Here is a 111,612-nt window from a genome sequence, read left to right as displayed (position 1 = left end):
TGGATTGAACCCGGAAAAAGTTGGCTTGGACTTTGGCTTAGTGAGCATGCGAACACACCGTATCATCCTTCCATCCGACACATCGCTTTAACTGTCGATATCGACTTTTTACGAAATGCTCCGAATTGGTTGCGCGAGCGTCAAATCGAACCACGCGCTGCATTTGGATTTGGACCAGATGAGCCCTTCGTGATGACACATACGAATTACGCCCATGCCAAACTGCATTTCAATGATCCGGATGGCAATAGTCTAGAATTCATCTGTCACTTACCGAATCCGAAACGACTATCGAAGAAGATGACACTCCAAGAATTCGAGACGCTAACGTTTACTTAATGTAACGTCCATACAACGCATGCCCTTCTCCTAATCGATAGTGATCTGTCCCAGAAAGAATATACGCCGTATCGTCAGGTAATCCGATCGCGTGATCCATTTGAGACAGGTGTTCCTGAAAACGGGTTGCCCGTTTTTCCTGGTTTAAATGAGGACAGAGACAACCGCTCAGCCAGCCTTGCCCCGTATCCAGGCAATAGTCCGTTCCGTCCTCACTCGTACGGATCCCGTATTCCATCGCATAGATCGCTCCAGCACTGACACCGACGTACCACGTTCCACGCTTGATGGCTTGTTCAAGCCATAGATCCATGCCTTTTACAGCAAAAGTCTTGACGAGTAACGGATAATTGCCACCACCGACATAAAGAATGTCGGCATTTTCTATTAGTCGTCGTTGCGTCTCCATGGATTGTTCGTCGTCAAACAGCGTGACGATCGAGACAATCGCTCCAATTGTTTCATATGTATCTCGAAATTGTTGTTGGTATAGCAATTCATCTCGACTTGCCGTCGGCAGGAAGACGATATGTGGTGCGTGTTTCGTCAGTTGAACGACATGCCGATTGATGAATTGATGAGACGGAGCAACCAGTTGACCGCCTCCGATTAGCATGAGGTTCATCTTTTTTCTCCTTTGCAGCGACTTTTTAGAAAAAGGAATACAGTCCGTGTTCGTAATAATCAAATTCTCGTGTAGTTAGTCGCTCAAAGCGATAGCCTTCATAAAAGGCATCGAGTGCTACCGGATCATTGATGATTGGACTGATGGCGAGAGCGATATCATACCGCCGATCGCCCGGTCTCATCGCTCCGACATCTATGAACGAGAGCTTTCCGTCCGTCGCGACCAACAGATTGTCTGTCGTACAGTCGCCATGAATCCAACTGGCAGTTATCGGCTCCGGACAGGAGGACTTTAGTTGTTTCAGTAAATCCATCGTGCCGGACGTCCAAACAGATGTGACATAACGTTCCGCTGTCACAATTCGTTCCTTTAACCATTCCTGTGACGTTCCCCCTGTCGCTCGTTGATGAAAATGAAAAAGATATGTCCCGAATGCTTGCCACAGCTGGATCCGTCGCTCGCTTGTCGCCTGTCTTAAAGCTGTCGTCAACGTTATCCCGTCTCGCCACTGCATCAAGAGATGGCTTTGCTGTTCCGTCTTAAAAAAACCAACGTACTCAGGTAGGAACCCTGGTTCTCGTTGCATCCATTCTTCTAAGACAATTGCTTCTTCTGCGAGCCATCCTTGGTATCTCGCTTCCATAGCAGTCTTTAGTAAGTAACTCCCTTTCTTTGCTTCAATCCGGTACACAATCGAAGTTCCCCCTTGCTCAAAAAGCTTTTCGACGTGCCCGATATCCCCCGTCAGTTGTTCGATCCGTACACGGGTTGCTTCCGTCATACCGTATATCCCGTGAACGGCACTGGCGTCGACAGTCGAATCCAGGTCGACGGTTTGCCGTAGACCGATGCGTCATCAAGAAAACGTTCCAGCGTTGTAACGGACGCCGTTTGCAACTTGACCATGAAGTTATAGCTACCGGTCAGGCGATGACACTCGACGACTTCTGGATGTCCTTTACAAAATTCAATCAAGCCTGCGCAGCGTGTCTCTTCGAACATGACGACAGCGAGTAACCCTTGCGCGAGTGCTTCCGGATTTATGACAGCGCGGAATCCTTCGATGATTCCCGCGTCCTCCATTTTTCGGACCCGTTCGATGACGGCAGGTGCCGATAACCCGATCTGTCGTCCGAGTTCCGACCATGGAATCCGGGCATCATCTTGCAGAATCCGGACAATCTGTTGATCAATTTGGTCCATTTTTCATCTCCCTTTCGAATTAAAACCACTTTCTTCAAATTAACATGGAATCAAAGGAAAATATAGCCTTTCCCTATGTTCTCCTACTGTGCTCATCAAAATGCTTTTCTTATACTAATTACAGGAGGTGATACATATGGAATCAACCTGTGTCCGGTGTCAAGAAACGATTGAAACGACGGTCTATCAGTGCTCGCACGCTTGTACGTTTTGCGAACCGTGTACGAAAGCGCTCGATCATATTTGCCAAAACTGCGGGGAGATGCTCGAAGCCGTCACGCCAGTCGCGACATAAAAAGACGGATGCCTCGGCACCCGTCTTTTGTCTATTTAGATCGTCTCTTGTGATTGTCGCTCGGCTAAGCGCTCTTTTGCTTTTTCTTGATGCGGCTTAATCGCCGACTCCCCGAGTGCTTTCGCTAGACCTCGGGTTGGAAGATTGACATACATCGACTCATAATTGCTGACTTCGAACGTCTCATGGAAGATCCCGACCGCTTCTGATGTCCGTGCCTTCTGATTGAATCGTTTCCACGCCGTCAAATGACGGGAACCATGGGCATATGCCATCAATTCTTCCGTCGAACGCCAATACTGAATCAACGTCACGGAACGCCAACCGACAAGTGACTCATGCGAAATCAGACCGACATCGTTTTCATAACACTCTTGTAGCATCGGTCCCATCGCTTGGACCGTCGGTAACCACTGCCGGACAGAACGTAGGCGATTGATCCGTAAACCGATGATGAACACGACGACGTCTTTGTTCGGAGTCGCAATGATCCGTTTCATGTCAATTTCCTCCTTCAAGGGTCTCAAGGGAAGCGTCGCACCAGTCGAGTAACGCCCGTGTCTTCCGAATGCCATAATCAAGCGTCAATAACCAATAGACGGCATCATTCGAGTCAGGATAAGAACGAATCATCGCATCGATCGCTTGATACGTCTCAAGCCGTTCTTCGAGCAATCGCGCGTGCTCCTGAATTTTCTTCAAGGTGACCTCTTTTGAAGCATGTCGAGCGAAGTACAGCTTCAACAACAGGTCGTTCCGTTGCACGGGCAATTCGACGGACGGTTCAGCGACCCACCGCTCGAGCTCCGCATGCCCGTTTTTCGTCAGAGCGAATTGTTTCCGTTCCCCATCCGTGACCTCTTCAACGATCAATCCTTCCGCCTCTAACCGTTTCAGCGTCGGATAGACTTGTCCGAAGCTGATTTTCCAAAAGTGATTCAAGCTCGTATCGATCGTGTGTTTCATCTCATAACCAGACGTACATCCGCTTGCAAGAAGTCCGAGAATCGCATAACGGGTCATATTTTCTTTTGGCATCGGTCCCTCCTATATCTAAAAGATAGTATCTTTTAGATATAGTTCCCGTTCATTCAAATGCCAAACAGGAAATTTACTGGATGAAGCAGGAATTCTCATTTTAAATCCGAATTCTTGTTCACATACTTAATTAAAAGGAGTTCTCACATGACATACGCTAAAGCTTCTCTCTTCTTTAGTTTGCTCGGTCTGCTCATCGACTCTATGATTTTCCCGCCGTTCAACTGGTCGTTCGGACCAAACTCGATGCTTACGATACCGATCGGACTTGTCATTTATCTGTTTGGAATCGGACTCGGGATCGTCGCCATCAAACGACGCGAACCGGGAATCCTCAAATATGTCAGTCTCGCCTGTTCCGTTCCTCTTAGTGTGTTACTACTGCTATTTCTCGGTTTCATCTTCAGCGGGCAGATTTAATCATTTTACAAGAGTTGTTCATGAGACGTTTTCCCGCTTGCATCGAATGTCAGCTGATGGATCGCTGGACTCGCCATCGCGCTCAGCCACTCATTTGCCGGTCGTCCAGTGTAGTGTTCGAGCACTAACGCCAACACGAGACCATGCGTCGCGACGACCAATCGGTGGTGCGGGTGGATTTTACGTAGCTGATCGATGGCTACTAGAGCACGATTGCGTGCTATTTGATTCGACTCACCACCACTTTGCGCGTAATCATCATTTTGGAATGATCGCTTCAACAGTTCTTCTAGCCGTTTAGGTGATAAACGTTCGTCTGTTTCCTGAAAACACCGTTCTTGAAACGCTGCCTCGTAGATCGGCAAACCTCGTTGCTCAGCGAGTGGGCGAACGGAGTCCATCGCCCGTTGCATCGGACTCGAGTAGATGGCGTCAATCGGTATCGCTTTAAAGAACGCTACGAGTTCCTGCGCTTGTTCCTGACCTGCATCCGTTAATCCCCGCCCTCGATCACTGCCTGTTTTGATCGATTCGCAATGGCGAATGAAATAGAGCGTCCTCATCGCAACTGGACCCACTTTCCTTCAGAAATCACGTCTACGTTCGAACCGATAACACGGATCGCTGTCGCGTCGTCGATCGCGTACGCCGGATTCGTCAATGTCTCAGCCCAAGATTTGGCAGCTTGTAAGTGATTATCTGGTAATTGCGGATGATCGAGATGCGGGAAAATTGAAAAGTCAACGAGACCTAATGTTGCGTCCGATTGCTCCGGCGTCTTTTTCCATCCAACGAAATCTGTTCCGATTCGTGGCGTAAGGACCATGCTGCCGGCGCTCATCCCGACATAAACACCGGTTAGTTGCGGTAATAGTCGATCGAAGCCCGATTCGACGAACCAGTGATATAGAAAGAGTGGATCACCACCATTAACGAGAATGACATCCGCTTGTTCGACCGCTGGTTGCCAAATTGCTGGATCAATTACCGAGACCGCTGATAATTCCAACAGACCGACTGACTTCCATCCTAAATCGACCATCGGTGCCTCATCTTTTCCTTGAATGAAGTTGACAGCGAGGTCCGTTCCTCTGCCTAATGCGTAGGAAGCTGTCGTGATCGCAATGGCATGGCATTCCTCAATCGGTTTTCTGAGCATCTCGCGTAACGCTTTGTGAATCGAGGGATTTTGTATCCCACCGGACGTTAATAAATAGTCCATCATCATACCTCCAGTCCTTTGCTTCAGTTTACAATATTTGTTTCTTTCTGGTACCCTTACTTTTATTCCCACTAGAATAGGAGGAATCAAATGTCTTTCGATTTAATGACGTTACCTGAAACGACGTTACACTATCGTCTGATTCTCGGAACTTCCGATCAACCGACGTTTATCTTTGAAAATGGATATGGACAAGATCTTTCAACCTGGCAACCAATCATGGATCAAGTTGAAGGACTTGGAACGATCTTGATGTATGACCGTACGAACATCAGTGGTAGTATGCAGCATGATTCCGAGACTAGTCGCCAGAGCGTGAATCGCCTTCGCCGTTTGATCCATACCTTATCTCTCAAACCACCCTTTATTCTTGTGGGTCATTCCTATGGCGGCACGTTAGTTCGACAATTTGCATCGCAATATCCAAGTGAAATAAAAGGTCTATTGCTCATCGATGCAACACCAGAGTCCTATATTCAACGCTTCTTACCAGAGATGCCAAACACGTTCCAATCCATATACAAAAAACAATTCACGCTCGAATGTACATACGAAGATTTTAAAGAGAGTATTGAAGCGACGAACGTTGATATCCTCTACCCATTTCCAGTCATTGTTCTGTCTGCTGGTAAAAAGGATCATTATTCGCGTGAGGCGCAACTATTGTGGCACGAATTGCAACGACAAACTGCTGCACAGTCGATCCAAGGCTTGTTGAGCGAAGTTCCAAACAGCCGGCACTTCATTCAACAGGATGCCCCCCATATTGTTGTCGATGCGTTACATCGTTTGATTTCAGGTGATTCTTAAGCTCTTTTCAAAGGAACTATTTCCCATTTCCAAACGTATACTTAATATAAGCTTGATTCGACACACTGATTGGAGGCACATATGTATTCGATTCCTAGCTACTTCATACTCTACTTAAAAATCATGCTGACGGATAAGATTCCGGTCTTTTGGTCGTTGATTTTCCCGTTGATTCTCGCCTTTGTCTTCGGGTCACGCCTCGACTTCACCGAGAACAGTTTCCTCTCATTCCTCGCGCTCTTTTGGGGGTATATCTTACTTTCGATTTACGTGAATGGCATCGGTCTCCAACTTGCCCGGATGCGGGAGCATGGTTTGATGAAGACGTATATCATGATTTCCGGTAGTAAGATTGGTTGTATTCTCGCACTCGTACTCGTTCAGCTCGTGTTTGCAGCCGTTAGTTTGACGGTCTTTACGACGATTCTGATGCTTGTATTCGGCTTCTTCTCACCTTTGACGTTGTTACTCGCTTATCTCGTCTTGTTGCTCAGCATCCCGCTTGCTTTTGCAAGTATCGTCTTGACGATGCTTCCGGCAAAGATTTCGAGTATGTCGACATTAATCAACATCGTCATGTATCCGCTGTTCTTGTTCGCAAGTAACCAACCGGATCGCTGGTACAGTTACTTGAATCCTTTTTATGTCATGAAAACACTTGGTCTCGCCGTCTCTGAGCACGTTACGGGAGCATCGTTACTTATCTTGACCGTCGTACTCGTCGTTTATCTATTACTTGGTCTATTCTCTGTCAAACGCTTTAATCTCATGTCATTGCTGACCCGATAGGAGGATTCAGATGCACGTCCAACACATACGCTTTAACTATCCGAAATCACCTGACCTGTTACACGATGTCTCCTTTTCACTCATTCCCGGAAAATTGAACGTCTTAATCGGGATGAACGGTGCCGGGAAAACGACACTGTTTGATTGCATGACTGGTGCTTTACCAATCACGTCCGGAGAACTGGACTTACCCGATATTTCGGACATTCTCTATTTGACGCAATTCATCTATTACTCGGATGAATTAAAGGGCAAGGATGTCGCCGTCTTCGTCGGTCGGCTCGCCCGTTTGAGAGCATATCGCAAGCAAGAGACGTATACGCGTCATCTGAAACAGCCACGAGAGCTCGATTTATTCGCTCATCTGTGGGAGATGAAAATCGGTAAGATGTCCGCTGGCGAAAAGAAATGGTTGTTCGTCACCCTGTTGACGACAGTACCACGTTCGCTCTACATCTTTGATGAGCCAACGAGCGGGGTCGACCCGGCAACACGGCTTCATATCATGCGACGCTTCGAGCAGATGACTGCAAACGGTCAAACGTGCCTCTTCTCGACGCATCAATTACACGATCTATTGCATACCGATGCCCATGTCATCTTCCTTCATCACGGTCGTATTTTGTACGAAGGCGACTTCAAGGATTGGTTGAACCGATTCGAGACGACCGATCCGGACGTCGCGTTCGTTCAGATGTTGGAGTTAGCAGGTTGATGGATTCTAAAAAAACCGTCCAGTATACTCGTATTTCCTAAGTGGAACACAAGTATACTGAACGGTTTTTATAATATGTTCATTTTTTCGACTCCGCATATGACTTGAACCGATCAAGGATAGCCTGCCAACCCGCTTGTTGCATCTCAGGCGGGTTGATTGTTTCGGCATCAAACGATTCGACGACTTCGGTCTGTTCTCCGTTCCGGGAGAAGTCGATCGTCACCTGGCGACCATCTTCGAGGACATACGCAATGCGTTCGTAAGGAACGATTGTCTCGTATGTACCCGTGAAATCAAACCCCATGCTACCATCTTTTGCTTCCATTCGATTCGTGAATTGACCACCGACCGTCAAATCATTCGTTGACGCCGTCGTGTGCCAATCGTCAGACGCTGCGTTCCAGCGTTTGATATCTTCCGGTGCGTTCCAGATCTCCCACACGGTCTCGACTGGACGGTCAATCACGGCTTGAATCGTTAGTTTCGTCATCTTTTTTCCTCCTTACTAATTGAAGTTCACTAATTGAAGTTCCCTCCCTATTTCGAGGATGATTAAATGAATTCCTTGTTATTTTCGATTAATTCAGGTGTTAATTTGAACGCTTTGTTTTCCATACCATGAACAATAAAATCGCTGGAACGAGACAGATGATTGCATCGGTAACGGTCGGCAGTCGTAACGCCGGACTTGTTAAAAACCGAACGCCTTCCACCGTCCAAATCGTTAACATACAGGCGGTCAATGCTGCAAGCCGCCAGCGTCTCGGAATCTGGATCCAGTAAGCGAGGAGTCGTTCCGATAACTTCATTCTCATTCCACCTTTCGGACCGCTTTCAAGAAGCTTTGTTCCGTTTTATAGGAGGCGTCGCGCCACATGAAACGTTTTGTATGCTGGAACGTATTTTTTTCAAACTTATTTCCCGAACTTGTCTTGAAGTAATGGGCGACACTTAACGAACCATCGAATGTGTTTTTGATGATCGTGTTGTCATGGACATCATGCTGGACGAGCAATTGACCACCCTCGAGCCCTTTCGTATCATTCCCGATCAGCTGATTTTGCTCGATCCGGACACGTTTTGTACCGCCCCGCTTCGTGTCATACCCACCGATCGCAATTCCGGTGTAGACGTTTTGCCTTACATCATTCTGGCGGACGATGACATCTTCTGCGTATCGTCCGGCATGTTCACTCGTCACTTCAATCCCGATGTCACTCGCTTCGACGAGATTCTTCTCAATCGTCAAATTCTTCCCACCATCGACATAGATACCGGCTGCATTGTATTCCTTCCCGTAAGCAGGATTGCCGTAGCTCGACGTCCGGTAAACACGATTTTCCGACACGACGCCCTCACGGACGTAGTCGTCTTTCTTCGACTGAGCGATTCCTTCGTGTCCGATCAAATCAATGCCGATGTTGTCGTTATCCCGTAAAACGTTCTTCGTCACCCGGAAATGTTTGACGTTTCCGTTTAAGACGAGGGCTTCACTGAAACCGAGACGATTCTGCTCGACTCGGTTACCGGTAATCGTCAGTTGACGAATCGCTCCCGTTCCGTAGACGGCGATGCCGTGTGCATTTCCATCTTTCGCGAGCGTCTTGATCTGGCGAACCGTATTGTTCTTCAACGTGATGTTAGATCCTGATCCCGTGACCAAAATGCCGATCGGTGTCGCGTCCGTTCGTTTCGACTGAACGGCTTCGATCTTCAGTCCTTGGATTGTCACATATTTTCGATTTTTCACCTGAACGATGGGTAAGGTTGCGTCCCGATCTTTGATATTTTTCCCGCTTAACGTGACCTGCTCGTCTTGATAGTTTCGGAAGGTGATCGGGCGTTCTTTCGTTCCGTTCTGTCTAACGTTCAGCTTCTCGTGATACGTTCCTTTTCGCAAGTAGACCGTCGTACCCGCAGTCGCTTTTTGTGTCGCCTGTCGGATTGTTTTAAACGGATGCTTCAACGTGCCAGTATTTTTATCACTGCCGTTCGGTGCGACGTATAACGATTTTGCCGTCGATTCGGCCTCTTCACTTGTCGAGGCACAACCGACGAGCAGGACGGTTGCTAATAACCATTTGCCTTTCATGATTTCCTCCTTTATTTAGCAAGAACATTGTTGGTATAATTTAGGTAACATTTCTATTTTTTTGAATATTTCAAATTCATCTCGATTCACTATGACTATGGAAAAGAGGATCACGTCATGAAATACGCGCTTTTATTCAGCCTTCCCTTCTTGCTTGCTGGTTGCACAACGGAAGCAACCGTCCTTCCAAAAGAAACCGTCAAGATCAAGAAGTCTTCCTTTTCGATCACACCTTCTACCACGAAGGACGAGTCGCAGCAACAGCGGACATTTTTCTTAACTGGTACACTCGATCGCCCGCTCCAGCTCAAGGCGGTCCAATTTGACGATACAGAACCACCAGAGGTGCTGATCGACAAATCGATTCCTGCCGGTACATATGATCGCACGCCGTTCCAGTTGACGTATGATTTGAACCTACTCAACGATTCGCATGCCTTCACCTATTCGCTTGATACGAAGAATGGTATTCCTGAGACGAAAACGGCCTATACCTTACCTCAAAACGTCCAGACTGACAGCGGTCAATTCAATGATCAAAAACAGACGAATGCTTCATTCTATCCCTTACTCCTCAAACGCTATACGACAGGAGAATCGATCATCGGTCGCTCAATCGACACGTTATCCTCTCCTCACCTAAAGGTCAGAAAACAAGAAGGCGCAATTTTGATCTATTTGACGAAATCACGATAAGGAGAACGGCGGACCGAGAAAAGTCCGCCGTTTTTTTAGTCCGCTATGACATGCGACATGTCAGCTTCTAATCGAATCACGGCTTCCCCATCCCTGTATTCAACGATCGTCAAACTCGTTCCATGAATGAACGGCGGATCCCATAATGTCGCGAACGGCTTTCGTTGAAGATATGTCAGCAAGATGTTAAGGAAGATGCCGTGGGTGACGATTAAGATGTTTTCGTCTTCTTCATGGTCTGCCAGTCGTTCCAAAAACGATAGAATGCGCTCCCGGACCGCGTCAAAGGATTCTCCACTCTCCGGTATGTACGTATGCGGCGTTTGCCAAAATGCAGCATGAGCAAGCGGGTGTGCGACTTCAATTTCCGCCGCCGTCCGCCCTTCCCATGCCCCCATGTGCATTTCACGCAATCGATCGTCGATGGTGACCGGAATCGCTGGATCGAGATCCATCATTCGAACTGTTTCTCGGACGCGACCAATCGGACTGATATAGAGATGATCCAGATGAATTTCACGTAAGCGGTGACCAAGGTCCCGCGCATTCTGTCTGCCCTTTGCTGTCAGAGGAGAGTCTTCCCAGCCTTGCATTCGTTTTTCTAAGTTCCATTCCGTCTCGCCATGACGCGTAATGTAAAGTGTTGGCATCTGTTCCATCCTTTCGATTTCTAGTTTCTTTCAAAAGTGTATCAAACTCTGGCTGCTTTTTCCTGCAACTAGAGAAAACGAATCCAGAAGAGAAATTCACCAATCCGTTCGGTATGATGAAGATAGACCTAAAGGAGGAATTCGATGAATCGCCAAGAGATGATTGACCTTGCCAAACAAATCCGCTCGGATGAGGAACGTCCTCAAGTCACACCTCCTCATCCACCGCAAGCGACCACGACTACGCTACACGTGCCGACTTCAGTCGGAGATGTCCGAGTGTTGTGCCACTCACCGATTGATGCAGCAGAACCGCTACCTGGATTCATCAGTTTCCATGGTGGCGGCTTCATCACCGGAACGCCAGAGATGGACGAACCATGGAATCTGTTTCTCGCTGAGACCGCCAACTGTCATGTTCTCAATGTCGAGTATCCGTTAGCGCCGGAGCATCCGTTTCCTGTTCCGGTTCATGTCGCCTATGAGGTCGTTCAGTGGATTTTCCAACATGCTGATACGCTACGCCTCGATGCTTCACGTATCGCCATCGGAGGGCATAGTGCCGGTGGCAATCTTGCGACTGCCGTATCGTTATGGAACGCTGAGCAGACAGATCCTGTGCCGCTCATCGCTCAAATTCTGGACTACCCTCCGCTTGATCTCGCGACGGATCCCGCGGATAAACCATTCTTCGAGGAAGCAATCCCCGCTGAACAGGCACGGCAGTTCAATGCGATGTACATCGCTCGTGCGGAAGACGCCTACCATCACCTCGCTTCGCCACTCTATGCGGCTCAACTCGATGCGTTACCACAGACGCTCGTCCTGACGGCTGAGCACGACTCGCTGGCGCAGGAAGCGCGGCAGTATGCGAAACGTCTTCAGGAGGCAGGTGTCGCTGTTGAGCACCAGGAATTCGCCGGTCAAGCTCATGCCTTTACACACCACGGGGACTTAGACGCGGCACTTCAGGCTTGGTACCGTATCGCGGATTACCTCAAGTCCGTTTATCGTTCGTAAGTATAGGGGGGAGTTGACTCAAAAGTCGGTTTCCACAAAGATAAGGGGGGCAGAATGATGATCTGCCACCCTTATCGTGTAAATAAAGAATGACGCGTTTCACGCCACTCCTACAGGAAAAAGCGCATTGTTGCGCTGTCAGAGACAAACAAGACCCGCTTACCTGCTTGAATAAGGCAGGTAGGCTGGCTTGTGTCTCGCCTGAGGAAAGGGCGTGAAAAGACGTGTCATTCTTTTTTGAGTCAGCCTCTTTGTCTTTTTAGCCTGTCTAATCGTTTACTCGGTGAGAAGCGAGTCAATCGGACTGTCTAGTGATCGCTGAATCAATCGTATGATCGTCTCTTCCGGTCGATCACTGACGATCCACATCACGTCTGTTCCGTTTTGGTAGGCAAGATTGAGCTGTTTTCCTTGCTTTAGAACGTGTACTTTCAATCCATTAACGGTACGTACCCGTTTTCCAAATCGTGCCGGAATCTGCTCACTTTTCAGTCGTGTCTGAATCACTGTATAATGACGATTCGTTACAAGTTTCGTCGTCATTTTCTTCTTGTTTCCTTCCCACGCTAGGCTCCCTTCGATTGCCTCGCCTTTCGTCGATTGATCCCGAATGAGATCCATTGAACTGCTTAACATCCAGTTCGACTTTTTTTCGTAAATCATCAGCGTATCGTATCGTCCTTCAATCACGCTTGCTAACAGTAGATTATAGTCACCGAATCGAGCGTCCACTCGAAAATCGTCTTGCTTTAACGTATAGGTGGACTTGTCACTCAAGTCATACTTAAACTGATGCTCAGCGGTCTGAGACGCAGTCGGATAGGAACCACTGTCGAACAGACTCATACCATCAACGTGAATCTTTTCCTTCACCTCGACATTCTTTTCCGGCGCGCATCCGCTGATACAGAGGAGTCCTACTAGTAAAATCGGTATCGTTTTTTGATAACTGATTCGTTTCATCGCATAAGCTCCTTCTTGTTTCATGGACGTATATGTAGACTCGGATCGTCTCTCCATCCTTTTTTACTCACCCGTTGCTGAAAGATCGAATGACGTTCAGTACCAACTTGAAAAGACGGTGTCGGTCGAATGATCCGATTCGTAAAGTCACTTGCGCCGTATGGAAGATAGAGTTCAAAGTCTGGTCGTCTCGTCACACCGATTGCCGTGACGGTCTCCGGGAACTGCGCGATTGCATCTTGTGCTGATGTGTATGGAGGCAAATCGTTGACTGCGTGCATGCGTGCTTGATTCTTGACCGACCACGGTAAATCAAGCCATTCAAACAATTGTCGCTCATGTCTTTTTTCCGTCGCTTCTGAAATATCCGATGGATCAAAATAGACGATATCGATGTCCGACTGTGCGTTTAAGTCGGTTCCCCAAACCTTCGAACGTAAGACACCGGCACAGATCCACCAATCCGGCAAATCAAGTCGTTCTACATTGGCCAGCATGAGTTGCACTTCCGCATCCTCTCGTAATCGCTGTTCGATGTCAGCTTGATTCATTTCGTTTTCTCCCTCCAACGCAGCATGATGCTGGTTGCTTATTTTCTATAGTTTACCTCATTTCATCAGAACGGGAATCATTTCCTGACTTTTATCCCATTTTTTGTATTATCACTTGTTTCCATTCCTTGTAAATAGTATATTTTGTATAACTATTCTGACAATTCAACGAAAAGGAGTGTTTTCATGTCACGTTCTCGTAAAACGATTCCCGTGCTTGTGACTTCTTTTGCTCTGCTTGGTGGTGTTGGTTGGTACTGGGCTTCACATCAGGATAAACCCGTCAACGTCTCATCACAAACGAAATTAGCTGGTGTTAATGAAACAACCGAAGATCATGTTCAATCGATTCAAGAATTGATGAAGCTAGGAATTGTTAAAACGTATCCTGGTGATCCGGAATTAAAAAAGAAGTCATTCCGTGCTGAAGCACTTTTAGCTTCTCCCCCAAAAGAATTACAGTTAAAAGAAAAGACGGGTTTCCGCTACGTAACCGTACCACTTGTCCTGCATGATACGACTGAGACTGTGGGAGGTTACAGCATTTATAAACCGAACTTGTTTGTTCTAAATGACGGTAAGGGCAACGAATACAAGGTGGTCGACTATGTCAACCATAATCCGAAGGCATGGCGTAACAGTCATCAGTATTACGCTCCACAACGTGCTCAACTCGATCTCGTGTATCAAGTACCAGTCAAATCGAAAACGTTCGTCTTACTCGCAGATTCCGACGCGTTCCCGAAAACACATGCGATTAAGATCGAGTTATGAACTGTCGCGCTTGCATGAATGTGTAGGCGCTTTTTACATAGTATTTTAGAAGGGATGTGGTGTGAGTGCTACGATTCATTTGGAATTCTTGGTGGCGCAACAAAGAACGATTCATCCTCTTACTTGTCGGCGTACTCGTCGTCAGTACCGGATTGAGTTACTTGATCGGCACGACGCAAGCGAACAACGGTACCGTCGTTGACGAGTTACAAAAACGCTGGAAATCTTCCTACGATATCGTCGTTCGTCCACCGAACAGCCGGAGCGTGACGGAAGACCTCAAACTACTCGAACCGAACTATATGAGTGGTCTAGACGGTGGGATCACGATGAAACAATACAAAACAATTCAAGCCCTTGCAGATGTCGACGTCGCTGCTCCAATCGCGATGATTGGAAATCATGCGACAGGTGCAAACGTCGGTACGCATCGTTTTGATGATTACGGTGTCTATAAGTTGACGATCACTGACAAACAGAATACCGGACTAAACGTCGAAAAGTATTCTTCCGTCAACTATCTTGCTGCTGGGTGGACGCCGGATGAAAATGCCACTATCTCTGGTGTCTCACCTGCTGCGCTCGGTGAAGAACCTTTGCTCGAGTTCGGGAGCGATACGATGATTGCCGGAATTGACCCAAAAGCGGAAGCCCGCTTGATTGGTCTAGACGAGGCGACAGTCGACGGCAAACATAGCCGTTATTTTGACGAACAGGACACAGCAAACATCGTCGATCCGGAACTTGGAACGGTCGAGCTTCCCATATTGATGAACGAGCGCGAGTATGTCGACGCATCGCGAACGTATACGTATGAAAAGTTAGATCTTCCCCTCATTAATGATTCGATTCAGGAGACGATTCGAGATGTGACGAAACGGGGCGGTAAAAAATATTTAAAAACGTTAAAGACGACGGATAGTCCTGGAAAAACCTATTCCGTCACGACACAAGACGTTCAGAAAAAATTGATCCAGCAAATCATGACCGACTCCTTTCCGACATTACCCTCTGGTAACTCCGAGTGGCTGATCCTCAAACCGTCACCAATCAGTTACCAGACGATTTCGAGCCCTTTCGCTTCTCGTTGGCCTTTCAGTTATCAGGTCGAACCGAAAAAAGTCAATCCTGATTACTTACTTGCGAAACGGACGATGTATCGTGAGGCACGGATGTTCGGAAAAACGAGTGACGATTGGCCACGGATTCGCTTGAACTATATCGGCGTCTTCAATCCGAAGAAATTGAATTTATCAAAGGATCCGTTAACCGAATTACCGATGGAAACTTACTTCCCAGCTAAAGCACAATGGGTCATGGACAAAAACGATCGACCGGTCAATCCGGTCAAGGACGTCAAGCCGACGAACGACGCCTATGATTTCTTGACGAAACCACCTTCTATGTTGACGACGCTCGATGCCGCCTTTAAGATTCGCGGTGAAAAAGCGATTTCCGTCATTCGTGTCAACGTCAAAGGTGTCGATCAGATGAATGCCGCGAGTGAGCAAAAACTCCAAGATGTCGCTCGCGAAATCGAGGATAAGACCGGTTTGATCACGGACGTCACGCTCGGTTCGTCACCGCAACTTGCATTGACTTACTTACCGGGTCTAGAAAAAAAATCGGCGCTCGGCTGGGTGCAGCAACCGTGGATTAAGCTCGGTTCTTCGATGACGATTTTCCAGGAAGCGAAAGTCGGTATGTCTGGTGTCATCGCTAGCGTCATCGCGGTCGCACTCGTCTATGTCTTTAGTTCTAACATCATCCTGCTGTACGCTCGTAAAAAAGAGTTCTCGATTCTATTATCACTCGGTTGGCGGCCACGTCAGCTCTCTAAACTGCTATTCCTTGAAGCGACGCTACTCGGTTCTCTCGTCGCACTAATCGCCTGGACGATCCTCGGTACGTTCTGGTTGACGACGGACCATCCAATCGCACTGGGTCGGATTCTTCTAATCGGACTAGCCGGTTTACTCATCTACTGGGGTGGTACACTCGTACCGATGACATTGATCCGAAGAATCAAGCCGTATGAGAGTATGCGTTCCGGGGAAGTCTCTCGTTCACGACGCTTCGTCCGCTCCCAATCGATTGTTGGTATGAGCATGAACCAACTCTTCACATACTGGCAACGAACGCTTCTTTCCATCATCGCGATTGCCTTACCCACGGGTCTGTTCATCTTCTTCCTGTTCGTGACATTCCGTCTAAAAGGAGTCTTGTATGCAACGTGGCTCGGCGAATACGTCGCTTTAGAAGTCGGCACGATGCATTATGTCGCGATGGGTGTCGCCTTATTGATTGCTATTTTGACGACGACGGAAATTCTTTGGCAAAACGTCAATGAACGTCGCAGTCAACTCGCCGTCTTAAAGGCGACAGGTTGGCAAGACACACTCATCCGCCGACTTGTCTTACTGGAAGGTTTGTTGACAGGGCTACTTGCTGGGATTGTCGGACTTCTCTTTGCGCTAGCGATGATTTGGCAAGTCTACCGTCAATTCCCGACATCGGAACTCGGTTTCTTATCTGCTACGATTCTAATTCCGCTTGTAACTGGAATTATCGGAGCCGTCTTGCCAGCTCAACGGGCTGTCCGAATCGTTCCGAATGCAGCGATCAGTAGTGTCAGCGTCAATTTCAAAGAGACGGAGCGTCGCTTCAAGCTGGCCCTCTCAACGATTGGTGCCGTGCTATTTGTCGGTGTCTTATCGCTATTCCTGTTTGCGACAAATGAATCGCCAGCTGAACAGACACCGATCGCTCAAGCACCGAAGGTCATCACGACAGGTAGCAAGATTACAGATGGTGTGACCGGATCGAAGAGAACGCTTAAGAAAACAGAAAAACAAGCTTCCGGTGTGATTGAAGAAACGATGGCGAAAGGCGTCATCAAGTCGTTCCCGGGAGACCCCGTCGTCAAAGATACAAGTTTTTGGGTTGGTACGTTATTGAAGCAACCGCCTGCCTCCTTGAAATTAAAAGAAAAAGCCGGTTATCAATACATCACTGTACCGACGTTCTATCAAGACCCATTTTATCAAGAAATCGGTGAAGAAAGGTTTTACCATCCGAATCGTTTCAGTCTGACTGGAGTCAGCGGAGTCTACGAACCGATTGATTATGAAAATAAGAACGAAAAAACTTGGAAACAAGGACTGAAATACGTCGCCCCGGGCAAAGCACACGTCAATCTCGTCTATCAAGTTCCGGCAGACGAGACGGAATTCGTCCTGTTCGTCTCAGGGGATAACTTCGCGAAGACGATTTCAATCAAAATCGATTTAAAGAACGACTAAAAACAGACCGTCTTGCGCGTAGATTCCCCTATGCGCGAGACGGTCTGTTTTTTCATAAACGAATCAGGATGATGCCACCTAGCATGACAAGTAGACTGACGATCTGCACACCAGTGACCGGTTGTTTTTTCGCACCGAACCAGCCGAAACGGTCAATCAATAGACTGCCAGTCAGAAGACCGATCGTGACGATGACGACAGCGAGTCCTGTACCAACGAGCGGAACGATGAAGGCATTACCGGCAACGAACAACGCACCGATCAACCCACCGATCCAAATCCAGGCAGGTAAGGATTGCGACCGATCGATGTGCCACTTCGTTCGGAGGATCAGATTCAGCAATAACAAGGTGATCATCCCGATGACAAATGAAATCAAGGCGCCTTTGACGGCTGACCCGAGAACACTACCGAGATGACCATTGATCGCCGTCTGGGCAGCACTCATCATACCGGTCAGAATCCCGAGCAGACGCCAGACAAGCACCGAGTTTTCTGATGATGCCACCTGTTGCTTCCGCCGTCGTGCGAAATAGTCACCAAGCGCGACCGTCCCGACGACACCGAGTAACACAAGCACTGCGCCGATGACTCGTGTCAGTGAGAGTGAGGTGACCGTTGACTCAAACAATCCGAAATGATCGATCAACAGTCCCATGATGACCTGACCGAAAATGGGCATGATGACCGTTTGGACGCCTCCGAGTCGTGGAAACAACAAGATGTTCCCGGTCAAATAGATGACGCCGAGCAGTCCCCCACCCCAAATCCAGAACGGTTCATCGGCAGTAGCCGTGAGACCTGTGAGATTCCCATCGACGAGCAACACGAGAATCAGTAAGAAGAGTGAGCCGATCGAAAAGGAAATCAGCGAAGCGAGGAACGGCGAACCGACGACGCCCCGTAGCCGTGTATTGACACTCGTTTGAACCGGTACGAGCAGACCGATGATAAATCCAATGATGATCGCAAGCATACGAGGACCTCCTTCTTCATGTGCCCCTTCATCATACGGCAGTCGAACACGCTGAAGCGACCGGAATGCTCAAAAAAGGAGCCGGTTTATCGACCGGCTCCACGGATTAGATCTTTTTCCACGACTTCGGATACGTCCGCAGTTCCTTCTTCGTTGGATGCTCAGCATCGAGACGTTTTCCGTTTCGTTCAAGCAACATATCGGATACGAGCAAAACAATCGCAAGGACGACATAGACGGCAAAACTGAGGAAGAATGGCAAGTCGAATACGATGATCAGTGGGAAAAATAATCCTATTAAGATCACGAACAAAAAATCAGTCACATACTGCCATTGAATGATTTTCTTCATCTGTGGTTCTACCGTTAATGCCATATCACGTTCGACTTCTTGCGAGTGAATCCGCGCAATCCACACTAGTGCTACAAGTAAAAAGAACAATGGCCAGTACACGTCGCGATTGGCGACGACTAATAAGATACTGACGCCGTACAGCAACGAGCTGTACAAACGTGGTTTGACGAGTTGACGCTTTTCTTCTTGAATGAACGCGATGCGTTCTGCTTTCTTTTTCATCTAAATCCCCCAACTGATGTGACGTATCTTTTTAATCTGATCGAACCGTCCGTGATCGACCGATGTACTCGACTTTATTTTGAAGTACACGATACATCCGGTATTCTCCCGTCGGTGCCGACTTCAGCTGAACGGCAATCTGATGACGACGTGATTTCGATGATTCCGACGCTACGAAGTACGGTTTGACCGATGCGATATCATCGCGTCCGAACTGCTTCGTCACGTGTCGAACGACTTGTACTTCAACAATCTGTTCATAGGTCGCATCCCGTTCATCTGCGATCATCCACCAGCCGACACCGCTAATTATTACGAGTAATAGAATCGCCCCGATCGTTTTTCGCATTTCGATCCCTCCGGTTCACGTGCCCTTATTTACTGTTTCAATTCGTGAACGAGGTTTTCCTGCTTTCGTCGGGTGACGAACCAAGCGATGCTTATGACAAGCACTATTAAACCGACAATGGTTCCGGCAATCGTCGGTAAGTTGAAGTAAAATGATCCCGCATCATCAATCCGTGTCACGAAGAAGGTCGCACCAAGACCACTGATCAGTCCAAAGGTGATGCCACTCCCAATGAATAAGAGCATTTGAATGAGTGTCAGCTGACGGAGCTTGTTCCGTGTCAACGCAATCGTTCGTAGCAAGGCGTATTCGCCTCGTTTTCCACTCACGAAACTGAGTAAGGCGTTTGCAAGTCCGAACCAGACGGATCCACTCATGACGACAAGCGCAATCAAGAAGACGAACCAGCGTTCCGTCGTTTGTTGCTCCGCATCGCGAAGTGCGTCAGATAGTCGATTCACTTGCAATGTCGGATAACGTTGCGTGATTTCTAATAATGTTGTGGTCACTTGCGCCTTCGTTAACTCAGACGGAACGTCGATAAAGACATTCAAGATGTGATCGTTCGGTTGCCGCAGCTTCTCGTTCCGCCAATCCACGAGGACGTCTGGCGCTGTCTTCTTTTCGATTCCAACGATTCGGAATTGACCGACCGAAACACTTCGTTCTTGTTCCCCGTCCCATCGCCCGAGCGGCAGCGTGTCACCGTTTTCGAGACTGTGTTTTTTAGCGAATGTACGTGAGACGATGATTCCTTCTGTGTCACTCGTCTGTTCTCCCTTTAAGACGTCTAGACGACGATAGTCCGTCACTTCGTATTCGATCGAGATATCTTCTTGAGGCGACTGGTATTCGAAGGAATTGCGAGACGACAGGAAGGTCGCTCTTGCGCCAGGTAGGTCGGTTTCAATTTGTCGAATCAATTGCAACGGGTTTCCTTGCGATCCTTCATCCAAACGACTCTTTAGGACGACTTCTGTCGGATATTGGCTGATGATGTACTTCCGCTCGTTTTGTTGCACCGTCTCAAGGAACGTCGAGCCGATGACGACGATGATCATCAAGACTTGAACGATCAGCATCAACCAAGCATTTTTCCGGAGTTGCGGTAACACGCCCCGGAAGGCAACGAAACTCGTCGGTCCCGCTAACCGACGAACAATCGGTTCCGCTCGCTGCAGCACTCCCTTCAAGAGGAGTGGCGTCGCAAGATACATCGTCAGTAAAAAGGCGACGGTCGCAACGAGCCAGGCGATCGCCCGTGACCCACCCGTACTGGCAATCACTTCAGCGAATAATACTAAGCTGCCGGTCAATCCACTACTGAACAGGACGAGACGTTTTCGCCGGGTCGGTCGTGACGCCGTTTTCAGATTTTCTCGCAAGACGTGGAGTGGTAACACATCCCGTTTTCGATAAGCCGTACTCGCGAGCAACAGCAGAATTAACAAGGCACTACCGAACGTTACGAGCATCAAGAACGCTCCCTGATCAATCATGAGGGAGACAATCATTTTACCCTCTGTCGGCCATACCAGTTGACCAAGTAACGGTAAGCAAACACTGCCTAGAATCGTAAGCATCGTGCCCGTTAAGACAATCAATCCAGATTGAACGAAGAACAGCTGAAACAGTTGCCGTGTCGTCGCCCCAAGCGTCCGCATGATCGCAAATTGGACGGCATGTTTACGTAAATACAAGTCGAAATTCGCCATCAAGATGAACCCGGACACGACAAGGATCAATACTGACAAGATTCCGATGTAGCCGTTCAGCGCCGGTGAGAGCGCTTGCCCTTCCGAAAGTTCAATTCGGAGCTTCGGATTCGTTTTGACGAGCGTATCGGCATAGTGGACGAGATCCACCTCTTTTTTTAGATTGAGCAAGACGGCTTTCGTTTCGATCGGATGGTTCTTTTTCAGATCAGCATACGAAAGCAAGACTTGATCGTGCGAAGCTTCAGATGTTTTTGTATTTGGTAAAATCTCACGGATCCGATACGTCGCTTCTCCAACGCGAAGCGTTTGCCCGACACTACGATCAAGCGACGTCGCGAGTCGAGCTGACAGGATCGCTTCTCCCTGTTCCAATTCGTTCGTGAAATGATACCGACTTTTCGTCAGGGCATCCGAATGAACTCCTATCGTCTCCACGTCAGCCATCGTTTGACCAGCGACGCGCGCTGTCGTCTGTAAGATCGACTCTGCTCCCAAGACATCGTGATTCTTTTTAAGTTGCTCCAACACGGACTGATCCGCCTGCTCGTCTTCAGGTGTATATTTGACCGTCAGATCGACTTGACCATATCTTTGTATACGATCTGTCTCGATTGCGGCTTGATTATGTAGTAAAAAAATGACCATCGTTAAGACAAGACCAATCGAAATCATGACGCTTCCGATTGAGGTCACTAAAATCATCGGACTTTTACGGTACAGACGGTGCGAAAGACGGAAGAGATGTTGTCGTTTCATACAGCCCCCACGAACTGCTCGTATGTCTCTAAGATCGGCGCCACATCACCGGTCGACAGTTGATCGGCAACGATTTGTCCGTCATGGAAATACAGTACACGTTTCGCATGAGCGGCTACGGTCGCATCATGGGTCACGAGCAGGATGCTCGTCTGTTGTTCGCGATTGAGTTCTTGAAGCAATTGCATGATTTCAGCAGAAGTCTTGAAATCGAGGTTCCCCGTCGGCTCATCCGCTAAGATGATTGGTGGTCGACTGATCAAGGCACGTGCAATCGCGACACGTTGTTGTTGTCCACCCGACAGCTCTTGCGGTCGATGATTGTTCCACTTCGTCAGTCCGACTCGTTTGAGCCAAGTGTCTACCTCTTGGTTGATCGTTTTATCATCCATCCCCTTCAACATCAATGGTAAAGCGATGTTCTCCTGAACTGTCAAATCATCGAGCAGATGAAACGATTGAAAGATGAACCCGATGTGTTGCTGACGGTATAACGTCGCAGCAGGCTCAGTGAAGATGTCGCGTTGCCGTTTTTCCTTTAAGGTCAACGTTCCGCCGGTTGGCGCGTCAAGCGCTCCCAGAATATTCAACAGTGTACTTTTACCGGAGCCACTCGTGCCCATGATGGCGATGAACCCTCCTTCCTCTAACGTAAAGCTGACTTGTTTTAATGCATGAATCGTCTCCGTACCACGTATGTAGGTTTTTGATAACCGTTCGACTTCTAATAAAGCTGACACGCATATCCCTCCTTAGTTATTCCGCCTTTATCATAACCATAATAAGGATGATTTAGAAGTAAATGCAAAAAACTCCTCATCTAAACGACGAGGAGTTACTGGTTATTGTCGGACATATTTTAATGGAATCAAATCCGCAATCCGGACTTTCGTCAACTGATCGTCGATCGTCAAGAGGACAAATGCGTCCGGTGCATAGTCGGAAATCAATTCGCGACACATGCCGCACGGACTGACGACACGAATCGTTCGGTCCGCCTCATCCGAATAGGGATGTCGGACGGCGACGATCGTCTCAAAATCCGTCAATCCATCCGTGATGGCGGAACCGATCGTGATGGCTTCCGCGCACACCGTCACCCGTCCGATATAGGCTTCGACATGAACACCCGTTTTCGTCGCGCCATCTTTCGTCCGCAACGCAGCTGCGACGTGATGTTTATCGTCGGTGTAACGGCTTTGAATCGTTTCGGTTGCTAGTTCGACCAGTTCCAGGTCGGCTTCTGTAATTGGATAAGTCTGCATAATCTGCTCCTTACGTATCTTTTTTCTTATAGGTCAAACCGATGAATTGTGCTTTTTCATTGAACAGTCGACGGTAGGATAGAAAACCAACGAGGACCGATGCCATCGCTGCCGTCGTCAAGATTAGGAATAGAATCAATAGTTGATAGAGGACGGCTTCCATCGGATCCGCGCCACCGATGATCAACCCACTCATCATCCCTGGCAGTTGAACGAGCCCCATCGTTTTTTGCGCTTCGATCGTTGGAATCATACTTGTCCGGATCGCGCCTTTTAAGCTCGTATCAATCGCTGTCTTCGCATCTCCACCAAGTGAAAGAATCAGCTCGATGACCTCGTCGCTTCGTTCGACCTCGTCCTTGAACTTATTGAGAAACAATAGCGACAAAATCATACAGTTTCCGATGACCATCCCGCTGATTGGAATGACTTGCTGGGCTTCGAACGGAATGATTCGTAACCCGAGCAAAATGCCCATCGTCAATGCTTCGACCGCAATCAGTGTGAACAAGATGATCCACTGGATCCCGGGAATCCCGTCCCCTTTACGGATGACGTTCAGTGTCGCTGCACCGATCATCAACAGAATCATCAGTAACATGAAAATTGGACTTCCGCTTTCAAAGACGAACGTCAAAATATAACCGATGATCAACAGCTGTACAATCGATCGAACGGTTGCGATGATGATGTCCTTCTCTAGACCAAGCCGTAACGTCCGTGCTAAGACGAGGGGAATCAAAATGAAGATGAGCGAAGTCGCCAGTTGGAGGTAACTCATACCGATTCCCCCTTCAAAAATGCTTGCGTCTCGGCTTGACCATTTGAAGCGAGTTCCTTGAATGCACCAGACTCGATCAATCGTCCATCCTTTAAAAACCAAATGTCGTCGCTGACCCGCTTGGCTTGCTCTAAGTCATGCGTAATCCAAATGATTGTCGTCTGTAACTCCTGCTGTAGATCAAGGATTAGCTTCTCAATCTCTTGTACCATCCGGTAATCGAGACTTGCCGTGATTTCATCGAGCAACAGGACGTCCGGACGATTGACGAGTGTCCGTGCGATTCCAAGTCGGCTTCGTTCGCCACCGGACAAATCTTTGACCGGTCGCTCAAGTTCGACAGATAGATCAACTTGTTGTAGCAAACGTTCCGCTTCTTCGCGCGGTAACGATTCACCGAAGATCGATTTCGGCAAATTGATATTATCGTAGACGGTACCTGGAATCATCGGCGCGCTTTGGAACGCCATCCCGATCCGTTTGCGGACGTCGAGCAAATTCATCTGCTCAAGTGGTTCGCCTCGAAAACAAATTTCGCCGCGATCGGGAGAAATCAGTCCATTGATATGTTTCAATGTCGTCGATTTCCCGGCACCACTCGGTCCGACGAGCGTCGTAATGACACCTTCGCGGAACTCACCTGTTATTTCGTGTAAGATGTGTTGATAGCTGACTTCGTGAAACGTAAGAATCGACATACTGTGTGTTCACCTGACTTTCTACAAGTTTCGGGTAATGCTCCTATAATGTTGTACCCGAAAATCCGTCACCTTAGTACGTCAAGCGACACTTCCTTACGCGTGGATGATCTCTCCGGCAAAATCATACGGTACCGTTCGACCAGCAAAGAGCGATTCTTTTGATGCTTCCGGTAAATTGAGGTGTTTGAACGCTTCTTCACGGTCCATCCAGACAAGTCCGGAAATCTCTTCTGGAACATTCGTCTTTAATTGACCGGAGGTGATTTCTCCCGCGAAGAAGAAAAAGAGACAATGTTCCCCCGCTTGCGGGAAGAATGCTTCTGCCACGTGGACGATGTCGCCTGGAATGATCGTAAATCCTGTCTCCTCCAGTACTTCGCGCGTGATTGCCGTATGTAGCGTTTCGTCTCGTTCGACCGTCCCACCGGGCAATGTATAGTAATCACCGTGATCGCCACGATTCTCGACCATCAATAATTGATCGCCTGTGGCATTGAATAATGTCGCATAGACGATGTTTTTACAGATATTCATGTTCGTCCTCCTATTTTCTTCTTTCCGTCTGAATGATACAAAATAACGGATCCAGTTGAATCTCACTTATGCGGTAATATTCATCATCACTATGATCAAGTAACAGACGTTTTCCGTTTTCTTCAACATATTTTAAGGATTGGATTGTTTCAATTCGTAATCGTGACAGCGTCTCCCCAGTCGGTCGGAGGACATGGAGTTCAATTTCAGTAAATGCCGGATACAGAATAAACTGAATACGCTCTTTTGAGGAGTTGTGTAACATGTATTTAGACCGCTGATAGAATGCTTCTTCCTCCGGAAACTCAAGAATCGGCTCTACTCCGAAAAAATAGAGGCTTTCTAACTCTTCTGGTATATGAATTTTCTTGTCGTCCTTCATTATATCGATGTACCGTCCTGTAAAATTATCTTCCAAGTCTCCACTTCTGATGTCAAAAAGCTCACTAATTCGCTCATCTCTCCTTCAGTCGGCAAGAAAGATACACCCGCTCTCGCGTAGACATCTTGAATCGAATGGGTTTGACTAAGAGCTAAAGCTGCGACGAAATCTTTCAGCGTTTGGTCGGGATCTTTCGTGAAACGGTAATACAACTGAAGAGCGGCAATCTGAGCAATCGCGTACTCGATGTAATAGAACGGCGTCTCAAAGAGATGGATGACACTCATCCATTCGTGGCCTTTCCAATCGGGTGTTTCCGACCAATCGATGACGTCCGTATCGTATGATTCTCGGAGATCGGCATAATAGGCATGTCGTTCTGTCGGAACATGGTCGGGGTGAGCATAGAGCCAAGATTGAAAACGATCGACGATGATCGTCTCGGGTAAGAACTCGACAATGGAACGCATCTGTTCGAGTTTTGCCCGGGCAACGTCTTTTTTATCCGGAATCACCTGATGCCATTCGTTCATCGTCAACAACTCGAGCGACATGGCAGCGAACTCCCCTACTTCAAGCGGAATCGGTTGTAGTCCGTCGTACGTTTCTTTCATCGCATCATGATGGACGGCATGGCCGATCTCATGCATGAAGATGACGAGATCATCAAACGTATCGATGCGATTCATGAATAAGAACGATTGCTGTTCGACCGGTAAATACTCACAAAATCCTCCGCCCGCTTTGTTCGACCGGGCACCGATATCGAGATGATTCCTATGTCGCATTTCTTTTAACACGTCCGCAAAATAGGGGTGAACGCTCTCGAGGATGGCTTGAGTCTGATCTAAGAATGAAGTGTCAGAACCGGTCGCGTGATGATCAATCTGTGTATAGGCCGATTGCCGGACGTCCCACGGATGGAGCACCTGTTTGCCGAGAAACGTTTGTTGTTCGCGCTGAAATCGCCGTTTGACCGGTAGAAAGTCGGATTGAATGATAGTGGCGTAATGATCGACATCTTGACTCGTATAATCGACGCGTCCGAGTTCTACAAAAGCTAGTTCCTCGTATCCGATCTTACCACTTGCAGTGGCACGCGCTTGTCGTAACTCAACGAGTCGTGAAAACAACGGTTGAATGACGGATTCTTCCATGTGGAACGCTTCCTCAATCGATAAGAGCGCTTGTTTTCGAGTGGATTCATCCGTGTCAAATAAAGCAGCATGAAGATCGGAAACCGACTCTCCCGATTTTGTCAGCATCGTCGCCTCAATTCGGAGATAGTCTTGAATAAGACTAGCTTCCTCTTCTGTCACACTTGTTGCTCTGAGTGATTGTTCAAAACGTGCTCTCGTTCGAAGTGTGATGTCATCGCGCGAGACGAGATCCATTTTTACGGAACGTCTCAACGTATCGAGCTTATCCGATAACTGCTGACGCCCTTGTTCGTATTCAGAAGTGGTACCGAGGTCTGTGACGTCCTGGAGATACGCGATTTTTTGTTTGAGCAATGTCTCTTCCATTTGGAGAATCGAAGCGATTCGATGCGCAACATCCTTATCATTATAAAAAATATCATTTACAGGTGACTGAGATTTCATCGACGGATTTCACATCTCCTTTCAACTTATTCCAGTATACAGTTTATGCCAACGATATGATCATTTTACGAATAAATGACTGTTATGTTGTCTTTTTTGACTATTATCGTTGTCAAAAAGACTATGATAAGTTACATTATATAGGAGGTGAATCCCTATATGAAATCTCGTTTAAAAGAATTACGTGCTCGCCACGGATGGAATCAGTCTGAACTGGCACGGCGCGCGAACATTTCGCGCCAGACGATCAGCTTAATCGAACGCGAAGAATTCATGCCGTCGCTACTGATCGCCGTCAAAATTTCTCGTGTGTTTGATACACCGCTAGAAGACATCTTTTATTTCGATGAGGAGGAATTAACATGAACAAGGAAGCAGGCAAGGTCATCATCGCAGCTTTACTCGGTTTCATTAGCAGTTATTTCGTCATGTTTGTCCTCAAAAATACCAATTTGTCACAGTTTGAACGATCGCTCTATCTTGATTACATATTCACTGGTCTTTTCGTTATCTTGACGATCTTGACTCTCAGTTACGTCGTACGCTATTTACAAATTCGTCAATTGACTCGACGATCCGTTTCTTCCGACGAAGAGGACGCGATTGACGATCAAGTGAATCGCTACTATGCGGACGGCATGATGATCGTGCAGTTCTCCAATCTCCTCAGTATCGGGCTCGCTTCTTTTAGCATCATTGAAAACCAGTTCGGTCTTCATTTGATACTGAGCGGATTCTTTTTCGTCATCAGTTGTATTGCCTCGATTTATTTTCTCAATCTTATGCGCCAGATCTATCCCAACCGCTATTTCCCAAAGTATTCGGAAAAGAACTATGCTGAAAAGCTATTCGCTGCCTCTGATGACGGAGAACGTCACGTCATGTTCGAAGGTCTGATTCGGTCACAGTCCCTGTTACAATTTTTATTGATGGGTATCATTATCGTATTAGTCGTGTATTCGTATGAGACCGGTCAATCTCAGATCTTTGCAATCAGCTTATTGATTATCGCCTTGATCTGGAGCAACGCAAAATATTTTCTCCATGTACGCAATCGCTAAAAAGGAGCATTCAGTCAATCGACTGGATGCTCCTTTACATGCCTTCAAAAATCACGATGATTTTGTTGTTGATGGACATCATGCTGGTTCAGTGTATATTCCTGATCGTCGAGCGAGCGATGTTTCGATTGACTCCGCGCTGAAATGAACCAGACGACTCCACCAACGGCGAGAAAAATAGCAATAAAGATCATAGACACCCTCCTTTAGCTTCCTTTTTTACTTTATTCTTCCAACACCCTGGTTTTTCCTTTACGATAAGATAGAAGATATAAATTCATAGGGGGCGTTAGGATGTTCGGCAAAGAACCGACATGTATGCATTGCGGCAAAACGATTGAAGGAAACGAAAAAGTCTACATCCAGATGCGCTATCCGAAACATCGCGGGATGACGGAAGTCAAAGCATACCTAAAAAGCGAAGGACGTTTCATTTGTGAGCAATGTTTCGCAGAAAAGACAGAGTCAAAGGGGTAAGCATCCATGAATCTGAAAGAGAGTACGATTTTAGTTACAGGAATGACCGGAACGCTTGGCTCTCGTGTTGCGCGACGTTTTCTAGAAGAAACGCGTGAAGTGCGCGGTTTGTATCGCTCTCAGGAACAAGCGGATCAATACGCTTTCAAAGATGTCCACGCTGTCATCGGTGAGCTCGGTGATTCAGATTCGCTTCTTACAGCACTTCAAGGCGTCGATCTGTTGATTCACTGTGCTGCCTATCTCGGAGATGATCCTGATTTAGCACAGGAAGCAAATGTCACAGGTGTACAACATCTCGCGGATGCTGCGACAAAAGCTCGTGTCAAGCGCATCATTCACATCTCGACAACTTCCGTGTACGGCGAAGTCGTGAGTGGACATTTTACGGAAACGTCACCGCTTCTACCGTCCGAACATGTCTACATCCATACAAAACAGGAATCCGAACGCCTGTTACAGGAATATACACCCGATTCCGATTTAATCATCTTACGTCCAGGATCAATTTGTGCCGAGGAGCAGTCCTATTGGGGGGATCGTCAAGTCGAGCGGATGAAGGAGGCGGATGTGATTACCTGGGTGCACCCGGACGATGTCGTCCCGTGGGTCCATACGGATAATCTAGTCGAAATGATCGTCCTTGCCGCAACTAATGCGCATAATGGGGATATTTTTAATGCGATCGATGCGAATCTACCTGAGACGGATTTCCGGATGAAGTTGATCACAGCAAGTGACAAGCCGTACCAAATACCGAAGCGTGCAGCGGAACACGCGACATTTGCGAATGACCGAATCAAGCAACTTGGTTATATTCCGATTCGCACTCCTGAATCAACTATTGAACAGTTGGTCAAATCGTTTTAATAACGAAGAGGCATCGAATTCGAGTGATTCGGTGCCTCTTTTTATGCTTATCTTACGGATATCCACTTGATCCAGCGATTCCGGTCGTGCGCTCGTAATTCTTCTATCGTTAAAAGGACTTGCTTCGTTCCAAGTACTCGTTCCGCCTCAGGGATTCCACTTTTCCCAAGTGAGCGATTGAGATTAAAATTCAGCCAGTCGAGCTTTCCTTGAACACTGCTATCGATGACGTGCGTCCAGTCGACATCAGACAAACGTTGGTTTGTCGCGTAACCGTCAAGAAATGCGTTAAATCGAACGCGGTCAAACGTATTGTTTTTCAGCTTCGACCAATAACAGGCTGTCTCGAACACGTCGACGGCTCGATGGATCAGACCCGCAGACTCCCAGTCAATCAGGACTGGACCCGTTGGTGTCCAGAGGACGTTTTTTGGATCGAGATCACGATGACTGACGATCCAGTCTACTGGCAGTTGTTTCTGTGCTTTCTGTGCTAATCTTTCAATTCGTTGCAAATGTTCCTGCTCTTCCATGAATAGCTGCAGCCACTTTCCTTGCTGCCGTTTTCCTTCTTCTAAATGACCGTTCCAATCGATTGAAGTACTTGAGGTATCCGGCTTTATGAAGCCAGTCGTCGCTATAGAAAGAGCGTGCAATCGTCCTAATTGAACTCCGATTTGTCGTGCATGTGCCGATCGAAACTGATCGGTTGATAACGTCTTGCCATCGATCCAATCAAATAAAAGGTAATCCGAGCCGTCAATCGTTTGTACCGCTTGATCGTTGACGCGACGTGCTGGTAATGCTGCTAAGTGAAATGACGCTTGCATGGCGACATCTTCTGACATTTTAAAATTTTTTCGCGCTTCAGGACGTTGCATGATGTCCGGATTCAATCGCTTTAAGACGTAAGATCCAGTCGTCGTCTGTAATCGCAATGTCTCATGCATGAGTCCGCCAGTCAATCGTACAGGTTCGCTAATCATTTGCCCTATTGTAAAACGTTCACAAATCAAATTCATCGTTTGTTGCATCCTATTCTCCATTTCGTTCGTTCCAACCGATCCATGAAATGCTACACTAGTTTTGCATGATTTCATTGAACACGAAGGAAGGTTTTAGTATGAAACAAATTCATCACATCTGTATTCAGACGACGGACTACGCTGCGTCTAAACACTTTTATGAACAGCTTGGGTTCTCCCTCGTTCAAGAGTCACCTGGTTTTCACGACCGCGCCTTTAACAGCTGGTTACGACTCGGTGATTTCTATATCGAATTGCAAACACCCAAATCGGGTCAGCCGTTCACCGATTATACGAAACAAGCAGCGGGTCCCGTCCATTTCGCACTTTACGTTGACGACTTGCAAGAAGAAGTAACACGCCTCGAACGACTCGGGATGCCTTTCCTACCGAAACACGGCGGAAACATCTACTTCGTCGTCGATGGTCATCTCAGCAAATTAAAAGCACCAGAAGGAACAATCATCGAATTACGGGATACGTTTGCGATCTCTTAATTTCGATTCAACCGCCCATAATAAGGCGGTTTTTATATTGTCCAAACCAGTACTTCGTGTTACTATATAGAGGTAGTCATTAATACTAAGTAGCTGATTTATTAAGTATCGAGGTGAATAATTTGGAAAATATCACAGAATTGCTCAAAGGTATACTTGAAGGATGTGTACTTGAGATCATTAGCCGCGGTGAAACTTATGGTTATGAAATCACTCAACAGTTACGTCAACTCGGATTCTCAGATGTCGTGGAAGGTACAGTCTATACAATCACGATGCGCTTAGAAAAGCAGCAGCTCGTTTATATCGAAAAAAAAGCATCAACAATGGGACCTCCTCGAAAATTTTATACGCTAAACGAAGCAGGACACGATCGTTTACGTATCTTTTGGGAAAAATGGGCGTTCGTATCTGACAAAATGCAAGAACTGCAGCAGTTAAAACAAGAAGGGAGTACGAGATGATGAGAATATTCGAGCGGATCACCGGTAGTATGGAAGCTAAACGAGAATGGCGGTCGATGGAGAAGCGGGCTAAATCTCTTCCTCCTCGCTACTATGAGGCTTATCAAGCGATTCAACGCTATTTAAATGTCACGGGTGGACTAACGAGTTGGCAAAGTAGTCATCGTGTACTGACCGTCGTCCTCGAGTTGATGGAACAAGCCGCCTTCGAGCAAAAACCAGTGACAGATTTCACTGGAGAGGATGTTGCTGCGTTTTGTGATGAGTTAGTGAAGGGCGAGCAGTCTTGGCAAACATCGTACCGTCATAAATTGAATCAAACCATTCGTCAGAATTCATGAAGATGCAAAAAGTAAAGGGATGTATCCGCCACATCCTTTTTTTTATTCATCAAATCCGTCGATTGACAAACCATAATGCGATTGGAAAGAACAAGATTTGTCCTCCTAATGCAAGTAATAAAGCAAATTGAATGTCTTGAATGATAGACAGATTAACGAGAACCAAAATTACGAAAAGATAACCGATACTAATTAAATAGGCGATATGCCCACTACGTATTTTGACCTCGTATTGCCGCTCATCATGCGGTTCGTCCGGTGAGAAACTCACCGCTGTGATGCGTGAGGAAACACCTGCTAAAATCAGTACGATTCCAGTCATTTTCATTTCTGGGATCTCCATCGTCATGTATATCCCTATTCCAATTAACGCAAGATCCAACAATATATTTAATCGCTTCATTCTATTCCCTCCTCGTTCGTTCGATTCGGTGTAAAGATGTCTTCGATTCGCCGTTCAAACAGATCAGCTAGTGAAAATGCGAGGTCGAGTGACGGATTATACCGCTCTTTTTCGATGGAAATGACCGTCTGACGCGACACGTTCAATCGTTTTGCCAGTTCGCCTTGCGACCAACCTCGTTCTTCGCGCATCTCCTTGACCTTATTTTTCATGATTTCACCTCGTAGTCCCACTATATGTAAATAACACACTACCTGTCAAGTTTCCTTTACACCCTCTTCATACGCTCCCACATGATATACCGATCCTCTCTCCCGACCTGAATCAATCCTGCTTTTTCGAGTACTCGGATTGATGCTTGATTCGTCGACTCCGTCTTCGCAAGTACCCCTGTCACTTCCGTTTGTTCAAACGCCCATTCAATCAATGCTTGAACTGCTTCCGTCGCAAACCCTTGATTGAGATACGCTGGCAACAGACCATAACCAATTTCGACCGCTTGTCGTATGTCCGGCTTCCCCTTGAATCCGATATCCCCGATTACTTGACCATCCTTTGTCATGACGAGCCAGCTGCCCCAGTATAGTAGCGAGGGATCTGACGCTATTGACATCAAATGATGCTGAACTTCCGGTCCATTATCGTAGTGCTGTTGTTGTAAACGTGTCACGTCATTCGCTGTACATGGACGAATCGTCAATCGCTTTGTTTGAAGGGTTATCATTACTTTGTCTCCTTTTTTAGGTTTGCCACCACTGTTGTAGGTGACGTTGGATATACCAACAAGCAATAAAAAAGCTCGTTGCACCGAGTATACTGTAAAAAATAGGAATCCCTAAGCGGATCAATCCATATAAGACGGCAAGCAATAAGAACGTCGCTGGTAATCCGAGTAACACACTCTTTAAGAATGTACTCAGTTCTGCCCGTTCACTTCCCTGTTTAACGAGCCAGGCAAAGCTAATCAGACTGACGATGGGCAACGCGGACAACACACCACCCAGTGACGGTGAACGCCGGGCGACTTCCGTGACAAGACCGATGACCAGTGCGCTCGAAAGCACCTTAACGAGAAAAGCAGTCATCTGCCGCCTCCCGCAACAATCGAAACGCCTGTTCAATCGCCTGTTGATCTGTTTTTGACATCGTAGCAAAGACTTGATTCAACCGTTCAGGATCGAGTTCCGTATGACGACGAACGATTGTATCTCCCAAGTCTGTCAAACCAATCGTCACTTGGCGTTGGTCTTCTGGATTTCGTTTTTTTTCGATATAGCCTAATCTCTCCAACTTTTTGACGTGCTCGGACGTCGTATTATGTGAGAGGCGAAATGCCTCGGCAATCTGCTTGATCGTCGGATTCGTCGCAAATTGAATGTATTGCAGGATGCGGACGCTTTGGTGAGACAGGTTTTCTTCGAACCGTGGATGTAGTTGATAATAAATTTTTGCAAAATCAGCTGAAATCATAATGCTCCCCCTTTATATCGTACAATCCGAATATATCGTAAATTACGATATATAACCAGAGAAAGAGGTATTTTCATGAAAAAAGTGTTAGCTACTATCGTATTGGTCATTCTTTTTCTCAGTGGATGCTTAGCGGAGACGACGATGACAACGACAGACCTCATCGCGGCGGAATTCATTGAACAAGATCAAGACGTCATCCGCTTGAACGATCGCGTGTATCGACTAGATCAGGTCGTAACCGTCTCCGATCTTTTCTTGACTCCTGGTCCACGTGTTCAAAAAATAGCACCCGAAAAGACGCTCGAGGACGGCATGGCAACTCGTCATAAGAGCGGTACGGTCATCTATCAAGAAAAAGATGATACGATGTTTATATATGTGCAGCGAAACAAGAAGTGGTATCGCTATCAATCCATTCCTGAAGGATGAGGAGGAGGAAGACAGATGCAGTATCCAACGACATTGGGCACGAAAAATGGCTACATCCACAATCCAACTTCCGCTGAAGCGATTCCTGTCCGTTATCGTGCCGCGATTCAGGACGTCGTCGCCTATGTACAAACCTTATCCGCGTTTCATGGCGTGTACTTGTATGGCAGCGTCGCCAAAGGAACGGCGCGTCCCTTTGAATCCGACCTCGATTTTACACTGATTTTGACAGAGCCGTTGACGGAAGAAGAACACATGCAGTTAGATGAACGGACGGAAGACTGGTTGAAGGACTATCCATTCGTAACCAAAATCGATTATGACATCGGTCTGCTTGGCGACGTCATACGGGATGATGAAGTTCTTCCCTGGGGCGTATGGTTGAAATCCGTCAACTTGTTTTTGGCAGGCGAAAATCTCCAAAGTCGATTTCCGCCCCTTCGTCCGACACGCGCTCTTGGCTTTGCGTTAAACAATGGGGTATGCGAGCAGTTGAGGTCTGATCTATCACGTCTAGAGAAAGGGCAAGTCACCTTGCTTGATTCGGATTCGATCGTGAAGCGGATTGTTCGGAGCGCCTATCACCTCATCTTAGAGGAAGATCAAAGCTTCGTGCATGACCTAGAGACACTCCGCTCGATCCTGCTTCATTATTTCCCTGATGAACCGCGCTTTTTGTCACTGTTCGCCGCTTACGATACAGAACAAATCGTTTCGCCAGAGGATGTCCACTACTTTGTAGACTGGTTCGCGTCTCGGATGTCGGACGAATCAATCCTTTAATTGAAACAAACCAGTCCACAGTCCAGCATGACCAAATAATGCCTCTGGATTGTCGACGTGTTTCATTTCCGTTAGTTCGATGACGTCGAATGCATCGAATATGGCCAGTAACCGCTCTTTCGTATAGCCGAGTCCGCCTTGGAGACTGTTTTCTTGATAGACCTCCCAGTCCGTCAACGTCGCCCCGCCAAGCGGACCGCCCGCAACAAAACACGTCAATCCGAAGTATCCTCCTGGGCGCAGCATCTCCTTCAGTCGCGTCACATAAGTCACACGTCGATGTGGCGCCATATGATGAAAACAGCCGGAATCGTAAATGAAATCATATGTATTCTGTTCGGTCGTCTCTAGAAAATCTTGCTTTCGAAACGCAACGTGCGCTCCAGTCTGTTGTGCTTGTTCCGTTGCCCAGTCTAACGCGGTTGCTGAGAGATCCAGTCCCGTCACCGAGAAACCGTGTGTTGCGAGATAGATCGCATTTCGACCCGGTCCTGTTCCGAGATCTAATGCGTCACCAGGCGAGAGCCAGCCCTCTTCGACGTAGCGAACTAAGTTCTCGTCCGGAATGTTCTTAAAAAACGGGACCGGTTTCGTCCGATCTTCATAGAACTTGTCCCAAAACGGTTCTGGTTCACGCAATCGTGCGTCGAGCATCTTTAAAATATCCTCCATCGTATCAATCGTCTGTGTTTCTGTCATTGATCAGTTCCCCCTCTTTTCTTCTATAATATTGTATTCGTGTTTCAGCTCTGATTTACCTGTATTTCCTGGATAAAAATGCGCTATTTTTCTTACCTTACGATATTGTTAGTATGTTCTCGCAATCCCTCATGCTACACTAGCCTTTAATTGAAACAACCATTCAAAAGGGAGATATCTTGCATGCGTCAACATCCGACTTCCACTTCCACCTTAGCAACGGATGAGAAGATCATCCGCTTGATTCAAGGTCTTCATCAAATGCACCATTCACCTATGAAAGCTACCCATTATCAAAAGTTAGCAGCTCAACTTCCTTACCCTTCGCTTGAAGAAATCAATGCCCGATTCGGTTCGTGGGCACACTTGTTAGAACAAGCTGGAATCGTCAAGACTTCCCATTTATCGACGAAAGAACGCATGACGTTGAACCGTCCCGCTGCGGTCAAGCGAACGAAGCGGTGGTCGATCGAAGAGAGCGTCGCTTTTTATGTCGCACAAAAAGGAACGAACATGACGATTCGCTCCTACACGGAATTGCGGGATCTACACCCAGAAATGCTGAGTGCGAATACGATCATTCGTCGGTTCGGCACCTGGAAAAATGCCTTGGCACACTTCGATCTCACCTCGAACGGCTTCTTCACCGATCAAGACTGCTTAGACGCTCTTCAACAAGCTGCTGCCACACATGGACCGCTTCTGACGAGTCAGCAATATGCCAAGTGGGCGCGTGCGCACCAAGCACCTTCACTGACATTGTTGATTGAACGCTTCTCCAGTTGGCGCGAAGCCTTACGTCGGCTCGACAGCGAATAAAAAGGATCGTGCCCGCTGATTGATTCGACGGGACACGATCCTTTTTGATTATTGTTTTGGCAATCGTAAAAGCTCATGATCCGCTCCTTCAGCGCATTGACGTAACGTATAGACCGACTGTTCCTTCACCTCGAGCTGTCGACAGACTTCGTTTTTACGATCATCGTCTGTTGTACCGAATTGATCACGCGATGAATCAGACGTGTAGTGATACGACTTGCCATCATACTTGACGTCATACAATACCGGGTCGCCTTCAGTCGTAAACGCCGTGATGCGGATCTGATCTGATTTGCCTTGCGTTGAGTTCTTTAAAAAGGACTCGAATCGGTCACTGTTCGTAACATCCTTCTGGACGATGATGTCGCCATTCTCCTTCGCCTCTTCCATCGTATATTTTCCGCAACCGGCTAAACAAAGCAGACATACTATAAGACCAAGCTTCCGCATTCTTCACCGACTCCTTCTCAACGTTTCGTTAATAAGCGATCAAGGCGATACAGTTGCGACGTAAAGCCTTCCTTCATCCCCATACCGAGTACTTCTTGCACAGCTGCTTCTGTCTCATAGGTCGACTCGAAGACGATCAACGTCGTCTCCCCGTGGTCGAGGAATGTCGTGACATTCTCGCTTCCTGGTAAATGTTCAGAGATCGCCCCTGACGCGTCCGAGAAATAATCGGCATGACTATACGTGTTCGGAGCATCGATGTGTCTGAAAATCGCTTTTCCCCACGACTCCATGCCGTAAAAGTCACCTTGCGCCGGATCAACACAGCGCATGCAATAATGCCATACGCCACCCGGTTGAAACTCAAACGTCTCGATCGTCGTCTCCCAGCCTTCCGGTCCCCACCACGCTTCGAGTTGCTCTTTTTCCGTGAATGCGGCAAAGACGCTATTTCGTGGCGCCTCGCACGTCCATTCCATTCGTAGCGTCTTTCCCTCAATCGAAGTCTTCAATTCCTTTTTCATTCGTCCCGTCTCCCTTCACGTTCGACTGAATCTGCTTCAAATGTGCATCTAGACGATGCATGCGGGCTTCCATTTGTGCAAGCGAGTTGCTCCACATGACGAGCTCTCGAAACGCTTCTGGGCGAAGGCTATACAAGCGACGATTCGCCTGCCGTTCGACAGTGATTAGTTCCGCGTCAAGCAACAGCTTTAAATGCTTCGAGGTTTGCGGTTGACGTAAGTGTAGTTGTTCAGCCAACTCATTGACGGAGCGAGGACCATTTCGTAACGCTTCGATGAGTTGGATCCGTGTCGCGTCTCCGAGAGCTGAGAATCGTATTGGTATCCGCTCGTTCATATCCGTTCACCTCTTTATTTTATATATTCCCAATTTAGAATATTCCAAACTAAGAATATAAAAAATGCAAAATGATTGTCAGATGCGTTCAAATGGCGTACGTTCAAGAGAACCTGTATGAAAAGAGCGTGAACCAATGAAGACCGAATGGATGGAAGCATTCCTCGTCACCGCGGAGACCGGTAGCCTGACGAAAGCAAGCGAAGTACTGCATATGACGCAACCGGCGTTAAGTAAACAAATCAAAAGTCTTGAGAGTGCACTCGACGTCTCGTTGTTGCACCGCTCGGCACATGGTGTCACGTTGACGACAGCTGGCGAAATCGTCTTTGAAGAGAGCCGTGAACTGCTTGACCGGATCGATCAGATGAAACGACGGATTGGTACGATTGACGAACGGACGACGTTGACGCTCGGATCATGGCCAAGCGTCGCGATGACGTATCTCCCCCGTCATGTCTCACGACAAGCGACGGCACCGGATCTCAAATTAAAGACGGCGCATACGACGATCGATTTGATGCAAGGTCTTGAAGAACGCCGATACGATGCTGTCTTACTCGACGATCGTCACCATGTCCATCCGTATCATACGACCCATTTGTATACGGAGAACTTTTTACTTTATGTCCATCAAGACGATGAACGATTCACAGGCTGTACGTCTGTGGCGTTTGAGCAAATTCGTGACGCCTCTTTCTTGTCGCTTCCGATCGATTGCGATTCGACGAACATCCTAAAGGACGCGTTCATCGAGCGAGGTGCTGTCTACCAAGCAGAAAACGAGATGGAATTCGGTTCAAGCGTCCTCGGTTTCATCCGTGCAGGGCTCGGTATTGCCCTGTTGCCGGAGATTTTCCAAGACGGACTATCCCCAGAAATCAAGACGTTACCGGTTGATGGGTTTGATGTCGTCCGCGAATTGTCGCTCGTCTCACGGGACGCCTCTCATCATGCGATTCTGCTTGATTTACTCGGTCAGTCGCGCTGAAGGTGCACTTGTAGTTCATGTCTCAGAACATCGACCTGATCTTGTGAAATCGCCGAGTCCGGTGTCTCACCGTACCGGACGAGATGATAGATCGATGGATCGAGCGTGACATCAATTCGTTGTAACCATTCGCCGACCGTCTCTTCGGAGCGGCGGCGTTTTTGTCGTGTCAGTTTTCGATCGAACGTTTGTAACAGACGGCGAATCTCTGACTCTGATTCTTCACCAACAAGTGTTTGTCGTGTCAAACGATATGGGGAAAACACCGGCGGCGGGTCCATTAAATCGTCGATTACAGTCTCTCGTCTGCGTCGTTTTCGCAAACGCTTCAAGAAGTAACGTACACTGAAGAGGACAGTCAGTAGTATGACAAGACCGACGACACCGTAAAAGGTAACAACTCCTAATACATCCTTATCCGCAAATCCCCCGCTTTGGATGTCCATTTTTTGCTTGGTCGGTTTTCCTTCTTCCTTTCCGCCTTCATCAACCATAAATCGGGCTTGATAGGTTGCCGGATCATAAAAGAAATAACGATAGACTTCTGTACCGACTAGTTGAATCGCAGCAAGGCTCACGAGTGCTATACATAATGTCACAACTAAACCACGCTTCATCTCATCCCTCCTTTTCAATATTTTACCATCTCCACTTTACTATGGAGTGATTTTTCTTTCTTTTCAGTCAATTTTTCATTAGAGTAAGTGGTGACTCTCAATAAAAGGACGTGACATCATGTATCTTCCAAGTTTTTCGTTAACCGATCAGACATTTCTTATCACTGGAGCTGGACGAGGCATCGGACGCGCGCTCGCCATCGGGATGGCAGAAGCCGGTGCTAACATCATTCTCGTCGCCCGGACGGAACGGGATTTGAAGGAGACGGCACAAGAAATCGAACGACTCGGTCGAACGGCTTACATCTTCCCGTGCGACATCACTGACCGGAAACAAGTCGTCGAGACGGTAGCTCGTGTCTACGAACAAGTACCGCAGATTGATGGGCTCGTCAACAACGCTGGAATGAACATTCGCTCGAAGGCACTCGATGTGACGGAAGACGAGTGGGAAACGATCCAACAGACTAATCTGAAATCCGCCTTCTTCTTTGCTCAAGAAATTGGGAAACGGATGCAGGAGACAGGTGGAAGCATTCTGAACATCGCCTCGGTTGCTGGTCACGTCGCCTTACGGACCGGTGTCGTGTATGCGACGACAAAAGCGGCAATGATTCAGATGACGAAAGTACTGGCGCTTGAATGGGGACCACAAAATATTCGTGTCAATGCGATCGGACCGTGGTATTTTAAGACACCATTAACGGAACCATTACTGAAAGATCCTACATACCTGCAAGAGATCGTTGACGTGACACCGCTCGGTCGGGTCGGTGAATTAGAAGAACTGGTTGGACCAGCTGTCTTCTTATCGTCTGCTGCAGCCCGTTACGTGACCGGACAAACGCTTTATGTCGATGGTGGGATGACGATTAAAGGTTTTTAAGACAGAAGAAGACAGATGCGCATCTGCCCATCCGTCTTCTCGTATCTGAAAGGAGCTTCATCATGTCAAAACGTATTGCACTCGTCGCTGGCGCCTCGCGTGGTGCCGGACGTGGCATCGCTTATGCCTTGGGTGACGCTGGAACGATTGTCTACGTCACGGGACGGAGTACGAACGACCAGACAACGGACAACCGTAGAGAGACGATCGAAGAGACGGCTGCTGGCGTCACAGTACGCGGCGGACTTGGCATTCCCGTCGTTTGTGACCATACGAATCAAACGGACATCGATCGTCTGATTCAGCAGATCCAGCACCAACATGGTCGAATTGATCTCCTCGTCAATTGTGTGTTCGGTGGTTCGGAAAGCCACTTACCGTCTGGAACTGGACGACGGTTTTGGGAGCGACCACCGGAACATTGGGACGCGATGATGTCTGCCGGACCAAAAGCGTATTTGTGGACGATTCGGGCTGCGATGCCCTTGTTGCAACAGAGTCCAGCTGCGCTCGTCATCAATTTGACGTCATTCACTCCAGATCAGGTGGCTGGAAATCTTTATTATGATTTGGCGATGCAAACGATTAATCGAATGACACACGTCATGGCGCAGGAGTTAGCTCAGACGACCATTTCTGTCATCGCGCTCTGCCCCGGTTTCATGCGGACGGAAAGGGTCGTCGATGCTGGATTCGCGAGTGCTGCGACTGAATCGACGACCTATATCGGACGAGCCGTTACAGCGCTGTTGGCGGATGACGCCGTTAGCCGTTATTCTGGACAAGCCGTCTTCGTTGCCGATCTCGCGAAAACCTATCACTTTACGGATCAGGACGGGACGCAGCCACTACCGTTTTGACCTATACCGTTAGAGGAGTGTAAACTATGTGTCCTGAAGATAATCAATTGATTTCGCTCGCTTTATCACGATTTGGGATTTCATATGATTCTGCTCTAGATCATTCAATCTCTTTATCGACTTTCGGAATTCATGGTGACAAACATTATCGAATAATCTGTAATAGTAACGCTTATTCTTTACGCCTTCTTGCGGATGATCGATATAGTTCTGAGACAGAACTTGCCTCTGCATCTGATTTGAATCAGCAATTATACGCAACTGATAGGATACGTGCACACGGACTCCCCTTCATGAAACGCGTTCAACCGACAACTGACTCAAATACATTTTCAATGATTCAGGATGATGCTGGTCAAGCATGGCGCTGTGTCCTCTTTGATTGGATAGACGGCACACATATTACTGCACAAACTAAATCATCAGCGTCAAAAATGGGTGCGTTGCTCAGGCAACTACATGATATACCGGTCGATTCGCAATTTTCTTTTCCGGTCGTTGACCATACCGTTGCCTATCAAAAATGGCATCATGATTTATCAAAGGTGGATACTGTCATCACCTCAATAGAACAACAAAGGTTAGATCACTATCTCGATCTCGTCCAGTTCCATATCTATCAGGCACAAAGCAGATCGAAGAACGATGTGCTACCTGTTTTATCAACAGACCTCAATGCACTAAATATATTATGGAAGAACGATCATATCGTCGGAATCGTTGATCATGAGCATATCGGTTACTCTGATCGTATACAAGACCTCGCATGGATCCTTAAATGGTACGCACGTAATGAAGGGATTCATTCTTTTAGCGTGTCCCCTGAACTAGCGCAAACGATTTTAGGAAACTATGACATGAATATTTTTGATCACAATGATTTTGTTCGACTTAAATCGTTACTCTGGCTTTCGGGTTGTTTCAATTTTCATTTTGTTCGACAAACATTTAATCTTTTATCTGATTCTATCGTTTCAAACGAGGAATTGAGCAATCACCTAGAACGTTACCGTCAAAGAGGAAAAGCTCTCCTCTCACTACTAGCTAGTTGATCAATCGAAGGACCATGTCACTTCCGTTCCGGTCGCGCTGGATCAAAGATTTCTTCCGCATCAAAGAATGGATCGAGTATGCTCGTCTTTCCAGCAACGGCTTGACGTAGACGAATCCCATCAACGTTGATCCGGGCTTGGCGGAAGTAGTCGGGTCCAACTTGTTTCCACGCATGTTGACTCGCATCAACATTGAAGAAATAACGGAACCCGCTATCGATGAGCAAACGATATTTCTCACCCGAATAATCATGCCAATCCCCGACATCACTTCCATATGGATAAATCAGTTGCGTCGTTTTTCCGATCAGCGGGGCAACGTCCTGTTTGTAGCGTTTAAGATCCGCGCGAATCGTCGTGACTGATTCTTTCCCGACCCAAATATGTCCGTACGTATGACTCGCGAACTGCCAGCCATCCTTTTTTAATGCGACGGCGGTCTGTTTCGCTTGTTTTCGTGCCGTTTCGACCTGTTTATTGTGTCCGTACTGGTTGTAGGAGGAACGATACCCGAGCACCCCATTATAACCTGTAATACCGAGCAACCCTTTTGCTCCTTTATAGGAAAAGTCAGGATGAGACTGGACGAACGCATCGATGATCGGTACGAGATCATAAGCACCATCCGGTTTTCCGACCATCGTGTTGACGATTTTGCCATCCTTCACTTTTAAATTCTTCGCAAATCCATCGCCTTTCATGTATTCGTAATAATTGACGTCGTCCTGCGAAAGCACGAGCGGGTGTTTTCCTTTTGGTAAACGGATGGGTGTCTCGACGATCTTCCCGTTCACCTCTTTTGCTAAATCTGTTGGTCGGACGAGTACGTAGTTGTTTTTGTACAACGCATCTAAAATCCGTTCGAACTCCTGTTGTGTCACCATGTAATCATCGTATCCTGCTTCCTTCCGGTCGCCATCAAATGCTTGGTTTGGATCAGAAATCAATGAATGAAAAAAGAGATGTGGCACAGGTTTCGTCACAGGCAGGAGCGCCTGCTTTTTCTGTTCGTATTCCTCTTCCCTCTGTTTCGTCTCTTTTGCGCGGACGGGTTTCAACACTTTGATCGCCCGGTCATAATCGTACTGGGCAGCGTAACGATCAGCACGCTGTATCGTCTTTTCTATGTATGCCTGTTGCGAAGCTTGTCTTTTTTGCTGTGTCTCTCGTGTTTTTTCCGACTTTTTCTCGCTGACTTCGCTTTCCCCACATCCACTTAGTAGCAGACTCAGCGCCACACCGCCAATGATCCAGTTCCGTCTCATGTTTTTCGACTCCTTCATCAATTTTGACGTTTTCATTCCCCTCTATTCTAACTGTTCCCGATTGTTCAGTCGATTAACTACTTTTTTGAGTCATTCCGTTTCGTTATGACTGTCCATCCAAAGCGGAACTTCCGCTCACTCGTCTTGAGGTGTTTAATAAAGGACGTAATGAAATTCACGGAGGTGCAACAAGATGATTGAAAAGAACTTAATTAATGGTGAATGGTACGATACGACAGAAACGATTCCGGTCTACGACCCAGCAACGAAAGAACTGCTCGGACATGTTCCTGCAAGTTCAGCGGAAGACGCACAACGTTCCGTTGACGCAGCGAGCGAAGCATTCGTCAAGTGGTCAAATGAAACAGCAGACACACGCGCGAATTTAGTCGATGCCTGGTATCGCTTGATCAACGAACACCGTGAGGAACTCGCTCGGATCATGACGACAGAACAAGGAAAGCCGTACGTCGAAGCACTCGGTGAAGTCGATTACGGCAATCAATACGTCCGTTGGTACGCTGAAGAAGCACGCCGGATTTACGGTGAAACGATTCCGGCTTCTGTTCCAGGAAAACGACTCTTCGTCGAAAAAGAACCAGTCGGTGTCGTCGCAGCGATCACACCATGGAACTTCCCGGCAGCGATGATCACACGTAAACTTGCACCGGCTCTTGCAGCGGGTTGTACGATTGTCCTTAAACCATCGGAAGAAACACCGTTTACGGCACTTCGTCTCGTTGAATTAGCAGAAGAAGCAGGTATCCCTAAAGGTGTCATCAACGTCCTAACAGGTGACGCGGCAACGATCAGTGGCGTCTGGCAAGCCGATTCTCGCGTCCGGAAGATCACGTTCACAGGTTCAACAGCCGTCGGGAAATTGATCATGCGTCAAGCAGCCGATACGATGAAAAAACTATCACTTGAACTCGGTGGTCACGCACCCTTCATCGTCACGGAAAATGCGGATCTCGATAAAGCCGTCGAAGGCGCGATGCGCTCTAAATTCCGAAATGGTGGACAAGCGTGTGTCGCGACGAACCGCTTCTACGTGCAAGCGTCTGTTCTTGACGCATTCACGGAAAAATTCACAGCAGCCGTCAAACAACTGCAAGTCGGTAACGGGATGGACGCTGACTCGACAGTTGGTCCATTAATCAATGCGAAAGCCGTCGTAAAAGTCAAAGCACACATAGATGACGCTGTCGCAAAAGGGGCAACGATCCTGACTGGTGGTACGATTGACGAATCTGTCGGCTACTTCGTCACTCCGACCGTGCTTTCGAATGTCACAGAAGACATGCTTTGCATGCAGGAAGAGACGTTTGGTCCGCTCGCACCGATCTCTGTCTTTGAGACGCTTGATGAAGTCATCGAACGGGCGAACAACACACCATACGGACTTGCGGCTTACGCGTTCTCTGAACGCATCGATGAAGCATTGATGCTCGGAAAACGACTCGAATACGGGATCGTCGGTCTGAACGATGGTGCGCCATCTGCAGCACAAGCCCCATTTGGTGGCTACAAAGAGAGTGGTCTTGGACGTGAAGGTGGCGTCTACGGCATCGAAGATTATCTCGAAGTCAAATACTTGTCGCTCGGTTAATCCATTAGACGATTTGTTTGAAGCAAACGATCGTCACTATTAGGAAACCCCTCATTTCTAAAACGAAATGAGGGGTTTTTGTACGGCTCATACTTGCATACGAAATTTAAGGTATGATTGACATCGAACGATTTTATGGAAAGGAGCGATGGAAGAATGAATGTCATCACCTTCGGACAGAAAAAACAGAATCAACGCTACATCACAAGACCTGCTGTTTATGCGGTCATACTCGACCATCAAACAGGTAAAATCGCCGTCATTCAAAAAAAGGACGGTAAGTTGTTTCTTCCGGGTGGCGGTATCGAGACCTATGAGACGCATGAAGACTGTCTTAAAAGAGAGGTATTAGAAGAAACCGGAATAGATGTTACGGTGGTTGATTTCATCGGACGAGCCAATCAATATTTCTATTCACAAAATGAAACGACATATTATTTAAACGAAGGGCAGTTCTATCGTTGCGATGCTGGGCAGAACATATATGACCCAATCGAAGACGATCATCATCTAATATGGATTGATCCCGTTTCTGCTATAGAAGGCTTATTCCACGCACATCAACGCTACGCAGTCCAAAAGACGCTAGAAATGATTTAAATCGAGTCAAACAAAAGGTGCACAGTTCTCTTATTCAGAGAAACGTGCACCTTTTAAATACTATCCGTTGTGACAAACGAGCAGCCTAGTCGTTATTCAACGTATTCGTAGAGAACGACACTCTCGATGTAGTGAATGAAGCGACGTAATTCCTTCTCCTCTTCGTTCGAGAGATCCCCTTCTTTCGACATATTCGCGATTTCAAGACGCTGAACTTCGATAGCTTTCAAGCAAAGTTCTTCTTTTTGCTGATCGACGTCCTTGCCACCGATTGGTGACGACCAACGCGTATGTTTGAAGCGAAGTCGTTTATAGAATTCCAGCACACTTTGAACGACGTCTGGTGGGTACGATGAGCGGCAATTCTCGAGACGTTCGATCACTGTGCCCATTACCTTTTCATACAGTTCATGCTCGACTTGTGTCATTTGAATCAACGCGTCAGACGACATGTTCGATCGTTTCCGCTTCCACCACAATTTTCGAATCGGTTGGACGATTTGGAAACGCGAATCCTTGCCGATCGCCTTACGACGGTTTTCGATCGAGCGGAAGACATCCTTCTTCAACAGATCCGGCACCTTGTGCTCAGCGACGAAACGTTTTGATTCTTCCTTTTCCCACTGGACGGCTTCCAGTCGCAGTGCTTTCAATTGATCATTGAATTGATCGAGCTCTTCCTGACTTTTTTCCTGTGCCCGAAGTAACCGAAGCATGACATGATACTCATTAAGGAGATCAAACGCAACGACCGCATTGTCTTCGTCCGTCACTTGTTTGATTTCTGAGATTGCACGGCGAATCATCCGTTGTTTTTGGGCATTCAGGTCGAGTGCGATTGGTGTAGCCGCTTCTCCCCGGTTCAAGACCGGTAAGAGAATCGTTGCGAGAACGAGTGTATAGATGATGACACCCGCTGCAAGGAAGATGATCAATGAGCGTTCCGGGAAGGCTTCGCCGGACTCCGTCAAGAACGGTAATGACAAGACCCCGACCATCGTGATCGTTCCGCGAACCCCGACCAGTGTCGTGATTAAATCTTGTTTGAAGGACGGTCGACGATGATCGCGGTCCTCTTTTTTAAAGAACCGATGATCGAACCAATTGAAGAACATCGTCCAGACGAGACGGATCGCGAGAATGAATGAACCGATTTCGATGACATATAGCATGAGACGCCAGTTGTTGATCGCATCATCTGCAAAAATCTCGCGTGTCGCTTCCGGCAACGTCAAACCGAGCAATAAGAAGATAATCCCGTTTAACGTATACGCAATCATCGTCCAGATGTTATCCGTCAACGTCTGCTCTTGTGCAAAGAACGTTTCCGTCCGTTCTTTGATCAAGGCATGCAAGATACCACCTGTCACGACGGCGATGACGCCTGACGCGTGAAACCCTTCTTCGGCGATGAAGAAGATGATGAACGGCGTTAAAATTTGCAATAAGGCATAAAAGACAACATCTTCAATGCCGGCGCGACGCAAGCGAACCTTGAGAAAGTTCATCGCGAGTGAAATCGTCAATCCGATCAATGCTCCGACGATGAACATGTAGAAGAACTCAGTCGTTGCGCTTTGAAGCGAGAAATACCCTGTGACGACAGCAGCGACCGCATAACTGAACGCAACGAGTCCCGATGCGTCATTGATCAGCGATTCTCCACGGACGAGCGTCAGAATCTGTTCTGGAATCTGGACACGTTTCGCAATCCCGTTGACGGCAATCGGATCAGTCGGCGATAAAATCGCAGCTAAAGCAAACGCAGCAGCGACTGGAATGACCGGAATCAACCAGTTGATGAAGTACCCTCCGACGATCGTCGTCAACAAGACGAGGATGATTGCGTTCCCAAAGATCGCTGTCCGCATCCGCCATAAATCTTCTCGTGGGAAGTGAGAACTATCGTTATAAAGTAACGGTGCGATGAATAAGAGGAGGAACCACTCGGATTCGACCTCAATCGTAAAGCCACTCATCAAAAGGGCAGCAACGGTTCCGGCAATGATTTGAATCAAAGCCGTTGGGATGAAACGGATGTAATGTCCGATGACTTGCGTCAATAAAATAAGCGCAAGCATCAATAAAATCAATGATAGTGTTTCCATGGAAGACCCCTTCCTCTATTGTTTCTTTCTACCTATATCCTAACATAGTTTTTTAATCAATCCTGTCCGAGCGCCTTATCGGACCGTTGCACAGCAATCATTTCTTCTGCTTGACGAATCAACTGCTCCCGGAGTTCGAGTGGTTCAAGGACTCGAACTTCCGGACCCAGCCGCATCAATTGGCGTCCGAGATACGGCAGTTCAGTTTCCGGAACCAACCATGTTCGTTCCGACTGAATTGGTAAAATCCCCTCTAGCAAACGTTCGCCTAATGCTGATACTTCCAGTTTCACCGTCGTCATCGGTATGTGTGCCGTACCCTGCTCCAAATCTGAAAAGGTTAACTCCGTTGCCGGCAACTCATGGAGCGTTACGTCTTTAATCCGATCGACACGGAACTGGCGATACCCTCGATTCGTCTGTCCATAGAAGTACCAGCGATTCTGTTCGAACGATAAACCAATCGGATCTACGACGATCATGCGTCGACCTTTTGTCGTCTCATAGAGAATATTCCCCATCCGTCCGCTCTCTAACAAGTCGAGTAATGCAGGATTTTGCGGCGACGGTGGTGTATCGACCATTTGAAAACGAAAGCGGTCTTTCCATTTTACGATCTGTTGCTCCGTCATCTTCGGTAACTCGTTCGCATAACGTTCAGCGACTTCCTGACGAATCGTTCCGAATGGAAAATCAGGAATCTGACTAATCCATTCCAGAAGGATGAAGAAGACAATCGTCTCTTCATCCGTCAAAACGAGTGGCGGCATGTTCCGGTGCGGCAACATCCGGTAACCCCCTGTCACGCCAGGTTCGCTGTAGATTGGATAACCATTTGCTTCAAGTACCGTCATGTCTCGTTGAATCGTCCGGATCGACACCTGACATTCTTCCGCGAGCATCCGTGCAGAGAAGTGTTCGCCCCGGTTTAACAAGCGTACTAAACGCCATTGTCTCGTATTCATACAGTTCCTCCTTAAATGACGACATCTTTTGTCGTCATTATACGCTAAGATGAAGTCACACGATGCAAAAGGAGGAATTATGGATGTCACAACCTACGACCGTTCTTTATATCGCTTGCAGTCTTGATGGGAAAATTGCCAGACTCGATGGTTCACTTGACTGGTTATTTGCCGTTGCCGGAGACGGGGATAATGGTTATCAAGCGTTCTATGATCAAGTCGGTGCCGTCATCATGGGACGAAAAACATATGATGAGGTCCTGCAACTCAGCGAGACATACCCTTACGCAGATATTCCGAGTTATATCTATAGTCGAACGCAACGAACGTCTGAGACGGTCACCTATACTAATGAACCGCTCGATCAACTGCTTGACCGGATCACGCCAACGATCGAAGGTAACGTCTGGCTTGTCGGTGGTGGCGAATTGATTCAAGAAGCGTTGCGCTTAAAACGCATCCGCTCGATTGAACTGGCGATCGCCCCTGTCATCCTCGGAACAGGCATCCCGCTGTTTCCGGAAGGGACGAATGAAACGAATCTTCGTTTGACAGCAAGTCGCCATTCGGGACAATTCCTGATGGCGACGTATGAAGTCTTGACTTAAAACAACAACAACCGGTTCGGGAAAGCGAACCGGTTGTTCGTTTATATCAGTCAGGCATTTTTCTTCGTCTTTTTCGCTTTTGGTTCCGTCCACTTGAAGATTTTATTCATGACGTTGTAAATCCGTTTTGATTCCTTCGTCATCAACGGTCCGAGAATGGCGAGAATCAAGACATATAAAGCAGAGAATGGTGACAAGATATCCATCAATCCACCGGCGATTCCGAGATTCGCGACGATGATCGAGAACTCCCCGCGCGAGACGATCGTCAAGCCGATGTTTGAGGATGCTTTGTGTGACAAGCCTGCTTTACGTCCAGCAATCATACCAGCCACGTAGTTCCCGATGATCGTGATGACGACGGCACCGAGTGCGAGCCAGACGGCGTCAAGTAACATCGTCGGATCGATGCTCAATCCGAAACTGAAGAAGAAGATCGCACCGAAGAAATCACGGAATGGTACGACGAGATGTTCGATCCGCTCACCTTGGTCGGTTTCTGAGAAGACGAGACCGAGTAACAACGCCCCGATCGCTTCCGCAACATGAATTGTTTCCGAGAATCCGGCGATGAAGAACAAGGCAGCAAAGACGACGATGATGAAGACTTCGTCCGAGGCGATCTTTAGCATCTTATTCAAAAGCGGTGTTGCTTTCCGAGCGACGATGAAGAACAGCAACATATAGCCGAGGGCGATCAAGATTGAGGTAAGGGACGCAAGTAACGTCGTCCCACCGCCGAGAAGAAGTCCCGATAAGACCGACAAGTAGACCGCGAGGAAAATGTCCTCAAACATGATGATTCCAAGAATCAATTCCGTCTCCGTGTTACCGGTCCGGCGGAGATCAACGAGGACTTTCGCCACGATCGCACTCGAGGAGATCGTAATGATTCCGGCGATGACGAGTACTTCATAGAGTGGGAATCCGGCGATGAATCCGTATAAGAGACCACCGGTAAAGTTAATCGATAAATAAATCGTTCCACTCGTGACAATCGATTTTCCGGACCGGATCAACTTACCGATCGAAAACTCGAGTCCGAGATAGAATAAGAGGAACAGGACACCGATTCGTCCGAGGAAACTGATGAACTCAGCACTTTCAATGAACTTGAAGTCTAGTATCCCGATTGTCGGAGCGTGCGGTCCAACAATCATCCCGAGAATGATTAGAAACGGGATGATCGAGAAATTGAGTCTGTTCGCGAGCACTGCCGCGATCGCCACTAAGATAAGCGCGGTACCGACTTCAAATATGAGATGATCCATATATTATCCGCCTCCTTCGATTGAGAATAATGCTTTCGTGATGTGACGGATGTTTTGACGTTCTCCAGATAAGACGATCGTATCACCGGCTTCAAGGCGTGTATCCGGTCCTGGATTGAGCGATTTTGAACGGTCATGCTTGAGCACCGCAATGATTGAAATATCGTAATGGTTACGAACATCGAGTTCACCGATCGTTCGATTGTTGACCTTTGAATCCTGACCGACTTTAAACCATTCAATGACGAGATCATCAAATGCGAGTTCGATTTTTTCGAGATCCTTTGGCTTATAAGATAGTCCTCCGAGAATTCCTGCCATCTGACGGGCTTCTGCATCATTGAACGTCACGCTCGAGATGCTCTCATCAAAATCATCGTCATCGTAGTGATGCATCTCGCGTCGTCCATCATCATGGACGATGACGACCACCTTATCTCCTCGTGTCGTGATGCCTTCGAACTTCCGTCCGATTCCTGGTAAATCTACTTCGCGCATATCCATCTGTTATTTCCTCCTTTTTTTTACAAATGATGATTTGCTTTGTGGATGAGTGTCTTGAATGCCTCATCACTCAATATATCTTGAAGGTCATGCAGCTGTTTCAAATCCGCTTTCGCCATGATGACAAACCCGTCCTCCTCAATGAATGCCACGCGATCTCCTTCCTCCAATTGCAAGGCCTGCCGAATTTTTTTGGGGATGGTGATCTGTCCTTTTGACGTTAACTTTGATAGCTCCATCACGAACTTCCTTCTTTCTGTGTTTTTTCTTGTATTCCTTACTTCCTTACTTTTCTTATTTTCAGTGTAACACAGTTTTAAACTTATTCCGAGTGTTTTGCTTTGAATTAAAATTTAAAAATCGATTTTCTTTTTGTTCAACCGAATTCATATGATTATTTTCAAGACATCTTACAATAAACATAGAAAAACGCATCCTAATCTAAATGGATGCGTTCTTCGTCCTATTGTTATTCGGAGGTGATTTTATGTCGCAATGGTTTTCAATTGCGTTCGTGGTCTATATTTTATCGTTGAACGTGGCAGCGATCTATCTTATCTATAAGCGACTTATTTCTTCTATAATCGCTGGTTTAGCAATTTTTTTCTTCATTCTTTCTTTCTGTCAGTTCGACCGTTATCGTATTCTTTTTATTCCTCACACCATTTACGGACTGGTTCACAGGTTTAGGAAATTTATTAAGTATCATTTGGTTTGGTCTACTGAACGGATGCTGTTACATATTATTCGGAATCGTCAGATGGATCATTTCAATGATTCAGAAATGATTCTTTGGCTGGATCAATCTTTAGCCCTTTTTCACCTAAGTGATGGATGGACCGTTCAATCGCTGTTTCGATGTATCCATCCAATTGACACGGCAACAAGATATCATATTCTTGTGGCAGAACGGTTCGTTGGTCCTCTTCTACCTCTCTAATGAAATGCGGAAGTGCTTTCCACCTCGACTGCACACTCACTTCATGAAGCGCTCCGTTGATCGCTTGTTCATTCCAGTTCACGAACGGAGCAATGCGTGTATTGTACCGCCTGAAGTCATCATGATACCTTGAACCGATCGAGACGTCAGCTATGATCGCTTGCCGTAACCAACTCATGTAAAAACCGCGTAACCAAATATCGTCCGCTATCAGATGGACGTAGTAGCCACTTCGAAAAGATGGATCCCAAGACGTCGAGTCTCTCCAAAACGCTTCGTAGTCAATCGCTCGTGTTCCGCTCGCTAATTCACCCGTATAATAGTGGGCTTGCTCCTTCTCGTCATAGCATGCATCAGGAGCGACCGCACCGAGAAGAAATCGAGCGGGGTCTAGTTCCGAAAGTAACGTAATCAATCGTTTTCCGATGTAGGCATGCATCAGTCGTGAACCCATCTCTTACTTCCCTTCGTAATCGCTACGCGTGATCGCATAAATTTTTAAGTCCCAGAAACGCTCTTTAACGAATAAAGCACTCCGCGAGGTTCCTTCGAACGTCATGCCGATTTTTTCCATGACACGAGCTGATCCATCATTCGCAACAAAACAACGGGCTTGAATGCGCTCGAGTCCGAGTGTCTCAAAACCGTACTGTACGAGACGCGCTGCTGCTTCCGGCATCAAACCCTTCCCCCAGTAATCGCGCGACAGCGCATAACCGAGTTCTGCTTGCTGTTGCTCAAACGAGACTTTGATGAAATCAATCGTTCCGATGACTCGTCCGCTCGTTTTGTCTTCGATTGCCCAAGGTGCCGGATTTCCTTGTTCGTATTGACGAAGGATATGTTCGACGAATTGCTCAGAGTCCGTGAGGCTTTTATGCGCATGCCAGCTGACATATCGCGCCGTCTCTTCATCTTTCGTGTAGGCATAGATATCTGGTGCATCTTCCATGCGAACTGGTCGCAAACGGAGTCGTTCCGTTTCAAGTATAGGCAAAGCTTGATATAAATCGATGGTCGTTAACATGATCGAACCCTTCTTCCCTTGATTTTTTCCAAGTATACCCACTCTACTACAAAAAGTATAGAGATATACGAAAACGTTATCAGAATTTTCTGGTATACTATTGGAAAATGATGTAAGAAAGGATGCTGTCATGTCTTCTCGGGAACGAACACTCTTGAGTGCGCTCGGTATTTCACAGTTTGGTGACTTCATTTATCTCGTTGCGATCAACGTTTACATCTATCGCTTGACCGGCTCAGCGTCAGCCGTTGCTGCGCTTTGGGTCATCAGTCCGGTCGTCGCTCTCGTCATCAAGTCGTTCGCGGGAAGTTGGGTCGATCGATCCGACTTACGTCGACTGTTGATTCAGACTGATTTGTTACGTGCTTTCTTAATCGGTATCATGCCATTTCTACCATTATCATTGCTTTACATCGACTTGATCGCCTTAGCTATCATCAAAGCGGTCGTCGAACCGGCAACGTTGACCTACATCACGACGCTTGTTCCACAAAACGACCGGACGTCATTTAATGCCTATCGTAGTCTGATCACGTCTGGTGCTTTTTTGATTGGTCCTGCTCTCGCTGGAGGACTGCTCTATGTTGCTTCTGCAGACGTTGCTATTTGGCTCAACGCCATCTCGTTTCTCGGATCAGCTGTCCTGCTGATGCGCTTGCCGCGTTTTACTGGTTCGGTCGAACGAGGGATGCGGCTGCAAGACATTATATCCGATTGGCGGCTTGTCTATCAGTTTAGCAAAAGCGCACGCTACGTGACGGGATTGTATATCCTCGCGATGTTGATGATGATCGCGACACTTGCGCTTGATACACAAGAAGTCGTCTTTTTACAGCGGAGCATCGGCTTATCGGAAACCGATTACGGTTTACTGATGAGCCTGACTGGGATTGGTTCCGTCGCCGGCAGCTGGGTCGTCGCCCGCTATGCTAAAACACTCTCCGTTCGGACGATGCTGACGATTGGCTATGTATTTGTCGCTGTCGGTTACATGCTGTATGCAAGTGCGAATTCATTTTCAATCGTCTGTATCGGTTTCTTGTTGCTCGGTTGTTTCCACGCATTTGCGGGGACCGGTTTCCTAACGTTCCAACAGACGAATATTCCACTCCACTTAATGGGACGCTTTACGAGTCTATACGGTGTCGGCGTCAGTCTGCTACAGATTCTAGCAATCGTCGGCATCGGTCTGCTCGGTGACATCTGGTCGATTCGTTTCAGTACGATTCTATTTGCCGGTCTCCTCGTGATCGTGACGATCTGTTTCCTTGGATTGGTTCTCCTCCCGCGCAAGCAACAGTATTTCGCAACGAACGAGATCAACGAAGAACGACATGCCTAAAAAAACAGGGAACCCCGTCAACGCGGTGTTCCCTGTTTGAGTTGCAATTCTAACCGTTCTTTCATTACTTCAACGTGTGCGACGAGCGGAAAAGTTCCGTCTTGTAGTTGTTTTTGCAGTTGTTTTGCTTCCGCTAAAGCGAGCGCGTATTCCGCTTGTGAGACGTCCCCTTGCTCCCGTGCTGCTTCTAGTTCATCCGCATCGACTAATAAGACTTGTCCCGACGGCAAGGCGATCAGATCGAGAAACAGATCCTCCCAGTATATACGTCCGTCCTCCACTCCGGTACGAAGACAGATATCGATATAGGTTTGTACCAACTGACCTGTGGCGTCAAACATCGAGGTCACGGCATGATGGGCATCGCTTGGGAACTGTTGTACCCAGACATAACCAGCGTCAGCGATTCGAATCGTTTCGTCACCATAACGGACATCTAACGGTGAAGCGACTTCAATCAGTTGAAGAAGTGTCACATGTCCTTTGAACAGTTCATTTTCGACCTGTTCTTGCACATAGTGTCGCTGTGTGATGCGACGCCAGTCACGTCGATTGGCATAGCGTTTTTTAATCATTTACCGGTCCTCCGTTTTTTCCTTAGTGTGCCATACCCCACTTCTTTTTCATTCTAATTCTTTAAAAAAAGAGGCAACGGATTTTTTCCGTTACCCCTTACTTCATCATTTGGCCGTCTCTGAACCGTGTAACGCAGCACCATTCGTCTCGATGACGTGACGATACCAATCGAACGAATCCTTTTTCATCCGTTCCATCGATCCGTTACCCTCGTTATCCCGATCGACGTAGATCATGCCGTAGCGTTTTTTCATCTCCCCTGTCGTAAAGGAGACGATGTCGATGACTCCCCACGGCGTGTAACCAATCAATTCGACGCCATCTTCGAGTACAGCTGCTTTGAATGCTTCGATATGCGCACGCAAGTAATCAATTCGCGCCGTGTCATGAATCTGACCATCCTCGATCGTATCAATTGCACCAAAACCGTTCTCGACGATGAACAACGGAATCTGGTAGCGATCGTATAGACGATTCATCGCATATCGGAGACCAACCGGATCAATCGCCCAACCCCAATCACTCGACTGGATGTATGGGTTCTCAACGCCGTTCGCGAGACCACCGTTGACGATATTTCCCGTGTTATTGACGACAGCATCATGTTTGACGGTCGTCGACATATAGTAACTGAATCCGAGATAATCGACCGTTCCGTTTCGCAAGATTTCTGCGTCACCGTCTAGAATCGGAATATCATACCCTTCCCGTTTGAACTCATTCAACGCATAAGACGGATAGTAGCCGCGGACTTGGACGTCTGGGAAGAAATAGCGCTGACGCATCGATGTCTCAGCGAGCAGGATGTCTTCCGGGTGCGATGAATACGGATAGATCGGTACGTGCGAGACCATTGCTCCGATCTCGAAGTCCGGGTTGATCGCTTTTCCTTTCGCGACGGCAAGTGCACTTGCGAGTAACTCGTGGTGTCCCGTTTGATACATGACTTCCATCGCGTTCTCTTCCGGATCAAGGAGGACACCGGAATTCGTCCAGAGGAATAATGGATTGCTGACATCCATCTTGTTGTTGATCTCATTGAATGTCATCCAGTATTTGACCTTGTCTTTGTAACGCGTGAAACAGACTTCCGCGAATTTTTCGAAGAACAGCGCTACTTTCCGGTTGCGGAAACCGCCATATTCACGCGCAAGATGGAGTGGCATCTCAAAATGCGACAACGTGATGATTGGTTCGATGCCGTATTTCAGTAATTCGTCGAAGACGTCATCATAGAACTTCAGTCCTTCTTCGTTCGGTTCTGTCTCGTCCCCGTTCGGGAAAATCCGACTCCAACCGATCGATGTCCGGAGACACTTCAGTCCCATCTCAGCGAACAGCGCGATGTCCTCTTTATAACGATGATAGAAATCAATCGCTTCATGGTTCGGATAAAATTCATCCTCTTCTACTTGATCCGTGATGCGACGAGCGACACCGTGCGCCCCTGCCGTCAATACATCGACGACGCTCGGTCCTTTTCCACCAGCGTTCCAGCCGCCTTCGAATTGATGCGCTGCTAACGCACCGCCCCATAAGAAATCGTTTGGTAATGTCTTCATCTTCATGTCCTCCTTCTATTTCTCTTACTTGATGATCGTCAAGATCTGTGTGTTTGCCGTCGTGACCGTCTCGTCCGTCGGTAGGATTTCCGCATAACTCTGAGTGTTCGTGATAATGATTGGCGTGATCGTCTCGAGTCCATGCGCTTCAATTGCTGTCGCATCAAACGTTACGAGTAGATCGCCTGTCGTCACGGATTCGCCTTCTTTGACGTGAAGCGTAAACGGTTTACCGTCGAGCGTCACGGTCTCAAGACCGACATGGATCAAAACTTCGACACCACTCGTCGAGCGTAATCCGATCGCGTGACCTGACGGGGCGACCATGACGACGGTTCCGTCAAACGGAGCCGTAACCCGGTTGTTCGTCGGACGAATCGCTACCCCTTGTCCCATCGCACCGGAAGCAAATACAGGATCCGGTACATCTGATAAAGCAACAATCGTTCCTTCAAGTGGTGCGCGAAGCGTCTCTTCGTTTGTCAGAGTTGCGCTGACTTCTTGTTTTGCAACTGGTGTCGCTGTACTTTCAGATGCTACGACCGGAGCAGCCTGCTCCCCGAAACCGAACACTTGAATCAAAACGATGGGTAGAATCAAGGCAATCGCCGTTCCAATCAATAAGCCGATGATCGACGATGGATAGTCGGAATCGATGCCGTTGACGAGCGTCAATGGTCCCGGTAACCCAGCGTAGGCAAAGTAATACGGTTTAAAGAAACTTGCCGTGACAGCACCGATTGCTCCTGAGATACAGCCATAGATGAACGGTTTTTTAAAACGGAGCGTCACCCCATAGATAGCTGGTTCCGTGATACCGAAGATGCCCGTCAGTCCGGCTGAGACCCCGACTTTTTTCGTTTCTTTGTTACGTGCTTTCAAGATGACCCCGATGACGGCACCGATTTGGGCGATGACGGCAATCGTTTGGTAGGCTTGGAACGAGTCGCGACCATATTGCTCAAAGTTTGCGAGTACCATCGGCGTGACACCCCAGTGGACACCGAAGATAACGATGACTTGCCAGAAGCCACCGATGATGAGACCAGCTACCGCAGGAGCATTCTCCGCTAAGTAGTTATACCCGTTTGCGATCCCTTCTGCACCAAGTGTCGTGATCGGTCCGATCAAGAGAATCGTAAGCGGCACCATCAATACCATACTGAAGAATGGAACGAACAACGGACGAATGACTTCATGAATCGTCTTGTTCAGGAATCGCTCAACATAGGACAAAATCCAGACGAGGAATAATGGCGGTAAGACCGATGACGTATACGTTGTACCGGATAAAGCGATTCCTAGGAACGTGATGGATTCACCGGCAGTGATGCGTGCTGCGATATCTGTCCATGTTGGACTGACCAGTGCCGCACTACAGGCGACCGCGATGAAGGCGTTGACCTTAAAATGATTTGCTGCCGTGATGGCAATAAAAATCGGCAAGAACGTAAATGGTGCCCATGAGATGAAGCTGAAGACTTCATAAGTACCTGTCTTCGCAAATACTGGAAAAGCGAGCGTCGTCAAAATTAAAGTTCCCTGCAGAATCCCCGCTGCAGCTAAGATGTAGACGAACGGTGCAAAGACGGCTGACATCGTCGCTATGATTCGGTTGAGGACCGTTCCTTTCGGTGCCTCTTCCGTTTCTGGTTGCTCCAGATCGACGAGTTTCGCAAATTCTTGATGGACTTCTCCGACGTGTTGACCAATGACGACCTGAAACTGCCCGCCAGACTCAACGACCGTAATGACGCCAGGTAGTGCACTGACTGTTTCCTTAGCTGACGAATCCGATCGTTTCAAGACGAGACGAAGTCGAGTTGCACATCGGACGGCGCTGATGACGTTGTCTTCGCCACCTACAGCTTCTAATATCGAATGCGCCAATTGTTGATAATCGCGAACCTTGCCCATATCGTGTACCTCCCCTGAATATGACGCTTGAATACCCTTTCATTTTAATTGTACATGCACAATTAATCAATACATAAATAATTAAATTTAACATGTTATTATTCAACAGAAGGCTTATGCTATACTAAAGAAAGAAAAAGTTCGCAAGAAAAGAAGGTGTCCTATGCTGAAATACCAACAGACGGCCGATGAAATCGAACGGTACATAGAACAACATGAGTTGAAACAAGGGGACAAACTACCGATTCTCGAAGAGTTGATCCGGCAGTTCGCCGTCAGTAAGACGACGATGACAAAATCACTTGAGTTACTCGAACGAAAAGGAATCATTTTTCAAGTCCGCGGAAGCGGGATTTTTGTCCGGAAGACGAATCGCACCGGCTATATTCGTCTGTTCTCGACCCAAGGATTCAAGCAGAATCTCGTCGGTCATACGATTGAGTCGACTGTTCTTGCACTCGAACCAATCGATGCAACGAATAACATCGCGAAGAATCTCGGGATCGAGGCAGGTGAGACGGTTTATTACGTCAAGCGAATCCGCTACATCGACGGCAAGATCCTCTGTCTCGAAGAGTCTTACTATCGCCAATCAATCGTTCCGTACTTAAATCGTGAAATCGTCGAGCAGTCGATCTTCGAATACTTAGAGACAGCACTCCAATTGAATATTGGGTTCTCGGATATGTACATGCACGTCGGGAAGTTAAGCGCTGAGTCGGCTCGTCATTTGGATCTCACCGAGGGCGATCCTGCCATGACGATTGAGACGGTGTTTCATTTGACGAACGGTCGTCCGTTCGACTATTCCGTCATCACTTACCACTATGAACATTCGCATTTCGTCGTTCAGGCGAATGGACTATATTTATGAGGAATGGAGCTAAATCAAATGAATCGTGAACTCATTCTGTATTACGGAATGCTTATACTCGGAATCATTACACTTTTTGGTGGCATCTTCTTTACGATTGATACATGGAAAGACTCGACAGAAACATTTAAAGACAAACTTCAGTTCATCTTCATCACGTTACTTGGATTTGGACTACTTTACTGGACGGTCCCTAGCCTATCGCAAATCGTCTTCAAGGACTACGCTGTCATCAAAGGTGACTGTTATGTAGAGGAAAACTCAGGCAAGACGCGATCCATGTCTATTATTTTCGACTCAACCGAAGATTATGAGGATTTTACCTTTCAAGATTATCCGGAATTAGGAGCGTACGGAGAAGACGTGCCCTATTTCTGTCGTGTCATTTCAACAAAGAACCATCGATTTCCGATTTCCTATAAAATTTACGATTCTAAGACACATAAACAACTCTCCTCTTCCGAAGATGATTAAAACAAAAAGGATTGCATGAGCTGATGCCCATGCAATCCTTTTGAAGTGCTTACAGTAATGAGACAAGCCAATCGTTGTCTCATTTCATTGTGTTATAACCGAATCTCTTCTTTACTCGAATTTTCGAGATACAGTTCTCCATCAAATGTCGTTAAGGCAATCACTTTCCCGTCTTTTTCATACCACGCCGTTGCGCCTTCACGATCGAGTTCTTTCCAACCGGCTTGACGAATCCGAGTCCCATAGAGTAAACCCGGTCCGTCAGTTTCCGAGACTAGACGGGTTTTGATTTTCCACTCGCCTTGTTTTTCAACTGCCGTAGCAAATCGCGGCACCGGAAAACCGGATACTTTTGATTCTTGAAATCCAGCATACCAACTACCGATGACTACAATGAGCCCAAGACATACAATGGCGATCCATTTCTTCTTCATAAGTATTCTCCTTTTACTTTCCATCTTCATTTTAAAATTACCAAAAAATAGTTTAACTTCCCTCATCCTAAAGGCGGATTACTGATTTTTTAGTTGTGAAAACATATGAAAATTGTTTCGAATTTATGAAAACATCCAAAAAAATTTCAATTTTTTTCATAAAAAATGCACACCCCTGTTCGTCCTTAGAGTCGCAACGGTTTGATAACTCCCGGCACAGAGCCATTTTCAGTCATTTTCAAGTGGTTAAGCGTATTAGCAACTTGACTTCATTTCCTGCTATGGTACGATACGAACTTATCAAAGGGAGTGAACAGAACTTATGAAATTCAGAAAAGAAAAAGTCAATGTCGTTGACATGCAGCAAACCAAAAAGAGTGTCTACGCGACCGGAATTGGGAATGCGATGGAATGGTTCGATTTTGGTCTTTATTCCTATCTCGCAATCATCATCAGTCAAAACTTCTTTAGCGCTGTTGAAAATGATGAACTGAAGCTCGTCTTTACTTTTGCGACCTTTGCGATCGCTTTTTTAATGCGACCAATCGGCGGAATCGTCTTTGGACGAATTGGAGATCGACTCGGGCGGAAGGTCGTCTTAACAACGACGATCGTCATGATGGCTGGTTCCACGCTCATCATTGGTCTATTACCGACCTACGATCAAATCGGAATTTGGGCACCGATCCTGTTATTGTTAGCCCGGATCTTACAAGGATTCTCGACTGGCGGTGAATATGCCGGCGCAATGGTCTACATCGCTGAGTCATCACCAGATAATAAACGAAGTGCTCTCGGAAGTGGACTTGAAATCGGTACACTCGGTGGATATATTCTCGCCTCATTACTGGCTACAACACTTTTCGTCACCTTATCGGATGATCAAATGGCATCTTGGGGATGGCGGATTCCCTTCATTCTTGGGGCACCACTCGGTTTATTTGGTCTCTATTTACGTCGTCACTTGGATGAATCACCGATCTTCGAAAATGAGATTAATGAAAACACAGAAGAGCCTGCGACATTCCGCGAAATTCTTCGCGACCACAAACGTGATATCATCGTTTGTTTCATCGCTGTTGCCTTCTTCAATATTACGAACTACATGCTCTTATCCTACATGCCATCGTACCTCGATGAAGTCATCGGCATGTCAAGTTCGACAAGTACGATTCTAATTACTGGTGTCATGGTGATCATGATTCCGCTCGCTTACTTCTTCGGGAAGCTCAGTGATAAAAAAGGGAATCGTAATATCGTCCTTTTCGCGTTAGCCGGACTATCGTTGCTTTCAATCTTGTCGTTCTTCTTGATTGGTCTGAAACCACTCTTGTTCGTCGGAATCGGGATCTTCATCCTTGGCTTCTTCTTGGCGATCTTTGAAGGAACGATGCCAAGTCTTCTACCGAGTATCTTCTATACGGATGTCCGTTACCGGACACTATCCGTGACGTTCAACGTCTCGGTCTCGATCTTCGGTGGAACGACGCCACTCGTTTCGACTTGGCTCGTCCATACGACACAAAATCCGCTTGCTCCTGCTTTCTATCTAACAGCAGTCAGCGTCATCGGATTCGTCACGTTCTTCTTCTTCTTTAAAAATACAGCCGGAAAAGCACTTAAAGGATCGCATCCGACTGTATCGAGTGAAAAAGAAGTCGCGTCGATCGCGAAGAAACCAGACGATGCCCTCTGGTGGGCAGAATAATTGCTATAAGTAAGAGCCGTCTTCCACAGAAGACGGCTCTTTTTAGTAGACAGCACTCAACTCTTTTACGACTCGGTCCGCGACTGCGAGTTCCTGCTCTTGTGCAAAATCGAACTGACAACCGATTGCAGCGAGCCCGTTCGCATGCGCCGCTTTGAAATCAGATAAGCGGTCACCGACAACGTAGCCTGACGAGATATCGTGCATCTTACAAATCTCCCGTACGAGTGCTGATTTATCACCGGAACGAATGTCTTCAATGCTATAGACATGATCGATATACGCTTCAAGTCCATACGTCGTCACGATTGCTGACAAGTAGGATGGCCACCCATTACTAGCGATATAGACGGAGTGACCCGCTTGTTTCAAACGAACGAGCAACTCGACCGTTCCTGGATATAAGCGACCGTGCCCCGCTTTGACTGCCTGCTCTAAGCTACGTCGAAACTTGTGATCCGCAGCCTGTTGGTCTGTGGCTGAAAAGTCCGGTAGTAACGTCTGCCAGACTTCCGGTAACGAGACGCCCATGATCTGCTGATAGAGGGCGAGTGGGGTTTCCCCCTCCCAGCGTTCCGTTTGACGCAACTCTTGAAAGACCTCTTCTAGCGCATGCGCCAGCACGGCATTCGTTTGAAACAACGTTCCATCCATGTCAAAAATGTAGTGTGTCATTCGCTCTCCCCTTTTGCTCTTGATTTATCATTTGAATCACGGATTCTATCGATCTATCCTCAGCAATCAGACGATCCGTCGAGCGGTGATCTTGATCAATCCACCAACGTTTCATATCCGTCTCAGAAAACTCCGTCGGTTGCCGCATCGCATGGCGACGGACGGTTTCTTCGAATGAGACGTCAAAATAATACGCAGTGTACCGTGACGTAAAGCGGCGTTCTAACCGGTCAATCATCTCACCGTACCAGTCCTGTGCAAGAATTCCTTCCAGCAGAATCGTCGCGTGGCGTCCATCAGCAAGTCCGATCAACTCTTCGATCCAGCGAATCGCCGAATTTCCTGGTCCATCTTTTACGTTCAACATCTCCCTGCGGATGACATCTTGCGAGAATAAGATGCTATCCGGTAAGACCGATCGTAACGCTTTTGCAAGCGTCGTTTTTCCACTACCAGAATTCCCACGGATGACGATCAAACGCGACTTCATGTCGTGAACCAGTCCCCGTTTAAGGCAGCAATGTACCGCTCTGCAGAGCGCGCTACTGCTTCAGACGCACCGATTTCGATTTTCCGATGAAAGGCGTCATATAATTTTTCAAAGTGAAGCGGACGTAACGTTTCTGCCATTCGCGCGACCGTCTTTGCCGGAAGCGGAATCACATTCGGATAGCTGTACATGAAACTGACCCATGCCCGATCGGCAACGATCCGAATGATGTCTCCTGTCAACAACAGCCCCGCTGATGCGTCTTTTCGTTCACAAATGACTGCTCCTTTGAAGTGACCACCTACGCGATGTAACATCAAATCTTCCGTCAACTCCAAGCGTTCACCACTCCATAAGATGATGCGCTCGCTTGGTCGCGTCACGAACGACGCATCATCTTCATGAATATAGATCGGCACGTCAAAAGTCTCCGCCCATTCGACTTGTGTCGCGTAATAATGCGGATGTGATAAAGCAATTGCCTGAATCCCGCCTAATTCGTCAAGTTGCTCTTTCGTTGTTGAATCAAGATATGTAATGCAGTCCCATAACAAGTTGAACGATTTTCCTTGGACAAGATATGCCGTCTGACCGATACCAAACGCCGGTGTCGTCTGAATCGCATAGACGCCTGCTCCGTCGTCGCTAATGACGTTTTGATACGTTCCTGACGTTTGCATGGCAGCGAGCGTCGTCCACGTTTGACCAGTTGGATTGACATACTGTCGTTCCTCTAAGCAAATCGGACATGTTTCGCGCTCTGGATTGATTTGTTCAACACCACACGTCGTACAGATGATGGTTTCCATATCATCATTCCCTTCCTATTCGTAAATGATTTTCCTGATATATCATACCATATTCCATTTATAGGGATTGGAGGGATTAAGAGGCGGTTATCGAAAGGAACATGTATGAAAACAAAGGAGGAGATTCTGATGTCAATTTCGACCCACCTCATTGCGCCCCGCTTGAACGCTGTCTTTTTGCATGTTCAGGATGTGAAACGTGCCGCCGCTTGGTATCACCAGTTACTGCAGCTGCCGTTTGATGCGTCGCGCGTCTCGTCACCTGTCTACAATCTTCCACTTGAGGGTCCAACGAGTTTGACGCTCGATGATCATACGAATGACGCAACGTACCGACATCACCCTTCTCCCCATGCCTTGTTTAATTTTTATACGACGGACATCGATGCATCCTATCAGTTTGTGCGGTCACTACACGCACCCATCATTCGAGACATCGAACGTTTCGATGACTTTGCTTACTTTACGTTTGCAGATCCCGACGGCAACGTCTTGATGCTCTGTACAGGATAAGACAAAAGCAGGTCGAGCCACATTAGTGGTTCGACCTGCCTTGTTTAACGAGATGTTCGATCGTCATTTATGACGCTTTGAAAACGTTCTGTGAACCGATTGATTGCCTCTTCCGTGTCTAAAATACCTAAAAACCAGATCTTTTTGTCTTCCGAAAATGTAAGATGCAGTGACCCTTCTATTGTGGACTTCACTTCAAGCGTAGCAATCGTATCCGACTTCATTAAAGTCTTTTGTGATAGAGTGACCAGTTCATTCGTCAACGTTTCGCGTGTACCTTCTGATGTCTTTTCACGAAGTAGATGAATCGTTTTGCGGAGCAGTTCGGTCTTTGAAACACTTAAAAGATTCAATTCGCGGATTTCGAAAGTATAGGCGTTCTTGTCTGCCCCGGATTGTTGAACGATGAATCGCGGGGATTGCACTAAGCGTTGAATGAAGTGAACGAACATTCCGATGGTCATTTCGGACATTGCAAAAACCTCCCTTTTACATGGATCAATGGACGGATGCCTTTAATCCTTTATCTGAATGGGATTAAAGTCCCTTATTATAATTTAGACAGTGAACAGAATGAAGGTACAATCCCCCTTCAATATAGCTAATACAATAAACAAGTACAAATTGAACATGTTTTAGGTGTAAAAACAAGATTCGAATAGCATCCGAATCTTGTTTATAGTAACATAAGAGATACTAGTTTTTAGTATAAACGGATCATAATTAATTATGAATGTCTGTTTTCATTATGTACAAGGATAAAGAGCCAGAGAGCAATCCTTTGTCTCTGACTCTTTACTTCAATCATTGATCGGTGGCGCAATTAAGTCTAGTAACGTATAGGCTTGAAGAGCGTCCGTGAAGGACGTGAATGCTTGATCGAACGCTTGTCGTGTGTTCTGTAAACTACCATTTTTATTTGGAACCGTCACATTTTCGAGATAAGACACTTCTTCGAATAAATGGACGATTTCTCCTAATGTAATCGTATCTGGCGATTTCGCTAACTTGAATCCACCATTACGACCTTGTACGGAGATTATGAGACCGAACTTACTTAAAGAATGGACAATCTTCATTAGATGGTTTTTAGAAATATCGTAATGTGTTGCTACTTCTTGAATTTGTACAAGTCTAGTCGGATGCGACGCTGCATAAATTAGCACACGAATAGCATAGTCCGTAGAGCGAGTCATTTTCATCCATTTCACCTTCTTTTTAATTCCTCTTACAGAAATAGTACAAAAGCTCTCTCGCTTTCACAATTGATAGTGTGGTTTCAAGTGCAGCAACAAATAATCAACAGTGATTTTGCACATAATATATAGCCTATCTTATAGGATAAGAAGTGCGAAAATCTAGTTGTTTTTTCGTAAAAAGGCAAAATGATATTTTAGAAATTTGTAACTCTTGTTTCCTATCACGAATATCCAAACGAATTGAATGGTCGTCCACTCTTAAAAATGAAAAGCGTTTAGATTTTTCTTCTGTTTACGAATCGATGAATAGTGGAACACAATTAATAACATGTATGAAAATGATATGAATAATATAGAACTAGGAAGTGAAAAAAGTGGAAGGTGATTTAAATCAAATCGTCTGCTGTTTGAACCAAGATTTCAGACAACAGCGAACTGTGTTTAGTGCATTGACCTTGAAAGAAACCAATCCCTGTATCGTCTTAATGGAAGATCATCTTCATAGGCAAATGAATGATGCGCTGTATCAATATCCAGAATTTATTGTAGAACTAGAAACGTTGATTTACCGATGTTTGATCGATGTGCGAGGAGCCCGTGAATCCGTCTCACCTTCCGAGATTTTTATTTCCAAAGCTCAGTTATACTCGCCTTATCATTATTTAGTCACATTTTTATGAACAAGTGTGATTCGACCGTTCAGATTAGAAGAAAGATCCAATATTAAGCTGAATAGTTGATTTTATATCACTCGGATCTGGCCCAACCAAAAATATAGTATTTATTTTAGTTAAACGACAAAAAACTGCGATTTAGATGAAGGCGGTTTTTTCCTATTTCAATCATGAAACCGAGCACGCGTCTCTGATGTAGGGAGCGCACAATGTTGTTTTACACCGAACCACTGATGTCGATTTTTGGCGACAACATCATACACACAATCTCGGAATGACCGTGGAAAAATACGTAAAATAGTCAACAGTTTCCATCCACCATGTAAATGACGAGCAATTCGTAACGCGGCGTCCGATTTGATATAGGGTACTCCTCGTTCAATTACGACGACACTGTCAATCGTTGCCGGGAGATGATGACGCTTTACGAATTCTTGTCCGGTCTTTCCTTGTAACGATGCAAAATCATGATACCCTTGGTCTCGTTTTAAGATGAACTGGACGCTTGCGTCACAGAGATTACACTCTCCATCAAATAAGACGATTGCTTTCATGAGTGATTCATCCTTCCCGTACTGTTTATCGAATTACTGTGTTACTTACACTTTACCTTTACTACACTCTTTTTTGATAGGCGTGATGTCATGATGTTAAATATTGATAACGCTTTCTTTCTCAGTCCTCCATACGCTATACTAATTTCTGTAAACATCTGGTTTTTATGAATGTATTTACATAAAGGAGAATACATATGACTCGACCTATTGCCATCGTAACCGGCGCCAGTCAGACACGCGACATCGGAGCTGCCATTTGCCGCCAGCTTGCCTCGTCCGGACATGACCTGGTCTTTACTTATTTTAAAGCAACAGCGGATTGGGCGGCTAGTTTTACGACCGAACTCGAAAATCAAGGTGCCCGCGTCCTTGCGATCGAGCTAGATTTAGGTCAAGCAGATGCTGCTGACGATTTATTCAATCAGGTAGAAGACTTTGGAACACCAAGCATCCTGATCAACAACGCTGCCCATTCGACGATGACGGATTGGAAAACGCTTGATGCAAAAAGTCTCGATCAACACTATGCCGTCAATCTCCGAGCACCGCTGTTGCTTGCGACACGTTTCACGAAACGATTCGCTGAAGCACATCTAACGTCCGGTCGTATCATTCAACTGACGTCCGGACAAGATCTCGGTCCGATGCCTGACGAGATTGCTTACGCTACGACAAAAGGTGCCTTGTCGACATTTACAAAGACTTACGCGGCAACCGTAGCACCGCTTGGCATCACCGTTAATGCGGTCAATCCGGGTCCGACAGACTCGACTTGGATGGATGAAGCAACACGGACAGCGCTTAAACCTAGTTTTCCGTTCGGGCGAATCGGTGCGCCAGAAGACGTCGCACGATTGATCCAATTCCTCGTGAGTCCTGACGGTAGCTGGGTGACTGGACAGATCATTCATTCCGAAGGCGGCTTTGAACGCTGAACATAGAGAACATAAAATCCCCCCTGATTTTTACATCAGGGGGGATTTTTGCGTTATCGAAAAACCGGACCCGTTTCCGTCAAAAAATCGTTCCAGGCTGTTTGATGCAGTTCGCTATAGAGTTCTGGCATTTGGTCTCTTTCAAAAAAAGCAATATCGAGTGATTCATCGGAATCAATCGTCAATTGCCCCCCATTGATTCGGCAAACGAAAAAATGGACGATCGGTTGGGCGACATCCCCGTTCGGATACATCTCTTCGTACTTCGAATAGACACCACTCAAACGTTCAATCGTGACATGAAAACCGGTCTCTTCGAAAATCTCACGCTGTGCGGCTTCGACAATCGACTCTCCCAGTTCCAGTGCGCCACCGGGAAAGCCCCATGCTTGTTGCTCCCGCCGTTTTTGAAGAAGAATGCGCCCCTCCTCGTCGAAGACGATGCCACCCGCAAAGTTCAACATCACTTTTTCTTGACCGACCTTACTGCGAAGAAAACGTATGTAGTCCATCTGTCGCCCCTTGAAGTTTGACGTGCTTCAGCCATGCAATCAGTTGCTTGATCATGGCATCGGTAACGGTATGGTTGACACCTGGAAAAACGTCTAATACGGTCGTTTGCGCCATACCTGCTTGAACAGCTGTCCCGTGATAAAACTGCTGGATCGATAGTGGAATGATGTCATCGGCATCGCCGTGCAGGAGCAATCGCGGACGCTCATCCATCACACTGATCGGATCGAGCTTCCATGGTACATCCTCCTGTTTGATGGCAGGTCGCCCGTCACGAACGCGGAATTGACGTTCCGCTTCAAGATAGGCACCGCCCCCATTGATCGCAACAAGCGCTTTAATCGGCTGACGTGCCATGATTCCATGGGCAATGAACCCACCCATCGAGACGCCGATTGCCATCACATCTGAAACATGCCAGCCTGATTGTTCGATGATAGCTGTCGCTTCCGTAATCGATTGTTCGACGACCGTCCAAAAATAGGTCGTCGTTACTTCTGAATCAAACGGATGATCAAACGGTTTACGTTGATCATGCCGAAGGAGTTCCGGAATAAAGACATCGAATCCTTCTTCAGATAATTGTTGTGCAAACTCTAGATAAGAAACAGCCGTTCCGCCCCAACCATGGTAGAGCAGAATGGCTCCCGTTGGTTGAGAGGCGCGGACACTATGGACATGAAAATCAAGCTTCATTTTTTAGCTTCTCCTGGTTCAAGCGGACGATCGTTTTCGCGAAGTCATCCTCCGGTAATCGTTGTCCGTTCTTGAGAAACGGTTTCCAGTACGGTCGAATCTTAAATAGTGAGACCGTATCACGATAGACTGTTCGGCGGACGATTTGTTTCGTCGTCAACGGCAATCCGTTCTCGCTTTCAACCTGGATGCCGCAAATCTGACCACCAATCGTTTTTCCGTTCAACAGTTTTAATTGCGCGACTTCTCCTAGAAAACTGATCGTCGGTTGTGTCACGACAGCGTGAACGACTTCTGACTTCACACGTCGTAACACCGTTTTTTCGATGAAGGCGGAAAGTCCGAAATAAACAGCTTGGTTGATGATGTACGCACCGATTCGTCGTTTAGTCGTTGAATGCATGGGTGGTCCTCCTTATACGTTGAAATAAACGACAGCGCCAAGTCCACTGACGGCAATCAAATAAAAGACGATTGCGAGTCGTTTGTTTGCGGCAGAAATATCCTTTCGGACGAAGATCTTACTATACCGATACGTCAAAAATGCGAACACGAGCAATGCCAAAATCAATAATGGTTCCATTTGATTCCCCCCTTTTCTTTCTTATTCTACATCATTTCTGGTTTCGAATTGTTATATTTTACAAGTAAAGTGGTATATGCTTGATCCATATGTCATCAATCTAAAAATGAAATGAGGTTTACATGTTGAACACTACAACGATTTGCTGTCTTGTGGAGTCGAAGACACCTGGTTATCTTGTTCGGGAACTGCCGCCGCTTGGCATCCATGACGTCCACGTCCGCAATCTAGCCGGTGCCATCAGTATCGGTGCCGAACTTCCCCAATGGCTGGAACAAGACATGACCGAAACCAGCTATGACTATCCGCTCGAGACAGGATATGAAAGTTATGGTGAAGTGCTTGCAGTTGGTGACGCCGTCCAAATCGTCAAGCCCGGAGATCGGGTCGTCAGCTTCTATGGTCATCAAGATCAGGCGATCGTTCCTGAATCGAAAGTCATCCCGGTTCCTGCTCATATCTCACCACGTGAAGCTTTACTACTGATTCTGTCCTGTGACGCGGCAAAAGGCGTCCGAAAGCTAACATTGACACCCGACACAAGCGTCTTAGTTTCTGGAATGGGTACGATCGGTTTGCTGACGGTACATTACTTACGGCATTACGTTAACGTTCGTCAGATTGATATCCTCGAGCCGCTTACGTCCCGAGCGGAGTTAGCGCGTCAATTAGGTGCACGTGTCGTCACACCGGGTTCAAGTATGTATGACGCCGCCATCGAATGTTCCGGACGTCAAGCGGCCTTTGCCGAGCTTCAATCCGCTGTCCGTCCTCATGGTGCAATCTGCGTCTTATCGGACGGCAACCGGGAAGCCTTGACGTTGACGCCCGCGTTTCACGCAAAAGAACTTCAGATCGTTGCATCGAGTGACGGCTGGGACTACCGCAAGCATGCAGACTGGCTCTTTGCAGACGAGCGTCACGCGACATTGCCCGCTTTGTTCGAACACGAGACTTCGTTTTTGAAGCTTGCCAGTTGCTTCGCTAGCTTAATGGAAACACCAGATCTCCCAATCAAAGTATTCGTTGATTATGAGCAGACGAGCTGAACACCGTTCGGATCCGTACCTACGAGCGATACGTCGGAAAAGACTGCTTCTTGTAAGACGGTCTTCTCTCCGCGGACGGTTTGGATTTGTGAAATCGGTCGATCGAACAGTTTCGTTAAATCCGCCTCTAATCCTTCGCGCGGTGTAGTTAGAATTAAACGCTCAAGTGTCGTTCCATCAGTACCCGCAATTGCATCTTCATGGACTTGCAGTTCAATCCGTAATCCGTATGGTGTCTGCAAGAACGTCCGCCGCTCGTTCGCTTGGACCGTGAACGATAACGTTTCTGCGCGATCAAGAATCGTTTGCACGTCACCAGGCTGAATCAAAAATCCGATGTGATCGAAGCGAACCGTTTTTCCGAATCCGATCGTCACATTGACCGCTCCCCGTTTCATTTCAATGATTCGGAATAAAATTTGATCTGCTCGAAAATCATCCCATGATAGAGGTGGATTGAACGACGAAAATTCTCCGTCTTTCTTCCCGATCCGCTGGGAAACGTGAAATCCGCGTGCCGTGTACCAAGCTTCTGTTTCTTCCAAATGTGGTGTCCAAATATGGTAGTGAAATAGCATTTACATACACTCCTTTTTGTTGTTCCAATCGTTCCACGTCATCACTTCGACTTGGTTCGATTCATTCAAATATTGTCGTAATAACGGGAGGTGCGCAACACCGTACAAACAGACGATTCGTTCGTTCGCCTGAGCGAGGTGCAGTAAACGATTTGCGATCTTTTGATTGCGGACTCGCCAGTAGCGTTCAACCCAAATCCGACCGCTCTCCAGTCGTTCGATTTGATCATAGATTCTAGCCGACGCTGCAATCGTTTCTTCAGCGTGCAATCGATCGAGCCATTTGGAAAAAGACAACTGCTCCATCGCGTGCTCTAACTGTTGGGTCCGCTTCATCTCAGCCGCGACGATCGTCTCAAAGGCTTCCGGATGATGTGAACGGACGATTCCTAAATCCGGTACGCCGGGTACGACTTCGTTCCAATCGACCCCATGGAGATCTGCTACTCCTGCCATCCGGGCTAAGCGAAAGCCGATTTGTTGTCGTTCATTTTCGGTTAAATCGCTCTCGTGTTGATAGGTTTCATATGTATGTTGCAGGTCACTCATGCGTTCAGGTGCCGTCTCAAGGGCAACGCCTGTCGGTCGAAATGCATTCAATCGAGCAACGACTTCTTGAATTTCTCGTTGCCTTCTCTCTGACGCGACATCAAAAATTGCTGGACGAATCATGTCACCATTGGTCGGGCGATCGAGATGGAACATGCCTAACAGTAAAATCTGAGGTTTCATCTATCTCCCTTCTTTTCCTGATTTTACCTTATACTTGGTAAAGGAAGCGACTTTTACCAATCATGAATTTACGTTACTATTCAACGAATACTTATATAAGGAGGTTCCGATGAAAAAGATATTCGTCATTGTGTTCATTGGATTTTTATTCGGATGCAGTCAAACCGGTACAGAGGACGAAGCTAGTCATGCCATGATCGTCATTGTGAATAACAAAGAGTATAACGGAACAGAAGCTGAATTGGATGCATCTAAGCGACAAGGAGAAAAAATGAGTACGATATTAAAGAAAACAAAAGCATATGAAATGCCCCAAGCGAACAGTCAATCGAATCTTTTTTCAGTCGGCTCCACCATCTATTCTGTTAAAGGAACAGAAGATTTTATCATCGTAAAAGACAAAGAAAATAAAAAATGGCTTTTAAAAAAGGTAAGGGATATCAAAAAAAATTTGAATCAATGAGGTACTTTAACACTTTTAACGTGGTACCTCTTTAGAAGTACCAACAACAGAGATGTTTTGTACTTTTACACGAGGTATGGTGAGAAGCAATTAAAAAGTGGACAGATGGTGCCATCTGTCCACTTTTTTTATCCTGTTAAACTTGATTTAACGAGTAAAATTTTCCCGCTTTCCTCAGCATCGATATATGAAACGGCTTGGACATCAAGATGGATATCACGACCGAACAAACGGTACAGCCGTTCCATCAGAAGATGTTCGTCTGATTGACTGAACCGCTCTGCGTCCGGAACGTAGTAGATCGATACGCTATCTGTCGTCATTTGAACATATTGAATACGCTCGATACTATTTGGCAAATGTTTGACGAGACTCGACAGTTGCGCTTCAAAAATCTTTTGCCCATCCGGTTTTTGAATGAATACCCGCCCCCTGCCGTCAATCGATTCGATGATTGGTCCCGGGTGACCACAGGAACAGGTGCGCTGACTGAGCGTCATCCGATCTCCGACCCGGTAGCGAATGAGGGGGGTCCCGTGTGTATCAAAACTCGTCACAAGAATCTCTCCGTCTGTATCGAGTTCGATGATCCCCATCTCATGATGCAGATGTTTTTGACCAAACCGGCATTCCGAAACGATTGGTGCCCCTTCAGACGATGCATATTGATCAAAGACTGGTCCGTGAAACACTTCTTCGATGACTTGGCGCTCTTCCGCGTCGATCCGTTCAGCCGTCGGGAAAATCGCAATCGGTTGACACGTCAAGCGGATCCCTTCTCGCTTCGCGAACCGGGCGAGCTCAATCATCGCTGACGGAAGACCATCGATCGTTTCTGGTTGAAAACGTTCGATGGCTTCAAGATAAGCTGCCATCGTCCGTGGGGATAATCGTTTTACCGTGAACAAGAGTTGATTCGCCGCTCGATTCATTCGCCAGTAGACGTCCACCTGTTGACGCTCGGGTACGAGATCCTGTGCCGTAAAGCTGATTCGTCGCATGCCACGGTAGACACCGTGGGTCGCCTTGAAATAATCCAGATGGGCCATGCGAATTTGCATATCCGGTATCGTATATCGTACTTGCAGTGACGTGCCTGTCGTTCCGCCCGTTTTCCCTATGATTGGCGCAGCGACATCTGTTTGAATGTCCTCCATGTGTGTTCGTAATTTTTCTTTTGATAGTACAGGAATATGTTTTAGTTCGGATAAGTCCGTTAATGGTAGGCGAATGCCATGTGAAGCGAAGAGTTGACGGTAATAGGGACTGTGTTCCGTACAGAAGCGAAGGAAGTCATTTAATCGATCAAGTTGTTCCGCTTTGACGTCGATCGTCGTATGTTCTCGTTCGAGGAGCATCCGGAACCGTTCTTGATAGGCCGGTCCATAACGTTCGCGATGCAATTGATACCCATAGAGGGTTGTGAAGATGTGCTGGAGAAATAGAGGAGAGCGATTGTAGATTTGCTCTTTGATACCCATGTCATCACGTCCTTTCGCAAGGGAAGTAACGGTTTCGATGTCTCTACGATAGCCTATGTACCTGACAGGAATATGACAAAAATAAAGGAACATGTATCCTGACAAATTACTATCGCCTTGGACAGGTCCGACGATTTTCGCTCTACTATACTGAAAACAAGGAGGTGACAAGATGTGGCTCGAATCAATTCAACGCGTTATTGACTATATCGAAGATCATTTAGAAGATTCGCTCGATCTCAACGTTTTGACAAGGGTGGCGCAGATGCAAACGTATCCTTTACAACGGACGTTTTCGTTACTTGCGATGATGACCTTACCGGAATACATCCGGGGACGACGTCTGACGCTCGCAGCGCAACAATTGACACAGACGGACGAAAAAATCATCGATCTCGCCTTACGTTTTGGTTATGAGACGCCGGAAGCTTTTACGAAAGCTTTCAAACGTCAGCATGGTTGTTCGCCGACGTTGATGCGAAACGAGCGACGTCCGATTCACGCCTATAACCGCCTGAGCATTCAGGTGACCTTGAAGGGACTGGAGCAAATGGATTACCAACTCATCGAACGACCGGCTTTACAAATTTCAGGATGGCGAAAACATTTCCCGACGCAAGATGGTGCCCAACAACAACTGATTCCGTTGTTTTGGAATGATGTGAATCATTCCGGTCAAGATGCTACCTTGTTTAAACAAAATGACGGTCAGATTGAAGGTGTGATTGGTGTCTGCTCCAATTTCACCGAAGCATCGATGGATTATTGGATCGCGACGACGACAACGGAAGTTCTGCCCGGTCAGGAAACGATGACGATTCCGGCGAGTCTTTGGGCGACGTTTCCAGTCGTTGGTCCAATGCCGCATGCCATTCAAGAGATGTGGCAGCGTATCTATCAAGAGTGGCTCCCATCGCATGGATATGAGCCGTTACCGCACGCAGAACTCGAAGTCTATTCGGCAGGCGACCCATCTGCCGCCGATTATCAATCTGCCATTTGGATTCCGGTGCGACCACGCGACTGACGGTTTCAGGACACACGAAAAAGCGAGATCACCGGTGATCTCGCTTTTTCGTGTGTCATGCATACTGTTGTTTAATCAGTAGTGTCTTTCCACTGATTTCTTTCGGAATTTCCGGTACCGCGCGCATGACGACATTCAATTGTCCGTCAAACAGTCGGTCCAGAACAAAAAATAGTTTCTTCTCATGTTCTTTCTCGAAGCATCGTTCATCCGGAACATATAATAAAACAATCTCATCCCGCGTCTCTTGAATGTATTGTACGCGTTCGATACAGTTCGGGAACGCTCGAACGATTCCCGCAAGTTCGCCTTCAAAGACACGGTGTCCGTTTCTGAGTTGAATGAAGCTTCTCCCCCGTCCGTCGATCGAAGCGATGATCGGACCTTGATGACCACAAGGACACGTTTCCTGACTGAGCGTCATCCGATCGCCGACGCGGTAACGGACGAGAGGTGTTCCGTGCGTATCGAAGCTCGTCACAAGAATTTCGCCATCTTCATCGCGTTCTATGATTCCCATCTCATAATGTAAATGTTTTTTCCCATACGGACATTCGGCGACGATTGGTGCCCCTTCTGACGACGCATACTGATCATAGATCGGTGCATGGAAGACGTCTTCGATGAGTGCTCGTTCTTCTGCCGTCATCATCTCTGCCGTCGGGAAAATCGCTTTCGGTCGAAACGTACAGGTCATCCCATATTTTTTAGCATATCGTGCGACTTCGATCATTCCTGAAGGCAAACCATCAATCGATTCCGGCTGAAACCGATTCAGTTGTTCGATGTATGCAGCAGCGGTTTTCGGATTAATATTTTTGATCGAAAACAACATCTGATTGATGACTTTATTCGTCCGCCAATAAACCGGTGCCTTTTGTTGCGGGGAAGCAAGCGTTTGACCGGTAAAACTTGCACGGCGCATCCCTTGATCGACTCCATGGGTCCACTTGAAGAAGTCAAGATGCGCCATTCGGATTTGCATATCTTCCTTTGTATAATGCACTTGAATCGATTTACCAGTCGTTCCGCCCGTTTTTCCGAGAATCGGGGCATGGACGTGCGCATGGACGTCCTCATTTTGTTGGCGTAAGATTTCTTTCGTCAAAGGGGGAATCTGTTTTAGTTCGTCAATCGATTGTAACGGGAGCTCTAGTGCAATGGTAGAAAACAATTCCTGATAGTATGGACTATGTGTTTGGCAAAAAGAAAGGAAGTCGTTTAATCGATGCAATTGTTCTGCTCGAACGTCAACTGGTCGTCCTAACTTCTGTTTCAGTTCTTGTAAACGTTGCTGATAGGCGGGACCGTATCGTTCATGGAACAGGCGACGTCCTTGTAAAGTCGTCAACAAGTTTTGGATGAAAATCGGTGAGTGAAAGTAGATCGATTCTTTGAGCTGCATGATGTCACTCCTTCCATAGTTAGACCACCTTTTACTGATACTTTCATCTTATTTCCAGTCGCCGCCCATCTCAATTAGTTCTTCGTGAATAAACTTAGCTTTTATTTTCATGGCGATTTATTTTAATGAACTCTGATTCACGAACATCTTCTTACCGATTCTTGAACTTACAACTTTTCTTCCCTCACAAAAAATCCGATTGATGAAGAGGAGTTTCTTCATCAATCGGATTCATACGAGTGGCATTACGATTTCGCACCTTTTTGTAGCATCTGACATCCGTAAGCCCGCAATTTAATCGCTTCGAGTACGAGCGACATCTGTTGCTCATCCAATCGTTCAATCAGCTCGATGATCGTGATCGTCGTTCGTCCATTATACAATTGGACGATCAAATGGATGATTGCTTCTAACGCTGGACTCGGATAGGGTTCAGCCAGAAATTCACGATCAAAAAACTCACCACTATCCGGAAAGAAGTAATCCGAGAACCGTTCGAGCACTTCTGGCTGTCCTGTCGCAAGGTACAGCATCGAGACCATCGCTGCATCTTCTCGTTGTTTCGGCTTTAAACGTCTCCACAACAGATCGAATCGTCGTTCATGTCCCTCTTGCATGAATTGTATCGTCTGCATGGTTGAAGCCCCCTTTGTTTTCATACTTCCTGTTGGTTCTTTTCCATATGTTACTATTCCCTATTCCATTCAACTGAATCGTCTCAGCATATCCTCTTGCGATTGAACCGACTCGATTGGGGGTACATTACAACAGATATAAGAGAGGAGTTTACATCCATGCCAACGCGCCTAGCTTTAGCCGGAGCCACCGGATACATTGGTCACAATTTACTGAACGAACTAAAGAAAAAATATGACGTCATCGCCCTTTCACGAAATGGTGACGACAAGGACAATGAGGAACGCGTCGAATGGCGATCGTGCGACCTCTTTTCTCTAGACGATACGATCGCTGGTATGAAAGGAGCAGACATCGCTGTCTACCTCGTCCATTCGATGATGCCATCTGCTAAATTGACACAAGGATCGTTTGAGAATATGGACTTATTGTTAGCCGATAACTTCGCCCGTGCCGCAAAAGAAAACGGCATCCGGCAAATCATCTACTTAAGTGGTATCATCCCCGAGGAAACAGAAAATCTATCGCGTCACTTAAAGAGTCGACTTGAAGTCGAACGCGTTCTCGGTGCGTACGGAACACCGGTGACGACGATCCGTGCTGCGTTAATCGTTGGTCCTAAAGGTTCATCGTTCCCAATCTTATCGAAACTCGTCAAACGCTTACCCGTCATGGCACTCCCACGATGGACACGTAACAAGACACATCCTGTCGCCTTACCAGACGTCATTCATGCTCTTGGTGAAAGTGTCGATCGCGATGATGTCAAAGACCGGGCCATCGATATCGGTGGTCCGGAAGCGATGACCTATAAAGAGATGATCCTTAAAACAGCCGACATCATGGGTAAACGACAACCGACGATCGATATTCCTTTATTGACCGTTAAATTATCCCGCCTTTGGGTGACACTCGTGTCCGGAGAACCAAAAGAAACCGTCTATCCACTCGTTGAAAGCATGGTCCATGAGATGGTCGCAGATCCTGAAAAAATGGTTCCCGGCATCAGTGACGGCAAAATCACATTCGAACAATCAGTCCGAGATGCGTTAAAAGAGGAGGAGGAACAAAAAGGATCTTCTTCCTCGTCGTCTTCGACACCAGACGTCCTTGACGTCCGATCGGTACAACGTGTTCTTTTGCCAAAGGATCGCGATGCCGACTGGGCAGCTGACGATTATATGAACTGGTTGTCATCATTTGCCCGCCCCTTCCTATCGTCAACCGTGAAAGATCAAGTCGTTGGAATCCACATTCCGTTTTACGAACAACCGCTGCTTGAATTGACGAAGGAACCGGTTCACGATCGACAAATGGCGACATACCGGATTACCGGCGGATTGTTCGCAAAAGTCGAGCAAGACAGCCGTGGCCGGATTGAATTCCGGCAAATTCCCGGTACGCAGGAATGTATCATCGCCATCCATGAATTCGTCCCTGCGCTACCGTGGATACTCTACAAGGCAACACAGGCGAATGTTCACCTGCTCGTCATGTATCTCTTCAAATTACACTTGTTGCGCCGGATTCATTCGACGGAACAAGAATCGACACGCGCGGACGAAATCGTTCCGTCCTCTTAATGCCAATCAAAACAATCCGCCTCTTACTGGGCGGATTGTTTTTGTCGTTTGCGGAAGGATGACGAAACGGAAAAAATCGTGATACACTGGACGATGACTGAAAGAAAGGGGTTTCACTGCATGCGCTCATTTGAGGAACGATTATCGAACCAACTCGAGGCGACGGCTTCACTCGCCACATTGATTCAACCTTCAACGGATCAACTCCGTTTAGATAAACTAGATAAATTTGCTAGCAAACTATTAAAACGAGAGTTCACGATTGCGTTTGCTGGTCATTTCTCGGCTGGAAAGTCGAGCATGATCAACGCCTTGACGGGTGAATCGGTCTTACCGACGAGTCCGATTCCGACGAGTGCAAACATCGTGACACTTCAGCAAGGTGAGACGGATTCAGCAATCGTTCACTTTCATGAACAACCGTCTGTTCGTCTGACAGCAACAGAGCAAGAGGAGCATCTTCAATCGCTTGGGAAAAGTGGTGATGTCCGACAAATCGATTTGACGCATGCCGCGTCCGCGCTGCCTCCTGGTCTCGTCTTAATGGATACGCCAGGCGTCGACTCGGTCGATGATGCCCACCGGGTATCAACGGAGTCTGCCCTTCACTTGGCTGACATCTTGTTTTACGTCATGGACTACAATCATGTTCAATCCGAATTGAACTTCATGGTGACGGATGAATTACAAGCTGCCGTGCCGGAATTATATTTAATCGTCAATCAAATCGATAAACATCGTAACGATGAACTATCATTCGACGCTTTCCGCCGCTCGGTTCATGCGTCCTTCGCTGAACACGGTGTCGTGCCGAAAGGAATCTTCTTTACGAGCCTACGGGACCCAGCCCATCCGCATAACGATTTCACGGAAGTCGAACAGCTCGTCAAACAAAGCATTCGGGACGCTCAACCGAAGTTGTTGACTTCTGCCGCTTTGACACTCGAAAGTCTTCACCAGGAGCATACACGTTATCTCACACGTCTCGTCTCAGAAACACACGAGACGATGGCTGAGCAATTGAATGACGCTGAACGACGGGATCCGGCGAAAATCGAAACCGAATTAACGCGTGTCTCGCAACAATTAGAAGCACGCCAACCGGACCGCTGGGTACAGACGTTTTCGCTTCATCGGGATCAACTCTTGAAAAATGCGACATTGATGCCATTTGAGTTACGCGAGAAGATGCGCCGTTTCCTCGAGTCACGTCAGCGTGATTTCAAGGTTGGATTATTCCGTAGCGCGAAAAAAACGGAAGCGGCTCAAGCAGAGATCGCACAAGACGTGCTCCGTGCCTATCAGACAGTGACCGCTTCCGAAATTTCGCTTCATTTACGTAACTTGATGAAACAATCATTACGTGACCTTGGTCTCCTGCAGGATACGCATATCGTCGCAATCGATCAGCTATCACTCGACCCACCGCTTTCCGTACTCGAAAGTGCCTTGCCAACCGGTATTACGATCACAGGTGAATCAGTGCTCCAGTTCACGAATCGTGTCGCCGAACAGACACAAGCGTGGTTCGTCAAGGAAACGAACGCGTGGCGTGAGCTTGTTCGTCAAGAGTTGACGGCAACTTTCCCGAAAGAACAAGCTGAACTATTGCAACAACAGACGTCACTACAGCATAAATGGAATAGCGTTCAAGCATGGCAACAGGCTACCGTAGCACTCGAGCGATATGAGCATGACGTTGCCAATCCATCTGACCAACAACTCGAACGGGCTCGGACGCAAGTCTCAGTTTGGGAGGAGCAATTGATTCAGCAAGAAGCGGCGATCGTTTCCTTTACCGGGTATGAATCGGTGACAGAAACTACTGCGTTTGAAGTTGCGACGACGATCAGTGAGCAACAAGCCGTCCGTTATGCACCGGAAGACGTCGCTCAAATCCGTCAGCATCTAAATGGTCTTCAAGGTTTTGAAGATGCTGTCGCTTATTTGAATGACAAATTGGACCGACTGACACATCAATCGTTCACGATTGCCTTATTCGGTGCCTTCAGTGCTGGGAAATCGTCGTTTTGCAATGCCTTACTCGGAGACAAGGTCCTCCCGGTCTCTCCGAATCCGACGACCGCATCGATCAACCGGATTCACCCTGTTGACGCTGCACACCCGCACGGCGTGGCAGAAGTCACGTTCAAGTCGGAAGCAGCGATGCTCGAGGACTTAAATGAAGCGATGGTCGGAACGATGACATTCGAGTCAACGAAACAGGCATACGATACGCTCTTATCACGTGCCGCGTCACTGACGGACCCGTTCTTGCGTGCTTTCTTGAAAGGATTCCCTGCCGTTCAATCCTTCATCGGTACCGCTCAGACGGTCGATCAAGACGCATTTAAACTGTATGTCGCGCAGGAAGAACGAAGCTGTTTCGTAGATGTCATCGATTTCTATTACGATAGTCCGTTAACACGTCTCGGCGTGACGCTCGTCGATACGCCAGGAGCAGATTCAATCAATGCCCGTCATACTGATGTCGCTTTTGATTACATCAAGAACGCGGATGCGATCTTGTTCGTCACGTACTTCAATCATGCCTTCGCCCGCGCTGACCGTGAATTCTTGATTCAACTCGGTCGTGTCAAAGACGCATTCGAACTCGATAAGATGTTCTTCCTCGTCAATGCGATTGATCTCGCTGCTTCAGATAGCGAACGTCAAGATGTCTTGAACTATGTCGCGACGGAATTGCAACGCTTCGGGATTCGGTCGCCCCGACTCTATGGAGTCTCGAGCTTACAAGGACTCACCGAAAAGCAACAAGAGCGATCGGATTCAACTTCCGGTCTACCCGAATTCGAGGAGGCATTCCATCACTTCCTTGCAGAGGACTTGACCGGTCTTGCCAAAGTCTCGTTGTCTGAGCAGACGGAAAAGACCGTCCAGCGACTCGAACGATTTATCGCTGCGACTGAAGCGAATCTGTTGCGAAAAGAAGAACGGTTGGCTGAGCTGTCTACTCTAGAACAGCAGGTCACGGATCGTTTCGAAGACAATCGCGCCGCTGTGATCGAACCTGCACTCAAAGCAGAGATCCATGAGCTGTTGCACCATGTCGTACAACGCATTTATTACCGTTTCCCTGACTTTTTCAAGGAAGCCTATAACCCTGTTCGTTTTGCTCAAACTGGCAAAGGAGTGGCATTACAGGATGCGTTAACGGAACTGTTGACGTTCCTTCGGTTCGATTTTGAACAAGAGCTCCGGGTTACGCATTTCCGTGTCGACCAATGGCTCGAAGCGGCCATGATCCGGCGTCAACAAGAGGAGCAACAGTTGCTAGAGCAATGGAACGAATCCTTCCAGCTCGCGCCTGTTACGGTCTCTCGATTAAACGAAATGACATTCGACGGGCCCTTCGAAGATGCAACGCCTTATATCGGCGTCAAACGTCATTTCCGGAATGCGAAAGCCTTCTTCGAGAAAAATGAGAAGGAGCAGTTGAAGGAAGAGCTGGCGACGTTAACCAAACAAGAAGCACTCGCGTACACTGCCACTCAAGAAGAACGCTTGCTGGCAGTCGCGACGGCACATCTGGATGTTTCTTTGACCGCCGTTTCAGAGCACCTGTTACGTCAAACACTCGAGCAACTTGAGAGTGAACGCGCGACGTTACAGGCACAAGAGACGCTGACTCCTTATAAACAAGCAGCAAAGCAGATTCGCAGTCTGACGCAACACGTCACTTCTTGAAACACGATCGCTCCAACGTAAAAGAGGCTGACCCAACAGTCAGTCTCTACAAAGATAAGGGTGGCAGAATTATGATCTGCCACCCTTATCTTGTAAAAATAGAATGACCCGTCACACGCCACTCCTACAGGAAAAAGCGCATTTTTGCGCTGTCAGAGACAAACAAGCCCGTTTTCCTGCTTCATTCCAGCATGAAAACGGGCTTGTTTGTCTCGCCTGAGGAAAGGGCGTGAATAGACGAATCATTCTTTTTTTGAGTCAGTCCCCTTTTTGATTGCCTTCTCGTTAACGCGATGGCGTTGGCCAATACGACTGAAAATAGTGGACGATGTATTGGTGGACGTGCCGGACAACAGGACGTAATTCCGTCCCGACGAGTCGGTTCAACGAGACATCCCATAACATCGGTGGATCGAACGGGATGATTTTAATGTCATCCGCATGATGAAACCGTAGTATCGGCTCCGGTAGGATTGAGATGACGTCAAGTTCTTGGACCATCCCGATCAACAAGTCCCATGCCCCTGACATGAAGAAGATATTCGGCTCTTGCTGCACTTTACGAAACTCCGATAGTATTTGATGATGTAACATGAATCGATCGTTCAAGATGACAAGTGGTTCATTTCCGATATCACGATACGATAACGCTTCTTTGGCTTGAAACGGGTGATTCGGACGCACGGCGACGACGACCTCATCTTCGATCAATCGAAAACGTTCGATACCATAGGATTCGCCCGGTTCAATCAATATGGCCAAGTCGAGTTCTTCAAGTAACAGTCGACGCTTGAGTTCAAACGCCCCCTCTTCGATGATTTCGAGTTCGATGCCTGGATGTTCCGCCATGAACTTCGGAATCAACTGCGAAAATAAAACTGGTAATATGACGGGTGGGATGCCGAGACGGACCTTTCCTCGGACGACGTTCGAACGCTCACGCAGATGACCCATCAATGCTTGATGACGTGTCAGAACGATCTTCGCATCCTCATACAATTGACGTCCCGTTTCCGATAATCCTGTCAACCGTCCGTGCTTTCGAATGAACAGTTCTACTTGCTCCAGCTGTTCGAAGTCGCGGATCATCTGACTAAGCGCCGGTTGCGAGATTGACAAGTGCTTCGAAGCACGCGTTAAATTATAGCCTTGCTCGACGATCGTCGTAAAAAAGAGCAATTGTCGAATATCCACTTACATCCCCCCTTATTCATCAAACCAGCGATTTTTTTTGAAGAACAGAATCATTCCTAAAGCGAGGAGTCCCATTGCCCCTAACGTTACGAAATAACCATACCGGGTCGTCAGTTCTGGCATGTGTTTGAAGTTCATGCCATATATACCTGCGATGAACGTCAACGGCATGAAAATCGTCGTGAAGATCGTCAATGTCTTCATGATACTATTCATCCGGTACGAGTTGAGAGAGATGAAATTATCCCGAAACTCAGACGTCATCAATCGATTGTATTCGATCATTTCCGATAATTTCAATAAGTGATCGTATAGATCGCGAAAGAATGCCTGTTTCTTCGGATGAATCGATAACCGCTTCGATTCGACGACACGGTACAATAAGTCCCGCATCGGCATGACCGTCCGCGAGATTCGAAGTAACCGCGCGCGTAGTTCGAAAATCTCCTCCATCAACCGACGATCATTGCCACGCGTTCGGTAGCGTTCCTCAAGAGCAAACAATTCATCTTCCGTCGCATGAACGATCGGAAAATACCCGTCGACGATCTTATCCATGATTTTATGTACGAGGTCGACTGTTTCTTGTTTGTCGAGGCGTTGGCTACACTGTTCAAACACGATATCAATTTCTGGTGAAGATTGCTCATGGTAGCTAACGAGATGCCGATCACTTGCGAACAAATTGATTTCACGACTCGTCAACGTTCCTTCATCGAGCGCATGAAGGACAAAAAAGCTATGTTCTGTATAATATTCAAGCTTCGGACGTTGTAAGTAATGAAAACAATCTTCAATCGCCAGTGGATGAAAATCAAAGACCTCAATCAATTTTTGCTTTTCTGCATCTGTCGGTTGATCAAAATCAACGAAATAACGTGTGATGCCCGATTCCTGTATCCGACTTACATCATCGGTCAAAATGATTGTGTCATTCGCATCGATCAGTATACAACGAATCAACTTTTTCTCCCCCTTTCCCTATGTAAGCGTACTACATTTTTTCACATGCAACAAAAAAGGATTCCTCCGAAGAGAAATCCTTTCAGATTGTAGACAAATGAACTGACTCAAATAATGACACACCTTTTCACGCCCTTTCCTCAGGCGAGACACAAGCCAGTTTTCCAGCTCCATTCGAGCAGGAAAACGGGTCTTGTTTGTCTCTGACAGCGCAAAATCGCACTTTTTCCTGTAGGAGTGGCGTATGACGCGTCATTCTTTTTTATCCACGGAAGAAAGATCAGAGAAGCGTTTTGTTCACTCGTCATCGCTTCCTAGGGAAAAACAAGCAAGAGCGACCCTGCAGCGAAGCGAAGCGGCGCGATGCTTGTCCCAGGAAAACGATACGAGACGAACAAAAAAAGCGCAATCCTTCTCGTTAGAGAACAATTGCACTTGTCTTCAGTCTCAAAAGATTTCACCGAAGAGAAATCCGTTTCATATAGCAATCAACCATGTTCAATATAAAATCCGCTCCAATAAACCTGACGATACGTAAACTCTTTTCCACTCTTCGTCGTCACAAGCATTTCATCTTCTGCCATGACGGCGATTTTAATGGGTACTTCACCGTGATCCGTCAAATAATTGAGGATTTCAAGATGCCGATTTAACCAAAGACGACGGCGGAACCAACGAAAACGACTGAATGCCGCACTGAAGTGGAGTAAAGCGAGCGCAAGGATAATTAAAGCAAACGGAAGTGGAATGTCGAACAACGCAATCAAATATACATCTGCGATCAGCAAGGATAACGAGAGACCCATTTCTGTCATCTCCATGAAAGATGCTTTATAGGTCGCAAAGTAGGTCATCACACGAAATAGGAAGATGACCGTGAGGTACGGTACGAAGTACATTTGAAACACATGGTCCGTGCCGCTGTTGACGAACATGAGCAGTGGCAGGAAGAATAGCAATTTCCAGATTAGGATGGCGGAATAAAATAAAGTATGATCCGTGTAGCGTCTGCGTACGATGGCTTGACTCATATTCATTGCCTTCCCCTCCTTCATGATGGACCGTTTCAAAGTCGATGATGACAGGACATGATGCCTATAAGGGTATGTTTCCGAATTCAGCTGTTTCTAATCGTCTAATTCACAGTTTTTAGAAACTGTATATTTAGTATACGTCATGACGCGCTAAATGGTTCACTTTCCCCATCATTTCCCATCATTCGATGTGCTACAGATTGGAAACCCGCTCTTGCTAGTCGTCCGGATCTTCTACTGCTACAATAAAAGATATTCCAATTGAACAGAATCGAGTTGAATCTTTCATGTACACCCATATCATCATTGGCGCCGGCATTCTCGGTGCCTCGACTGCCTATCATTTATCGAAGGCTGGTGAACGCGTCTTACTCGTCGATCGGAAGGAACCCGGTCGAGCCTCTCATGCGGCAGCCGGCATTATCTGTCCATGGATGACACAGCGACGAAATAAGGCATGGTACCAATTAGCGAATAACGGGGCTCATTTTTACAAGACATTGATTCCTGAACTCGAAGCACTCGGTGAGACGAGTACGGGTTATCAGCAAGTTGGCACGATCGCCTTACACGAAACATCAAAAATCGAAAAGATGGAGACGATTGCGCAAAACCGTTTTCCGGAAGCACCTGCCATCGAACGTATCGAACGACTGGACCAAGATCGTGTCAAAACGCTCTTTCCACTCGTCGAACAGATCGAAGATGCCTTATTCGTTTCCGGTGGTGCCCGCGTTGACGGACGTGCCTTGTGTGCTGCACTGATTCGTGGCGCTGTCGAACACGGTGCGACCGTCCTAGAAGGAGATGCTTCTCTTATCGTAGACAAGGGAGTCGTCACCGGTATAACCATGGAAAATGAACAGTACTCGGCAGAACAGTTCATTTTAACGGCGGGCGTCTGGTTAAATGACCTACTCCGTCCACTTGAGCTTAAAATCGATTTGCATCCGGAGAAGGGACAGATCCTGCAACTCGATTTGACGGATTCTACATCAACGACATGGCCCGTCGTCATGGGACAACGCGGATTATATCTCGTCTCCATCCACGAAGGGAAATTGATCGTTGGTTCAACACACGAAAAACAGACCGACTACGACTTGAAACCAACCGTTAAGGGGATGTATGCCTTATTGAATCGAGCTTTACCTGTCTTACCGCGTCTCGAAGAAACGACGATTGATGAACTGCGTATCGGCTTACGCCCGTATACGAAAAACTCCCTGCCGGTGATTGGACCGCTTCAAAATCATCCGAACGTGTTCCTAGCGAACGGACTTGGTGCATCCGGTTTGACGATCGGACCATATCTCGGTAGCCAATTAGCGAAGCTTGCACGTCATCAAGCGCCTGATATCGAATGGACGACTTATGAGCCGACCTACGTTTCTCTCGATTCCTGACCAACTCTATGCTTCACTTTGAAAGGAAGTACACCATTGTCCATGAAACCAATCGTTCCTCTTGAATTATTCGATGCTTTAGATATACGTGTTGGTACAATCCAGTCGCTTTCGGATCTTACCGATGGCTCAATTCAGCTTGAACTACAATTCGACGGATTTACGCGTTTATTCTCACTCGAGTGGGAATCACTGCGACCCGATGTCCATGAATTGCTTGGAAAACAAGCGATTGCTGTACTCAATATACCCGGTCGTACGCCTGAAGAGTCCGGTCGGGTGCTTGAGATCGGTCGCTCGGAACAATGGATGCCGATTCTCGTCGTACCGGAACATCCGATTCCGGAAGGAGCACGTGTCGAATAAGGCATATCATTTAGAAAAACACTCCCCTGTGTCGCTTCGTAACGGAAGCTTACATGTGGGAGTGTTTTCAGATGTGCCGTTACATTTTTTCTAAATAATGCACGCTGAATCGTTCATCGTCATCGATCCAGCAATTGACTGGATGAAAACCACTTTTAAGGGCGAGTGTCTCAAACTCTTCTTTACTGTATTTATAGGAGTTTTCCGTATGAATTGTTTCCCCTTGTTTAAACGGAACCGTCACATCTCCGACTTGTACGAGTTGATCGAGTTGACTCCGAAGATGCATTTCGATTCGTCCTTTTTCCTCATTATAAAAAGCATGATGTTCGAATCGCGTCACATTAAACGTTCCCTCTAGCATCTGATTCAAATGCGTCAACATGTTCAAATTGAATGCCGCTGTGACGCCGGCTACATCGTTATAAGCCCGTTCAAGCACATCAACAGACTTTTTCAGATCGACGCCGATCAAGAATCCATCGCCCGTTTCAAGAATTCGTGAGGAATGACGTAAGAAGCGCATCGCTTCCTCCGGCTCAAAGTTTCCGATCGTCGATCCCGGGAAAAAGATGACTCGTTTTTGAGCCTCCTCGACCGGTAAGGAAATCGATTGTGAGTAATCCCCACAGACCGCTTTAATATGCAGCGCAGGATACCGTTCCGACAATTGGCGTGCAGATTCCATTAGGAAATCTTTTGAGATATCAATGGGCATGTACGTGTCTAGATGTGTAAATGTCTCCAGTAACATCTGGATTTTACGACTGCTTCCACTTCCATATTCAATCAGTGTATGCACATCGCCGATACTTCGTGCGATCTCCGCTCGATGCTGCTCCAAGATGGCGAGCTCCGTCCGTGTCGGATAATATTCCGGTTGTTGCGTAATCTGTTCGAACAACTGGGATCCGATATGATCATAAAAATATTTTGCTGGTAAGACCTTTTGTTCTCGCATCAGACCTTCGATGACTTCTAAACGCATGTTTTGTTGCGGAGTATATAAATCGTAGCCAATGACCGTTTCCCGCATCACATGTCACCCGCCAATCGGAAGCCGCCAAATAACCAGCGTTTATCTGGAGGGAAGAAGTTGCGGTACGTCTCGCGAATATGATCGTCAGGCGTCACGCACGCTCCCCCACGCAGTACCATTTGATTACACATGAACTTCGCGTTGTATTCCCCGAGCGCTCCCTCGAGTGGTTTACTGCCTGGATATGAACTATAAGCGCTCGACGTCCACTCCCAGACGTTTCCGAACATGCTCGCAAGCGTTGTCTCTGACTCTTCGACGGCTACCGGATGGAATGTTCCGCTTCCCATCATATTACGCTTCGTAACGGAATCGACTTGACGAGAAGCCCACTCCCACTCCGCTTCCGTCGGTAAGCGTTTCCCTTGATAACGGCTATAGGCATCCGCCTCGTAAAAGCTGACATGACAGACCGGTTCATCGAGACGAAGTGGTTCGACACCGTTCATCGTAAAGATCGTCCACTCTCCCGCGTCATCCTTCATCCAATATAACGGTGCTTTCCATCCTTCTTTTTGAACCGTCGCGTACCCATCCGATAGCCAGTACTCTGATTTTTGATAGCCCCCTGCTTCAATGAACGCCAAATACTCACCGTTCGTGACAGGACGCGTCGCTAATTCAAACGGATGTAACCACGTTTTATGACGTGGACTCTCGTTGTCAAACGCAAAACCGTCTCCTGTATGACCGATCTCGACGAGTCCTTCCTCGAATTGGATAAACGATGTTTCCTTGACTGCATTTTCAGGCACATCTGTTGCCAGCGACTTTGACTGATAAGCAGGTAACAGTGGATTCGTGAAAAAGTTATACTTCACGTCCATCAAGATCAATTCCTGATGTTGTTGCTCGTGTTGTAGTCCCATCTCGACTAATGTTTCGATTTTTCGTTGGTCTTCTGGAGTCCGTTCTTCCTTCAAAAACTCGACCATTTGTCCATCGACATATGCCCGGTAAGCAATGATGTCCTCGACGGTCGGACGTGATAACATCCCTCGTTGTTGACGAGGCTGGTAAGCACCAATCGAGTTGTAGTACGAATTGAACAGATAATTGTACTTAGGATGGAAGACGCGATAGCCTTCACTATATTCTTGTAGTATCATTCGTTCAAAAAACCAAGTCGTATGGGCGATATGCCATTTCGGCGGACTCACGTCCGAACTCGCTTGAATGATGAAGTCTTCTGCTTCGAGCGGTTCAATCAAGGCAATTGTTTGGTTACGAACAGTGGCAAATTTTTCGATTAAGTACGATGTCGTTTCAAATAGCATGTCAATCACTACCTATCCAAAATATTCCGAATCTTTTGGTCCATTTGATGTATACCCCTCCTATGGAAGAGTTATGCTAAAGAAACAAAAAAAAGTCCGCTCCGTTAAGAGCGAACTGATCACTTTAATATACTTTATCGCCGTTGAAGATCGAGTTCTTGACGACGACGTAGTCGACCGTCCGAATCGCCTGCAATTTATTTCCACCAGCATACGAAATTGCCGATTGTAAATCTTGCTCCATCTCGATCAACGTATCCGCCAGGCTTCCTTTATGCTCGACGAACATCTTCTTTCCTTCGACGTTCTTGCGTTCCCCTTTTTGGAACTCAGAAGCAGAACCGAAGTATTCCTTGACGAGCACCCCATCTACTTCATGCGTCTCACCAGGCGATTCCTCGTGCCCTGCGAAGAGTGAACCGATCATGACCATCGAAGCACCGAACCGAACCGACTTCGCGATATCGCCATGCGTCCGAATCCCGCCATCAGCGATGATCGGTTTACTTGCTGCTTTTGCACACCAACGAAGTGCCGCAAGTTGCCAACCACCTGTACCGAATCCTGTCTTAATCTTCGTAATACACACTTTACCTGGTCCGATCCCGACTTTTGTTGCGTCGGCTCCCGCATTCTCAAGTTCGCGCACCGCTTCTGGCGTACCAACGTTACCCGCGATGACGAAACTTGCTGGTAGAAGCGACTTGATGTGACGAATCATCTGAATGACGGCTTCCGAATGACCGTGTGCGATATCAATCGTGATGTATTCAGGAGTTAGGCCCTCTGCCGCAAGCTGTTCGATCAGCTGATATTCCTCTTCCTTGACACCGACGCTAATTGAAGCGAACAGTTGACGTTCTTGCATCATGCGTACGAATGCCAAACGACGAGCCGGTTCGAATCGATGCATGATATAAAAATAATCGCCTTCCGCTAAGAACAAAGCAATCGATTCATCAATGATCGTTTGCATGTTTGCCGGTACGACCGGAAGCTTGAAACGTCTACCACCGAACTCGACTGACGTATCACATTCCGAACGACTACCAACGATTGATTTTGCTGGAATTAATTGAATATCTTCATAATCGAATACTACATCCATGAATAACACCTCTAATTACGAATATTTTTTAATATATTGGCGATAATCATTCGCTCCTTGACTACTATAACGAACTGTCCTCATAGTGTCAAAGAAATTTTCGCATTTTCAAGGTTTTTCAAGAACTTTATTCAGTTATCAGTAATTAAATGTTCGGTTTTTAACGGTTTTTCCGTTGTAAATCTGTCAACCAGTGCTCTTCCCAGTCAAAATAGCTCGTTGCTTCGGATGCTTCAAACACGTGATCAGGATAAGGCAGTGCTAAAGGAGGACGATCCTGTTTCGGAAAATACGCCAGTTGCTTTGATTCGCCATCGATGGCTTCGAGCGTTCCGCCGACTACCTTACACTCGAATACCGTCGCTACATATTCAACTTCGTTTCCGTCCGGGTACGTCAAACGAAACGACTCTCCACCGAAGGTCGCAATCAGACGGACCGGTCGGACGAATAGACCCGTCTCTTCATAGACTTCGCGAATGACTGCCTGTGCCGGTGATTCCCCCAGTTCAATCGCTCCAGCAGGCAAACTCCAAAACGGACCTCCTGGATCCTGAAAGAGGATGTGACCTGCTTCGTTTCGAATGATTGCTGCGACGCATGGTGTAAAAAGACGCTGCGTTCCGACAAGTTGGCGCAGATTGGCATAATAATTAGAGATTGGCATGACGTGACTCCTTTCGGTCTTCTTTTAATAGGGCAAACAAAATAAAGTCTTCCCAGGCATCGTTGATGAAGAGATTTTGTTTCGCGATTCCTTCTTGGCGAAATCCAACTTTCTCAAGGACACGGATCGAGCCGATATTCTCTGGCATGACTTCAGCACGGATCCGGTGGAACTGGTGGACATCAAATAAATGATCCACGAACAATCCGACCGCCTGTGCCATATATCCTCGTCCTGAAAAGGCGGCATCCAACTGGTAGCCAATCATGCACGTCTCCGCTGGTCCACGTTGAACGAACATCGCCGAAACATCCCCAATCAACTGGTCCGTCTCGGATAAAAAAACACCATACGCATAATAAGCATCTTGACGCATTAACTCTTGATGACGATGAATCCGTTCACGTTGCCCTTCTATCGTGTATTGTTCTGGTGACGGCTTGATTGGCATCCAGTATTCAAAGTGATCACGGTTTCGCAAATTCACCTCAAGGATCGCCGCTGCATCCTCCAAGATGTACGGGCGAATGTATATAGGAAGCATATAACGTTCCTCCATTTCCATTATTATCTTTAGTTCAAGAAGTTTGGGTGTTTCATAATTCATATAGCGGGAATCTACATAATAGTTTCATTACATTACAGTGACAGCATACTATAGAGAAAACTGTCGAAGAAGGAGTGACCTATGTATTCAGACATTGATTTGCTCAATCAAATCAAACAACGCGATTCCGTCGCGTTAGAACGATTATACGATCGTTACGAAAAAACACTCTTTCTTCTATTCCGTCGCACACAAGTCGAGGATGAACTCATTCATGCTGCGATGACGCAATTGTTTCGTACCGTTTGGGAACAACCGACACGTTATCCGAACTTCCAAGGATTCATTTTGCATACATTACGACATCTCAGTAATAAAAGAGAACATATTCCGACTCGTTGAAAGAATCAGTTATACTCTTTCGACACAAGTAGAATGAACCCTTTAATTGCATGCTTTATTCAGAGAAGAACAGCTTCGTTTGTTCTTTTTTTGTTTTGTCCTTTCTTTTTCGATTCAGGCATGCTATATTATTAAGTAATTATTGTTGTTCGGTGGAGATACGAAGTGTTTCACTTTATATTCGATGAAATTGATCACGGTAGTAATAATCAGTGTGCCAGTCACACGCAGGAGGCAATACACATGGAACAAGGTAAAGTAAAATGGTTTAACGCAGAAAAAGGATTCGGCTTCATCGAGCGCGAAAGCGGAGACGACGTATTCGTACACTTCTCAGCAATCCAATCTGAAGGTTTCAAATCACTTGACGAAGGTCAAGAGGTTTCTTTCGAAGTTGAAGAAGGTCAACGTGGACCACAAGCAACTAACGTTGTAAAACTTTAATTTCTTTTAGACCCTGCTCACGCAGGGTCTTTTTTTTGTTTATATATGCTACACTAGCGATTCAGGAAGAAAGGAGATGTAATATGACACTTGAACAAACGATGCAACACCTTCAAGAGGCTATGCTAAAAGGCGACCTAACACAAGTCTCGCCTCTATTATCTCCCGAATTTACGTTCATCGATGCGTTAGGGCGGTCATTTGATGCCGAGACCTACCTCGATCATTACGTGGATCCTGCAAACATCCGCTGGTTATCCCGGACCGATGATTTTTCATACATTGATCATTTCGAAGATACGGCAATCCAGTATAGTTTGACAGAAGACCGATTTGAATACGGGACAACTCAATACGTTGGTCGTTTCCGGATCGTGTCCATCTATCGTGCTACGTCAGATGGTTGGAAATGGCATTTTGGTCAATTGACATCTCTTGATCCGTCGTAACGGATTCAAGTGATGTTTTTATTTTCATTTTCCATTCATCGTCAGTTGGAATTGCTTCTCATTTTTCATTCCGTTACACTTGAGGGGTACATATTTTCTGAAAATTCAAGAAGGAGTGTTCCTCATGACGGTTTATAACTTCTCTGCCGGTCCAGCAGTCCTTCCTGCCCCGGTCCTATTGAAGGCTCAATCCGAGCTACTCGATTATGAAAATTCAGGACAATCCGTTCTTGAAATGAGTCATCGTTCGCCAATCTTCGAATCGATTCGAGATGCGGCTGAACAATCCTTACGGAGACTGATGTCGATTCCCGATACGTACTCCGTATTGTTTCTTCAAGGGGGAGCTACCCTTCAGTTCACGATGTTACCGCAAAATCTAGCGACGAAGACCGGACAGATTGATTTCATCGATACCGGTGGCTGGTCGACGAAGGCGATGGCAGATGCCAAACTGTATGCCTCGGTCCAAGTGCTCGCCTCTTCTGCTAATCACGGATATCGCTTCATTCCAGAAGGTCCGTTCACGTCAACAGCCGACTATTTGCACATCACTTGGAACAATACCCTCGAAGGGACGACGTATCAGACACCGCCTCATGTCGATGTGCCACTCGTCGCTGATGTCTCGTCATCGATTTTGTCTGAATCATTGCCAATCGAGTCATTCGATGTGTTGTATGCTGGTGCTCAAAAAAACCTTGGTGTCGCTGGCTTAACGGTCGTCATCGTGAAGAACGAGTTGCTTGATCGTGTTCCTGACACGATCGGTGCCTACTTACGGTATGACATCCATGCAAAACAGCGATCTCTTTATAACACGCCACCGACGTTTAGTCTTTATATGACGAAATTAGTGCTCGATTGGATTGAAGAGACGGGACTCGAGACGATCGCGGCACGAAACGTCTCACAAGCGCGCATGTTATATGAAGCAATTGATCAATCCGATCTATTTCATAACCATGTAGCCGTCAAGGATCGAAGCCGGATGAACATTCCATTCTCGACCGGAAGCGAATTGGAAGACGCTGCGTTCTTGAACTTTGCTGCGCGTCACGATTTAATCAACCTTGCCGGTCACCGCTCGATTGGTGGAATGCGCGCGAGTCTCTACAACGCGATGCCGACCGAAGGGGTTACGGCACTGATTCACATCATGCACCGTTTTGAACAGGGGGAACGTTAAATGTATCAAATCCAACTATGGAATGATTTATCGGACAAAGGATTAAAACGATTCACAGACGACTATCACGTTCAGCGAGAAACGGAACAACCAGACGCTTTTCTCGTCCGCAGCAAGGATTTGCATGACATGCGCTTTCCAGATAGTCTCAAAGCCGTCGCCCGAGCCGGTGTCGGTGTCAATACAATTCCACTTGATCAACTCGCGAACCGCGGGATTCCCGTCTTTTCGACGCCAGGTGCTAATGCGAATGCCGTCAAGGAACTCGTCATCGGTAGTTTATTCCTGACGGCGCGAAAGCTCGTACCGAGTCTGCTTTGGACGAACAACTTACGCGGACCGGATATTCCAGAGCGGATCGAAGCGAACAAAAAACAATTCGTCGGAACGGAGTTACTCGGGAAACGAATCGGGATCGTCGGACTTGGAGCAATCGGGGCAAACTTAGCCAACACCCTTCACGAGCTTGGCATGAGCGTCACAGGCTATGATCCACACATGTCCGTTGAGTCTGCCTGGCGCGTCTCGAATCAGATTCAGCGGGCAACACAGCTTGAGGATCTTCTCGCGACAAGTGACTATATCACGTTGCACCTGCCGCTCGTTGACGCAACGACAGGTTTACTCGATGCGTCTCTCCTCTCGAAGATGAAACACGGCGCGACCCTGCTCAACTTCTCGCGTGGCGAACTCGTCGATGAACAAGCGTTAGCCGACGTACTCCGGTCCGGTCGCCTGGCGAACTATGTGACGGATTTCCCGAATGCCTTCATCTTGTCCCTCCCCCGAGTCATTGCCTTACCACATATCGGGGCATCGACGAGTGAAGCGGAAGAAAACTGTGCCATCATGGCGGTCGATCAACTGCGTCTGTTCCTTGAGACAGGAAATATCCGCAATGCGGTCAATTTTCCAGCTGTCGAGTTACCGTTTACTGGAAAACGACGGATTACGATTGCTCACCACAACATTCCGAACATGGTCGGTCAAATCGCCTCGGTGTTAGCACAAGAGTCGATCAATATCGCCAACATGATCAATGGTAGTAAAGATGCGATTGCCTATACAATCATCGATATCGATAACCATGCGGACGAATCGATCTCGCTCGACCGACTGAATCAGATTCCTGGCGTCTTGAAAACACGTCTACTTTAAAAGGAGTGAACCCCATGCCAACTTTCGAACCTTTTGCGGCGTTACGACCGGACTCAAAATATGCGGCAGAATTTGCCGCCTTACCGTATGATGTTTATTCGCGCGAAGAAGCACGTTCTGAGATTCGACGTCATCCGCTGTCTTTTTTACGGATCGATAAAGCAGAAGCCACCCTTCCGTCATTGATCGCTGAAGATGACCCACGCGTTTATCAGCAAGCAGCGCTTGCCTTCGAAGAGAGTCAAACAAACGGTATCTTACAGCTCGACACGGACGAGACATATTACATTTATCAGTTGTCAGACGGGACACATACGCAATCCGGTTTCGTCGGATGTGTTGCCGTCAGTGATTATGAGACGAATCAAATTCGTAAACATGAATTCACACGTCCAGATAAAGAGCGCGACCGTGTCCGACACGTCGAACAGTTACAAGCACATACGGGACCGATTTTACTGGCGCATCAGACGGATCCACAACTCGAAGCAATCGTCACGACGGTCACTGCTGGCGATCCCGTATATGATTTCACCGTCGATGGAGTGACGCATCGAATTTTTAAAATCGCCGATCGTAATCACCTGTTGACGATCGGGAGCCAGTTCGCCCGTCACGATGCTCTCTATATCGCTGATGGTCACCATCGTGCTGCAGCAGCAGCCATCGCTGCCAGTCGGACGGACCAGGAGGAAGCCCAACGTTTTCTTGGCGTCTCCTTCCCGCAGGATCAATTACGGATTCTCGGTTACCATCGCGTCGTCGAAGATTTATACGGTCAATCGGTCGTTGACTTCCTCGAGCGATTAGCCCATCGCTTTACGATTACAAAAGGACGCGCTGAACAAACGAAGTCTCACCAAATTGAGATGTATCTCAACCGGCAATGGTATACCCTTTCGTACAAATCTGAACGAATCGGGACGAAAGCGAATCTCGACGTCTCGATTTTACAAGAAGAGTTGTTGACACCGTTACTCGGTATCGAAGATCCACGGACGGACGCACGGATCCAGTTCGTCGGTGGTCATAAGGGATATGCCGGTCTTGAGCAGATCGTGGACTCTGGGCATGCCGCTGTCGCTTTTCACTTGCATCCGACTTCGATCGAAGATTTAATGGCAGTGGCTGATGCCGGAGAAGTGATGCCACCGAAATCGACTTGGTTCGAACCGAAACTTCGGAGCGGTTTACTGATCCATCCGTTTGATTCGTAATGCACACCAAAAAAGCAAGTCGCGGATGCGATATCCACGACTTGCTTTTTCTTATACGTGTCGCAAAAGAAGAGCTGACACAGCTTCTACTTGAATAGTTCCCGATAACGTCGTTCCATCCAACAGACTTTCATACGTTCCTTCAAGCGAAAGAGATTGTACCTCTTCACTGACGTTGACGACGAGCAAGTAAACCTGTTCGCCCTGACGTCGTTCGACAATATATGTTTGTCTTGTATCATCGATCCTTTGGAAATGATACGTTCCGGCATTTGCTAAAACCGGATGCTGTTTTCGAAGGGCGATCAACTGCGCAACGTGATCGAACAACTCAAGGTTCTGCTTCGTCTCGTCCCATTCCATACACGCACGGTTGGCCGGATCTTGCCCACCCTTCATTCCAATCTCATCACCATAATAGATGACGGGTGAACCTGGAAACGTCAACAGTGTAGTGAAGAGCAATTTCATTCGATCGATATTCCCTTTCGCACGCGTTAGAGCACGCGGCGTATCATGCGAGTCAATCAAATTGAACATTACTTCGTTGACATTTTGAGAATGCCAGTTCAAATTCCGGCTGACTGCATGTGAGAAATCACGAACGCTCGTCTCGCCCGTCGCAAAACAAGTCAAAAAGCTCTCGGTCAAACCATAATTCATGACGGCATCAAATTGATCGCCGAGGAGCCATGGTTGTGAATCCGTCCAGCATTCACCGACGATATAACATGTTCCGTTCGCAGCCCGGACTTCCTTTCGAAACTCACGCCAAAACGCATGATCGACTTCACTAGCGACATCCAGACGCCAGCCGTCAATTCCGAATTCCTCGACCCAGTAACGTCCGACGTGAAGCAAATAGTCTTTGACGTCCGGATGGGCAGTATTCAACTTCGGCATGTTTCGTTCAAATGCAAACACTTCATAGTTTGGAATCGATGGATCGACCGGGAAGGAATCAATCGTAAACCAGTTGGCGTATTTTGAGTCTTGTCCCTTTTCTAAGACATCTTGAAATGCTGGGTGCTCTTCACTAATATGATTAAAGACGGCATCGAGTAATACGCGGATACCGTTCTCATGTAGCACATCGATCATCTTGCGGAACGTTTTCTCGTCACCGAACGCAGGATCAAGCTTCAAGTAATCAAGCGTATCGTATTTATGATTGGATGGTGCCTCAAAGACTGGACAGAAGTAGACACCCGTGACGCCGAGACGTTGTAAATGATCGACGTGATCAATGATACCTTGAAAATCTCCACCGAAGAAATTCTGAAAAGCCGGTGCTTCACTTCCCCACTCCTTCGTTCCCGCTGGATCATTCGCCCGGTCACCATTCGCAAATCGTTCCGGGAAAATTTGATACCAGACCGTATCCTTCACCCAATCCGGTGTATCAAAGACATCCGTCGCATGAACATATGGCACTGAAAAATAATAGCCTGGATGATCGAGTGGCGCTTCATCATACCAGCCACGCTCGGTTAATACGGCTGTCGTATCGCCATGAACCTCAAACCCATACCGTACCCGCTTCCGTTCTGGACGGATTGCAATGAACCAATAGTCATACGTCGCATCACTTCCATTGTGTTGCATCAGCGTCCGCTCTACTTTCCATGATTTTTCTTTCTCCGGATCAAAATTCCAATCTCGGTCTTCTTCTTTTTCCGCTTCCCATTCATACGGATCACCATATATCAATTCAACTTTTTCAATATCGCCTTTAGCCGTCATGAGTCGGATATGGACCGTCTCTTGATCGTAAGCATAAACGAACGGTGATAATGCGCGATGAACTACCCCAGCCTGGTTCAAATTCTGCCACTCTCCCTTAAATTGATATTTCTCTATCGGTAAAGTTCCTTTCTTCCGCATCGCTTAAACGTATTTAGTAGAAATTCAACTGTTCCACCGACATTTTAGTTCAGTCTGTCAGGTAGTTTAAGGTATACTGATAACGCATAGGAAATCAGGGATTTCTGATATTACGGAAAGAGAGTGGATACGAAATGGGTCGTAAATGGAACAACATCAAGGAAAAAAAAGCATCAAAAGACAAAAATACGAGTCGGATCTACGCAAAGTTCGGTCGTGAGATTTATGTAGCGGCTAAACAAGGTGAACCCGATCCAGAATCAAACCAAGCATTAAAGGTCGTTCTCGAACGAGCGAAGACATACAACGTGCCACGTGCCATCGTCGATCGGGCGATTGAAAAAGCAAAAGGTGGAGCGGAAGAAAACTACGATGTCTTACGTTATGAAGGATTCGGTCCAAGCGGTTCAATGGTCATCGTCGAAACGTTGACGAACAACGTGAACCGGACGGCTTCTGACGTCCGTGCTGCATTTGGAAAAAATGGCGGAAACATGGGCGTGAGCGGATCCGTCGCTTATATGTTCGATGCGACGGCAATCTTTGCCTTCGAAGGTAAAACTGCGGATGACGTTCTCGAATTGATGATGGAAGCGGATATTGATGTGCGCGATATCCTCGAAGAAGACGAATCTGTCATCATCTACGCTGAGCCGGAACAGTTCCATGCTGTGCAGGAAGCATTAAAAGCTGCAGGCATCACCGAGTTTTCACTTGCCGAACTCGTCATGCTCGCCCAAAACGAAGTCGCGTTGTCTGAAGACGACGTCGCCCAATTCGAGAAAATGATCGATGCACTAGAAGATCTTGAGGATGTGCAACAGGTCTACCATAACGTAGAACTATAATTAAAAAGACAAGGGGATGGTCACGACCATCCCCTTGTCTTTTTAATTATAGTTTCTGTATCGGTTAACGCCCGAAATCGGTCACGCACCGTCTGTTTTTATCATAAAGTATGAAACGCGTTTCATAACAAGAACAAAAAAAGATTCATTTGTGATGTTTATTTCTTGTATTTAATGGGAATAGTAATATTCGGAGTTAATTATAACTTATTTTGCTTTGAAGAAATAAAAGGAGGAACGAACGATGACATATTCTTTAATTGAAACATTCAAACACATCGTAAGCGAGGCAACTAGCTTTAAGCGCGTTGATTTCGGAGGATACGATATTTATATGCAGACAACAGATGGACGAACGATTACGGCACACATCCGCTATGATGGTGGTGGTACGGACTTCAATGAAGCTTATTTAATGCTTGAATCGAGTACCGGTCAACGTCGCACAGCGACCTTAACGCTTTATCAATTCGAACATCTCTCTTCTTATACTGCACACAGTGAACGTACACGTGCCCTAGTCACAACAAGTGCTTAATGACCATAAAACACGCCTCTCATTCGAGAGACGTGCTTTTTTAATTTTCTTCTCGCTCGAGGCGTTCGAGTTCTGCGTGTGTTTGTGGGAATCCATTCGCTTGCCAATCTGCCCGATGAATGGAATCCAGTTGTGTCAGTCCGACTTCAGCCGGATCGCGTTTCGCGTCGACACTTGGACGATGGTCAATATCATCTGAAGTCGATTTTCGTTGTTGGTATTGTTGATAGGCGATTGTCGCAATCGCTGCTAGACCACCTAAAATAACACCTGTCTTGAATGTTGCTCGCATGAAAGTTCCCCCTCTATGGTCATTAGTTGTGCTCTAGATAAATGTACCCGCGTTCCTTGAGTTTGAATCATTCTTCTCATGGATCCACGTGTTTTTTGAAAAAAATCAAAAAAATTTTCAGCCTATTTCTGCCGTGTTCCTACATATTTAATAATCAAGAGAAAAAATGGCTCTATCCCTTATGCTTCAACGCTTCACGTCATGCAAGAAGGAAAAAAGTACGCTATACTTGATTCAGAAACATCTTCGACGAACAAAATGAATCGTGTCTTCTACTGGACAGTTCCGAGCTTCAACAGCTTGCGTTCGCGTCCCTTTTTCATTTTTGGTCGTCGATGTCACAAAGGAGGGAATTTCGTGTCCGTGATGCACGGGGCTATTTTACTGCCCATATTGATCAGTCTTTTCATTCCGCTTCTAGCGAAACGCCTTCCGAACATTCATACCGGTTGGTTTGTACTTGTCGTACCTGTACTGCTCGTTTCGTATTTCAGCCGCTTTCTCCCTGGTACGATGTCAGGTGAGACCTTTATGGCACGCATGCCGTGGATACCATCGCTCGGTATCGATTTCGTCACGTATCTTGACGGACTCGGCTTATTGTTCGCACTATTGATCACAGGAATCGGATCACTCGTCGTTCTTTATTCGATTTTTTATCTAGATGCGAAAAAAGAATCACTCGGAACATTTTATGTCTATCTGTTGATGTTCATGACCGCCATGCTTGGGGTCGTACTGTCTGATAACATGATCGTCCTCTATCTGTTCTGGGAATTAACGTCGATTTCGTCGTTCTTATTGATTGCCTACTGGTACGAGCGGGAACGTTCTCGTTACGGCGCTCAAAAATCGATGCTGATCACCGTCTTTGGTGGACTAGCGATGCTTGGGGGAATTGCGATTCTCTCTACACTCAGTGGATCGTTAAGTATTCGTGAGACGTATGCGTCACTTGAATCGATTCAAGGTGAACCTTTCTTTACGGTCGCCCTTGTTTTATTCTTGCTAGCTGCCTTCACGAAATCGGCTCAGTTTCCGTTCCACATCTGGTTACCGGATGCGATGGAAGCACCGACCCCTGTCAGTGCCTACTTGCACTCGGCAACGATGGTCAAGGCAGGGTTGTATCTCGTCGCTCGTTTCAGTCCGATTTTTGCGGATGAGTCGCTTTGGTTCTATCTCGTCTCATCTGTCGGAATATTCACCTTATTCTGGGGTTCACTCAATGCGGTGAAACAACATGATTTGAAAGGAATCCTTGCTTACTCCACGATTTCTCAGCTTGGATTAATCATGTCCTTACTTGGACTTGGAGCCGCCGCCTTGCACGTTGACGCGTTAGATGACGGATTATATACAATCGCGACAGTTGCTGCGATCTTCCATCTGATCAACCATGCGACGTTTAAAGGCAGTCTCTTCATGATGGCGGGAATCGTCGATCACGAGACTGGTACTCGCGATATTCGGAAGCTCGGTGGTCTTGCGCAACTCATGCCGATTTCGATGACGATTGCGATGATCGGGACGCTTTCGATGGCGGGGATTCCACCATTCAACGGGTTCTTAAGTAAAGAGATGTTCTTGACAGGTGTACTTCAAGTTTCAGGATCTGACTTGTTCCACTTACCGTCTTACGGTTGGATCATTCCTGTACTCGCCGTCGTCGGAAGTATCTTTACATTCGTCTATAGCATCTTGATCGTCCGCAAAACATTCTTCGGTAAGCGTCAAGACGATAAGTTACCGAAAACACCACACGAGGCACCGATTGGAATGTTGATTCCACCTCTCGTCCTCGTATCGCTCGTCGTCATCATCGGACTCTTCCCGAATCTATTATCGGATACGTTGATTCGACCGGCAGTCGAAGCGATCTTACCGCAAGTCGTTGATGCGGGTGGGAAGATTGATGTGCATATTTCAATGTGGCATGGATTCAATACTGAATTATTCCTGACACTCGTGATCATCAGTGCTGGCGTCATCTTGTATAAAACACTGCCACGCTGGCAATCGCTCTATAACCGGATGCCTCGTGCCGTCTCCTTGAATCATCAATATGACGCTTTATTACGTCGTGGTGAACAGACCTCGACAAAGATTCACGATACGGTCATGACCGGATACATGCGGTCGTATCTCGTCTACATCTTCGGATTCATCGTCATCTTGATCTTGACGGCATTATACGGGTTTGATGCCTTCCGCTTCGCAGTTGATCCAATCAGCTCGATTGACGCGTATGAGATCATCCTTGCACTCGTTCTCGTTTCGAGTGCCCTTTCGATCACCTTTGCGCGTTCACGACTGACATCGATCATCTTGCTCGGTGTGACCGGTTATACGGTCGCTCTGTTCTTCGTCTTGTTCCGAGCGCCAGATCTCGCCTTGACACAACTCGTCATCGAGACAGTATCGGTCGCTCTATTCCTGCTCGTTTTCTATCGTTTACCGGAAATCAGTCGGAAAGAAGAACGCATTCCGTTCAAGCTCGGCAACGCCTTGATTTCAGCACTCGTCGGATTGACGGTGACACTCGTCGCCCTTGCTTCTCTCAGCCAACGATCGTTTACTTCAATCGCCAAATATTACATCGATAATGTCGCTGATCTTGCCGCTGGCGGTAATATGGTCAACGTCATTCTCGTCGACTTTCGTGGCTTTGATACGTTGTTTGAGATTGCCGTTCTCGCACTTGCCGGAATCGGAATTTACACGATGATTAAATTCAGACGAACAGGAGGGATGGATAAATGAAAAAGCAGACAAAAAAGCATACGAATGACGTCATCTTAGAGTCCGCGACTTCCTTTATCACGTTCATCATCTTCCTGTTTGCTGTCTACTTGTTCTTTGCTGGACACTATACGCCAGGTGGCGGTTTCATTGGTGGTCTTGTGACGGCGTCTGCTCTTGTCTTGATCTTACTTGCTTACGACATCAAGACGTTACGCCGGATTTTGCCATTCGACTACAAATGGATCACGGCTCTTGGCATGTTGATTGCCGTACTGACGGCTTCAGGAGCGCTTGTCTTTAACGTCCCGTTCTTCACACATGCACATGACTATTTCAACTTACCGTTATTCGGTAAGACATCACTTCATACGGCGATGTTGTTTGATCTTGGTGTTTATCTTGTTGTCGTCGGTGTGACGATGACGATTATTCAAACGATTGGGGAGAGTGATTAATATGGAAATCATCATGGCGATCGCCGCAGGCATCCTGACGATGTGTGCCATTTATCTCATTCTTTCGAAAAGTATTCTTCGCATTATCATCGGAACAGGGTTGCTCAGCCACGCTGCCCATCTACTCGTCATGACGATGGGTGGATTAAAACGAGGCGCGGCTCCGGTCTTAAAGGACGGCGTGACTTCCTATACGGATCCACTACCGCAAGCACTCGTCTTGACCGCCATCGTCATCAGCTTTGGTGTCACTGCCTTTTTCTTGGTACTCGCTTATCGTGCCTATCAAGAACTCGGAACCGATAATATCGAAGAGATGAAAGGAACCGATTCGAATGATTAACTTACCGCTACTACCAATCATCATCCCTTTGTTGACTGGTGTCATCTTGATGTTTTTCCCGCGACACCTCAAAGGACAACGAATCGTTTCCCTCTTTTCGACGATTTTAACTGTCTGTGCCTCCATCTATCTTGTGCTGACTGTCCGGTCGAACGGAATCTTAACAGTCACACTCGGTAGCTGGCCAGCACCTTTTGGTATCACACTCGTCTCTGACATGCTATCCGCTTTACTCGTCACGACGACAAGCATTCTTGTTCTTTGTATCATCTGGTATGCCATTGTCTACTTGAGCGTTTCCTATCAACGATACTACTATTTCATTGCCGTCCAATTCTTGCTCGTTGGTGTCAATGGTGCCTTTACGACAGGTGATATCTTCAACATGTTCGTCTTCTTCGAAGTCTTCCTGATTTCGTCTTATGTCTTGATCGTTCTTGGCGGGAAACCGGCACAATTACGAGAATCGCTGAAGTATCTTTTGATCAACGTCATCTCGTCAGCATTATTCGTCATGACAGTTGCCTTCTTGTACGGGATCATTGGATCGCTCAGCATGGCGGATATCAGTCAAAAGATTTCAGAGGTCGGACAGCCGGCAATCCTAAACGTCATCGCCTTGTTATTCCTGATCGTCTTCGGATTAAAAGGTGCGATCTTCCCGCTCTACTTCTGGTTACCTGGTTCTTATCAAGTACCGCCGACGCCTGTTCTTGCTCTGTTCGGTGCCTTGCTGACGAAGGTCGGGGTCTACGGGATTTTACGGACGTATAGTTTGTTCTTCTCAAATGAGATTGGAACGATTCATCAAATCTTAAGTATCCTTGCTCTCAGTACGATCGTCATCGGGGTGATCGGTGCGCTTGCGACACGGGATGCGAAGCAAATCATCATCTACAACATCATCGTCGCAGTCGGAGTCATCTTGTACGGGGTTTCCCTCATGACACCGCAAGCGCTAGAAGGTGCGATTTTCTATCTTCTTCATGATATGTTGATTAAAGCCGCTTTATTCCTACTCGTAGGAATCATGGTCGGAATTGCCGGCTCGAGTAAGCTGAAAGATATGGGCGGGATGATCAAAGCCTATCCTGTATTAGGTTGGACGTTCTTCATCGCGGCGTTATCACTTGCCGGGATTCCACCGCTCAGCGGATTCATTGGGAAATTCCTGATTGTTCGTGGTGGTATTGAAGCCGGTGAGTTGATTGGACCAATCATCGTTCTACTATCCAGTCTACTCGTCTTATATTCGGTCGTTCAATTGTTCATGCGTGCCTTTTGGGGAACACCGAAGACCTACTCTGGTGATAAACAAGCGCTTGTTCCAAAGCTGCTCGTTCCTACGATTGCCTTAGTTGCGCTCAGCGTTCTCTATGGAGTAGGTGCTGAGGCGATGCGTCCACTGATTCAACAAGCCGTCGAACCGTTGACGAATCCAACGCTCTATATCGATGCCGTACTAAAAGGAGGTCGTTAATTCATGGCATTTCAAGTCTTGCTCAACTTATTTCTTGCATTCTTGTGGATGTTTCTCTCAAACAATTTCTCGGCCTCCGGTTTCGTCATCGGTTACGCGCTAGGGCTGATTGCGATGTTCGCTTTCCGTCGCGGCTTCAAAGGTCGCTTTTATCTCGGACCTGTCGTCGCACTCGTCCTATTGTTTTTCCGCTTTCTCTACGAGCTTGTCGTCGCGAACATCGATGTCTTGAAAATCATTTTAAAGCCGAAGTTAGATATTCAACCTGGTATTTTCGCCTATGAGACCGAACTCGATCAACCGTGGCAAATCACGTTGCTGTCAATGCTGATCACGCTGACACCGGGAACGCTTGTCGTTGATATCTCGGATGATAATAAGACACTCTACATTCATGCACTCCACATGCCAGAGGTCGATGAAGCGGTCGCTTCGATTCGTGATAGTTTTGAGAAAGCCATTCTGGAGGTGAGTCGGTGATGTTCGATATTTTAATCTATATCGCACTCGGGGGTGTCTTTCTCTCGATGCTTGGTCTGTTTTACCGGGTCATCAAAGGACCAAGTGTTGCGGATCGTGTCATCGCGCTTGATTCAATTGGTATCAGCTTGATTTCAATCGTTGGACTTGTCTCGATCATCTTACGGACGAGCGACTACCTCGAAGTCATCCTGTTGATTGGTATACTCGCCTTCATCGGTACAGTTGCCTTTTCAAAATATATCGAGAAAGGAGAGATCATCGAACGTGATCGCAACCAATGAATTGATCGTCGCGGTCTTCGCCTTGCTCGGTATGGGATTTAGTCTCGTCACCGCGCTTGGTCTGATCCGCTTACCGGATGTCTATACGCGTGCTCACGCTGCATCTAAAAGCGCGACATTAGGTGTCATGTCGATTTTAATCGGCGTCATCATCTATTTCGTCACTGAAGATGGATTCTTCTCCTCTCGTGTCGTTCTCGGCATCCTGTTCGTGCTCATCACAGCACCGATTGGAGGACATCTGATCGCTCGTGCTGCATATTACAGCAATGTTCCGTTGTGGAAATCGTCTGTTCGTGACGACTTGTCCCAGAATAAAGAACATGTGGAACCAAAGAAACGCCAAGATGACGTATAAGTATCGATATGACAAAACCCTCGCTTCCATTCACGGAAACGAGGGTTTTTTGATTAGGAACGCTGTAAAGATGAGGCAGCAAACAAGAGCGCCAACTCATCACGATTATCTAACAATTCTTCTAATGTATGCTGTTCCAGTTCCCGGATAAAAGCTCGAAGCGCTCGTCCGAGCACACCTTTTAGACGGCATCCTGGTTCGATGACACAATGACCGTTGCTTCCAAAACACTCGACGATATCCATCGGTTCCATTTCCCGAACGACTTTCCCGATGTTGATGTCTTTTGGATCACGAATCAAACGGAGTCCGCCTGACCGACCTCTTGTTGATTCGACATAGCCAAGTTTCGCTAATTGTTGTGTCACCTTCATTAAATGGTTGGATGAGATGCCATAATGATTTGCAATCCGCGGCATTGGTGTGATGACATCCCGGTGCACCCCGAGATACATCAACACACGTAGTCCATAATCCGTATACTGTGTAATTCTCACGATCCTCACTCCATTCCTTCCCAAAACTGCACTGTTATCGTACCATGAAATACGAAACTGACTACATTGTTTTGTCTCATGATTCGAAATTCTGATAAACCTCTATTAGGTTTACGTATGGAATGAAATATTGGATTTAAAATACGAGTTTTAAAAACAAAAAAACTATTTCTTCTTTCCTGTTCGAAAGAAGAAATAGTCCTGTATCGTCCTTACTTTATTTTTTGTATAGTCCTTTCACGACATCATTAAAACGGTCGGCATAGTTCGTGAAGACTCCTGTGACACCATAGTCGAGCATACGAACCATATCCGCTTTTTCATTCACAGTATACGGGTGAAGTAACAAATCATGAGTCCGAATCGCTGAGATGTTTTCACGTGTCAATGCTTTGTAGGAAGGACCAACACCGACTGCATACTGATGGATTGCGGTTAATCGATCATCCGTCAAAGCCTTGACTTCATTTGCTTCCATCAACTGAACCAGTGGAACGTTCGGGTCGATGGCTCTGACTTTTTGAAGACTCGCTTCACTAAACGACTGAATCAAGACTTGTCCTGGTTTGACCTTGTTACTCGACAATCCGTTCTGCTTTAGTACGTCGAGCAATTTCTGTTCCATTCCGGGATACACTTCCGGTGATTTCGTCTCGATATAGTAATTCGCATGCTTCCCATACTTACTCAAGACTTCTTGAAGCGTCGGTACTTTCAAACCGACATATGACTTTTTCGCAAGCGTCGGGTTCGCTTCATTAAACCAGCTACCAGCATCAAGTTTCTTGATTTCAGAAAGCGTTTTATCTTTGACGGCACCTGTTCCGTTCGTCGTCCGATCAATCGTTTCATCGTGCATCGCAATCAATTGACCGTCTTTCGTCATCTGTAAATCAATTTCGATGTAATCTGCTTTGAATGTCTTATGTCCCATTTCATAAGCTGGCATCGTATGCTCTGGCGCGTACCCTGAAGCTCCACGGTGAGCAACATTGATGATTCGATTTGGATCAAGTAACGATTTGCCTTTTGATTGTGCGCTGACATCTTCTGTCGGAAGCCCTGTGCTTAATACGGCTCCTGCTACCATCGTTAATCCAAATTGTTTCAACATAATCAATTCCCCCTTGAAATATTCTTACAACACTTATCCTATATCGTTTGTATGAAGCTGATATAGAGAAGACGTAAATGTCGTTTCGTGATTTGATGACAAAATGATATCAACAAAAAAAAGACCCGCATCTAAAACGGGTCTTTTTATGATTACGCTTCGAAAATCAATGACTCTGGATCTTCAAGGAGATCTTTAATGTGCTTCAAGAACGTAACGGCTTCTTTTCCATCAACGATTCGGTGATCATAAGAGAGTGCGACATACATCATCGGACGGTTTTCCATGCGTTCAGCATCAATCGCTACAGGACGCAAGTTGATTGCGTGCATTCCGAGAATCGCGACTTGTGGACCGTTTAAGATCGGTGTCGACATGAGTGAACCGAACGTACCACCATTCGTGATCGTGAACGTACCACCCGTTAAATCAGATAGACCGAGTTTATTATCACGCGCCTTAACCGCTAGTTGAATGATGTCTTTTTCAATCTCAGCGAAGTTCTTCTTATCCGCATCACGAACGACCGGAACGACGAGACCGTCTGGTGCTGAAACGGCAATACCGATATCATAGAATTTTTTGAGGACGATTTCATCGCCTTGAATCTCAGCATTCAAATATGGCATCTTTTTAAGTGCTGCGACTGCTGCTTTCGTAAAGAATGACATGAAGCCGAGCTTGACTTCGTTTTCCTTCACGAATTTCTCTTGGCGACGTTTACGCAGTGCCATGACCGCTGACATATCGATCTCATTGAATGTCGTCAACATTGCTGCCGTTTGTTGAACTTCAACGAGTCGGTTCGCGATTGTCTTACGACGGCGTGACATCTTGATTCGCTCTTCCGGTTTCCCAGGAGCGGCTGCTGGTGCTGGTGCCGGTGTAGCAGGTTTCGTAGGAGCCGGTTTTGCTTGCTCACGTGGTGCTACTTCAAACGTCGCGACGTCTTGCACGCGAATCCGACCGAGCGGATCTTGCGTTGCCACTTGTGCTAAATCAATTCCTTTTTCACGAGCCAGTTTACGGGCAGCAGGTGAAGCAATCGGACGATCCGCAACAGATGTACTTTCAGTCGCTGCTGCAGCCACCGGTTGTTCCGCTTTTTCTTCTGCTTTAGGTGTCTCTTTTGGAGTTTCTTGTACTGTTTCTGCCGCAGCCGGTTTTGGAGCCTCGCCACCAGCAGAGATGACAGCAATCGTTTCCCCGACGCGGACTGTATCTCCTTCAGCAGCCATCACCTCCGTCAACGTACCAGCTTCATCTGACGGTACTTCGATGTTGACCTTATCTGTCTCGAGCTCAACGATGGCTTCCCCTTTTTCCACGTGATCACCTGGTTGTTTTAACCAAGACGCCACCGTTCCTTCTGTAATTGATTCGGCAAGTTCTGGTACTTTGATTTCCATCGTATTCTCCCCCTATGACTCGATTCTATCTTAAGTTATGATGTGTGATTTGATACGTGTGATGGTGCTGTTGGAGTAGAAGCAGTCGCTGTGAGTGCATCATTGATGATACGTGCCTGCTCTACTTTATGACCTGACGGGTCACCTTCTGCTGTACTGGAACGACGACGACGACCGATGTAACGGACGGTTTGGATACCATTCGGTGCGACTGTCTCAAGTCGAGGTTCCATGAAGGACCACGCCCCCATGTTTTTCGGTTCTTCTTGCACCCAGACCATCTCTTCGACGGATTCATAGCGCGCGATGACTTCTTTTAAGGCTTTTGCCGGGAATGGATACAACTCCTCGACCCGGACGATTTGTAGCCAATCGAGATTCTCATCTGATTTCGAAACGGCTTCAGCTAGGTCGATTGCCATCTTACCAGAACAGAACACAAGACGTTTGACACGATCTGGCGCTTCTCCGAGCCCTGACTGTTCGATGACACGTTGGAAACTACCTTCCGTCAACTCAGAGACATCCGATGTTGCAAGCGGATGACGCAAGAGACTCTTCGGCGTCATGACGACGAGCGGTCGGACTTCTTCTTTTCCGAGAATCGCTGCTTGTCGGCGCAATAAATGGAAGTACTGGGCAGCACTCGATACGTTCGCGACCGTCCAGTTTTTCTCACCCGATAACGTCAAGAAGCGTTCTAAACGACCACTCGAGTGTTCTGGTCCTTGCCCTTCATAACCATGCGGAAGCAACATGACGAGACCTGATGTTTGTCCCCATTTCGCTCGGCTAGCTGAGATGAACTGGTCGAAGATGACTTGACCTGAGTTCGCAAAGTCCCCATATTGCGCTTCCCATAATACGAGCGTTTCCGGAGCGAAGACGTTATAACCGTATTCAAAACCAAGTACACCTGCTTCAGACAACGGACTGTTGTAGACCGAGAATGATGCAGTTGCCGTTGATAAGGCATGGAGTGGCGAGAAGCCTTCTCCTGTTTTCACATCATGAAGATTAATGTTCCGTTGTGCGAACGTTCCTCGTTCAGAATCTTGACCGCTCAAGCGGATTGGTGTTCCATCTGAGAGAATCGAAGCAAACGCCAATGTTTCGGCATGTCCCCAGTCAATTCCGTTCTTTGTCGAAAACGCATCCGTCCGGCGCTTCAGGACCTTCTCAAGTTTATGGAACACTTGGAAGCCATCCGGCCACTGTAACAATTCTTCGTTGTACGCCGTCAATGTTTCAATCGAGACCCCTGTCTCAATCGTCGGAACGCCTTTAAAGACGACGTCCGGCATGACCCCACCATACTCTTTCTCCGCGTTCGGTACTTTTTCACGAGCCGCTTTCATTTGATCATTGATCGACGTTTCAATCGATTGAATTTCGTCAGCTGTCGCATCCCCGTTCGCGACAAGCGTTTTCCCGTACAAGACACGAATTGGATCATGTTTATGAATCAAATCGTATAAGACCGGGTTCGTATTCATCGGTTCATCCATTTCGTTATGACCAAAACGACGATATCCGATTAAATCAATCATGACATCCTTCTTAAACGTTGCCCGGTACTCGCTCGCGAGCAAAGCGACTGCGAGACAGCTTTCCGGCTCATCCGCGTTGACGTGGAAGACTGGGATCTCGTAACCCTTAGCCAGGTCACTTGAGTAGCGCGTCGAACGGGAGTCCGTCGGCTCCGTCGTGAAGCCGATCGTGTTGTTCGCGATGATGTGAATCGTTCCACCGGTGTTATATCCTTTGAGGTTCGCTAAATTTAATGTTTCAGCAACGATTCCTTGACCTGGGAACGCAGCATCACCGTGTATCAGGATTGCAGCAGCAGCCGCTTGCTCTTGGCGTGGTGCACCTTTTTGTGAGCGATCATCTTGTGCCGCACGTGTGAAGCCTTCGACGACTGGGTCAACGAACTCAAGATGCGACGGATTGTTCGCAAGCGTCATCCGCACGTTACGTGTCTCTTGCTCGAGTTTTCGGTTTAAACCGAGGTGATACTTCACGTCGCCCGTCCAACCGTACGTGATCCCGATCGATCCTTCAGATGGTACGAGGTCGTGGTTCGGTGCATGCTGGAACTCAGCAAAGATCATTTCATATGGC

At 47.0% G+C, this 111,612-nt stretch carries 132 protein-coding genes (2 of these 132 cut by a window edge); 56 read left to right on the top strand and 76 right to left on the bottom strand.

The genetic code is table 11. The features are described from left to right. Positions 1-339, top strand: the 3' portion of a protein-coding gene (locus AYO36_RS06295; protein WP_035397179.1) for a VOC family protein. 120 nt of this gene lie to the left of the window's left edge; the window shows 339 of its 459 coding nt (coding positions 121-459); its start codon lies beyond the left edge, outside the window; its stop codon occupies positions 337-339. Here AYO36_RS06295 and AYO36_RS06290 read toward each other — a convergent pair. The 3 genes from AYO36_RS06290 to AYO36_RS06280 are packed head-to-tail and all read right to left on the bottom strand — an operon-like array spanning position 332 to position 2,170. Continuing rightward, on the bottom strand, positions 332-964 hold the full coding sequence (locus AYO36_RS06290; protein WP_064299805.1) for a Type 1 glutamine amidotransferase-like domain-containing protein: 633 nt from the start codon (positions 962-964) through the stop codon (positions 332-334). The genes AYO36_RS06295 and AYO36_RS06290 overlap by 8 nt on opposite strands. A gap of 25 nt (positions 965-989) precedes the next feature. Beyond that, positions 990-1,748 (bottom strand): aminoglycoside phosphotransferase family protein, encoded by a 759-nt coding sequence (locus tag AYO36_RS06285; RefSeq protein WP_064299804.1) that lies wholly within the window; start codon positions 1,746-1,748, stop codon positions 990-992. Continuing rightward, a complete protein-coding gene (locus AYO36_RS06280) occupies positions 1,745-2,170 on the bottom strand; it encodes an Lrp/AsnC family transcriptional regulator (RefSeq protein ID WP_064299803.1) in 426 nt (141 codons plus the stop codon). The genes AYO36_RS06285 and AYO36_RS06280 overlap by 4 nt, the downstream gene beginning before the upstream one ends. Before the next feature lie 136 nt (positions 2,171-2,306). Between AYO36_RS06280 and AYO36_RS16650 the strand changes: the two genes are divergently transcribed. Next, positions 2,307-2,465 (top strand): DUF1272 domain-containing protein, encoded by a 159-nt coding sequence (locus AYO36_RS16650; protein WP_082874171.1) that lies wholly within the window; start codon positions 2,307-2,309, stop codon positions 2,463-2,465. A 35-nt stretch (positions 2,466-2,500) separates the two neighbouring features. Here AYO36_RS16650 and AYO36_RS06275 read toward each other — a convergent pair whose 3' ends face one another. Then, positions 2,501-2,965, bottom strand: a complete 465-nt coding sequence (locus AYO36_RS06275) for a DUF4188 domain-containing protein (RefSeq protein ID WP_064299802.1) — start codon at positions 2,963-2,965, stop codon at positions 2,501-2,503. A gap of 1 nt (position 2,966) precedes the next feature. Next, a complete protein-coding gene (locus tag AYO36_RS06270; protein WP_064299801.1) occupies positions 2,967-3,503 on the bottom strand; it encodes a PadR family transcriptional regulator in 537 nt (178 codons plus the stop codon). Between the two features lie 147 nt (positions 3,504-3,650). Here AYO36_RS06270 and AYO36_RS06265 point away from each other — a divergent pair, with 147 nt between their 5' ends. Next, the gene (locus tag AYO36_RS06265; RefSeq protein WP_064299800.1) at positions 3,651-3,923 is read left to right on the top strand and encodes a hypothetical protein; all 273 of its coding nucleotides are present in this window, start codon (positions 3,651-3,653) and stop codon (positions 3,921-3,923) included. 5 nt (positions 3,924-3,928) lie between these two features. Here the strand turns inward: AYO36_RS06265 and AYO36_RS06260 are convergent, their stop codons facing one another. Both AYO36_RS06260 and AYO36_RS06255 read right to left on the bottom strand, forming a co-directional pair. After that, positions 3,929-4,486 (bottom strand): histidine phosphatase family protein, encoded by a 558-nt coding sequence (locus tag AYO36_RS06260; protein WP_064299799.1) that lies wholly within the window; start codon positions 4,484-4,486, stop codon positions 3,929-3,931. Beyond that, complete coding sequence (locus AYO36_RS06255) at positions 4,483-5,145, bottom strand: Type 1 glutamine amidotransferase-like domain-containing protein (protein ID WP_064299798.1); 663 nt, start codon at positions 5,143-5,145, stop codon at positions 4,483-4,485. Before AYO36_RS06255 ends, AYO36_RS06260 begins: the two co-directional genes overlap by 4 nt. A 90-nt stretch (positions 5,146-5,235) precedes the next feature. On the opposite strand from AYO36_RS06255, the gene AYO36_RS06250 reads away from it, so the two are divergent. The 3 genes from AYO36_RS06250 (at position 5,236) to AYO36_RS06240 (ending at position 7,459) form a co-directional block, all read left to right on the top strand. Further along, positions 5,236-5,955 carry an alpha/beta fold hydrolase gene (locus AYO36_RS06250; protein WP_064299797.1) on the top strand — a complete coding sequence of 240 codons (720 nt, stop codon included), beginning with the start codon at positions 5,236-5,238 and terminating at the stop codon, positions 5,953-5,955. 81 nt (positions 5,956-6,036) lie between these two features. Then, positions 6,037-6,744, top strand: coding sequence for a hypothetical protein (locus AYO36_RS06245; protein WP_064299796.1), 708 nt, complete (start codon positions 6,037-6,039; stop codon positions 6,742-6,744). A gap of 10 nt (positions 6,745-6,754) precedes the next feature. Further along, positions 6,755-7,459 carry an AAA family ATPase gene (locus tag AYO36_RS06240; RefSeq protein WP_064299795.1) on the top strand — a complete coding sequence of 235 codons (705 nt, stop codon included), beginning with the start codon at positions 6,755-6,757 and terminating at the stop codon, positions 7,457-7,459. A gap of 79 nt (positions 7,460-7,538) precedes the next feature. On the opposite strand, the gene AYO36_RS06235 is transcribed toward AYO36_RS06240, so the two are convergent. The 3 genes from AYO36_RS06235 to AYO36_RS06225 all read right to left on the bottom strand — a co-directional run bounded on the left by AYO36_RS06235 (position 7,539) and on the right by AYO36_RS06225 (position 9,554). Next, positions 7,539-7,952 (bottom strand): SRPBCC family protein, encoded by a 414-nt coding sequence (locus tag AYO36_RS06235; RefSeq protein WP_064299794.1) that lies wholly within the window; start codon positions 7,950-7,952, stop codon positions 7,539-7,541. A 100-nt stretch (positions 7,953-8,052) separates the two neighbouring features. Further along, positions 8,053-8,271 (bottom strand): hypothetical protein, encoded by a 219-nt coding sequence (locus AYO36_RS06230; RefSeq protein WP_064299793.1) that lies wholly within the window; start codon positions 8,269-8,271, stop codon positions 8,053-8,055. 2 nt (positions 8,272-8,273) lie between these two features. After that, positions 8,274-9,554: a right-handed parallel beta-helix repeat-containing protein gene (locus AYO36_RS06225; RefSeq protein ID WP_064299792.1), complete on the bottom strand. Its 1,281-nt coding sequence runs from the start codon at positions 9,552-9,554 to the stop codon at positions 8,274-8,276. 117 nt (positions 9,555-9,671) lie between these two features. Between AYO36_RS06225 and AYO36_RS06220 the strand changes: the two genes are divergently transcribed. Beyond that, positions 9,672-10,250, top strand: a complete 579-nt coding sequence (locus tag AYO36_RS06220; protein ID WP_064299791.1) for a hypothetical protein — start codon at positions 9,672-9,674, stop codon at positions 10,248-10,250. A 35-nt stretch (positions 10,251-10,285) separates the two neighbouring features. On the opposite strand, the gene AYO36_RS06215 is transcribed toward AYO36_RS06220, so the two are convergent. Then, entirely contained in the window at positions 10,286-10,900 is a 615-nt protein-coding gene (locus AYO36_RS06215; protein ID WP_055968296.1) for a histidine phosphatase family protein, read from the bottom strand. A gap of 144 nt (positions 10,901-11,044) precedes the next feature. On the opposite strand from AYO36_RS06215, the gene AYO36_RS06210 reads away from it, so the two are divergent. After that, entirely contained in the window at positions 11,045-11,920 is an 876-nt protein-coding gene (locus AYO36_RS06210) for an alpha/beta hydrolase (RefSeq protein ID WP_064299790.1), read from the top strand. A gap of 276 nt (positions 11,921-12,196) precedes the next feature. On the opposite strand, the gene AYO36_RS06205 is transcribed toward AYO36_RS06210, so the two are convergent. Both AYO36_RS06205 and AYO36_RS06200 read right to left on the bottom strand, forming a co-directional pair. Further along, on the bottom strand, positions 12,197-12,883 hold the full coding sequence (locus AYO36_RS06205) for a hypothetical protein (protein WP_156501825.1): 687 nt from the start codon (positions 12,881-12,883) through the stop codon (positions 12,197-12,199). Positions 12,884-12,903: 20 nt separating this feature from the next. Further along, positions 12,904-13,434, bottom strand: a complete 531-nt coding sequence (locus tag AYO36_RS06200) for a nucleotidyltransferase family protein (protein ID WP_231884655.1) — start codon at positions 13,432-13,434, stop codon at positions 12,904-12,906. 186 nt (positions 13,435-13,620) lie between these two features. Here AYO36_RS06200 and AYO36_RS06195 point away from each other — a divergent pair, with 186 nt between their 5' ends. Continuing rightward, positions 13,621-14,208: a hypothetical protein gene (locus AYO36_RS06195; protein ID WP_064299787.1), complete on the top strand. Its 588-nt coding sequence runs from the start codon at positions 13,621-13,623 to the stop codon at positions 14,206-14,208. A 65-nt stretch (positions 14,209-14,273) separates the two neighbouring features. After that, on the top strand, positions 14,274-17,510 hold the full coding sequence (locus AYO36_RS06190) for an FtsX-like permease family protein (protein ID WP_064299786.1): 3,237 nt from the start codon (positions 14,274-14,276) through the stop codon (positions 17,508-17,510). A gap of 52 nt (positions 17,511-17,562) precedes the next feature. Here the strand turns inward: AYO36_RS06190 and AYO36_RS06185 are convergent, their stop codons facing one another. The 10 genes from AYO36_RS06185 to AYO36_RS06135 form a co-directional block, all read right to left on the bottom strand. After that, the gene (locus AYO36_RS06185) at positions 17,563-18,486 is read right to left on the bottom strand and encodes a DMT family transporter (protein WP_064299785.1); all 924 of its coding nucleotides are present in this window, start codon (positions 18,484-18,486) and stop codon (positions 17,563-17,565) included. Positions 18,487-18,592: 106 nt separating this feature from the next. Next, complete coding sequence (locus tag AYO36_RS06180) at positions 18,593-19,063, bottom strand: hypothetical protein (RefSeq protein WP_064299784.1); 471 nt, start codon at positions 19,061-19,063, stop codon at positions 18,593-18,595. Between the two features lie 31 nt (positions 19,064-19,094). Beyond that, the gene (locus AYO36_RS06175) at positions 19,095-19,412 is read right to left on the bottom strand and encodes a hypothetical protein (RefSeq protein ID WP_064299783.1); all 318 of its coding nucleotides are present in this window, start codon (positions 19,410-19,412) and stop codon (positions 19,095-19,097) included. 29 nt (positions 19,413-19,441) lie between these two features. Further along, positions 19,442-21,886, bottom strand: coding sequence for an ABC transporter permease (locus AYO36_RS06170; protein WP_064299782.1), 2,445 nt, complete (start codon positions 21,884-21,886; stop codon positions 19,442-19,444). Next, positions 21,883-22,632: an ABC transporter ATP-binding protein gene (locus AYO36_RS06165; protein ID WP_082487087.1), complete on the bottom strand. Its 750-nt coding sequence runs from the start codon at positions 22,630-22,632 to the stop codon at positions 21,883-21,885. Before AYO36_RS06165 ends, AYO36_RS06170 begins: the two co-directional genes overlap by 4 nt. 96 nt (positions 22,633-22,728) lie before the next feature. After that, a complete protein-coding gene (locus AYO36_RS06160; RefSeq protein WP_064299781.1) occupies positions 22,729-23,151 on the bottom strand; it encodes a cytidine deaminase in 423 nt (140 codons plus the stop codon). A 10-nt stretch (positions 23,152-23,161) separates the two neighbouring features. Next, positions 23,162-23,932, bottom strand: a complete 771-nt coding sequence (locus AYO36_RS06155; RefSeq protein WP_064299780.1) for an ABC transporter permease — start codon at positions 23,930-23,932, stop codon at positions 23,162-23,164. Then, positions 23,929-24,630, bottom strand: coding sequence for an ABC transporter ATP-binding protein (locus tag AYO36_RS06150; RefSeq protein WP_064299779.1), 702 nt, complete (start codon positions 24,628-24,630; stop codon positions 23,929-23,931). The genes AYO36_RS06155 and AYO36_RS06150 overlap by 4 nt, the downstream gene beginning before the upstream one ends. A gap of 96 nt (positions 24,631-24,726) precedes the next feature. Further along, a complete protein-coding gene (locus AYO36_RS06145) occupies positions 24,727-25,167 on the bottom strand; it encodes an NUDIX domain-containing protein (RefSeq protein WP_082874170.1) in 441 nt (146 codons plus the stop codon). A 381-nt stretch (positions 25,168-25,548) separates the two neighbouring features. Beyond that, positions 25,549-27,153 carry a M3 family metallopeptidase gene (locus AYO36_RS06135; protein WP_064299778.1) on the bottom strand — a complete coding sequence of 535 codons (1,605 nt, stop codon included), beginning with the start codon at positions 27,151-27,153 and terminating at the stop codon, positions 25,549-25,551. 159 nt (positions 27,154-27,312) lie between these two features. On the opposite strand from AYO36_RS06135, the gene AYO36_RS06130 reads away from it, so the two are divergent. Together AYO36_RS06130 and AYO36_RS06125 are read left to right on the top strand one after the other, a co-directional pair. After that, positions 27,313-27,519, top strand: a complete 207-nt coding sequence (locus tag AYO36_RS06130; RefSeq protein WP_023468455.1) for a helix-turn-helix transcriptional regulator — start codon at positions 27,313-27,315, stop codon at positions 27,517-27,519. After that, positions 27,516-28,214 (top strand): DUF3169 family protein, encoded by a 699-nt coding sequence (locus tag AYO36_RS06125; RefSeq protein WP_064299777.1) that lies wholly within the window; start codon positions 27,516-27,518, stop codon positions 28,212-28,214. The genes AYO36_RS06130 and AYO36_RS06125 overlap by 4 nt, the downstream gene beginning before the upstream one ends. A 44-nt stretch (positions 28,215-28,258) precedes the next feature. Here the strand turns inward: AYO36_RS06125 and AYO36_RS16735 are convergent, their stop codons facing one another. Further along, complete coding sequence (locus AYO36_RS16735; RefSeq protein WP_023468457.1) at positions 28,259-28,408, bottom strand: hypothetical protein; 150 nt, start codon at positions 28,406-28,408, stop codon at positions 28,259-28,261. Between the two features lie 100 nt (positions 28,409-28,508). On the opposite strand from AYO36_RS16735, the gene AYO36_RS06120 reads away from it, so the two are divergent. Then, positions 28,509-28,691, top strand: a complete 183-nt coding sequence (locus AYO36_RS06120) for a hypothetical protein (protein WP_023468458.1) — start codon at positions 28,509-28,511, stop codon at positions 28,689-28,691. Positions 28,692-28,697: 6 nt separating this feature from the next. Then, positions 28,698-29,561 (top strand): NAD-dependent epimerase/dehydratase family protein, encoded by an 864-nt coding sequence (locus tag AYO36_RS06115; RefSeq protein WP_064299776.1) that lies wholly within the window; start codon positions 28,698-28,700, stop codon positions 29,559-29,561. Between the two features lie 47 nt (positions 29,562-29,608). On the opposite strand, the gene AYO36_RS06110 is transcribed toward AYO36_RS06115, so the two are convergent. After that, positions 29,609-30,583 carry a phosphotransferase gene (locus tag AYO36_RS06110; protein ID WP_197484506.1) on the bottom strand — a complete coding sequence of 325 codons (975 nt, stop codon included), beginning with the start codon at positions 30,581-30,583 and terminating at the stop codon, positions 29,609-29,611. A gap of 101 nt (positions 30,584-30,684) precedes the next feature. Between AYO36_RS06110 and AYO36_RS06105 the strand changes: the two genes are divergently transcribed. The 3 genes from AYO36_RS06105 to AYO36_RS06095 all read left to right on the top strand — a co-directional run bounded on the left by AYO36_RS06105 (position 30,685) and on the right by AYO36_RS06095 (position 31,888). Further along, a complete protein-coding gene (locus tag AYO36_RS06105) occupies positions 30,685-31,083 on the top strand; it encodes a VOC family protein (RefSeq protein WP_050677263.1) in 399 nt (132 codons plus the stop codon). Positions 31,084-31,205: 122 nt separating this feature from the next. Next, the gene (locus AYO36_RS06100) at positions 31,206-31,547 is read left to right on the top strand and encodes a PadR family transcriptional regulator (protein ID WP_064299774.1); all 342 of its coding nucleotides are present in this window, start codon (positions 31,206-31,208) and stop codon (positions 31,545-31,547) included. Continuing rightward, entirely contained in the window at positions 31,544-31,888 is a 345-nt protein-coding gene (locus tag AYO36_RS06095) for a DUF1048 domain-containing protein (protein WP_369815314.1), read from the top strand. The genes AYO36_RS06100 and AYO36_RS06095 overlap by 4 nt, the downstream gene beginning before the upstream one ends. A gap of 49 nt (positions 31,889-31,937) precedes the next feature. On the opposite strand, the gene AYO36_RS06090 is transcribed toward AYO36_RS06095, so the two are convergent. From AYO36_RS06090 to AYO36_RS06070, 5 genes are read right to left on the bottom strand one after another with little or no spacing between them, the layout of a single operon-like run. Further along, entirely contained in the window at positions 31,938-32,291 is a 354-nt protein-coding gene (locus AYO36_RS06090; protein ID WP_082874168.1) for a hypothetical protein, read from the bottom strand. Further along, positions 32,288-32,503: a helix-turn-helix transcriptional regulator gene (locus AYO36_RS06085; RefSeq protein WP_023468465.1), complete on the bottom strand. Its 216-nt coding sequence runs from the start codon at positions 32,501-32,503 to the stop codon at positions 32,288-32,290. Before AYO36_RS06085 ends, AYO36_RS06090 begins: the two co-directional genes overlap by 4 nt. A gap of 56 nt (positions 32,504-32,559) precedes the next feature. Beyond that, on the bottom strand, positions 32,560-33,015 hold the full coding sequence (locus tag AYO36_RS06080; RefSeq protein WP_231884654.1) for a GNAT family N-acetyltransferase: 456 nt from the start codon (positions 33,013-33,015) through the stop codon (positions 32,560-32,562). Positions 33,016-33,031: 16 nt separating this feature from the next. Further along, positions 33,032-33,376 (bottom strand): DUF3147 family protein, encoded by a 345-nt coding sequence (locus tag AYO36_RS06075; RefSeq protein ID WP_064299773.1) that lies wholly within the window; start codon positions 33,374-33,376, stop codon positions 33,032-33,034. Continuing rightward, positions 33,357-33,761, bottom strand: coding sequence for a MarR family winged helix-turn-helix transcriptional regulator (locus AYO36_RS06070; protein ID WP_064299772.1), 405 nt, complete (start codon positions 33,759-33,761; stop codon positions 33,357-33,359). Before AYO36_RS06070 ends, AYO36_RS06075 begins: the two co-directional genes overlap by 20 nt. Positions 33,762-33,836: 75 nt before the next feature. On the opposite strand from AYO36_RS06070, the gene AYO36_RS06065 reads away from it, so the two are divergent. Continuing rightward, positions 33,837-34,193: a hypothetical protein gene (locus tag AYO36_RS06065; RefSeq protein WP_064299771.1), complete on the top strand. Its 357-nt coding sequence runs from the start codon at positions 33,837-33,839 to the stop codon at positions 34,191-34,193. Between the two features lie 15 nt (positions 34,194-34,208). Then, complete coding sequence (locus AYO36_RS06060) at positions 34,209-34,976, top strand: nucleotidyltransferase domain-containing protein (protein ID WP_064299770.1); 768 nt, start codon at positions 34,209-34,211, stop codon at positions 34,974-34,976. On the opposite strand, the gene AYO36_RS06055 is transcribed toward AYO36_RS06060, so the two are convergent. Next, positions 34,965-35,675 (bottom strand): class I SAM-dependent methyltransferase, encoded by a 711-nt coding sequence (locus tag AYO36_RS06055; RefSeq protein WP_064299769.1) that lies wholly within the window; start codon positions 35,673-35,675, stop codon positions 34,965-34,967. The two genes, AYO36_RS06060 and AYO36_RS06055, sit on opposite strands and share 12 nt — an antisense overlap. Before the next feature lie 183 nt (positions 35,676-35,858). On the opposite strand from AYO36_RS06055, the gene AYO36_RS06050 reads away from it, so the two are divergent. Then, complete coding sequence (locus tag AYO36_RS06050; protein WP_064299768.1) at positions 35,859-36,494, top strand: homing endonuclease associated repeat-containing protein; 636 nt, start codon at positions 35,859-35,861, stop codon at positions 36,492-36,494. A 48-nt stretch (positions 36,495-36,542) separates the two neighbouring features. Here AYO36_RS06050 and AYO36_RS06045 read toward each other — a convergent pair whose 3' ends face one another. Genes AYO36_RS06045 through AYO36_RS06035 form a run of 3 tightly spaced genes read right to left on the bottom strand, consistent with a single transcriptional unit; the run spans position 36,543 to position 37,805 of the window. Beyond that, positions 36,543-36,944 carry a DUF4362 domain-containing protein gene (locus AYO36_RS06045; RefSeq protein WP_035407642.1) on the bottom strand — a complete coding sequence of 134 codons (402 nt, stop codon included), beginning with the start codon at positions 36,942-36,944 and terminating at the stop codon, positions 36,543-36,545. Positions 36,945-36,961: 17 nt separating this feature from the next. Then, complete coding sequence (locus AYO36_RS06040; RefSeq protein ID WP_064299767.1) at positions 36,962-37,468, bottom strand: SRPBCC family protein; 507 nt, start codon at positions 37,466-37,468, stop codon at positions 36,962-36,964. Continuing rightward, positions 37,440-37,805, bottom strand: a complete 366-nt coding sequence (locus AYO36_RS06035; RefSeq protein WP_064299766.1) for an ArsR/SmtB family transcription factor — start codon at positions 37,803-37,805, stop codon at positions 37,440-37,442. Before AYO36_RS06035 ends, AYO36_RS06040 begins: the two co-directional genes overlap by 29 nt. Positions 37,806-37,941: 136 nt before the next feature. On the opposite strand from AYO36_RS06035, the gene AYO36_RS06030 reads away from it, so the two are divergent. Beyond that, positions 37,942-38,796 carry a LysR family transcriptional regulator gene (locus AYO36_RS06030; RefSeq protein WP_035397093.1) on the top strand — a complete coding sequence of 285 codons (855 nt, stop codon included), beginning with the start codon at positions 37,942-37,944 and terminating at the stop codon, positions 38,794-38,796. Here the strand turns inward: AYO36_RS06030 and AYO36_RS06025 are convergent. Further along, positions 38,784-39,413 (bottom strand): hypothetical protein, encoded by a 630-nt coding sequence (locus tag AYO36_RS06025; protein WP_064299765.1) that lies wholly within the window; start codon positions 39,411-39,413, stop codon positions 38,784-38,786. The genes AYO36_RS06030 and AYO36_RS06025 overlap by 13 nt on opposite strands. A gap of 118 nt (positions 39,414-39,531) precedes the next feature. Between AYO36_RS06025 and AYO36_RS06020 the strand changes: the two genes are divergently transcribed. The 3 genes from AYO36_RS06020 (at position 39,532) to AYO36_RS06010 (ending at position 42,211) form a co-directional block, all read left to right on the top strand. After that, positions 39,532-40,299: an SDR family NAD(P)-dependent oxidoreductase gene (locus tag AYO36_RS06020; protein WP_064299764.1), complete on the top strand. Its 768-nt coding sequence runs from the start codon at positions 39,532-39,534 to the stop codon at positions 40,297-40,299. Positions 40,300-40,361: 62 nt separating this feature from the next. Further along, positions 40,362-41,159 carry an SDR family NAD(P)-dependent oxidoreductase gene (locus tag AYO36_RS06015; protein WP_064299763.1) on the top strand — a complete coding sequence of 266 codons (798 nt, stop codon included), beginning with the start codon at positions 40,362-40,364 and terminating at the stop codon, positions 41,157-41,159. A gap of 26 nt (positions 41,160-41,185) precedes the next feature. Next, a complete protein-coding gene (locus AYO36_RS06010) occupies positions 41,186-42,211 on the top strand; it encodes a phosphotransferase (protein ID WP_064299762.1) in 1,026 nt (341 codons plus the stop codon). A 17-nt stretch (positions 42,212-42,228) separates the two neighbouring features. On the opposite strand, the gene AYO36_RS06005 is transcribed toward AYO36_RS06010, so the two are convergent. Further along, complete coding sequence (locus AYO36_RS06005) at positions 42,229-43,476, bottom strand: polysaccharide deacetylase family protein (RefSeq protein ID WP_231884653.1); 1,248 nt, start codon at positions 43,474-43,476, stop codon at positions 42,229-42,231. A gap of 193 nt (positions 43,477-43,669) precedes the next feature. Here AYO36_RS06005 and AYO36_RS06000 point away from each other — a divergent pair, with 193 nt between their 5' ends. After that, positions 43,670-45,085: an NAD-dependent succinate-semialdehyde dehydrogenase gene (locus AYO36_RS06000; RefSeq protein ID WP_064299760.1), complete on the top strand. Its 1,416-nt coding sequence runs from the start codon at positions 43,670-43,672 to the stop codon at positions 45,083-45,085. Between the two features lie 156 nt (positions 45,086-45,241). Continuing rightward, entirely contained in the window at positions 45,242-45,685 is a 444-nt protein-coding gene (locus tag AYO36_RS05995) for an NUDIX hydrolase (RefSeq protein ID WP_064299759.1), read from the top strand. Positions 45,686-45,777: 92 nt separating this feature from the next. Here AYO36_RS05995 and AYO36_RS05990 read toward each other — a convergent pair whose 3' ends face one another. Beyond that, a complete protein-coding gene (locus tag AYO36_RS05990; protein WP_064299758.1) occupies positions 45,778-47,793 on the bottom strand; it encodes a Na+/H+ antiporter in 2,016 nt (671 codons plus the stop codon). Between the two features lie 56 nt (positions 47,794-47,849). Then, positions 47,850-48,758: a helix-turn-helix transcriptional regulator gene (locus AYO36_RS05985; RefSeq protein WP_064299757.1), complete on the bottom strand. Its 909-nt coding sequence runs from the start codon at positions 48,756-48,758 to the stop codon at positions 47,850-47,852. Positions 48,759-48,841: 83 nt separating this feature from the next. On the opposite strand from AYO36_RS05985, the gene AYO36_RS05980 reads away from it, so the two are divergent. Continuing rightward, entirely contained in the window at positions 48,842-49,366 is a 525-nt protein-coding gene (locus tag AYO36_RS05980; protein WP_064299756.1) for a dihydrofolate reductase family protein, read from the top strand. 50 nt (positions 49,367-49,416) lie between these two features. Here AYO36_RS05980 and AYO36_RS05975 read toward each other — a convergent pair whose 3' ends face one another. The 5 genes from AYO36_RS05975 to AYO36_RS05955 all read right to left on the bottom strand — a co-directional run bounded on the left by AYO36_RS05975 (position 49,417) and on the right by AYO36_RS05955 (position 53,108). Further along, positions 49,417-50,637 carry a cation:proton antiporter gene (locus AYO36_RS05975; RefSeq protein WP_023468483.1) on the bottom strand — a complete coding sequence of 407 codons (1,221 nt, stop codon included), beginning with the start codon at positions 50,635-50,637 and terminating at the stop codon, positions 49,417-49,419. A 3-nt stretch (positions 50,638-50,640) separates the two neighbouring features. Further along, positions 50,641-51,141, bottom strand: coding sequence for a cation:proton antiporter regulatory subunit (locus AYO36_RS05970; RefSeq protein WP_029341865.1), 501 nt, complete (start codon positions 51,139-51,141; stop codon positions 50,641-50,643). Positions 51,142-51,161: 20 nt separating this feature from the next. Continuing rightward, on the bottom strand, positions 51,162-51,380 hold the full coding sequence (locus AYO36_RS05965) for an AbrB/MazE/SpoVT family DNA-binding domain-containing protein (protein ID WP_064299755.1): 219 nt from the start codon (positions 51,378-51,380) through the stop codon (positions 51,162-51,164). A gap of 531 nt (positions 51,381-51,911) precedes the next feature. After that, entirely contained in the window at positions 51,912-52,535 is a 624-nt protein-coding gene (locus AYO36_RS05960) for a zinc dependent phospholipase C family protein (RefSeq protein WP_064299754.1), read from the bottom strand. A 3-nt stretch (positions 52,536-52,538) separates the two neighbouring features. Continuing rightward, positions 52,539-53,108, bottom strand: a complete 570-nt coding sequence (locus AYO36_RS05955) for a GNAT family N-acetyltransferase (RefSeq protein WP_064299753.1) — start codon at positions 53,106-53,108, stop codon at positions 52,539-52,541. Positions 53,109-53,238: 130 nt separating this feature from the next. Between AYO36_RS05955 and AYO36_RS05950 the strand changes: the two genes are divergently transcribed. Then, on the top strand, positions 53,239-54,450 hold the full coding sequence (locus AYO36_RS05950; RefSeq protein WP_064299752.1) for an MFS transporter: 1,212 nt from the start codon (positions 53,239-53,241) through the stop codon (positions 54,448-54,450). Between the two features lie 17 nt (positions 54,451-54,467). Here AYO36_RS05950 and AYO36_RS05945 read toward each other — a convergent pair whose 3' ends face one another. From AYO36_RS05945 to AYO36_RS05935, 3 genes are all read right to left on the bottom strand, one after another. Beyond that, positions 54,468-55,025, bottom strand: coding sequence for a ribonuclease FAU-1 family protein (locus AYO36_RS05945; protein WP_064299751.1), 558 nt, complete (start codon positions 55,023-55,025; stop codon positions 54,468-54,470). A gap of 105 nt (positions 55,026-55,130) precedes the next feature. After that, entirely contained in the window at positions 55,131-56,588 is a 1,458-nt protein-coding gene (bglA, locus tag AYO36_RS05940) for a 6-phospho-beta-glucosidase BglA (RefSeq protein WP_050677235.1), read from the bottom strand. Between the two features lie 24 nt (positions 56,589-56,612). Then, entirely contained in the window at positions 56,613-58,505 is a 1,893-nt protein-coding gene (locus tag AYO36_RS05935; protein WP_064299750.1) for a beta-glucoside-specific PTS transporter subunit IIABC, read from the bottom strand. A 163-nt stretch (positions 58,506-58,668) separates the two neighbouring features. Between AYO36_RS05935 and AYO36_RS05930 the strand changes: the two genes are divergently transcribed. Continuing rightward, positions 58,669-59,379 (top strand): GntR family transcriptional regulator, encoded by a 711-nt coding sequence (locus AYO36_RS05930; RefSeq protein WP_064299749.1) that lies wholly within the window; start codon positions 58,669-58,671, stop codon positions 59,377-59,379. 18 nt (positions 59,380-59,397) lie between these two features. Then, positions 59,398-59,853: a hypothetical protein gene (locus AYO36_RS05925; protein WP_058713243.1), complete on the top strand. Its 456-nt coding sequence runs from the start codon at positions 59,398-59,400 to the stop codon at positions 59,851-59,853. 92 nt (positions 59,854-59,945) lie between these two features. On the opposite strand, the gene AYO36_RS05920 is transcribed toward AYO36_RS05925, so the two are convergent. Beyond that, positions 59,946-60,287 (bottom strand): hypothetical protein, encoded by a 342-nt coding sequence (locus AYO36_RS05920; protein ID WP_064299748.1) that lies wholly within the window; start codon positions 60,285-60,287, stop codon positions 59,946-59,948. Positions 60,288-60,609: 322 nt separating this feature from the next. Here AYO36_RS05920 and AYO36_RS05915 point away from each other — a divergent pair, with 322 nt between their 5' ends. Then, entirely contained in the window at positions 60,610-61,995 is a 1,386-nt protein-coding gene (locus AYO36_RS05915; protein WP_023468496.1) for an MFS transporter, read from the top strand. A 42-nt stretch (positions 61,996-62,037) separates the two neighbouring features. Here AYO36_RS05915 and AYO36_RS05910 read toward each other — a convergent pair whose 3' ends face one another. Genes AYO36_RS05910 through AYO36_RS05900 form a run of 3 tightly spaced genes read right to left on the bottom strand, consistent with a single transcriptional unit; the run spans position 62,038 to position 63,969 of the window. Beyond that, positions 62,038-62,670: an HAD hydrolase-like protein gene (locus tag AYO36_RS05910; protein WP_064299747.1), complete on the bottom strand. Its 633-nt coding sequence runs from the start codon at positions 62,668-62,670 to the stop codon at positions 62,038-62,040. Beyond that, positions 62,651-63,160, bottom strand: a complete 510-nt coding sequence (locus tag AYO36_RS05905; protein WP_064299746.1) for an AAA family ATPase — start codon at positions 63,158-63,160, stop codon at positions 62,651-62,653. Before AYO36_RS05905 ends, AYO36_RS05910 begins: the two co-directional genes overlap by 20 nt. Then, a complete protein-coding gene (locus AYO36_RS05900) occupies positions 63,157-63,969 on the bottom strand; it encodes an MBL fold metallo-hydrolase (RefSeq protein ID WP_064299745.1) in 813 nt (270 codons plus the stop codon). Before AYO36_RS05900 ends, AYO36_RS05905 begins: the two co-directional genes overlap by 4 nt. Before the next feature lie 129 nt (positions 63,970-64,098). Between AYO36_RS05900 and AYO36_RS05895 the strand changes: the two genes are divergently transcribed. Next, positions 64,099-64,482: a VOC family protein gene (locus AYO36_RS05895; protein ID WP_231681718.1), complete on the top strand. Its 384-nt coding sequence runs from the start codon at positions 64,099-64,101 to the stop codon at positions 64,480-64,482. A 44-nt stretch (positions 64,483-64,526) separates the two neighbouring features. Here the strand turns inward: AYO36_RS05895 and AYO36_RS05890 are convergent, their stop codons facing one another. Both AYO36_RS05890 and AYO36_RS05885 read right to left on the bottom strand, forming a co-directional pair. Further along, positions 64,527-64,955, bottom strand: a complete 429-nt coding sequence (locus tag AYO36_RS05890; RefSeq protein ID WP_064299744.1) for a hypothetical protein — start codon at positions 64,953-64,955, stop codon at positions 64,527-64,529. A 327-nt stretch (positions 64,956-65,282) separates the two neighbouring features. Next, positions 65,283-65,684, bottom strand: coding sequence for an RrF2 family transcriptional regulator (locus AYO36_RS05885; protein ID WP_035397050.1), 402 nt, complete (start codon positions 65,682-65,684; stop codon positions 65,283-65,285). 371 nt (positions 65,685-66,055) lie between these two features. Here AYO36_RS05885 and AYO36_RS05880 point away from each other — a divergent pair, with 371 nt between their 5' ends. Further along, complete coding sequence (locus AYO36_RS05880; RefSeq protein WP_064299743.1) at positions 66,056-66,361, top strand: hypothetical protein; 306 nt, start codon at positions 66,056-66,058, stop codon at positions 66,359-66,361. 158 nt (positions 66,362-66,519) lie between these two features. On the opposite strand, the gene AYO36_RS05875 is transcribed toward AYO36_RS05880, so the two are convergent. After that, the gene (locus tag AYO36_RS05875; protein ID WP_064299742.1) at positions 66,520-66,909 is read right to left on the bottom strand and encodes a thiol-disulfide oxidoreductase DCC family protein; all 390 of its coding nucleotides are present in this window, start codon (positions 66,907-66,909) and stop codon (positions 66,520-66,522) included. A 197-nt stretch (positions 66,910-67,106) separates the two neighbouring features. Here AYO36_RS05875 and AYO36_RS05870 point away from each other — a divergent pair, with 197 nt between their 5' ends. Beyond that, positions 67,107-67,847, top strand: coding sequence for an SDR family oxidoreductase (locus AYO36_RS05870; protein ID WP_064299741.1), 741 nt, complete (start codon positions 67,107-67,109; stop codon positions 67,845-67,847). A 53-nt stretch (positions 67,848-67,900) separates the two neighbouring features. On the opposite strand, the gene AYO36_RS05865 is transcribed toward AYO36_RS05870, so the two are convergent. Genes AYO36_RS05865 through AYO36_RS16730 form a run of 4 tightly spaced genes read right to left on the bottom strand, consistent with a single transcriptional unit; the run spans position 67,901 to position 69,639 of the window. Then, complete coding sequence (locus AYO36_RS05865; protein ID WP_064299740.1) at positions 67,901-68,359, bottom strand: NUDIX hydrolase; 459 nt, start codon at positions 68,357-68,359, stop codon at positions 67,901-67,903. Then, entirely contained in the window at positions 68,331-69,056 is a 726-nt protein-coding gene (locus tag AYO36_RS05860) for an alpha/beta fold hydrolase (protein ID WP_064299739.1), read from the bottom strand. Before AYO36_RS05860 ends, AYO36_RS05865 begins: the two co-directional genes overlap by 29 nt. Beyond that, positions 69,046-69,459 (bottom strand): RDD family protein, encoded by a 414-nt coding sequence (locus AYO36_RS05855; protein WP_064299738.1) that lies wholly within the window; start codon positions 69,457-69,459, stop codon positions 69,046-69,048. The genes AYO36_RS05860 and AYO36_RS05855 overlap by 11 nt, the downstream gene beginning before the upstream one ends. A 12-nt stretch (positions 69,460-69,471) precedes the next feature. Further along, the gene (locus tag AYO36_RS16730; RefSeq protein WP_156501824.1) at positions 69,472-69,639 is read right to left on the bottom strand and encodes a hypothetical protein; all 168 of its coding nucleotides are present in this window, start codon (positions 69,637-69,639) and stop codon (positions 69,472-69,474) included. 122 nt (positions 69,640-69,761) lie between these two features. Here AYO36_RS16730 and AYO36_RS05850 point away from each other — a divergent pair, with 122 nt between their 5' ends. After that, positions 69,762-70,688, top strand: a complete 927-nt coding sequence (locus tag AYO36_RS05850) for a zinc-dependent alcohol dehydrogenase (protein WP_064299737.1) — start codon at positions 69,762-69,764, stop codon at positions 70,686-70,688. Here AYO36_RS05850 and AYO36_RS05845 read toward each other — a convergent pair. Together AYO36_RS05845 and AYO36_RS05840 are read right to left on the bottom strand one after the other, a co-directional pair. Next, positions 70,670-71,266: a hypothetical protein gene (locus tag AYO36_RS05845; protein ID WP_064299736.1), complete on the bottom strand. Its 597-nt coding sequence runs from the start codon at positions 71,264-71,266 to the stop codon at positions 70,670-70,672. The genes AYO36_RS05850 and AYO36_RS05845 overlap by 19 nt on opposite strands. After that, positions 71,267-71,998 carry a DUF5694 domain-containing protein gene (locus AYO36_RS05840; protein ID WP_064299735.1) on the bottom strand — a complete coding sequence of 244 codons (732 nt, stop codon included), beginning with the start codon at positions 71,996-71,998 and terminating at the stop codon, positions 71,267-71,269. It abuts the gene before it with no gap. A gap of 109 nt (positions 71,999-72,107) precedes the next feature. Here AYO36_RS05840 and AYO36_RS05835 point away from each other — a divergent pair, with 109 nt between their 5' ends. Further along, positions 72,108-72,461 (top strand): hypothetical protein, encoded by a 354-nt coding sequence (locus AYO36_RS05835; protein ID WP_064299734.1) that lies wholly within the window; start codon positions 72,108-72,110, stop codon positions 72,459-72,461. A 128-nt stretch (positions 72,462-72,589) separates the two neighbouring features. On the opposite strand, the gene AYO36_RS05830 is transcribed toward AYO36_RS05835, so the two are convergent. Further along, positions 72,590-73,942, bottom strand: a complete 1,353-nt coding sequence (locus AYO36_RS05830; protein WP_064299733.1) for a phenylacetate--CoA ligase family protein — start codon at positions 73,940-73,942, stop codon at positions 72,590-72,592. Positions 73,943-74,114: 172 nt separating this feature from the next. On the opposite strand from AYO36_RS05830, the gene AYO36_RS05825 reads away from it, so the two are divergent. Further along, positions 74,115-74,969 carry an AraC family transcriptional regulator gene (locus tag AYO36_RS05825; RefSeq protein WP_064299732.1) on the top strand — a complete coding sequence of 285 codons (855 nt, stop codon included), beginning with the start codon at positions 74,115-74,117 and terminating at the stop codon, positions 74,967-74,969. Positions 74,970-75,024: 55 nt separating this feature from the next. On the opposite strand, the gene AYO36_RS05820 is transcribed toward AYO36_RS05825, so the two are convergent. Beyond that, positions 75,025-76,374, bottom strand: a complete 1,350-nt coding sequence (locus AYO36_RS05820; RefSeq protein WP_064299731.1) for a phenylacetate--CoA ligase family protein — start codon at positions 76,372-76,374, stop codon at positions 75,025-75,027. Between the two features lie 245 nt (positions 76,375-76,619). Continuing rightward, positions 76,620-77,009 carry a hypothetical protein gene (locus AYO36_RS05815; RefSeq protein WP_035397030.1) on the bottom strand — a complete coding sequence of 130 codons (390 nt, stop codon included), beginning with the start codon at positions 77,007-77,009 and terminating at the stop codon, positions 76,620-76,622. A 159-nt stretch (positions 77,010-77,168) separates the two neighbouring features. On the opposite strand from AYO36_RS05815, the gene AYO36_RS05810 reads away from it, so the two are divergent. Next, complete coding sequence (locus AYO36_RS05810; RefSeq protein ID WP_064299730.1) at positions 77,169-78,593, top strand: NAD(P)H-binding protein; 1,425 nt, start codon at positions 77,169-77,171, stop codon at positions 78,591-78,593. A 120-nt stretch (positions 78,594-78,713) separates the two neighbouring features. Beyond that, positions 78,714-82,301 (top strand): dynamin family protein, encoded by a 3,588-nt coding sequence (locus AYO36_RS05805; protein WP_064299729.1) that lies wholly within the window; start codon positions 78,714-78,716, stop codon positions 82,299-82,301. Between the two features lie 285 nt (positions 82,302-82,586). On the opposite strand, the gene AYO36_RS05800 is transcribed toward AYO36_RS05805, so the two are convergent. The 3 genes from AYO36_RS05800 to AYO36_RS05790 all read right to left on the bottom strand — a co-directional run bounded on the left by AYO36_RS05800 (position 82,587) and on the right by AYO36_RS05790 (position 85,495). Next, the gene (locus tag AYO36_RS05800; RefSeq protein ID WP_050677213.1) at positions 82,587-83,495 is read right to left on the bottom strand and encodes a LysR family transcriptional regulator; all 909 of its coding nucleotides are present in this window, start codon (positions 83,493-83,495) and stop codon (positions 82,587-82,589) included. Between the two features lie 12 nt (positions 83,496-83,507). Next, positions 83,508-84,458 (bottom strand): magnesium/cobalt transporter CorA, encoded by a 951-nt coding sequence (gene corA / locus AYO36_RS05795; protein ID WP_064299728.1) that lies wholly within the window; start codon positions 84,456-84,458, stop codon positions 83,508-83,510. Positions 84,459-84,946: 488 nt separating this feature from the next. Continuing rightward, entirely contained in the window at positions 84,947-85,495 is a 549-nt protein-coding gene (locus tag AYO36_RS05790; protein WP_023468520.1) for a hypothetical protein, read from the bottom strand. A 284-nt stretch (positions 85,496-85,779) separates the two neighbouring features. Here AYO36_RS05790 and AYO36_RS05785 point away from each other — a divergent pair, with 284 nt between their 5' ends. Both AYO36_RS05785 and AYO36_RS05780 read left to right on the top strand, forming a co-directional pair. Then, on the top strand, positions 85,780-86,898 hold the full coding sequence (locus AYO36_RS05785) for an NAD(P)/FAD-dependent oxidoreductase (RefSeq protein WP_064299727.1): 1,119 nt from the start codon (positions 85,780-85,782) through the stop codon (positions 86,896-86,898). A 42-nt stretch (positions 86,899-86,940) separates the two neighbouring features. Beyond that, positions 86,941-87,264: a hypothetical protein gene (locus tag AYO36_RS05780; protein WP_029341907.1), complete on the top strand. Its 324-nt coding sequence runs from the start codon at positions 86,941-86,943 to the stop codon at positions 87,262-87,264. Positions 87,265-87,343: 79 nt separating this feature from the next. Here the strand turns inward: AYO36_RS05780 and egtD are convergent, their stop codons facing one another. From egtD to AYO36_RS05755, 5 genes are all read right to left on the bottom strand, one after another. Beyond that, complete coding sequence (gene egtD / locus AYO36_RS05775; protein ID WP_064299726.1) at positions 87,344-88,300, bottom strand: L-histidine N(alpha)-methyltransferase; 957 nt, start codon at positions 88,298-88,300, stop codon at positions 87,344-87,346. Then, on the bottom strand, positions 88,300-89,580 hold the full coding sequence (egtB, locus tag AYO36_RS05770) for an ergothioneine biosynthesis protein EgtB (protein ID WP_064299725.1): 1,281 nt from the start codon (positions 89,578-89,580) through the stop codon (positions 88,300-88,302). Before egtB ends, egtD begins: the two co-directional genes overlap by 1 nt. A 124-nt stretch (positions 89,581-89,704) precedes the next feature. After that, positions 89,705-90,688, bottom strand: a complete 984-nt coding sequence (gene guaC / locus AYO36_RS05765) for a GMP reductase (protein WP_023468525.1) — start codon at positions 90,686-90,688, stop codon at positions 89,705-89,707. Between the two features lie 160 nt (positions 90,689-90,848). After that, positions 90,849-91,355 carry an NUDIX domain-containing protein gene (locus tag AYO36_RS05760; protein ID WP_064299724.1) on the bottom strand — a complete coding sequence of 169 codons (507 nt, stop codon included), beginning with the start codon at positions 91,353-91,355 and terminating at the stop codon, positions 90,849-90,851. Further along, complete coding sequence (locus tag AYO36_RS05755) at positions 91,342-91,899, bottom strand: GNAT family N-acetyltransferase (RefSeq protein WP_064299723.1); 558 nt, start codon at positions 91,897-91,899, stop codon at positions 91,342-91,344. The genes AYO36_RS05760 and AYO36_RS05755 overlap by 14 nt, the downstream gene beginning before the upstream one ends. 144 nt (positions 91,900-92,043) lie before the next feature. Between AYO36_RS05755 and AYO36_RS05750 the strand changes: the two genes are divergently transcribed. From AYO36_RS05750 to AYO36_RS05725, 6 genes are all read left to right on the top strand, one after another. Continuing rightward, positions 92,044-92,304 (top strand): RNA polymerase sigma factor, encoded by a 261-nt coding sequence (locus AYO36_RS05750; RefSeq protein WP_064299722.1) that lies wholly within the window; start codon positions 92,044-92,046, stop codon positions 92,302-92,304. Positions 92,305-92,547: 243 nt separating this feature from the next. Next, on the top strand, positions 92,548-92,748 hold the full coding sequence (locus AYO36_RS05745; protein ID WP_023468529.1) for a cold-shock protein: 201 nt from the start codon (positions 92,548-92,550) through the stop codon (positions 92,746-92,748). Positions 92,749-92,831: 83 nt separating this feature from the next. Then, on the top strand, positions 92,832-93,197 hold the full coding sequence (locus AYO36_RS05740; protein WP_064299721.1) for a nuclear transport factor 2 family protein: 366 nt from the start codon (positions 92,832-92,834) through the stop codon (positions 93,195-93,197). 124 nt (positions 93,198-93,321) lie between these two features. Continuing rightward, positions 93,322-94,386 (top strand): 3-phosphoserine/phosphohydroxythreonine transaminase, encoded by a 1,065-nt coding sequence (serC, locus tag AYO36_RS05735; protein WP_064299720.1) that lies wholly within the window; start codon positions 93,322-93,324, stop codon positions 94,384-94,386. Next, positions 94,387-95,544 carry a phosphoglycerate dehydrogenase gene (locus AYO36_RS05730; protein WP_064299719.1) on the top strand — a complete coding sequence of 386 codons (1,158 nt, stop codon included), beginning with the start codon at positions 94,387-94,389 and terminating at the stop codon, positions 95,542-95,544. 14 nt (positions 95,545-95,558) lie between these two features. Then, the gene (locus AYO36_RS05725; RefSeq protein WP_064299718.1) at positions 95,559-96,761 is read left to right on the top strand and encodes a DUF1015 domain-containing protein; all 1,203 of its coding nucleotides are present in this window, start codon (positions 95,559-95,561) and stop codon (positions 96,759-96,761) included. 51 nt (positions 96,762-96,812) lie between these two features. Here AYO36_RS05725 and AYO36_RS05720 read toward each other — a convergent pair whose 3' ends face one another. Continuing rightward, entirely contained in the window at positions 96,813-98,585 is a 1,773-nt protein-coding gene (locus AYO36_RS05720; protein WP_064299717.1) for a glycoside hydrolase family 13 protein, read from the bottom strand. Positions 98,586-98,779: 194 nt separating this feature from the next. On the opposite strand from AYO36_RS05720, the gene AYO36_RS05715 reads away from it, so the two are divergent. After that, positions 98,780-99,493: a YebC/PmpR family DNA-binding transcriptional regulator gene (locus tag AYO36_RS05715; protein WP_023468535.1), complete on the top strand. Its 714-nt coding sequence runs from the start codon at positions 98,780-98,782 to the stop codon at positions 99,491-99,493. Positions 99,494-99,737: 244 nt separating this feature from the next. Next, positions 99,738-100,031, top strand: coding sequence for a hypothetical protein (locus AYO36_RS05710; RefSeq protein ID WP_023468536.1), 294 nt, complete (start codon positions 99,738-99,740; stop codon positions 100,029-100,031). Positions 100,032-100,071: 40 nt separating this feature from the next. Here the strand turns inward: AYO36_RS05710 and AYO36_RS05705 are convergent, their stop codons facing one another. Further along, positions 100,072-100,323 carry a hypothetical protein gene (locus tag AYO36_RS05705; protein WP_029341919.1) on the bottom strand — a complete coding sequence of 84 codons (252 nt, stop codon included), beginning with the start codon at positions 100,321-100,323 and terminating at the stop codon, positions 100,072-100,074. Positions 100,324-100,680: 357 nt separating this feature from the next. Between AYO36_RS05705 and AYO36_RS05700 the strand changes: the two genes are divergently transcribed. The 7 genes from AYO36_RS05700 to mnhG are packed head-to-tail and all read left to right on the top strand — an operon-like array spanning position 100,681 to position 106,468. Then, the gene (locus tag AYO36_RS05700; RefSeq protein ID WP_064299716.1) at positions 100,681-103,086 is read left to right on the top strand and encodes a Na+/H+ antiporter subunit A; all 2,406 of its coding nucleotides are present in this window, start codon (positions 100,681-100,683) and stop codon (positions 103,084-103,086) included. Then, the gene (locus tag AYO36_RS05695; RefSeq protein ID WP_023468539.1) at positions 103,083-103,523 is read left to right on the top strand and encodes a Na(+)/H(+) antiporter subunit B; all 441 of its coding nucleotides are present in this window, start codon (positions 103,083-103,085) and stop codon (positions 103,521-103,523) included. Before AYO36_RS05700 ends, AYO36_RS05695 begins: the two co-directional genes overlap by 4 nt. Before the next feature lies 1 nt (position 103,524). Then, complete coding sequence (locus AYO36_RS05690) at positions 103,525-103,866, top strand: Na(+)/H(+) antiporter subunit C (protein ID WP_023468540.1); 342 nt, start codon at positions 103,525-103,527, stop codon at positions 103,864-103,866. Then, positions 103,859-105,346: a Na+/H+ antiporter subunit D gene (locus AYO36_RS05685; RefSeq protein WP_064299715.1), complete on the top strand. Its 1,488-nt coding sequence runs from the start codon at positions 103,859-103,861 to the stop codon at positions 105,344-105,346. The genes AYO36_RS05690 and AYO36_RS05685 overlap by 8 nt, the downstream gene beginning before the upstream one ends. A 3-nt stretch (positions 105,347-105,349) precedes the next feature. Beyond that, positions 105,350-105,826: a Na+/H+ antiporter subunit E gene (locus tag AYO36_RS05680; protein WP_023468542.1), complete on the top strand. Its 477-nt coding sequence runs from the start codon at positions 105,350-105,352 to the stop codon at positions 105,824-105,826. 47 nt (positions 105,827-105,873) lie between these two features. Then, positions 105,874-106,110, top strand: a complete 237-nt coding sequence (locus AYO36_RS05675) for a Na(+)/H(+) antiporter subunit F1 (RefSeq protein WP_369792030.1) — start codon at positions 105,874-105,876, stop codon at positions 106,108-106,110. Continuing rightward, positions 106,094-106,468: a monovalent cation/H(+) antiporter subunit G gene (gene mnhG / locus AYO36_RS05670; protein WP_023468544.1), complete on the top strand. Its 375-nt coding sequence runs from the start codon at positions 106,094-106,096 to the stop codon at positions 106,466-106,468. The genes AYO36_RS05675 and mnhG overlap by 17 nt, the downstream gene beginning before the upstream one ends. Positions 106,469-106,521: 53 nt before the next feature. Here mnhG and AYO36_RS05665 read toward each other — a convergent pair whose 3' ends face one another. The 4 genes from AYO36_RS05665 to AYO36_RS05650 form a co-directional block, all read right to left on the bottom strand. Then, a complete protein-coding gene (locus tag AYO36_RS05665; RefSeq protein WP_064299714.1) occupies positions 106,522-106,965 on the bottom strand; it encodes an Rrf2 family transcriptional regulator in 444 nt (147 codons plus the stop codon). 217 nt (positions 106,966-107,182) lie between these two features. Next, positions 107,183-108,079, bottom strand: coding sequence for a glycerophosphodiester phosphodiesterase (locus AYO36_RS05660; RefSeq protein ID WP_064299713.1), 897 nt, complete (start codon positions 108,077-108,079; stop codon positions 107,183-107,185). Positions 108,080-108,231: 152 nt separating this feature from the next. Continuing rightward, positions 108,232-109,488, bottom strand: a complete 1,257-nt coding sequence (gene odhB, locus AYO36_RS05655; RefSeq protein WP_050678279.1) for a 2-oxoglutarate dehydrogenase complex dihydrolipoyllysine-residue succinyltransferase — start codon at positions 109,486-109,488, stop codon at positions 108,232-108,234. A 35-nt stretch (positions 109,489-109,523) separates the two neighbouring features. Next, a protein-coding gene (locus AYO36_RS05650) for a 2-oxoglutarate dehydrogenase E1 component (RefSeq protein ID WP_064299712.1) crosses the window boundary here: on the bottom strand, positions 109,524-111,612 show its 3' portion. The gene runs 752 nt beyond the window's last position; the window shows 2,089 of its 2,841 coding nt (coding positions 753-2,841); its start codon lies beyond the right edge, outside the window; it ends in the stop codon at positions 109,524-109,526.

Origin of the sequence: Exiguobacterium sp. KKBO11, assembly GCF_001644945.1 — a bacterium.
In the GTDB taxonomy this organism is placed as follows: Bacteria; Bacillota; Bacilli; order Exiguobacteriales; family Exiguobacteriaceae; genus Exiguobacterium_A; species Exiguobacterium_A abrahamii.
This window is presented reverse-complemented; position numbering and strand designations above follow the sequence as displayed.

Bases quoted from the DNA above. Each gene is read 5' to 3' on its own strand.
- AYO36_RS06290 (WP_064299805.1), bottom strand. From the start codon at position 964: ATGAACCTCATGCTAATCGGAGGCGGTCAACTGGTTGCTCCGTCTCAT.
- AYO36_RS06285 (WP_064299804.1), bottom strand. From the start codon at position 1,748: ATGACGGAAGCAACCCGTGTACGGATCGAACAACTGACGGGGGATATC.
- AYO36_RS06280 (WP_064299803.1), bottom strand. From the start codon at position 2,170: ATGGACCAAATTGATCAACAGATTGTCCGGATTCTGCAAGATGATGCC.
- AYO36_RS16650 (WP_082874171.1), top strand. From the start codon at position 2,307: ATGGAATCAACCTGTGTCCGGTGTCAAGAAACGATTGAAACGACGGTC.
- AYO36_RS06275 (WP_064299802.1), bottom strand. From the start codon at position 2,965: ATGAAACGGATCATTGCGACTCCGAACAAAGACGTCGTCGTGTTCATC.
- AYO36_RS06270 (WP_064299801.1), bottom strand. From the start codon at position 3,503: ATGCCAAAAGAAAATATGACCCGTTATGCGATTCTCGGACTTCTTGCA.
- AYO36_RS06265 (WP_064299800.1), top strand. From the start codon at position 3,651: ATGACATACGCTAAAGCTTCTCTCTTCTTTAGTTTGCTCGGTCTGCTC.
- AYO36_RS06260 (WP_064299799.1), bottom strand. From the start codon at position 4,486: ATGAGGACGCTCTATTTCATTCGCCATTGCGAATCGATCAAAACAGGC.
- AYO36_RS06255 (WP_064299798.1), bottom strand. From the start codon at position 5,145: ATGGACTATTTATTAACGTCCGGTGGGATACAAAATCCCTCGATTCAC.
- AYO36_RS06250 (WP_064299797.1), top strand. From the start codon at position 5,236: ATGTCTTTCGATTTAATGACGTTACCTGAAACGACGTTACACTATCGT.
- AYO36_RS06245 (WP_064299796.1), top strand. From the start codon at position 6,037: ATGTATTCGATTCCTAGCTACTTCATACTCTACTTAAAAATCATGCTG.
- AYO36_RS06240 (WP_064299795.1), top strand. From the start codon at position 6,755: ATGCACGTCCAACACATACGCTTTAACTATCCGAAATCACCTGACCTG.
- AYO36_RS06235 (WP_064299794.1), bottom strand. From the start codon at position 7,952: ATGACGAAACTAACGATTCAAGCCGTGATTGACCGTCCAGTCGAGACC.
- AYO36_RS06230 (WP_064299793.1), bottom strand. From the start codon at position 8,271: ATGAAGTTATCGGAACGACTCCTCGCTTACTGGATCCAGATTCCGAGA.
- AYO36_RS06225 (WP_064299792.1), bottom strand. From the start codon at position 9,554: ATGAAAGGCAAATGGTTATTAGCAACCGTCCTGCTCGTCGGTTGTGCC.
- AYO36_RS06220 (WP_064299791.1), top strand. From the start codon at position 9,672: ATGAAATACGCGCTTTTATTCAGCCTTCCCTTCTTGCTTGCTGGTTGC.
- AYO36_RS06215 (WP_055968296.1), bottom strand. From the start codon at position 10,900: ATGCCAACACTTTACATTACGCGTCATGGCGAGACGGAATGGAACTTA.
- AYO36_RS06210 (WP_064299790.1), top strand. From the start codon at position 11,045: ATGAATCGCCAAGAGATGATTGACCTTGCCAAACAAATCCGCTCGGAT.
- AYO36_RS06205 (WP_156501825.1), bottom strand. From the start codon at position 12,883: ATGAAACGAATCAGTTATCAAAAAACGATACCGATTTTACTAGTAGGA.
- AYO36_RS06200 (WP_231884655.1), bottom strand. From the start codon at position 13,434: ATGAATCAAGCTGACATCGAACAGCGATTACGAGAGGATGCGGAAGTG.
- AYO36_RS06195 (WP_064299787.1), top strand. From the start codon at position 13,621: ATGTCACGTTCTCGTAAAACGATTCCCGTGCTTGTGACTTCTTTTGCT.
- AYO36_RS06185 (WP_064299785.1), bottom strand. From the start codon at position 18,486: ATGCTTGCGATCATCATTGGATTTATCATCGGTCTGCTCGTACCGGTT.
- AYO36_RS06180 (WP_064299784.1), bottom strand. From the start codon at position 19,063: ATGAAAAAGAAAGCAGAACGCATCGCGTTCATTCAAGAAGAAAAGCGT.
- AYO36_RS06175 (WP_064299783.1), bottom strand. From the start codon at position 19,412: ATGCGAAAAACGATCGGGGCGATTCTATTACTCGTAATAATTAGCGGT.
- AYO36_RS06170 (WP_064299782.1), bottom strand. From the start codon at position 21,886: ATGAAACGACAACATCTCTTCCGTCTTTCGCACCGTCTGTACCGTAAA.
- AYO36_RS06160 (WP_064299781.1), bottom strand. From the start codon at position 23,151: ATGCAGACTTATCCAATTACAGAAGCCGACCTGGAACTGGTCGAACTA.
- AYO36_RS06155 (WP_064299780.1), bottom strand. From the start codon at position 23,932: ATGAGTTACCTCCAACTGGCGACTTCGCTCATCTTCATTTTGATTCCC.
- AYO36_RS06150 (WP_064299779.1), bottom strand. From the start codon at position 24,630: ATGTCGATTCTTACGTTTCACGAAGTCAGCTATCAACACATCTTACAC.
- AYO36_RS06145 (WP_082874170.1), bottom strand. From the start codon at position 25,167: ATGAATATCTGTAAAAACATCGTCTATGCGACATTATTCAATGCCACA.
- AYO36_RS06135 (WP_064299778.1), bottom strand. From the start codon at position 27,153: ATGAAATCTCAGTCACCTGTAAATGATATTTTTTATAATGATAAGGAT.
- AYO36_RS06130 (WP_023468455.1), top strand. From the start codon at position 27,313: ATGAAATCTCGTTTAAAAGAATTACGTGCTCGCCACGGATGGAATCAG.
- AYO36_RS06125 (WP_064299777.1), top strand. From the start codon at position 27,516: ATGAACAAGGAAGCAGGCAAGGTCATCATCGCAGCTTTACTCGGTTTC.
- AYO36_RS16735 (WP_023468457.1), bottom strand. From the start codon at position 28,408: ATGATCTTTATTGCTATTTTTCTCGCCGTTGGTGGAGTCGTCTGGTTC.
- AYO36_RS06120 (WP_023468458.1), top strand. From the start codon at position 28,509: ATGTTCGGCAAAGAACCGACATGTATGCATTGCGGCAAAACGATTGAA.
- AYO36_RS06115 (WP_064299776.1), top strand. From the start codon at position 28,698: ATGAATCTGAAAGAGAGTACGATTTTAGTTACAGGAATGACCGGAACG.
- AYO36_RS06110 (WP_197484506.1), bottom strand. From the start codon at position 30,583: ATGAATTTGATTTGTGAACGTTTTACAATAGGGCAAATGATTAGCGAA.
- AYO36_RS06105 (WP_050677263.1), top strand. From the start codon at position 30,685: ATGAAACAAATTCATCACATCTGTATTCAGACGACGGACTACGCTGCG.
- AYO36_RS06095 (WP_369815314.1), top strand. From the start codon at position 31,544: ATGATGAGAATATTCGAGCGGATCACCGGTAGTATGGAAGCTAAACGA.
- AYO36_RS06090 (WP_082874168.1), bottom strand. From the start codon at position 32,291: ATGAAGCGATTAAATATATTGTTGGATCTTGCGTTAATTGGAATAGGG.
- AYO36_RS06085 (WP_023468465.1), bottom strand. From the start codon at position 32,503: ATGAAAAATAAGGTCAAGGAGATGCGCGAAGAACGAGGTTGGTCGCAA.
- AYO36_RS06080 (WP_231884654.1), bottom strand. From the start codon at position 33,015: ATGATAACCCTTCAAACAAAGCGATTGACGATTCGTCCATGTACAGCG.
- AYO36_RS06075 (WP_064299773.1), bottom strand. From the start codon at position 33,376: ATGACTGCTTTTCTCGTTAAGGTGCTTTCGAGCGCACTGGTCATCGGT.
- AYO36_RS06070 (WP_064299772.1), bottom strand. From the start codon at position 33,761: ATGATTTCAGCTGATTTTGCAAAAATTTATTATCAACTACATCCACGG.
- AYO36_RS06065 (WP_064299771.1), top strand. From the start codon at position 33,837: ATGAAAAAAGTGTTAGCTACTATCGTATTGGTCATTCTTTTTCTCAGT.
- AYO36_RS06060 (WP_064299770.1), top strand. From the start codon at position 34,209: ATGCAGTATCCAACGACATTGGGCACGAAAAATGGCTACATCCACAAT.
- AYO36_RS06055 (WP_064299769.1), bottom strand. From the start codon at position 35,675: ATGACAGAAACACAGACGATTGATACGATGGAGGATATTTTAAAGATG.
- AYO36_RS06050 (WP_064299768.1), top strand. From the start codon at position 35,859: ATGCGTCAACATCCGACTTCCACTTCCACCTTAGCAACGGATGAGAAG.
- AYO36_RS06045 (WP_035407642.1), bottom strand. From the start codon at position 36,944: ATGCGGAAGCTTGGTCTTATAGTATGTCTGCTTTGTTTAGCCGGTTGC.
- AYO36_RS06040 (WP_064299767.1), bottom strand. From the start codon at position 37,468: ATGAAAAAGGAATTGAAGACTTCGATTGAGGGAAAGACGCTACGAATG.
- AYO36_RS06035 (WP_064299766.1), bottom strand. From the start codon at position 37,805: ATGAACGAGCGGATACCAATACGATTCTCAGCTCTCGGAGACGCGACA.
- AYO36_RS06030 (WP_035397093.1), top strand. From the start codon at position 37,942: ATGAAGACCGAATGGATGGAAGCATTCCTCGTCACCGCGGAGACCGGT.
- AYO36_RS06025 (WP_064299765.1), bottom strand. From the start codon at position 39,413: ATGAAGCGTGGTTTAGTTGTGACATTATGTATAGCACTCGTGAGCCTT.
- AYO36_RS06020 (WP_064299764.1), top strand. From the start codon at position 39,532: ATGTATCTTCCAAGTTTTTCGTTAACCGATCAGACATTTCTTATCACT.
- AYO36_RS06015 (WP_064299763.1), top strand. From the start codon at position 40,362: ATGTCAAAACGTATTGCACTCGTCGCTGGCGCCTCGCGTGGTGCCGGA.
- AYO36_RS06010 (WP_064299762.1), top strand. From the start codon at position 41,186: ATGTGTCCTGAAGATAATCAATTGATTTCGCTCGCTTTATCACGATTT.
- AYO36_RS06005 (WP_231884653.1), bottom strand. From the start codon at position 43,476: ATGAGACGGAACTGGATCATTGGCGGTGTGGCGCTGAGTCTGCTACTA.
- AYO36_RS06000 (WP_064299760.1), top strand. From the start codon at position 43,670: ATGATTGAAAAGAACTTAATTAATGGTGAATGGTACGATACGACAGAA.
- AYO36_RS05995 (WP_064299759.1), top strand. From the start codon at position 45,242: ATGAATGTCATCACCTTCGGACAGAAAAAACAGAATCAACGCTACATC.
- AYO36_RS05990 (WP_064299758.1), bottom strand. From the start codon at position 47,793: ATGGAAACACTATCATTGATTTTATTGATGCTTGCGCTTATTTTATTG.
- AYO36_RS05985 (WP_064299757.1), bottom strand. From the start codon at position 48,758: ATGAATACGAGACAATGGCGTTTAGTACGCTTGTTAAACCGGGGCGAA.
- AYO36_RS05980 (WP_064299756.1), top strand. From the start codon at position 48,842: ATGTCACAACCTACGACCGTTCTTTATATCGCTTGCAGTCTTGATGGG.
- AYO36_RS05975 (WP_023468483.1), bottom strand. From the start codon at position 50,637: ATGGATCATCTCATATTTGAAGTCGGTACCGCGCTTATCTTAGTGGCG.
- AYO36_RS05970 (WP_029341865.1), bottom strand. From the start codon at position 51,141: ATGGATATGCGCGAAGTAGATTTACCAGGAATCGGACGGAAGTTCGAA.
- AYO36_RS05965 (WP_064299755.1), bottom strand. From the start codon at position 51,380: ATGGAGCTATCAAAGTTAACGTCAAAAGGACAGATCACCATCCCCAAA.
- AYO36_RS05960 (WP_064299754.1), bottom strand. From the start codon at position 52,535: ATGGGTTCACGACTGATGCATGCCTACATCGGAAAACGATTGATTACG.
- AYO36_RS05955 (WP_064299753.1), bottom strand. From the start codon at position 53,108: ATGTTAACGACCATCGATTTATATCAAGCTTTGCCTATACTTGAAACG.
- AYO36_RS05950 (WP_064299752.1), top strand. From the start codon at position 53,239: ATGTCTTCTCGGGAACGAACACTCTTGAGTGCGCTCGGTATTTCACAG.
- AYO36_RS05945 (WP_064299751.1), bottom strand. From the start codon at position 55,025: ATGATTAAAAAACGCTATGCCAATCGACGTGACTGGCGTCGCATCACA.
- bglA (WP_050677235.1), bottom strand. From the start codon at position 56,588: ATGAAGACATTACCAAACGATTTCTTATGGGGCGGTGCGTTAGCAGCG.
- AYO36_RS05935 (WP_064299750.1), bottom strand. From the start codon at position 58,505: ATGGGCAAGGTTCGCGATTATCAACAATTGGCGCATTCGATATTAGAA.
- AYO36_RS05930 (WP_064299749.1), top strand. From the start codon at position 58,669: ATGCTGAAATACCAACAGACGGCCGATGAAATCGAACGGTACATAGAA.
- AYO36_RS05925 (WP_058713243.1), top strand. From the start codon at position 59,398: ATGAATCGTGAACTCATTCTGTATTACGGAATGCTTATACTCGGAATC.
- AYO36_RS05920 (WP_064299748.1), bottom strand. From the start codon at position 60,287: ATGAAGAAGAAATGGATCGCCATTGTATGTCTTGGGCTCATTGTAGTC.
- AYO36_RS05915 (WP_023468496.1), top strand. From the start codon at position 60,610: ATGAAATTCAGAAAAGAAAAAGTCAATGTCGTTGACATGCAGCAAACC.
- AYO36_RS05910 (WP_064299747.1), bottom strand. From the start codon at position 62,670: ATGACACACTACATTTTTGACATGGATGGAACGTTGTTTCAAACGAAT.
- AYO36_RS05905 (WP_064299746.1), bottom strand. From the start codon at position 63,160: ATGAAGTCGCGTTTGATCGTCATCCGTGGGAATTCTGGTAGTGGAAAA.
- AYO36_RS05900 (WP_064299745.1), bottom strand. From the start codon at position 63,969: ATGGAAACCATCATCTGTACGACGTGTGGTGTTGAACAAATCAATCCA.
- AYO36_RS05895 (WP_231681718.1), top strand. From the start codon at position 64,099: ATGTCAATTTCGACCCACCTCATTGCGCCCCGCTTGAACGCTGTCTTT.
- AYO36_RS05890 (WP_064299744.1), bottom strand. From the start codon at position 64,955: ATGTCCGAAATGACCATCGGAATGTTCGTTCACTTCATTCAACGCTTA.
- AYO36_RS05885 (WP_035397050.1), bottom strand. From the start codon at position 65,684: ATGAAAATGACTCGCTCTACGGACTATGCTATTCGTGTGCTAATTTAT.
- AYO36_RS05875 (WP_064299742.1), bottom strand. From the start codon at position 66,909: ATGAAAGCAATCGTCTTATTTGATGGAGAGTGTAATCTCTGTGACGCA.
- AYO36_RS05870 (WP_064299741.1), top strand. From the start codon at position 67,107: ATGACTCGACCTATTGCCATCGTAACCGGCGCCAGTCAGACACGCGAC.
- AYO36_RS05865 (WP_064299740.1), bottom strand. From the start codon at position 68,359: ATGGACTACATACGTTTTCTTCGCAGTAAGGTCGGTCAAGAAAAAGTG.
- AYO36_RS05860 (WP_064299739.1), bottom strand. From the start codon at position 69,056: ATGAAGCTTGATTTTCATGTCCATAGTGTCCGCGCCTCTCAACCAACG.
- AYO36_RS05855 (WP_064299738.1), bottom strand. From the start codon at position 69,459: ATGCATTCAACGACTAAACGACGAATCGGTGCGTACATCATCAACCAA.
- AYO36_RS16730 (WP_156501824.1), bottom strand. From the start codon at position 69,639: ATGGAACCATTATTGATTTTGGCATTGCTCGTGTTCGCATTTTTGACG.
- AYO36_RS05850 (WP_064299737.1), top strand. From the start codon at position 69,762: ATGTTGAACACTACAACGATTTGCTGTCTTGTGGAGTCGAAGACACCT.
- AYO36_RS05845 (WP_064299736.1), bottom strand. From the start codon at position 71,266: ATGCTATTTCACTACCATATTTGGACACCACATTTGGAAGAAACAGAA.
- AYO36_RS05840 (WP_064299735.1), bottom strand. From the start codon at position 71,998: ATGAAACCTCAGATTTTACTGTTAGGCATGTTCCATCTCGATCGCCCG.
- AYO36_RS05835 (WP_064299734.1), top strand. From the start codon at position 72,108: ATGAAAAAGATATTCGTCATTGTGTTCATTGGATTTTTATTCGGATGC.
- AYO36_RS05830 (WP_064299733.1), bottom strand. From the start codon at position 73,942: ATGGGTATCAAAGAGCAAATCTACAATCGCTCTCCTCTATTTCTCCAG.
- AYO36_RS05825 (WP_064299732.1), top strand. From the start codon at position 74,115: ATGTGGCTCGAATCAATTCAACGCGTTATTGACTATATCGAAGATCAT.
- AYO36_RS05820 (WP_064299731.1), bottom strand. From the start codon at position 76,374: ATGCAGCTCAAAGAATCGATCTACTTTCACTCACCGATTTTCATCCAA.
- AYO36_RS05815 (WP_035397030.1), bottom strand. From the start codon at position 77,009: ATGCAGACGATACAATTCATGCAAGAGGGACATGAACGACGATTCGAT.
- AYO36_RS05810 (WP_064299730.1), top strand. From the start codon at position 77,169: ATGCCAACGCGCCTAGCTTTAGCCGGAGCCACCGGATACATTGGTCAC.
- AYO36_RS05805 (WP_064299729.1), top strand. From the start codon at position 78,714: ATGCGCTCATTTGAGGAACGATTATCGAACCAACTCGAGGCGACGGCT.
- AYO36_RS05790 (WP_023468520.1), bottom strand. From the start codon at position 85,495: ATGAATATGAGTCAAGCCATCGTACGCAGACGCTACACGGATCATACT.
- AYO36_RS05785 (WP_064299727.1), top strand. From the start codon at position 85,780: ATGTACACCCATATCATCATTGGCGCCGGCATTCTCGGTGCCTCGACT.
- AYO36_RS05780 (WP_029341907.1), top strand. From the start codon at position 86,941: ATGAAACCAATCGTTCCTCTTGAATTATTCGATGCTTTAGATATACGT.
- egtD (WP_064299726.1), bottom strand. From the start codon at position 88,300: ATGCGGGAAACGGTCATTGGCTACGATTTATATACTCCGCAACAAAAC.
- egtB (WP_064299725.1), bottom strand. From the start codon at position 89,580: ATGCTATTTGAAACGACATCGTACTTAATCGAAAAATTTGCCACTGTT.
- guaC (WP_023468525.1), bottom strand. From the start codon at position 90,688: ATGGATGTAGTATTCGATTATGAAGATATTCAATTAATTCCAGCAAAA.
- AYO36_RS05760 (WP_064299724.1), bottom strand. From the start codon at position 91,355: ATGCCAATCTCTAATTATTATGCCAATCTGCGCCAACTTGTCGGAACG.
- AYO36_RS05755 (WP_064299723.1), bottom strand. From the start codon at position 91,899: ATGCTTCCTATATACATTCGCCCGTACATCTTGGAGGATGCAGCGGCG.
- AYO36_RS05750 (WP_064299722.1), top strand. From the start codon at position 92,044: ATGTATTCAGACATTGATTTGCTCAATCAAATCAAACAACGCGATTCC.
- AYO36_RS05745 (WP_023468529.1), top strand. From the start codon at position 92,548: ATGGAACAAGGTAAAGTAAAATGGTTTAACGCAGAAAAAGGATTCGGC.
- AYO36_RS05740 (WP_064299721.1), top strand. From the start codon at position 92,832: ATGACACTTGAACAAACGATGCAACACCTTCAAGAGGCTATGCTAAAA.
- serC (WP_064299720.1), top strand. From the start codon at position 93,322: ATGACGGTTTATAACTTCTCTGCCGGTCCAGCAGTCCTTCCTGCCCCG.
- AYO36_RS05730 (WP_064299719.1), top strand. From the start codon at position 94,387: ATGTATCAAATCCAACTATGGAATGATTTATCGGACAAAGGATTAAAA.
- AYO36_RS05725 (WP_064299718.1), top strand. From the start codon at position 95,559: ATGCCAACTTTCGAACCTTTTGCGGCGTTACGACCGGACTCAAAATAT.
- AYO36_RS05715 (WP_023468535.1), top strand. From the start codon at position 98,780: ATGGGTCGTAAATGGAACAACATCAAGGAAAAAAAAGCATCAAAAGAC.
- AYO36_RS05710 (WP_023468536.1), top strand. From the start codon at position 99,738: ATGACATATTCTTTAATTGAAACATTCAAACACATCGTAAGCGAGGCA.
- AYO36_RS05705 (WP_029341919.1), bottom strand. From the start codon at position 100,323: ATGCGAGCAACATTCAAGACAGGTGTTATTTTAGGTGGTCTAGCAGCG.
- AYO36_RS05695 (WP_023468539.1), top strand. From the start codon at position 103,083: ATGAAAAAGCAGACAAAAAAGCATACGAATGACGTCATCTTAGAGTCC.
- AYO36_RS05690 (WP_023468540.1), top strand. From the start codon at position 103,525: ATGGAAATCATCATGGCGATCGCCGCAGGCATCCTGACGATGTGTGCC.
- AYO36_RS05685 (WP_064299715.1), top strand. From the start codon at position 103,859: ATGATTAACTTACCGCTACTACCAATCATCATCCCTTTGTTGACTGGT.
- AYO36_RS05680 (WP_023468542.1), top strand. From the start codon at position 105,350: ATGGCATTTCAAGTCTTGCTCAACTTATTTCTTGCATTCTTGTGGATG.
- AYO36_RS05675 (WP_369792030.1), top strand. From the start codon at position 105,874: ATGCTTGGTCTGTTTTACCGGGTCATCAAAGGACCAAGTGTTGCGGAT.
- AYO36_RS05660 (WP_064299713.1), bottom strand. From the start codon at position 108,079: ATGTTGAAACAATTTGGATTAACGATGGTAGCAGGAGCCGTATTAAGC.
- odhB (WP_050678279.1), bottom strand. From the start codon at position 109,488: ATGGAAATCAAAGTACCAGAACTTGCCGAATCAATTACAGAAGGAACG.